This window comes from Isoalcanivorax indicus (assembly GCF_003259185.1).
Taxonomy (GTDB): domain Bacteria; phylum Pseudomonadota; class Gammaproteobacteria; order Pseudomonadales; family Alcanivoracaceae; genus Isoalcanivorax; species Isoalcanivorax indicus.
Map to the genome: position 1 here is coordinate 1,418,606 of NZ_QGMP01000001.1, position 115,343 is coordinate 1,533,948.

The window sequence follows — 115,343 nt, forward strand, 5'->3', positions numbered from 1 at the left end:
GCTGGCCGTGAAGAACCTGCTGCCGGTGCAGGATTACGACATCGATTATCTGCAAGGGCGCATCATGCTGGCCGAGCCCTTGTCACCCAGCATGGCGGACCAGTTGCTGGTCAGCACCGATACCGGTGGCGGCAATGAGGTGTATCTGGTGGCGCGCTATGAATACAGCGCCACGTTCGACCGGATCAGCAACCTGTCCCAGGGTGGGCGCCTGCATTACTGGATGGGCGACCATATGAAACTCGGCCTGACCGGCAGCAACAGCCAGGGCGAGGGCACCAGTGATCTGGGGGCGGTGGACGTGACCCTGCGCCACAGCAGCCAGACCTGGTTGCGCACCGAGTTTGCCCGCAGCCGGGGCACCGACGGCTCCACCTTCCTGTCCCGCGATGGCGGCTTCAACTTCGACGGGGTCAGCAATGGCGCCTTGCCGGGCCAGGAAGACGATATCCGCGCCAATGCGTCTCGTATCGATGCCCGGGTCGGATTCCGGGATGTGCGTGAGAGCGCGCCGGACGGCTATCTCACGGCTTACCAGCAAACGGTGGATGCCGGCTACTCGTCACCGGGGATCATCACCGACCGGGATGTCACCCAGCAGGGCGGCAGTATGACTGTGCGGGTGACCGAGGCGACTGACGTCACCGTGCAGGTGGACAGCAGCCGCCAGCGTCAGGGCCTGCAGACCGAGGCGGGTGAGGTCAATGTGGGTCACCAGCTTGGCGAGCACTGGCGCGTCAGCACCGGGGTGCGTCAGGAGCGCCGCAGCGACAACTCGGTTGCCGTGCCGCTTACCCAGATCGAAGGGGATCGCACCGATGTGATCCTGCGGGGTGATTACGATTCCCGCCGCCGCTGGTCCGCCTACGGTTATGCCCAGGGCACCACCGCCAGCAGCGGCAACCAGGAAGACAACGGCCGTATCGGGGCGGGTGGCGCCTGGCGCTTCAGCGACCGGCTGCGTACCGATGGCGAGCTTTCCGGTGGTGACATGGGCGTGGGAGCTCGCCTGGGCACGGACTTCCTGATGTCGGACCGCAGCAACCTGTATCTGGGCTATGCGCTGGAGAACGAGCGCGATACCCAGGGCGTGCGTACCCAGCGCGGCAACCTGATCTCCGGTTTCCGCACGCGCTATTCCGACACCACCAGCGTCTATGTGGAAGAGCGTTACACCCACGGCGACGTGCCCACCGGCCTGATTCATGCCACCGGCATCGACATTGCCCCCAATGACCGCTGGCATTACGGCGCCAGTCTCGATTTCGGGACCCTGAGAGATCGCCAGACCGGTGCTGAACACGAGCGCCAGGCGGTGGCGGGCCGGGTAGGTTACGTCCAGGATACCGTGCGGGTGGCCAGCGCTCTGGAGTATCGCCATGACCGTATCCAGGCCTCGGATCTGCAACGCTCCACCCGTGACACCTGGCTGACCAAGAACAGCCTGCGCTATCAGTTCACGCCGGACTGGCGTCTGATCGGCAAGCTGAACTACGCCGACAGCCGCAGTTCGCTCGGCTCCTTCTACGACGGCCGTTTCGTCGAGGCGGTGCTCGGCTATGGCTTCCGGCCGGTGCTGCATGACCGCCTCAATGTGCTGGCCAAGTACACCTGGTTCTATAATCTGCCCAGCGCTGACCAGGTGACGATCAGCAACACGGCGGCGGAGTTCATCCAGAAGAGCCATGTGTTCTCGGTGGACACCCTGTATGACCTGACCCGGCGCTGGAGTGTCGGCGGCAAGTACGCCTACCGGCTGTCGCAGTTGAGCATGGACCGGGAAAATCCGGAGTTCTTCGACAGCCGTGCCAGCCTCTACATCCTGCGGGCGGACTGGCGTGTGATTCGCCAGTGGGAGACCACCATCGAGGCGCGTCTGCTGGATCTGCCGGATGCGCGGGACCAGCGCAGCGGCGCCCTGGCGGCGCTGTACCGCCACGTCAACGACAACGTGAAGTTCGGTGTCGGCTACAACTTCAGTGACTTCTCGGACGATCTCACGGACCTCAGTTATGACCACCAGGGGGTCTTCATCAACCTGGTCGGCAAGATGTGATGGGCTCCTGCAGGATGCGCCTGTGGCGGGCAGGGCGGCCCTTCGTTATAATCGCGGCCCTTCCTGGCACTGTGTGGTGTGGAGCCATTCGCGTCCCATAGCTGCCTGAAACAAATTTTTCTTTTAAAAGAGGAAGTTATGCAGGTTTCTGTAGAAACAACTTCAGGTCTGGAGCGCCGCCTGACCGTAGGCGTACCGGCGGAGAAACTGGACAGCGCAGTCAAGGCCCGTCTGGCTGATGCCCAGAAGAACCTGCGAATCAACGGCTTCCGCCCGGGCAAGGTGCCCATGATCGAAGTGAAACGCCGCTTCGGTCAGGCGGTGCGCGACGAAGTCCTGGGCGAAGTCATGCGCGAAAGCTTCATCGAGGCCGTGGGCAAGGAAAATATCGAGCCGGCCGGCATGCCTGATTTCGAGCCGACCGTGAACGAGCCGGGCAAGGACCTGGAATTCGTTGCCACCTTCGAGGTGTATCCGGAAATCGAGCTGGCAGCGCTGGGCGCGGTCGAGGTCGAAAAACCGGCGACCGAGATCACCGATGCCGACGTCGACAAGATGATCGAGCAGCTGCGCGAGCAGCGTGCCAGCTTCGAGACAGTGGAGCGTGCGGCCGCCAAGGGCGATCGCGTCAACATCAACTATGCCGGCACCCTGGACGGTGAAGCCTTCGAAGGCGGCACGGCCGATGGCCAGCAGCTGGTGCTGGGTTCCGGTCAGATGATCCCGGGCTTCGAGGAGGGCATTGAGGGCCTGTCTGCCGGCGAGCAGAAGACCATCGACGTGACCTTCCCCGAGGACTACCAGGCGGAAGAGCTGAAAGGCAAGACCGCCCAGTTCGCCATCACCGTGAACAAGGTGGAAGCGAAGCAGTTGCCCGAGATCGACGACGCGTTCATGGAGCAGTTCGGGGTCAAGGAAGGCGGCATGGACGCCTTCCGCGCGGAAGTGCGCAAGAACATGGAGCGCGAGCTGAAAAATGCGCTGCGCAACAAGGTCAAGGAGCAGGTCATGAACGGCCTGGTCGAAGCACACTCCTTTGACGTGCCCGGTGCACTGGTACGCGGCGAAATCCAGCGCATGCGTCAGCAGATGATGCAGCAGTTCGGTGGCGGCCAGCAGTTCGATGCCAGCATGCTGCCGGAAGAGCTGTTCCGCGAGCAGGCCGAGCGCAGCGTGCGTCTGGGTCTGATCGTGCGCCAGATCCTGGAGAAGCACGAGCTCAAGGCCGACGCCGACAAGGTGCGCGCCCAGGTCGAGGAAATCGCGTCCCAGTACGAGCAGCCGGAAGAGGTGGTCAGCTGGGTCTACAGCAACCCGCAGCAGCTGCAACAGATCGAAGGCGCGGTGCTGGAAGAGCAGGTGGTGGAGCTGGTGCTCGGGCAGGCCAAGGTGTCTGAAAAGGCCATGTCCTACGAAGAAGCGGTCGCCCGCCAGCAGTAATCTGCGGCGAGTTCCCACACGCAAAACGGGGCCTTTCGGCCCCGTTTTGCGTTAATTATCGCCAGTTTGTGCAAGATTTGCGCAACCCGCCGCCGATTCACGTGGGCTTTATGGACCTGTGCGCCCGGCGCGGCATAAGATGCAATGAATACCCGTTAACGCAGGAACAGTGCATGACAGACATCAACGGTATCTCCACGTCGGCCAGCGGTCCCTCGGCTCTGGGGCTGGTGCCCATGGTGATCGAGCAGACCGCTCGCGGCGAGCGCTCCTTTGACATCTATTCCCGCCTGCTCAAGGAACGGGTGATCTTTCTGGTGGGCCAGGTCGAGGATCAGATGGCCAACCTGATCGTGGCGCAGATGCTGTTTCTGGAATCCGAAAACCCGGACAAGGATATACACCTGTATATCAATAGCCCGGGCGGGTCCGTCACCGCAGGCATGTCCATCTATGACACCATGCAGTTCATCAAGCCGGCGGTATCCACCATGTGTATCGGCCAGGCGGCCAGCATGGGCTCCTTCCTGCTGGCGGCGGGCGAGAAGGGCAAGCGCTTTGCGCTGCCCAACTCACGCATCATGATCCATCAGCCGCTGGGCGGTTTTCAGGGGCAGGCCTCGGATATCGAGATTCACGCCCGTGAGATCCTCAAGATCAAGAGTCAGCTCAATGCATTGCTGGCCCACCATACCGGTCAGCCGCTGGAGGCCCTGGAGCGCGACACCGACCGGGACAACTTCATGGACGCAGAACGCGCCCGTGAGTATGGGCTTATAGATCAGGTACTTACCCGGCGCAGCGTCTGAACGCCGTGGCGCAGGCGGCCGCAGGCTTGAAAAAGCCCCGTGTTGCCTGCATCTTGAAGAGAAATGAAGTGTAGAGGCGATCCCGATGACCGATCACACCGGCGGAAAGAACGACGACGGCAAGCTGCTGTACTGCTCGTTCTGTGGCAAAAGCCAGCACGAGGTGCGCAAACTCATCGCCGGCCCTTCGGTATTCATCTGCGATGAGTGTGTGGATCTCTGCAACGACATCATTCGTGAAGAGGTCAGTGAGGATGCTGCGGAAGACGAATCGCGGCGCCTGCCCAAACCCCACGAGATCAAGTCCACCCTGGACGACTTCGTTATCGGTCAGGAGCGCGCCAAGAAGGTGCTCTCCGTGGCGGTGTACAACCACTACAAGCGGTTGCGCGGCGGTGCCGAGACGAATGCCCGGGGCAAGAAGGGCGATGAGATCGAACTGGGCAAGAGCAACATTCTGCTGATCGGGCCTACCGGTAGCGGCAAGACGCTGCTCGCCGAGACGCTGGCACGCTTGCTCAATGTGCCCTTTACCATCGCTGACGCGACCACCCTGACCGAAGCCGGTTATGTGGGGGAAGACGTCGAGAACATCATCCAGAAGCTGCTGCAGAAGTGCGACTACGATGTCGAGCGCGCCCAGATGGGCATCGTCTACATCGACGAGATCGACAAGATTTCGCGCAAGTCGGACAACCCGTCCATCACCCGCGATGTCTCGGGCGAGGGCGTGCAGCAGGCGCTGCTCAAGCTGATCGAGGGCACCGTGGCCTCGGTACCGCCCCAGGGCGGACGCAAGCACCCGCAACAGGAATTCCTGCAGGTGGACACCTCCAATATCCTGTTCATCTGTGGCGGTGCCTTCGCGGGCCTGGAAAAGATCATTCGTGACCGGTCCGAAAAAGGCGGCATCGGCTTCGGTGCCGAGGTGCGCAGCAAGGACAAGACGGTCAATGTCGGTCAGACGCTGCTGGATGTCGAGCCGGAAGACCTGATCAAGTTCGGCCTGATTCCGGAATTCATCGGTCGTCTGCCAGTGATCGCCACGCTGGAAGAACTGTCCGAAGAAGCACTGATCCAGATTCTGACCGAGCCGCGCAATGCGCTGACCAAGCAGTATGGTCGTCTGTTCGACATGGAAGGTGTCGAGCTGGACTTCCGCGAGGACGCGCTGCGGGCGGTGGCCCAGAAGGCCATGGAACGCAAGACCGGCGCGCGCGGGCTGCGCTCCATCCTCGAGAATGTGCTGCTCGATACCATGTACCAGGTACCCTCGCAGGACGGCGTGGCCAAGGTAGTGATCGATGCCGCGACCATCACCGGCGAGTCGGAGCCGCTGCTGATCTACGAACGCAGCGAGCAACCCTCCAAAGCAGCCCCGGAGTGATCCGGGGCTTCTGATATCGAGGCCTGATGTGCTGAAAGATATTCCGTTATTGCCACTGCGAGATGTGGTGGTTTATCCCCATATGGTCATCCCGTTGTTTGTCGGGCGAGCCAAATCCATTCGTGCCCTTGAAGTCGCCATGGCGGGCGACAAGCAGGTCCTGCTGGTGGCGCAGCGTAATGCGTCTGACGATGATCCGGGTGCGGAAGCGCTGCACCGGGTAGGCACCGTCTCCAGCATCCTGCAGATGCTGCGCCTGCCTGACGGTACCGTGAAGGTGCTGGTGGAAGGCAGCGAGCGTGCCCATGTGGTGCGTGTCGACTTCAACGACGAATGTGCTGTCGCCGATGCGCGCGAGCTGGGCGAACGCCTGCCACCGGACAATGAAGCCGAGGCATTGAGCAAGACGTTGCTTGAGCAGTTCGAACAGTACGTGCGCCTGTCCAAGAAAGTCGCCCCGGAAATCGTCAGTTCGGTGTCGTCCATTGACGAACTCAGCCGCCTGGCCGACACCATCGCGGCCCACCTTCAGCTCAAGCTGGAAGAAAAGCAGGAAGTCCTGGAGATGGCGGACACCCGCGAGCGGGTGGAGCATCTGATTGCCCTGATGGAATCCGAGATCGACATCTTCAACGTCGAGAAGCGGATTCGTGGCCGGGTCAAGAAGCAGATGGAGCGCAGCCAGCGCGAGTACTACCTGAATGAGCAGATGAAGGCCATTCAGAAAGAACTCGGCGACATGGACGAAGGCGGCAACGAGATCGAGGAACTGGAGCGCCGCATCGGTGCTGCCGGTATGCCCAAGGACGCCCGCGACAAGGCCCAGAGCGAACTGACCAAGCTGAAGATGATGTCACCCATGTCGGCGGAAGCCACGGTGGTGCGCAGCTATCTGGACTGGATGGTGAGCATTCCCTGGAAAAAGCGCAGCAAGGTGCGGCATGACCTGCGCGCGGCCCAGGAAATTCTCGACCAGGATCATTATGGCCTGGAAGAAGTCAAAGACCGCATTCTCGAATTCCTGGCCGTGCAGAGCCGTGTCGGCAAGGTCAAGGGTCCGGTGCTGTGCCTGGTAGGCCCGCCCGGGGTGGGCAAGACCTCCCTGGGGCAGTCCATTGCCAAGGCCACCAACCGCAAGTTTGTGCGCATGGCGCTGGGTGGCGTGCGCGATGAAGCCGAAATCCGTGGGCACCGCCGCACCTATATCGGTTCCCTGCCGGGCAAGGTGATGCAGAAGCTGTCCAAGGTGGGGGTGCGCAACCCGCTGTTCCTGCTCGACGAAGTCGACAAGATGGGCATGGACATGCGTGGTGATCCGTCGTCGGCCTTGCTGGAAGTGCTTGATCCGGAACAGAACAATTCCTTCAACGACCACTATCTGGAAGTGGACTACGATCTGTCCGAGACATTGTTCGTGTGTACCTCCAATTCCATGAACATTCCCGCACCGCTGCTGGATCGTATGGAAGTGATTCGCATCCCCGGCTATACCGAGGATGAGAAGGTCAATATTGCGCGCCAGTATCTGGTGCCCAAGCAGTGCGAGGCCAACGGCCTGAAGAAGGATGAACTGCGCTTCGATGACGACTCGCTGCGGCATATCATTCGCCACTACACCCGGGAAGCCGGCGTGCGGGGCCTGGAGCGCGAGATCAGCAAGGTGTGCCGCAAGGTGGTCAAGGAACACCTGCTGGCCAACAGCGCCGAGCCGGTGTCCATCGAAGGCGAAGACATCGAGCAGTACCTGGGGGTACGCAAGTACAGCTTCGGCCGTGCCGAGGAACAGGATCAGATCGGTCAGGTCACAGGGCTGGCCTGGACCTCTGTCGGCGGCGAACTGCTGACCATTGAAGGGGTCTCTACCCCGGGTAAGGGGCTGGTGACCATGACCGGCTCCCTGGGCGATGTCATGCAGGAGTCGATCCGGGCGGCCTATACGGTGGTCAAGAGTCGTGCTCGCACGCTGGGTATCCGTCGTCGGCAACTGGAACGGAACGATTTCCATATTCATGTGCCTGAAGGAGCAACACCGAAGGATGGTCCCAGCGCCGGTGTCGCCATGTGTACGTCACTGGTGTCGGTCCTGACGGGTATTCCGGTCAAGGCGGAAGTGGCGATGACCGGCGAGATCACCCTGCGTGGCCAGGTGCTGCCCATTGGCGGCCTCAAGGAAAAGCTGCTTGCGGCGCATCGGGGTGGTATCCGTACGGTACTGATTCCCCAGGAAAATGAACGTGATCTGAAGGAAATTCCGGAGAACATCAAGTCGTCGCTCGATATTCGTCCGGTAAAATGGATCGACCAGGTTCTCGAAGTGGCACTCCAGCATATGCCGACGCCACTGAGTGAAGCCGAGGTGGAGGAAGAGATCGCCACCGCGGAAGATGGGAAGAAAGGTGACACTGATCGAGTCAGCACCCATTGACAAGTGAAGTTTTTTGCTGAATTGATCAGCAAATGTAAATGCTCGGACTCTCTGGAGGCCGCTTTCTTGACGGGTTTCAGGCCCGTTGGTATAAAGTCGGCTTCCATATCAGGGACGTGACGAGCGCTCCAGTGAAGAACGGGAAATCATAAAAGGGGATTTTCGTGAACAAATCAGAACTGATCGATGCAATTGCAGCTGCAGCAGATATTTCCAAAGCTGACGCCGGCCGCGCACTGGACGCTACCGTGGACGCCATCACCAAGGCGCTCAAGGGTGGTGACAGCGTGTCACTGGTAGGTTTTGGTACCTTCGCCGTGAAGAAGCGTGCCGAGCGAGAAGGTCGTAACCCGCAAACGGGCCAGACCATCAAGATCGCGGCCGCTAACGTGCCGGGCTTCAAAGCCGGCAAGGCCCTCAAGGACGCGGTGAACTGAGTCGTGTACGGGAGCGGTAGTTCAGTTGGTTAGAATACCGGCCTGTCACGCCGGGGGTCGCGGGTTCGAGTCCCGTCCGCTCCGCCAACAGAAAAGCGTATCCTTGACGGGGTGCGCTTTTTTGTTTGAGGCCTGGCGTTGGGCCTGGTACTGAATAATTCGGAGAATACACAATGCAGGGGTTCAGGCGATTCTTGCGCGGTCCGGCAGGCAAGGTCCTGTTGGCGGCGATTATCCTGCCGTTCGTGGTGTCCGCCTTTTATGGCTACTTCACCGGCGGAGGGGGCGGCGACGTGGTCGCCAAGGTAGAGGGTAATTCCATCACCCGCGCGGCGGTCAACAACCGCGTACAACAGGTGCGCCAGAATGTGCGTGCCCAGGCGCCGGATATTGATCCGGACATGCTCGACAATTTCGTCAATGCCAGCATGGTGTTGCAGGGCATGATCAACGAGGTGCTGATGATCAGCGCCGCTCGCGACGCCGGTTTGCGTGTCTCCGAGGAGCAGGCCGCGCGCGAAATCACCCGCACGCCCGACTTCCAGGATCCACAGACCGGACGTTTCTCGCAGCAGGTGTTCGAGCGCACCGTGCGCAGCATCGGCCAGTCCCCGCGCGGCTACATCGCCGCTCTGCGCGAGCAGATGGTGCTGGACCAGTTCCGCAGCGGCATCGAAGACACCGAGTTTGCCTTGCCCTATGAACTGGCTGAAATGCGCCGTCTGGGTGAGCAGCGTCGCGATGTGCGCTATATCCGCGTCAGCGCGGATGCTCTGCGCAGTGAATTCGAGATCAGTGACGAGCAGGTGACAGCGTTCTACGAGGCCAATGCCGACGAGTTCGTTCGCCCGCCGCACTACCAGGTCGAGTACCTGTTGCTGGATCGCAGCGATTTCATGCAGGGCATCAGCTTCTCCGAGGAAGAAATCCGCGAGGAGTACAGTGTCCGCCGCGAGATGATCGAGCGTGCCGCTTCCAGCGCCGAGCGCCGTCGTATATCGCATATCCTGCTGACCGGCAGCGATGCTGAGTCCCGCGCCGAAGCACTGCGCGAGCAACTGGCCGACGGCGCCGACTTCGCCGCACTGGCGGCCGATGCCTCGGCCGACGCGGCCACGGCGTCTGCGGGCGGTGATCTGGGTACGGTTGCGCGAGGCGACCTGCCTGAGGAGATGGAGACAGCGGCGTTTTCCCTGGCCGAGGGCGAGGTGTCCTCGCCTGTGGCCAGTGACGCCGGGGTGCACCTGATCAAGGTCACGCGCATCCAGCGCCGTGAGCTGCCTGGTTTTGCCGAGATGCGCGACAATATCGAGCAGGACATGAAATCGGCCCAGGCTGAAGCCGAGCTTAACGAGCGCGTGATGCGTCTTGAAGAGCTGGCCTTCGAACACCCGGATCTGCAGGTGCCTTCCGAAACGCTGGAGCTGACGTTGCGCCGCACCGGCTTCTTCTCGCTCGATAATCCGGAGGGCATTGCCCGCGAGCAGGCCGTGCGTGCCGAGCTGAACAATCCGGCGGTGCGCGAGCGTGGTCAGAACAGCCGCCTGATCGAGTTGAGCCCGACCCGTTATGCGGTAGTTCGCGTTGCCGACTCGCAACCGGCGGAGCCGATTCCGCTGGCAGAAGTGCGTGACCGTATCGTGCGCCGCTTGCAGCTGCGTGAGGCCTACGAGCGCATCGAGGCCATGCTGGCCGAGGGCGAGTCGACTCTGGCCGAGGGCGGCGATCTGGATGCCCTGGCAGCGCTGTGGCAGCGTGATGTGAGCACGGCGTCCGATCTGGAGCGTGGCGCCAGCAATCCCGATCGGGAACTGGTTGATCGCGCCTTCCGTTTGCCGCGTCCGGCTGATGAGGGCGAGCGGCCGCTGGAGATCATCCGTCTGGGCAATGGCGACCTGGCGGCACTGTCTCTGGATGCGGTGCGGGATGGTGACCCTGAAGGTCTGACGCCGGAACAGACGGCACAGGCGTTGGCGCAGCTGGGCGAGATGGAAGGCGAGCGCAGCTTCCGCCACACCGTGGCCTGGCTCCGCGAAAGCGGCAAGATTCGCCAGTACCCGGAACGGCTGGCAGGCAACGACGTCGAATAAGTGGTTGGTCGCTTGAAGAAAAAGCCCCGCTTGCGGGGCTTTTTTTGTGGGCGCTCATGCACGGCTATGTGGTTCGCTGGGAGGCCGGTCCGTTCGGGAGGTTTGGTGGTGATGGCCCTCGGGGGGCGGGTAAGGGTTTTCTGGACACGCCGCAAGTACATCCATGTAGGCTCTCGTTCGGCATCCATGCCTCTCGAAGGTCCAGAAAACCCTTACCCGCCCCCCGAGGGCCGTCACGCGCAGCCCTATCTTCAAGCGGGCAGATGGCCGACGGTGTTGTTCCTCCAGCACGCGCTATCACCACTGAACGCAGAATCTCGCACCGGCGTTGAGGCGGGGTGCGCCCTGTAGGGACATCTTTGCCCAGGGATGGGCAAAGAAAGAGCGCCCATGGACGGCTTGAGCGGTCCCGGAAGGGCGTACCCCGCCTCAACGCCTCCCCGCTGGAGGGGCAGGAGTTCGGTTACTCCTCTTCAATCACACCTGACATGGCCGAGGTATTGGCCCCCGCATCCACATAGGTGATTTCGCCCGTGATGCCGGAGGCCAGATCGGAGCACAGGAAGGCCGCTACATTGCCGACTTCCTCGATGGTTACATTGCGACGCAACGGTGCCTTGTTGGCGTTGTGGTCAAGCATGCTGCGGAACTTCTTGATGCCCGAAGCCGCCAGCGTGCGGATCGGCCCGGCAGAAATGCAATTTACCCGAATGCCTTCCGGGCCCAGGCTGGCCGCCAGGTAGCGCACACTGGCTTCCAGGCTGGCCTTGGCCATACCCATGACGTTGTAGTTGGGCACGGTCTGCTGCGACGCATGATAGCTCAGCGTCAGCAGACTGCCGTTGCGGCCCTTCATCATCGCGTGGCCAGCCTTGGCCAGTGCGACGAAGCTGTAGCTCGAAATGTCGTGGGAGATATGGAATCCCTCGCGGGTCGCCACCTCGACAAAGTTGCCGTCCAGTTCACTGGCCGGGGCGAAGCCCACGGCGTGGATGATGCCGTCCAGACCATCCCAGTGCTTGCCCAGTGAGGCGAACACGGCATCGATTTCTGCATCGCTGGCCACGTCACAGGGAAAACACAGCTCCGGGCGACCACCGAATGCGTTGGCGGCCTTTTCCACGCGGGTCTTGAGTTTGTCGTTCTGGTAGGTGAAAGCGAGTTCGGCGCCTTCGCGGTGCATGGCTTCGGCGATGCCCCAGGCGATGGATTTGGTGCTGGCGATACCGACGATCAGATAACGTTTACCGGCAAGAAAGCCCATGGTGGTTCCTCTTGAAAGCGATCTGGGGGCAATGTAGCGGAAAGCTGCGGCGGCTGCATTGCTCAAATGCAACAAATTCCACCCGGAGCCGGCTCAGCTCAGGGCATGGACCCGGGTGGAAAAGGCGGCCTCAATCAGGGTGCGAGTATAGAGGTGTTGCGGATCGCGGAAGATGGCCTCTGTGGGGCCTTGCTCCAGCGCCTTGCCGTCGCGCATGACCACCAGCTGGTGGCTGATGGCACGGACCAGCTTCAGGTCGTGGCTGATGAAGATATACGACAGCCCGTGACGTTCCTGCAGATCGCGCAGCAGTTCCAGGACCTGATGCTGGACGCTGCGGTCCAGTGCAGAGGTGGGTTCATCCAGAATCAGCAGTTCGGGTCGCAGGATCAGGGCGCGGGCAATGGCGATCCGCTGGCGTTGGCCGCCGGAAAACTCGTGCGGGTAGCGGTGTTGCCAGTCGGCGGGCAAGCCGACTTCCCCCAGGATGGTGGCGACTTCGGCGGCGCGTTCGGCGGCCTTCATGTCGGGGCGGTGCACCTGTAAACCCTCCCCGATGATCTGGCCTACGGTCATGCGCGGGTTCAGCGTGCCCCAGGGGTCCTGGAAGACGACTTGCAGGCGCGCGCGCCAGGGGGTCATGGCGCGGCGGTCCAGCGGGTCAAGGCGAGCGCCGTCCATCTCGATCTCACCGCGGCTTTCGATCAGGCGCAATATTGCCATGGCCAGGGTGGATTTGCCGCTGCCGCTTTCGCCCACGATGCCGAGGGTTTCGCCACGACGGACCAGGGTGTCCACACCGTCCACGGCGCGGAACCAGCTCTTGCTGCCGAAGAAGCTTTTCGGCCCCTGCCGGAACCAGACGCGTAAATCCCGGGTACGCAGGTGCTCGGGGCGTGTTGCATCGGGGATCGGCGGTGTGCCGCCGGGTTCGGCGGCAAGCAGGTGACGGGTGTAATCGGCGGCGGGAGCCTGCATGACCTGAGCGGTAGGGCCCTGTTCGACGATCTGGCCGCGATGCATGACCGCAACATCCTCGGCGTAACGGCTCACCAGACCCAGATCATGGGTAATCAGCAATACCGCCAGGCCCATCTCCTGCTGCAGCTGTTTGATCAGATCCAGGATGCCGGCCTGCACGGTCACGTCCAGCGCGGTGGTGGGCTCGTCGGCAATCAGCACGGTGGGGTCATTGGCCAGCGCCATGGCGATCATGACGCGCTGCCGCTGGCCGCCGGACAGCTGGTGCGGGTAGCGGCCCAGCAGGGTCTCGGGTTTTGGCAGGTGTACCTTGTCCAGCAGGGCCAGTACGCGCTTGCGGGTGGCGCTGCGGCTCAGGCCCTGATGCACGGCGATGCTTTCGCCGATCTGTTTTTCCACCGTGTGCAAGGGGTTCAGGGCGCTCAGGGGTTCCTGGAAGATCATGCCGATACGGCCGCCGCGCAGGCCGCGCAACTGCTGTTCGTTCAGATGCAGTATGTCGCGATCTTCGAAGGTCATGGCGCTGGCGCTGACCTGGGCTTGCGGCGGCAGCAGGCGCAGCAGGGAGAGGGCGGTCACGGATTTGCCGGACCCGGATTCCCCGACCAGCGCCAGCATGCGTCCGGCATGCAGGGTCAGGGATACCTGATCCACCACCGGATCGCCGGTGCCGAAGCGGACGCTGAGGTTTTCGATCTGCAGTCGGCTCATTGCAGGTATTTCCTCGGGTCGAAGGCATCGCGCACCGCTTCACCGATAAAGATCAGCAGTGACAGCAGGAACGCCAGGGACACGAAGGCACTGATGCCCAGCCAGGGGGCGTGCAGGTTGGCCTTGCCCTGACCCAGCAGCTCGCCCATGGAAGGGGAGCCGGGCGGCAGGCCAAAGCCGATGAAGTCCAGGGTGGTGAGCATGATGATGGCGCCGTTGAGGATGAAGGGCACAAACGTCAGGGTGGCGACCATGGCGTTGGGCAGCATGTGCCGCCACATGATGGTGGGTGTGGGCACCCCCAGGGCCTTGGCGGCGCGCACATAATCCATGTTGCGGCAGCGCAGGAATTCGGCGCGCACCAGATCGACGAGCGACATCCATGAAAACAGCAGCATGATCAGCAGCAACCACCAGAAATTCGGGGTCACGAAACTGGAGATGATGATGATCAGGTAGAGGATCGGCATGCTCGACCAGATTTCCAGAAAGCGTTGGCCAGCCAGGTCAATCCAGCCGCCGAAGTAGCCCTGGATGGCGCCCACGGCGATGCCGATAACGCTGCTGGCAAAGGCGAGTATCAGACCGAACAGCACCGAGGTGCGGAAGCCGTAGATGATCCGCGCCAGCACATCGCGTCCCTGATCATCGGTGCCAAGCCAGTTTTCGCCAGAAGGCGGTGCAGGGGAGGGTACGGTGAGATCATAGTTGATGGTGCTGTAGCTGAAACGGATCAGCGGCCAGATCATCCAGCCGTCGTCTTCGATCAGCTCGCGAACGAAGGGGTCGCGGTAGTTGGTTTCCGTTTCGAACATGCCGCCAAAGGTGGTCTCGGGATAGCTGTGCAGCACCGGTAAATAGAAGTTGCCCTGGTAGCTCACCAGCAGCGGCTTTTCGTTGGCGATGAGTTCGGCGCCCATGCAGATGACGAACACGGCCGCGAAGATCCACAGCGACCAGTAGCCGCGACGGTTGGCCTTGAAGGTCTGCCACTGGCGCTGGTGTACGGGATTACTGAAGACCATCAGTTGTCCCTCCGCTCGAAGTCGATGCGAGGGTCCACCAGCACATAGGTCAGGTCGCTGATCAGCTTCAGCACCAGCCCGATCAGGGTAAAGATGAACAGGGTGCCGAAGACCACCGGGTAATCGCGGCTGATCACGGCTTCAAAGCCGAGCAGGCCGAGTCCGTCAAGGGAGAAGATATATTCGATCAGCAGCACGCCGGTGAAGAAGACGCCGACAAAGGCAGCCGGGAAGCCGGCAATGATGATGAGCATGGCGTTGCGGAACACATGGCGGTAGAGCACCTGGTTTTCCGTCAGCCCCTTGGCGCGGGCGGTCTGCACATACTGCTTGCTGATTTCATCGAGGAACGAGTTCTTGGTGAGCATGGTCAGGGTGGCGAAGTTGCCGATGACGATGGCAATCGTGGGCAGGGTAATATGCCAGAAGTAATCGAGAATCTTGCCGCCAAAGGTCAGTTCCTCAAAGTTATCCGAGGTCAGGCCACGCAGCGGGAACCAGTCCAGGTAGCTGCCGCCGGCAAACAGCACTACCAGCAGAATGGCGAACAGGAAGCTGGGAATGGCGTAGCCGACAATGATCAGGCTGCTGCTCCAGACATCGAAGGGAGAGCCGTGGCGCACGGCCTTGCGGATGCCCAGCGGGATCGAGACCAGATAGGTGATCAGCGTGCTCCACAGCCCCAGCGAGATGGATACCGGCAAGCGTTCGCGTACCAGTTCCACCACGCTGCGGTCGCGATAGTAGGATTCGCCGAAGTCGAAGCTGGCGTAGTTGCGGATCATCAGCCAGAAGCGCTCGTGGGCGGGCTTGTCGAAGCCGTACATCTTCTGAATGCGCTCCAGCAGCTCGGGGGGCAATCCCTGGGAGCCGCGATAGCCGCCTTCACCGCTGCCGACGAAATCGGCCCGGCTCCCGGCAAACTGACCGCCGGTGCTGCTTTCGATGCCGCGCAGTTCGGCCACCATGCGCTCTACCGGGCCGCCGGGGGCGGCCTGAACGATGATGAAGTTCAGCAACAGGATGCCGAACAGGGTGGGAATGATCAGCAGCAGCCGACGCGCAATATAGCGACTCATTCAGCGTCCTTGTGCCACCAGGTATCGAGCGGCAGCCCATGGGGCGCCGGTTTGCCCGGATGGGCCAGATGTTTCCAGTAAGCAATACGGAAATGGTCGGTGTACCAGTTGGGAATCACGTAGTGCCCCCATTGCAGGGCGCGGTCCAGCGCGCGCACACGAGTCACCAGTGCATCACGGTCGGCGGCGCTGATCACCAGGTCGACCAGCGCATCAATGGCGGGGTCCTGCAGGCCGAGAAGGTTGCGCGAATCCGGCCGGTCCGCCGCGCTGGAGTGCCAGAAGTCGCGCTGCTCGTTGCCCGGAGAATTGGACTGGGGGAAGACATTCACCACCATGTCGAAATCGAAGCGGCGCAACCGCTCGATATACTGGGTGTGGTCCACGCGGCGTACTTCGGCACGCACGCCCAGGCCGCGCAGGTTATTGGCAAAGGGCAGCGATACGCGCTCCCAGGTGGCGCTGTCGATCAGGATCTCGAAACGCACCGGCTGGCCGTCGGGTGTATGCAGTTGACCGTTGCGCAGTGTATAGCCTGCTTCGCGCAACAGGGTCTGGGCACGTAACAGGTTGTCCCGCGGGCGGCCACTGCCATCGCTCTTCGGCGGGTTGTACACCGAGGTAAAGACCTCTTCCGGCAGCTTGTCACGCAGTGGCTCGAGGATCGCCAGTTCATCCTTGCCGGGCAGGCCCTCTGCGGCCAGTTCGGAGTTCTCGAAGTAGCTGCGGGTGCGACGATATTGATTGTGGAACAGGTTCTGATTGGTCCATTCGAAATCAAAGGCGTAGGCCAGTGCCTTGCGCAGCGTGCGGTCCTGGAACAGCGGGCGGCGCAGATTGTAGGTGAAGGCCTGCATGCCCGAGGGCAGGTCATGATCAAAGGTGTCCATGATGATGTCGCCCCGGCTCAGGGCGGGACCCTGGTAGCCGTTCGCCCAGTTGGCGGCCACGTTCTCCAGGCGCAGGTCGTAACGGCCACCCTTGAAGGCTTCCAGGGCGACAGTGTCATCCAGGAAGTATTCGTAGCTGATCCGGTCAAAGTTGTGGCGGCCACGGTTGACCGGCAGGTCCTTGCCCCAGTAATCAGTGCGGCGTTCATAGACCACGCGTTTGCCGGGGTCGTGGCTGACGATCCGGTAGGGGCCGCTGCCCAGGGGCGGCTCCAGGGTGCCGCGCTCGAAATTGCGCTCTTCCCAGTAGTGTTTCGGCAGTACCTGCATCTGGCCAACGATCAAGGCCAACTCGCGGTTGTCGCCGCCACTGAAGCTGAAGCGCACCCGGTGTTTGTCCAGGGCCTCGACCTTTTCCACATCGCCGTAATAGAAGCTGTAGAAAGGCTGTCCTTTTTCCGTCAGCAGCGTGAAGGTATAGACGACATCCTCGGCAGTGACCGGCTTGCCGTCGGCAAAACGGGCTTCCTCGCGCAGGTGATAAATGACCCAGCTGCGGTCCTCGGGCATTTCGATGCGTTCTGCCAGCAGGCCGTATTGGGTGAAAGGCTCATCGCTGCTGCTGGTGGTCAGGGTATCGTAGAGCATGCCCAGACCGGCTGCGGGGGAGCCTCGGGAGATGAAAGGGTTGAAACTGTCGTAGGTGCCGATGGTGTGTCGACGCAGGCGCCCGCCTTTGGGCGCATCCGGATTGACGTAATCAAAGTGGGCGAAGTCAGCGGGGTATTTGGGTTCACCATGCATGGCGATAGCGTGTTCGCCCGGGGCGGCACTCAGGCCATGGCTGAACAGGCCGGCCAACAGCGCCGGCAGAAGCACTCGTTTCATCACGTCTTGTCACCCTAGTCTGTTTTTTTCCACCAGGTCTCGGTACCCAGTATGTAGGGCATGGGCGCATCCGGGCGACCGAACTTGTCCCACCATGCCAGCCGGTGGTGATCAATGTACCAGTGCGGCACTGAATAATGCTGCCAGAGTAGCACGCGGTCCAGTGCCTGCATGGCAGCGCGGTAATCGGCGTCAGTTTCTGCGGCCATGCTGGCGTCTATCAATGCATCCACTACCGGGTCACTGATGCGTGAATAGTTGCGGCTGCCCGCCATGTCTGCACTTGATGAATGCAGGTAGTCACGCAGTTCCGGTCCGGGATAGGCGCGCTGCGGCAACACAAAAATCGTGATGTCGTAGTCGAACCGGTCGAGGCGCTCCTTGTAACTGGCCGGGTCCAGGGGACGATAACTGGCCTGGATGCCGACGCGTTCAAGGTTGCGCAGATACGGTTCCACCACACGCGCCATACCGGGTGTCTGATAATTGAGAATTTCCAGGCGCAAAGGTTCCCCGCTGTCACGGTGTACCAGATGACGCCCCTGGATGCGGTAACCGGCCTCTTGCAGCAGCGCGATGGCCTGCTGCATGCGCTCACGGATGTTCCCCGAGCCATCACCCTGCGGGTGCTGGAAAGGTCGGGTGAAGAGTTCGGCGGGCAGGCGCTCGCGGAAGGGTTCCAGCAATGCCAGCTCGCGTCCCTGGGGCACACCGGTCGCGCTGTTGAGGCTGTTCGGGAACCAGCTCTCGGAGCGTGCATAGGCATCGTTGAAGATGGCGCGGTTGGTCCACTCGAAATCGAACAGCAGGTTCAGGGCCTCGCGCACACGGCGATCATGCAGTGGCGGGCGGCGCTGGTTGATGAAGAAGGCCTGGGTGCCCTTGGGCACACTGTGTGGAATTTCGGCCCGCTGGATACGGCCACGGCGCACGGCCGGGAAGCTGTAGGCGGTGGCCCAGTGCTTGGCCACATAGTCCAGATGCACATCGTAGCCGCCGGTCTTGAAGGCCTCGAAGCCCACCTGGGCATCGCGGTAGAAATCGAAAACCACCTCATCGAAGTTGTAGCGGCCGCGATTGACCGGCAGGTCGCGGGCCCAGTAGTCCTCGACCCGTTCAAACACGATCTGCCGTCCCGGGCGGACGCGCGCGATGCGGTAGGGGTTGCTGACCACCGGGGGCTCCAGCGTGGCGCCGAAGTCACGTTCGGCCCAGTAATGGGCGGGCAGCACGGGCAGGTCGCCAAGAGCGAGCGGCAGATCCCGGCGCCCTTCACCGGTCAGGGTGAAGCGCACCCGGTGGCTGTCCAGCACCTCGGCCCCGGTGACGTCGCTGAGCATCAGGGCATAGCGTGGATGACCCTGTTCACGCAGCAGATCAAGGGAAAAGACAACGTCTTGTGCGGTAATCGGAGTGCCGTCGTTGAAGCGCGCTTCCTCGCGCAGGTGAAAGATCACCCAGTCGAGGCTGGCCGGGTACTCCACCGTATGGGCGATCAGCCCGTAGGCGCTGCTGGGTTCGTCACCGACCCGGTTATGGGCACCGCTGCCCATCAGCAGGGTATCGGTGGTCTCCAGAAAGCCGAACACCGAGGCCCCCGGGGTGCCGGCCAGGCTGCGGCCGGTCATGACATAAGGGTTGAGGCTGTCGAAGGTGCCGAAGCCAAACAGCTTCAGTGTGCCGACTCGGGGCGCGTCGGGATTGACGTAATCGAAGTGCTCGAAGTCAGCGCCATAACGCAGTTCCCCGAAGGGGCTGTAACCGTGGCTGCGGGTGACCGGATCCTCTTCCCGCCCGCTGGCCTGCGCGCTGAGCGCCAGCAGCCACAGCAGGGCGGGCCACAGGTGCATGGCGGGTCGCATGACAGTCATCCTCGGCTCTCTCCTTGTTGTCCTGCCGTGGTCATGCCGGCCTTCGGTACGCCGGATCAGGGGGCGTCGCGGATGTCTACGTACAGCGTCAGTTGTTGCCCCGGTTGCAGGAAGCGATTGCGATCAATGTTGTTCCAGCTGCTGATCTGGTTTACCGACACATTGAAGCGGTTGGCGATGGCATGCAAGGAGTCCCCTCGACGCACTGCATAGTTGATACGGCGCACCATATCGGGGCGATTGCCGTTGCTGTTCGCGGCCGGCGCGGCCTCGCTGCTCCAGATGGCCAGTTCCTGACCGACACGCAGCGTGTCGCCCGGGGCCATCTGGTTCCAGGCGGCCAGCTCGCGCACGCCGACCTTGTAGTGGCGCGACAGGCCCCACAGGGTGTCGCCGTTGGTGACCCGATGGGTGATCTGCTGGCGGCCGCTGACAGCACGGTTCTGGCGTGCGTCCAGACGTGCCTCGGCACTCAGGGTGTAGCTGTCCGGGTCGCGCGCCGGGCGCGGAATGAGCAGAGTGTTGCCGGCGACGATGGTGTTGCCGCGCAGGCGGTTCACTTCGCGCAGCATCTCCGGGGTGGTCTGGTGGCGGTTGGCGATGCTGATCAGGCTGTCACCCCGGGCGATGGTGTAGCGCTCCCAGCGCATGCGCTGTTCCGGCGGCAGGCCCGCCACGCGCTCACGGAAGGCTTCAGCCCGGTCGGCCGGCACCAGCAGCCGGTGCGGGCCGTTCGGTGAAGTGGCCCAGCGGTTATAGGCCGGGTTCAGCATGTAGATTTCTTCCAGTGACACCTCGGCCATCTCTGCGGCCTGGGCCAGGTCCATCTGGCCGCCGATATCCACGGCTTCGAAGTAGGGCGTGTCGGGGATGGCCTGCAAGGTCACACCGTACGCTTCCGGATCGCGCACGATCTGGGCCAATGCCAGCAGTTTCGGTACATAGGCCATGGTTTCGGCGGGCAGGCGCAGGTTCCAGTAGTCGGTGGGGCGGCCGGCATTGCGATTGCGGGTAATGGCGCGGTTCACGTTGCCGCCACCGGCGTTGTACGACGCCAGCGCCAGCAGCCAGTCACCGCCAAAGCGGTTGGACAACTGCTGCAGGTAGGTCAGCGCGGCGTCGGTGGAATCGATGATGTCGCGACGGCCATCGGACCACCAGTCCTGGTCCAGGCCGAAGTGACGGCCAGTGGAGGGGATGAACTGCCAGGGACCGGAAGCGCGGCCATGGGAGTAGGCAAACGGATCAAAGGCGCTCTCGACGATGGGCAGCAGTGCCATTTCCATCGGAATGTTGCGGGCCTCGGCTTCCTCGACGATATGGTGCAGATAGCGCTCGGCGCGGGTGGCGACCCGGTCGAGGTAGCCCTGATGGCGGGCATACCAGTTGCGCTGGGCGGTGATCCGGTCGTTGTCCACGTCCAGATCCAGGCTGAAGCCGGCGCGGACCCGGTCCCACAGGTCGGCATCGCTCTTCGGGGTGGCTTCCGGATCGGGGTCAGGATGGCCGCTGAGCACCACCGGGTCAGGGGACAGCTCAGTGGCCGCCGGCATGGGATCCAGATCGTCAATGGCCGGTCGCAGGCTGCAACCGGTCGTGCTTGTCGTGATAACCCCGAGGCCAACAAGGCCCAGCATCAGAAGTGTGTATCGCATTGTAAGGCAGGACTCCGCAGGCCCCGGATGGTCGGGGCGCGTCTATGGTTGTTATGACCGATGCAACTCGGATGCCACATTCTATGTAGCGGTTGCTTACCCGGGCAAGCCGGGCTGCGGTCGGTTCACGCCGTGCATCAGAACTGGTCTTTCCACTGACGCAACTGGGCAAATACTGCCGTATCACCGTCCAGAGCGTGTCCGGCCCGGCGCGTGGCTGCCGCCTGCAGCGCGGGTTCGCCCACGCGCAGGAACGGGTTGCTGCGACGCTCGTCGGCCAGGGTCACTGGCAGGGTGACGTCGCCCGCTTCGCGCTTGTGGACCATGTCCGCGAGCCGTTGGTTCACGGCTTCATCGTCAGGCGTCACCGCCTGGGCAAAACGCAGGTTCGAGACCGTATATTCATGGGCGCAGCAGACCCGCGTATCGTCAGGCAGGGCGGCCAGACGCTGCAGCGACGCATGCATCTGCGCCGGCGTGCCCTCAAACAGCCGCCCGCAGCCTGCGGCAAACAGGGTGTCGCCGCAAAACAGCACGGGTTGGCCTGTGTCGGCGGTATAGAAGGCGATATGGCCCAGCGTGTGACCGGGCACATGCAGCACCTGGAAGTGCAGCGCCGGTGCGCTCAGCGTCACCGTGTTGCCATCCTCCAGCGCGTGAGTGCGGCCGGGAATGGTCTCGCTGGCCGGGCCATACACCGGGACCTCGCCGTCCCCGCGCTCGCGCGCGGCGTCCAGCAGGGCGTGAATGCCGCCCACATGGTCCGGGTGGTGGTGGGTAATCAGCAGGGCACGCAGCGCAAGCCCCCGGTCGGTCAGGTAATCGATCACCGGGGCGGCATCGCCGGGATCGACCACCAGAGCCTGGCCCTGAGCGTCGGCGAGCACCCAGATGTAATTATCAGCAAATGCGGGTACAGGATGTAGTGTCAGCATGCCGCCATGGTAGGGAAGCGCTGACGGCGACGCCAGTGGTGAGCTGCGGTAGACTGTGAGTCAGAACTGGCAGGAGGTGGTCATGGGCATTCCCCGACTCATTCGCACACCCTTCCGGAGGCACCCGCCGGATACGGGCGCGGCCTTCGAGCGCTGGCTGCAGAGCCCGCTCGGCGAGCGTTTGCTGGCCGCCGAGCGGGCTGTGCTGGCGGACGTCCTGCCGCGCTTGCCGGGTGTGCGCGCCCTGCAATGTACCGTCGGCGCGCCGCAGCCGTTGCTGGATGAGAGCGTGGCGCCGCTGCACTGGTCTCTGGGGCGCCACGGTGCGGTGGATGTCCGCGCGCGGCCCGCGCAGTTGCCGCTGCAGCGCAACAGCCTGGATCTGGTCCTGTTGCACCACAGCCTGGATTTTGAAGATGATCCCCATCTCTTGCTGGGCGAGGCGGCGCGCGTACTGCAACCCGGTGGGGCACTGGTGGTGGTTGGCTTCCAGCCGCTCAGCCTGTGGGGCCTGACCCGGCTGCTGCGCCTGACATCGGCCAGGGTGCCGTGGATTGCCCGTTTCATCCGCCCGCACCGGGTCAGTGACTGGCTGCATGTACTGGCCTGCGAGGTGGAAGGCTTCGAAAGCAGCCTGCATGGCTGGCCCCGGGTGCCGCGTCGGCCAGAGCGGCGCAGCTGGCTGGAGCGCCTGGGCGGGCGCTTCTGGACACAGCACGGCGCGTTTTATGTACTGGTGGCACGCAAGCGGGCGGCAATGATGCGGCCGCTGCGGCCACGCTTTGCGCTGCCGCAGGCAGCGCCAAACGTGATCCCGGTGTCCATGGCGCGTTGGCAGCAGCGCACCAGCACCGAGCAGGATTAAGAACGGAGTCGCAGTATTGAAACAGGTTGAGATCTATACCGACGGCGCCTGCCGCGGTAATCCGGGCCCCGGCGGCTGGGGCGCGGTGCTGCGTCGCGGTACGGTGGAAAAGGAGCTGTATGGCGGTGTACCGCAAACCACCAATAACCAGATGGAACTGATGGCGGTGATTCGTGCGCTCGAGGCGCTGAAGGAGCCCTGCGAGGTTACCCTGTACACCGATTCGAAGTATGTGATTGATGGCATCACCCAATGGATCCACGGGTGGAAGCGCAATGGCTGGCGAACCGCCAGCAAGCAGCCGGTCAAGAACGGCGAGATCTGGCAGCAACTGGACAAGGCCACGGCCCGCCACACCATCCAGTGGAAATGGGTCAAGGGCCACAGTGGTCACCCGGAGAACGAACGCGCCGACCAGCTGGCCAACCGGGGTATTGATGAATTGCAGCAGGGAACCCTGACGTCATGACCAGACAGATCGTACTGGATACCGAAACCACTGGCCTGGAGCCCTCCGAAGGCCACCGGATCATCGAGATCGGTTGCGTGGAGATGGTTGGCCGGCGCCTCACCGGCAACGACTGCCATCTGTACATCAATCCCGAGCGCGATATCGATGACGGGGCGCTGGAAGTGCACGGCATTACCCGCGAGTTTCTGGCTGACAAGCCCACCTTCCGCGAGGTGGCAGATGAATTTCTGGCTTATATCGACGGCGCGGAGCTGGTGATCCACAACGCAGCCTTTGATATCGGCTTCCTGAACCATGAACTGCGCCTGCTGGGCGCAGGGAACGGGCGTATCGAAGACCGCTGCACGGTGCTGGATACGCTGGCGCTGGCGCGCAACAAGCACCCGGGCCAGAAAAACAACCTGGATGCGCTGTGTCGTCGCTATGGCATCGACAATTCGCACCGCGAATTGCACGGCGCCCTGCTGGATGCGCAGATCCTGGCCGATGTCTACCTGATCATGACCGGGGGGCAGACACGCCTGTCCCTGGGGGGCAGTGACGCGGCGGCAGGCGGGGAGGCGCAGGCGGAGGTGATCCGGCGCTTGCCCGCCGGGCGCCCGGCGCTGACGGTGGTGCGTGCCAGCGACGCAGAACGGGCTGCCCACGATGCCAAACTGGCGGCGCTCGGCAAGGCCTGCGAAGAGGGCGCGCTCTGGACCCGGCAGCCGCCGGGCCAGTGAGGATCAGGCATGTGTGCCGGTTAACAAATTATCGCCAATTCAGTTGCTTAGGCGCTAAAGTTGACGCATTGTTGGAACCATAACAATTTCAAGGGGTGACGGAGAGTCCATGGTTGCTATTACCAACACCACCTCTCTCACGTTTCTGAAGGATGAGCTGGATGCTACGCTGGGGCAGGCCGAGGCTGCGCTGGAGGCGTTTTCCGAAGACGTCACGCGCACCCGGGAGCTGGGTGTCTGTGTAGAAGCCTTCCACCAGGTACGCGGTATCTGCCAGATGCTGGAGTTGTCAGCCGCTGCGCTGATGGCGGAAGAGATGGAACTGGTGGCCGAGGACATCCCCCGCAATGCCGCCCGGCGCGAGGCGCAGATGGCGGCGCTGGGCAATGCCATCGTGCTGATCGGACGCTATCTCGAGTACGTACAGCTCAAGAACCAGACCTTGCCGGAGCTGTTGATCGGCGGGATCAACGAGTTGCGCCGGGCATCGGGCAAACCCCTGATTCACGAGAGCCATTTCTTCCGCGTTGATGTATCGCGCGAGCGGGTACCTCCGGCCTTGCCCAACAAGAGCGCCCGCGCAGAGGTGTCGCGTTTGTGCCGGCGTTTGCGGCACATGTATCAGGTCGGCCTGCTCGGTGTACTGCGGGGCGACAACAAGGTCAGCCTGAAACTGGCCGGGCGCGCCCTGGGGCGTATCGACCGGCTGTGCGGCAATGCGCCGGTCAGCCGTTTGTGGTGGGTGGCCCGGGGCGCCGTGGAAGCCATGCTCAGCGACGGCATGATCATGACGCCGGCGCGCAAGGCGCTGCTTTCCCAGTATGACCGGCAGATCAAGCGTCTGGTGTATGAGGGCGAGCAGGCCCTGGATGCCGATATTCCGCTGCTGTTGATCAAGGAAAGTGTCTATGTGGTCTCCCTGTGCAGTCATTCCGACGGGGTGATCGGAGAGATCAAGCGTGCCTTCGATGTGAAACCGGCCATGACCGACGCGGTGCTTCAGGAAGAGCTGGCGCTGATGAGCGGCGCCAGCGGTTCGGTCATCCGCACCGTCGCGGTGGCTCTCAAGGAAGAGCTGCGGGATATCCAGACAACGCTGGATATGGCGGCCCAGGGCGCCGCCGACACCAACTACGATGAACTCAGCGACACGCTGCTGCGGCTGTCCGGTTCGCTGGTGATGGTGGGGCAGACCAGTGAGGCCGATCTGATGCGCAAGCGTGCTGCAGAGGTGCGACGCTGGCGGCCGGAGTCCCTGGATCTGGAAGGTATGGCGTTCCAGGGGCTGGTGGATGACCTGCTGACCGTGGAAAACGCCGTGGCCACCCTGGAGCGCAAGTTTGCCCCGGCGGACGATATCAACCGCGAAGTGCGTAACAGCCGCATCTCCCTTTATCAGTTGGATGAAGCACGCATGACGGTAGTGGCGGAATGCCGCGCCGGGGTATCGCTGACCAAGCGTTCCCTGAGCAGCTATATCGACAGCGGCGGTGATCGCATGCATCTGAGCAATGTGCCGGCGGTGCTGGGTGGGGTGGCCGGTGGGCTGACATTCCTTGAGCTCGCCCGGGCCAAGGCCATCGTGGAGGGCTGCCGCACCTATATCGAAGGCAGTCTGCTGGCCGAGAGCAGCAGTGTGCCTGCGCGCGAGCAGATGGAGACCCTGGCCGATGCGATCAGTAGCATCGACTACTATCTGGAGAGCATCGAAGAGTACAAGCCGATCGGTGACGCCGTGCTGGATGTGGCCGATGAGAGCCTGGCCGAACTCGGCGTGCCGGTACGGCGGCCGGTGGCGGAAACGGCCTGATGCAACCGCATCACCCGGATCTGGAATTTGCCAGCAATGCGCCTGCGGAGGCCGACGGCCCGGCGCTCTGGTTCGTGATAGGCGATGGTCGGCTGCTGGTCTGTGAAGACCCGGCCCTGCCGCTGCTGCCGGAAGCGCCTCATCTCGGTCTGTTCGGTCTGGATGATCTGCCCCCTCAGTACCTCGGTCGCTTGCGCCAGCAGCATTGCTACGCGGTGGCGCTGGACGATACCTCACGAGTGCCGGCCGGTTTCTACCTGGAGCAGTTGCGGCGTTTGCTGGGGCAACTCGATGAAATGACTTTCGCGATGGCCGGGCGTGCCTCTCAGGTGGTCACCTGGCATCGCAATCATCGCTTCTGTTCACGGTGCGGCACGCCCGCCCACAATCATGACCACGACCGGGCCATGACCTGTCCGGCCTGCGGGTACACTCAGTACCCCCGTATTTCGCCCTGTGTGATTGCCCTGGTGACCCGTGGTGATGAAGCGCTGCTGGCGCGTGCGGCGCGGTTTCCGGCGCGCTTTTTCAGCTGCCTTGCCGGATTTATCGAGGCCGGGGAAAGCGCGGAACAGGCGGTGCATCGGGAGGTCTGGGAAGAGACGCGTCTGTCCCTGGGGCCACTGCGTTACTACGCCAGCCAGTCCTGGCCTTTTCCGCATGCCCTGATGCTCGGTTTTCATGCAGAGTATGCCGGTGGTGATATCGAGGTCGATGGCGAAGAGATCGTCGAGGCACACTGGTGGCACTATGATGACTTGCCGCCCATACCGCCCACCGGCAGTATTGCCCGGGCATTGATTGAAGACTGGGTGCGGCGACGGCGGGGAAGGAGAGAGGAAACATGAGTTTTTCGGGCGTACCGATCGTCATGATCGTGGTCAGTCTGCTGCTGGTGGCACTGGGTGCCTGGGTGCTGCTGCGCCAGCAGTGGCTGTTGCAGTGGCTCAAGGGCACGGCGGGTCTGCTGATGCTGGGTGGCGCCGTCTACCTGTCGATTCTGGCACTGAATCTCTACAGTTATAACGCCTTGCGCGCAGAGGTGCCGCTGGCCACGGTCAGCTTCCGGGCGCTGGGGCCGCAGAACTTTGTCGCCACGGTGGCACTGCCGGGCGGAGACAGCCATGATTACGCCCTGCGCGGCGACCTGTGGCAGCTGGATACCCGCGTGCTGCACTGGAAAGGCCTGCTGGCGCTGGTGGGTGCGGGCCCCGGTTATCAGCTGGATCGCATCCAGGGGCGTTACCTGGCGCTGGAAGACCAGCGCTCGCGGGAATCCACAACCCACGACATCCACAGCCCCCCGGTGGTGTTCGATATCTGGCGCGGGGCCAGTGAAGGCAGCCTGTTGCTCAGTGGCACCACCCTGAGCGCCGCTTTTCTGCCGATGGCAGATGGCGCCATCTTCGAGGTGGTCTTCCAGCGCGGTCGCCTTGAAGGCCGTCCTCTCAACAGCAGCGCCGAAGCGGCGATGCTGCAGTAGTGTCATTAAAGGAGCATTGAGTGATCGAGTTTTTCACGGACTACGGGCTGTTCCTGGCCAAGGTGGCCACGTTGGCGTTTGCCATCCTGTTTGTGGTGGGCGGCGTCATCAGTGCCGCGGCACGGCAGCGTGGCCAGCATCAGGATGAGCAGGGCGACCTGCGCGTACGGCATCTGAACGATGAAATGGAGAGCCTGCGCGATAACCTGCGTCATGCGGTGTTGCCCGATGCAGAACGCAAGGCGGCTCGCAAGCAGCAACGCAAGGAAGAAAAGGCCCGGCAGAAGGCGGCGCGCAAGGCCGGTGCCATGGCGGCAGACCGCAAGGCGCGTGTTTTCGTGCTGGATTTTGATGGCGATGTCCAGGCCAGCGCCGTGGACAACCTGCGTCGGGAAATCACCGCCGTACTGGAAGCGGCGGACAAGAAAGACGAAGTCGTGCTGCGCCTGGAAAGCCCCGGTGGTCTGGTGCATGCCTACGGGCTGGCGTCATCACAGCTGCGCCGTATCCGTAATCAGGGCGTGCGCCTGACGGTTTGTGTGGACAAGGTGGCGGCCAGTGGCGGCTACATGATGGCCTGTATTGCCGACCGCATTGTTGCAGCGCCCTTCGCCATTGTCGGCTCGATAGGTGTGGTGGCACAGATCCCCAACTTCCACCGCTTGTTGCGCAAGCACGATGTGGATGTCGAGTTGATGACCGCTGGCGAATACAAACGCACCCTGACCATGTTTGGCGAGAATACGGACAAGGACCGCGAGAAATTCCAGGAAGAGCTGGAGGACACCCACCTGCTGTTCAAGGAGTTTGTCCGCGAGCATCGCCGCAATCTCGATATCGCGCAGATTGCCACCGGCGAACACTGGTTCGGGACCCGGGCCAAAGATATCGGTCTGGTGGATGACTTGCAGACCAGTGATGAATACCTGCTGACGCGCTGCAAGGAGGCGGACGTCTACGAGGTAAGCTGGCATACGCGCCAGAAGCTGGCGGAGCGTCTGGGTCTGGCGTTCGAGGGCAGCCTCGAACGGGTCATGGAGCGCTGGTTTCATCGTGGCGCACGACGCTGGTGGTAAATCATGAGTGATCCCTTTGCTGCACTGCTGACCACCGAACAGGACGGCCGCTACCGGACAGAGCTGGTGCAGCGTTCCCTGGATGATCTGCCTGAAGGCGATGTGCTGATACGCGTGCAATGGTCATCGCTGAACTTCAAGGATGCGTTGTCGGCCAGCGGCAACAAGGGCGTGACGCGCCGGTACCCGCACACGCCGGGTATCGACGCGGCGGGCCTGGTGGTCAGTGATGCCAGCGGCACCTTCGCCGAGGGCGCGGCGGTGATGGTCACCGGTTACGATCTGGGCATGAACACCGCCGGGGGCTACGGTGAATATATTCGCGTGCCTGCGGCCTGGGTGGTGCGTCTGCCGGAGGGTCTGAAGGCACGCGACGCCATGTTGCTGGGCACCGCCGGACTGACAGCGGGCTTGTGCGTGCAGGCGTTGCTGGACAGCGGGGTGGCGCCGGAAGACGGTGATATCCTGGTCACCGGGGCCACGGGGGGCGTGGGTTCCCTGGCGGTGGCGCTGCTGGCGCACCTCGGTTTTACCGTGGTGGCGGGGACTGGCAAGGCGGATGCCCATGACTGGCTCAGGGCTCTGGGCGCGGCATCCTGTCTGGACCGGGATGCGCTGTTCGGCGAGTCATCTGCCCGGCCGATGCTGAAGCCACGCTGGGCCGGTGCCGTGGATACCCTCGGCGGCGAGCCTTTGGCCAGTGTCATCAAGTCCACCGCTTATGGCGGCAGCGTCGCCTGTTGCGGACTGGCTGCCAGCACCGATCTGCCGTTGACGGTGTTCCCGTTCATTCTGCGTAACGTGCGCCTGCTGGGCGTCGACAGCGTAGAGCAGCCGCTGGCGGCCAAGACGGCGGTCTGGCAGCGGCTGGCCACAGACTGGCGCCTGCCGGTACTGGAGCAGATTGTGGCAGCGGAGGTGGGCCTGGCGGACCTGCCAGCCTGGTTTGAACGGATTCTTGCCGGAGGCGTGCGCGGCCGGGTGCTGGTGCGCGTTAACGGATAACCCCGACAGAAACGGGAGACGCTGATGGATGCTGCAGCGCTCGTGCATGCAGTCTTGCTGGACGGGGCCGGGGGTGGGCGTCGGCTCACCCCGGATGAGGCAGCAGCCTGGCAGCCTGCCCAGGGCCTGTTATGGCTGCATCTGGATTATACCCACCCTGACACCCCCCGATGGCTGGCGCAGATGGCTCTGCCCGCACTGGTCAGTGATGCCATGCTGGCGCAGGAGACTCGGCCGCGGGCGGCGCCCATGCGCGACGGCACGCTGGTTTACCTGCGCGGTGTCAACCTCACGCCGGGCGCACACCCTGAAGACATGATTGCCATTCGTCTGTGGCTGACGCAGACCTGTATCGTCAGCACTCAGCGCCGCCCGCTGGGGTCGGTGGCGGACATGCTGGAGGATCTGGCGCAAGGCAACGGGCCCGGAGACACCTGGAGCCTGCTGGTGGACCTGACGGATCGGCTTACCTGGTATATGGAAGACGTGGTGGACCAGGTGGAAGAGCAGATTGCCACCTACGAAGAGGTCGCCATGGTGCGGCAAAGCAGGGGGCTGCGTAACGAGATCGCCCGGGTGCGTCGCCGGGTGAGTATCCTGCGGCGCTATCTGGCGCCGCAACGTGATGCCCTGGCCCGGTTGCTGGACAGCAGCGGCCCTCTTGCTGACGCGGAGCGCGGGCGTTTGCGTGAGGTTATGGACCGGCTTCAGCGTCTGCTGGAAGACCTGGATGCGGCGCGTGAACATGCCAATATCGCCCAGGAAGATCTGGCGAACCGGCTGGCCGATGAGTTGAATCGGCGTATGTATGTGCTGGCGATCTTTTCGGTCGTTTTCCTGCCTCTGACGTTCCTGACGGGTTTGCTCGGGGTGAACCTTGAAGGGATACCCGAGGCGGAGTCGGAACTGGCGTTTCCGGTATTCGTGCTGATGCTGGTGGTGGTAGGTGGCGGGATAGTGGCGGTGCTGCGGCGGCGGGGGTGGTTGTAGGGCCTGACGGGGTGGCCATCGACCCAACCCGTCAGGCTCGCGCGAGCCTACCCGTTTACCGCTCAGTGACGGCGGTAGATTGGTCGCGGATCGTTCACATCGCCTTGGTAGGTCACCGAGAAATCCCGCAGCCCGTTCAGGGCGTCATGGATATCCCGGTCAGCACGAATGACAAAGGCATTGAAACCGACGCGCTGCATGTAGAACAGCTGATCGCGCAGCACGTCCCCCACCGCACGGACCTCACCCTTGAACCCGTAGCGGGTGCGCAGTTCGCGGGCATAGGAATAGCCGCGCCCGTCCTTGAAGGCCGGGAAGTTGATGGCGACCAGCGGCAGGGCGGCGAAATCGTCCGCCAGTGCTGCCGGCTCCTCGCCGGGTTCCAGGCACACTCCCACATCACCGCGTGCCTTCAGGCTCTCACGGTGCGCCTGCCAGTAGGCCAGCGGCACGATCACCGGGCCGTCGGGCAGCGCCTGCAGTGCGGCCAGCGCCTCCGCGTCGAGCCGTTGCCAGGTGTCGTCGACGATCACGCCGTCCTTAATGATCTGTGGCATAGGCCCGCTCCTTGAAGGGTTCGATGCCCAGACGCTCGTAGGTGTCGACAAACAGCTCGTCGGGCTTGCGCTGTTCGACATACAGATCCACCAGGCGGGCAATCACCGGCACCACCTGATCGGCGTCGAAGGATGGCCCCAGCTTCTCGCCGATTTTCGAGACCTTGTCGCCACGGCCGCCCAGCGTGATCTGGTAGTACTCGCGGCCTTTCTTGTCGACCCCGAGAATGCCGATATGGCCGATATGATGATGCCCGCAGGCATTCATGCAGCCGGAAATATTCACGTCGATCGGCCCCAGATCATGCAGATAATCCATGTCATCAAAGTGACGCTGGATCGCTTCGGCAATCGGGATCGACTTGGCGTTGGCCAGCGAGCAGAAGTCACCGCCCGGGCAGGCAATCATGTCGGTCAGCAGCTTCAGGTTCGGGGTGGCGAAGCCCAGCGCGTCCAGCTTTTCCCACAGCGGGAACAGCTGATCCTGGCGCACATCACCGAGCACGATGTTCTGCTGGTGCGTGGTACGGGCCTCGGCAAAGCTGTAGGTCTCGGCCAGGTCGGCAACGGCATCGAGTTCTTCATCGGTGATATCACCGGGAGCACGGCCCGTTTTCTTCAGCGTCAGGGTGACGGCCGCGTAACCGGGTTGCCGGTGCGCGGTGACGTTGGTGTGGAACCAGCGGTTGAAGGCCTTGTTCGAGGCCAGGGCTTCCTCCAGTGCCGCAGGGCGCTGGCCCAGCGCCGTGTCATAGGCCGGCGTGGAAAAATGCCCGCGCATCGTGTCGACTTCGTCGGCGGTCAGCGTCATCGGGCCGTCTTTCAGCTCGGCAAATTCCGCTTCTGTCAGCGCCCGGAATTTTTCGGCGCCCAGCGCCTTCACCAGAATCTTGATGCGTGCCTTGTACTTGTTGTCGCGGTTGCCGTACTTGTTGTAGACCCGCAGGATCGCTTCCAGGTATGAAAGCAGGTGCGGCCAGGGCACGAAATCGCCGATGACCTCGCCGACCATCGGCGTCCGGCCCAGGCCGCCGCCCGCCAGTACCCGGAAGCCGGTCTCGCCATCGCGATGTACGACCTGCACGCCAATATCGTGCACGCCGATCAGCGCCGGATCAGCATCCGGGACCGCGTTGACCGCAATCTTGAACTTGCGCGGCAGGTAGGCGAATTCAGGGTTGAAGGTCGCCCACTGACGGATGATCTCGCACCAGGGGCGCGGGTCTTCGATTTCGGCGGCGTTGATGCCCGCGAATTCATCGGTGGTCACGTTGCGGATGCAGTTGCCGCTGGTCTGGATGGCATGCATCTCGACCTCGGCCAGCGCCGCGAGAATGTCCGGCACGTCTTCCAGATCCGGCCAGTTGTACTGGATGTTCTGGCGCGTGCTGACATGGGCGTAGCCCTTGTCCCACTCGCGCGCGATGCGGCCGAGCATGCGCAGCTGGGTGCTGCTGAGCATGCCGTAGGGCACGGAAACCCGCAGCATCGGCGCATAGCGCTGGATATAGAGCCCGTTCTGCAGTCGCAGGGGCAGGAATTCATCGTTGCTCAACTGGCCGTCGAGATAGCGCCGGGTCTGATCCCGGAATTGCGCTACCCGCTCACTCAGGAGCTGCTTGTCATGGGGTCGGTATACGTACATGGCGTCGGGGGTTCACCCTGTCTCGTGGCTGCCGATAGCTCCGGCAGAAGGCGTACGCACAGTGTAACGCAGTCGCCGGAGGCGCCGCACTGTAGCAAAGCGGGCTTATTCAGAAAAGTAATATATGGCCATAAGCTTATGCGATATGGTACTTCGCCAGGGTGGCTCAGGTGCCTGAAAGCACGATATTCACGGTCAGGATCATGCCCACCACCAGCGCGACCACCAGGAACACATAGACAATGATATAGTCGCTGGCCTTGCCCTGGCGGAAGTCGCGCTCGCGGTTACGACCGCTCTGTACGCCGAACAGCGCCGCCAGAACACTCCAGATGACCTGGAAGACGTTCGGTTTGTCCTGTTCCTCCTGATCGTGCTCCTGCCGATGCTCGTTCATGTCTGCCTCGCTCACATTGCTGCCCTCATCCTGTGTTGCCCTTCTATAGTCAGGCCGTTATAGCCGGATGTCGACCCACTGGCGGCGCATCCACAGACGCCCCAGCAAGAGCGATGTGACCAGCCGCTGCCCGGCCTGCAGGATCCAGACGCCCAGCAAGCCACCGCCCAGCACGGGCCCGATGATATAGGCCAGCGGCAAAAAGAAACACCACTGTACGCACAGCGTGACCAGCATCACCGAGCGCGCTGCCCCGGCGCCCAGCAGCGCCTGGGTAAAGACGATGGCAATGCCATCCAGGCAGATCGCCAGCCCGGTGATCATCAGCGGCAGGCGGCCCAACTCCACCAGCTCGGGCTCGCGCAGGAAGATGCCCAGTATCAGATCCGGCACCAGCCACATGGGCAATGCCATCAGGAACAGCAGGATCATGGCCAGCCGCGTGACGTCCCAGCCCCAGCGGTAGGCATCCTCCGGCTCACGCCGCCCCAGCGCCTGGCCGACCAGCGAGGTGGCCGACAGCCCCAGCCCGATGGCCGGCAGGATCAGAAACAGCACCAGCGTGATCAGCACATGGGCTACCGCCACTTCCTGGGTGCCAATGCGCCCGATGATCCAGAACAACACTACCAGCCCGGCCGAAAACAGCAGCTGCTGCACCGACTGCGGCGCGGCGACCCGCAAGATATTGAGCAGGGTCGTGCGCGCCGGCCGCGCCACCATGAAGCCGTGCACCCGGCCTTCGCGCCAGGTCTGGATGAAATACAGCAGGCTGCCGAAATACAACGCCAGGGTGGTCCCGATGCCCGCCCCGGTGCTGCCCAGCTCAGGCAGCCCGAAAGCGCCGAAGATCAGGCCATAGCTGATAATCACGTTCAGCACATGCACGGAGACCAGCGTGCGCAGGTAAACCCCGGATCGGTTGATGCCGTTCCAGTAGCCGCGGTAACTGAAGTTCATCGCCACCGCAAACACCCCGCAGATCCGCGCCAGCAGATAGGGCTCGGCCAGCGCCTGCACGGCATCATCGGCCGCCAGCACCGCCATCAGGTCAGCGGAAAATTGCCAGAAGAACAGCAGGATAGGCACCGACAGCGCCATCCCGATCAGCAGCCCGGCATTCAGCGGCACCGCATAGACTGTCGGATCGCCTTCACCCTTGCGCCGCGCCACCATGGCCTGGACACCTGCACCGAGACCCAGCACCAGGCTGATGGCCATGAAGTTCGCATAGCCGCCCAGGCCGACAGCGGCCAGGGCTTCACCGCCCAGGCTGCCGACCATGGCGGCGTCCACCAGATTCAGCAGACTCTGGCTGGCCATGGCGCCCATGATGGGCAGGGCAAGGGCAAGGATGCGGCGGCTGCGTACAGCGTCGAGCATGAAGGCTCCAGTCGGACCGGGCAGGGCGGGTACAATCGGCGCGCAAGGATAACAGAGTGGGCCCCGGGGCTCACTTGCTTCTGTGCTATACTTGACTAAAATACTCGGGAATTAATGCACGCTGCCGATGCCGGCGCGACCAGTGGAGACGTCTGTGACCGATAGCCTCATCACCGTGACCCCCAACGCTCAGGAATACCTCCGTGACCTGCTGGACAAGCAGAGTTCGCCGGGGATGGGTGTGCGCATCTTTGTCGAGCGCCCGGGCACGCCCCATGCGGAGTGCTGCATGGCGTATTGCCCCGAGGGCGAGCAGGAAGAGGGCGATGTGCGTTACGACTACGAGGGCTTCCACGCCTGGCTGGACGGCAAGAGCCTGCGTTACCTGGAAGATGCGGTCATCGACTACAAGAAGGACTCCATGGGCGGGCAGCTGACCTTCCGCGCACCGAAATCACGGGTGCCGGAGCTGAGCGCCGATGCGACGCTGGAGGAGCGCATCAACTACGTGCTCTATTCCGAGATCAACCCGGGGCTGGCGTCGCACGGTGGCAATGTGCAGCTGCTCGAGCTGACCGAGGAAAATGTGGCGGTGCTGGAGTTCGGTGGGGGTTGCCAGGGCTGCTCAGCCGTGGACATGACCTTGCGTGATGGCGTGGAGCGCACGCTGAAAGAGCGCATTCCCGAGCTGGCCGCTGTTCGTGACAAGACCGATCATACGGTGACGGAGAATGCCTACTACAAGTAGGGTGGCTGGCGTTTCCGGGTGGTTGGGTGCTCCGTAGCCCGGCCTCGGGGAGGGGGACTCCCTTCCAGAAGCCGCCGTGAACCCATCCATGGGGGCTTGCGTTCGGCTTCCTGCCTCACACACTTCTGGAAGGGAGTCCCCCTCCCCGAGGCCTCATTCAGTGCCAACTGCCGGTTCTGTACTTCGTAGCTTGTAGGCTGGGCTGAGCAGCGCGAAGCCCAGCATGATGTCCGTCTTGCTCGTGGCGGATTCTGCCTGATGCCGGGCTTCGCTACGCTCAACCCAGCCTACCGGACGAACGAAACTCTCGGTTGGCTGGAAGTCGTTAACCGGGCTGCGCGTGACGGCCCTCGGGGGGTGGGTAAAGGGTTTCTGGACCTTCGAGAGGCATGGATGCCGAACGAGAGCCCCCAGGGACGGGTTTACGGCGTGTCCAGAAACCCTTTACCCACCCCCCGAGGGCCATGACCACCACGCCAACGAAGAATGGAAAGCCCCGGCTCAGGACCCACTCAACCGCTGCCGCGCAAAGTTGGCCGACTCTCCGGTGCCGCCCGCGCGCAGGTAGCGCTCGTAGGCTTCGTTGGCCTGCTGTTGCTGGCCCAGCCCCTCATGACTCAGCCCCATGAAGAACTGCGTGTTCGGGTTGCCTGGCAGCAGGCGCTCGTAGGTCTGGAAGCGCGTCAGCGCGGTTTGTGCCTGGCCCTGCTCCAGCGCGACGACCCCGGCCAGATGCTGCGCCTGGGCTTCCTGCGGATAGACCTCAATGGCGCGATCCAGGAACGGCTTCGCCTGGTTGTGCTTGTCCTGCACCATCAGCACCTTGGCCATCAGCACCAGCCCGGTGTAGTCCCGGGGTGCCTGGCGCAGTGAGTCATTGAGCAGGCGTTCCGCTTCGGCGAAGTTCTTCTGCCCGGCGGCGGTTTCCGCCTGCTGCTGCAAGCGGATGGCCGGTTGCAGGCGGCGCAGGGCCGCTGTGTTGTCCATGTAGCGTTCGCGGTGCATGGGGGCGTTGCGGTAGCGGGCGTACTCGTTTTCGGCCGCGCGCCTTGTGGTCTGGTAACGCTCATCGCTCATCGGATGGGACGAGAACATCTGCTCCAGCATGGACGGCTGGCGGCTGTTCATCGAGCGCAGCATGTCCATCAGGTCGACCATGCCCTGCGGGTTGTAGCCCGCTGAGGTCATGTATTCCAGGCCCAGGTTGTCGGCCTGGCGCTCGTCGCTGCGGCTGTAGCGAGCCAGCAGGGCGCCCGCGGCGATGCCGCCAAGCCCCAGTGCCAGGGCGGCGCGGGTATCGTCTACCTGGGTGGCCAGTACGGCGCCGACACCAGCGACCACCAGCCCCGTGACGGTGGACTTGGACATCCGCTGGGCGGTGTGGCGAGCGCTGACATGGGCCACCTCATGGCCGATCAGGGCGGCGAGTTCCGCTTCGCTTTCCATTTCCAGCAGGATGCCGCGGGTGATGCCGATGGTGCCGCCGGGGAAGGCATAGGCATTCACGTAGTTGGCGTTCAGGGCATTGTAGCTGTAGGGCATGTCCGGGCGATGAGAGGCCGCGCCGACAGGGCGGCCCACGCCACTGACGTAGTTGCGCAGCGCCGCGTCCTGGACGACACCGTAGTCGGCGGAGAGCTGGTGCGGGGAGTGCTGCTGGTCGAGCGCCTTTTCCTCGGCGGGGCTCATCATCATGAACTGGCGCTGGCCGGTCACCGGGTTGACGGCGCAGCCGGTGACGACGCCGCCACTGGCAAGGGCCATCAGCCACAGCATCTGCCGGCGGCTGAAGCCGCCACTGGCCACGTTTTTCTCAAGACCTTCCGGCGAGGCGTCCCGAATCAGGGTATAGCGATCACGTTTCATTGGCATGTTCCGTTTGTGTTCAGTCCCATTGACGCAAGTGGCGACGCGCCACCAGCAGCAGCCATGCAGCCCAGACGCCGCTGCTCATGAGGATCAGCAGGCCGGGCAACGAAATATCCCATAATACCGGCGCCACCCGGTGCCCCAGCAGCAGGCTGCCGCAGAGCACGCCACTGGCGGTCAGCAGGGTTTGGACCTGCCGGTACTGCGAGCGTTCCAGCCGCGCCACCAGACGTTCCAGGTGACGCGGGTCGATGCCGGTGCCCTCGCTTTTCGGCGTGCCGGCGGGCGCGGGCGGGGCGTAGATCCGGTCGACCGCATCCAGCGCCTTCAGACCCAGGCTGCGGGCCAGTCGGGTGGGGCTGTAGCGCGCCCGGATCATGCGCTTGATCAACGGTTCGGCTTCACTCATCACATCAAATTGCGGGTGAATGAGGCGTCCAAACCCTTCCAGCGTGATGATCGCCTTGATCAGCAGGGCGATGTCCGACGGCAGCACCAGATTATGGTTGCGCAGCATGCCGGTAATGTCCGCGAGCAGGGCGGTCACATCCAGATCGGCCAGCGGTACGCCGTAATACATCGAGATCACGTCTTCGACGTCAGCGACCAGGGCTTCGTACTTCACGGGCTGGCCGTCGGACCAGGAGGCGAGCACGGCGGCGCAGCCGTCGGCTTCCTGCATCACCACCGATTTCATGATCTGTACCATCTGCTCGCGACGGGCATGTGACAGTTTGCCGACCATGCCGTAGTCGAGCATGCCGATGCGGTTGCCGGGCATGATCAGGAAGTTGCCGGGGTGTGGATCAGCGTGAAAGAAGCCGTCTTCCAGCGCCATCTTCCAGGCGGCTTCGGCGCCGCGCCGGGCGATCAGCGGGCGGTCTGCACCGGCTTCGTCGAGTTTGTCGAGGCGGCGTGCGGGAATGCCCTCGATCAGTTCCTGCACGCTCAGGGTGGGCGAGGTCCAGGCCCAGTAGACGCGCGGCACCTTGACCCATTCGAGCTTGCGCAGGTTCTTGCGGATGCGGTCAGCGTTGCGGGCTTCGATGGTGAAATCCAGTTCGCGGGCCAGCGAACGCTCGAATTCACGCACCAGTTCCAGCGGGCGATAGCGGCGCAGCTCAGCAGAATTGTCCACGGCCAGGCGTGCCAGATGCCTGAGCAGGCGCAGGTCGGAATCAATCTTGTCGCGAATGCCCGGCTTCTGGATTTTCAGCACCACAGCCTCGCCGCGCAGGGTGGTGGCGCGATGGACCTGGCCGATGGAAGCTACGCCCAGCGGGTTCGGGTCGATGTCGCGGAACACCTTGTCGGCCGGTTTGCCGAGGGCACGCTCGATCAGCGGTACCAGCGTGTCATAGGGCAGGGCGGGGGCATTGTCCTGGAGTTTTTCGAATTCATCGATCCAGTCGCGTGGAAACATGTCCACGCGGGTGGCCAGAATCTGACCGAGTTTGACGAAGGTGGGGCCCATTTCCTCCAGCGCGCGGCGCAGTCGCTCGGCCGGGGGCATGGTCAGCAGTTCCCGGTCGATGCTCTGACGTACCAGCTTGCCGGCCTGCTCCATCGGCGCGGCCAGGCCGAGACGCCGGATCATGTCGCCGAACCCGTACTTCAGCAGAATGCCTGCCAGGGCGTTGGCGCGCCGGAAATCCTTGCCAGTATCGAGAATGCTCACGCATTCGCTCCTTTCGCGGGTTAGCATTTATTGTATTGTGTCCCTGATGGTAGCCACACTGGTTGTCTGCGGAAAGTGATTAAACGTAGGAGACAGGTAGCATGTTCGGAGTGGGTCGAGACAAGACCGCGATGCCAACGCCCGAGACGGCGTTACCTGGCCGTGATACGCCACTGCCGGTAACGGAGCCCCATCGCATTACCGGGTTGTCCTTGCAGCCGCCCTGGCCAGAGGGCTGTGAAGTGGCGATATTCGGCATGGGCTGCTTCTGGGGCGCGGAGCGGCGCTTCTGGCAGTTGCCCGGCGTGCGGGTGACGGCGGTGGGCTATGCCGCCGGTTACACGCCGAACCCGACTTACGAGGAAGTCTGCAGCGGCCGTACCGGGCACAATGAAGTGGTGCAGGTGGTGTTTGATCCGGCAGAGATCAGCTATCAGACCGTGTTGCGTGCGTTCTGGGAAGGGCATGATCCGACCCAGGGCATGCGTCAGGGCAATGATGTGGGGACGCAGTATCGTTCCGGCATCTACACCTGCAATGCGGCGCAACAGGCGGCGGCTGAAGCCAGTCGTCAGCGCTTCCAGGCGGCGCTGGATCGCGCCGGGCGCGGCACGATCACCACGGAAATCCTGCCCGCGCCGACATTCTATTATGCGGAAACCTGGCACCAGCAATATCTGGATCGGAATCCGGGCGGTTACTGCGGCCTGGGCGGTACAGGAGTCATGTTGCCATGAGCAAGACGTTCGTTCGTGATGATCTGGTTACCGTCGGCTCATCACCGGTGCACGGCAAGGGACTGTTCGCGCGTCAGGACATTCCGGCGGGCACGGTGCTCGGCGTGTGCAAGACACGGCCTGCACGCCAGGATGGGCCTCACGTGCTCTGGCTGGACGATGGCGAGCGGCCGGTACGCGTGACCTGCCTGCTACGCTATATCAATCATGCGGTGCAACCGAATACCGTTTACTACGAAGATCTGTCTGTCGAAACCCTGCGCGACGTCAGTGCCGGGGAAGAGCTGTTGCATCATTACGGTGATGACTGGGACTGAAACGGCTTATCGGGCAACGGCCATGTCCACAGTGGCGCTGGCCAACGCCACCCACAGGTGCGCGATGTCATCGACAAACTGATCCAGCGACAGGGCGATCTCGCCGTCCAGCCAGCGTAACGTACTTTCGATCGTGCCACCGATAAGCATGGAGGCGGCCAGACCGGCCAGTTGCTCGTGCGTGTCGGTCACGGCCAGTTCGGGGTGGCCGGGGTGATGGTAGGCCAGGCCGAAGCTGGCCAGGGCCCTGGCCAGTTGGGCGATGACCCGATTGCGCTGCTGGCGTGCCCGGGGGTTGTCGCTGGCCTTGGCGAACAGTACCTGGGCCCGCCGAGGGTCCTCGATCAGCCATGCCAGGCAATCGCCCAGTACCTGCCGTGCGAGCGCGTCGGTATCGAGGCCTTGCTGCTGCGCCTTGCCCGCAGAGGACAATCCCAACTGCAGCAGGCTGGCGGTCAGTTCATCCACCACCGCGTCTTCCAGCGCATCAAGCCCGGAAAAGCTCTCGTAAAAATAGCGCTTGTTGAGGGTCAGATCGCGGCACAGCGCAGCGATGGAGGTGTGCCGCCAGCGGTCGTCGGCGAGCAGGGCAAAGGCCTGGTCCATCAGCAGACGGCGGCGGCTTTCCACGCGACTTTCGGCAGACTGGCCCAGAAAGGGGCGGACCGGTTTGGACATGGCGAGATTCTCTTTCGTTGCCCGCTTCGTTACCCGCCGCAGAGTATAGCCCGGTGGGAGGAAAGGCCAGTCCGCAGCTTGACACGACTCATGGGCGAATGTCATTGTTGGTACAGATCAGTACCAACAATGACATTCGCCCATAACCCGAGGAGCCCTGTCCCGTGACAAGCACCCATGTGAATACCCGTCATACCTTGCCGTTGTCATCCGCCGATGACGCGCGGCAGCTGGATCATCTGCGCCAACTGGCCGTATCCGACCCCGACCAGGCGCGGCAGGCTGCCTGGGCGTGGCTCCAGACGCTGCAGGCCCCGAGTGAGCATTACCGCCTTCATGGTCTGTTTGCACAGGGCGAGGTGCCTGTGGGTCCGCAGGGTGCCTGCGAAGGGTTGGTGATGAACCTGTATGGCAAGTTGTGGCTTGCGGGTGTGGACCGTCTGGTACGGTTGGGTCAGCGCCTGGGCGGTGTGGGCTGGACTGGCAAGACCTTTGACAGTGATGGTACCGGGTACAACCGGCTGACACCGGCCACGCGCCTGGCCGCGCTGCTTTGCATGCCGGGCTACCGATTCCAGCGGCACAAGGGTGAGTTGATCGGTTTCCATTTTCTGCACGTTATCGAGCCGTCGCCGCTCCCCCCCCATCAGCAGGTGCGCACCATCCGCTATGACGCTCCGCAGCATGGCAATCCTCTGGTGCTGCCGCGCACGCGTGACGAAGTCGTGCAGATCATCCCGGATGTTTATCTCGGTCGTGCGACCTTGCGTACCGGGGATCACTGGGAGGTCGTGGGCTACTTTGGTTTGCGTTCCCCGCAGGAAGGGGGTTGATATGGCGATTGAACTGAAAGGCGCCGTGGCCTGCGTCACCGGGGCGGGCCGCGGCATTGGTGCCGCCACCGCGCGGGCCTTGGCGGAAAAAGGCGCCAGGGTCGTGATGGGCGATATAGATGAAGAGCTGGTGCGGGAAACCGCCCGGCAAATCGGCCCGAATGCCACGGCAACCCGGCTGGATGTGGCGGACCCTGATTCGTTCGCCGCGTTTATCGACGTCGCGCGCGCCATGGGGCCGGTGGATCTGCTGGTCAATAATGCCGGCATCCAGCGTACCGGGGATTTTCTCGAGCAAGCGCTGGAGGCGCAGCTGCGCGAAATTCATATCAATCTCGGCGGGGTGATTACCGGCATGCGACTGGTGTTGCCCGACATGGTGGCACGTCAGCGCGGGCATATCGTCAATCTCAGCTCCATGGCGGGCAAGATGACCGTTCCCGGGGCGGCGGTCTACACCGCCAGCAAGTTCGGTGTGGCCAGCCTGTCGCGAGCCGTGCGTGCAGAAATTGCCGACAGTGGCGTCACCCTGACCACGCTGCTGCCCGCGGCGGTACAGACCGAATTGACCGCCGGGCTCAACATTCGAGGTGTACCCAAGACAACGCCCGAGACGGTGGCGAAAGCCATTCTCGCCTCGTGTCGTCATGGCCATCCCGAAGTCACGGTACCGCGCTGGGTGGCGCCCATCGGTTCGCTGGAGTCGCTGTTGCCGGAACGTCTGGGCGAGCGGATAAAGCGCGCCGTCGGCGCACGCAAACGTATTACGGAAAAAAACGAAGCGACCAGAAAGTATCAGGACCGGGTCTTGCGTTCCTAGAAGGGTACAGGACTGCGGAAGCGCATCCATTCACCCGTGCGCGGGTGGTGGAATGCCAACTGGCTGGCGTGCAGCAGCAAACGGGGGCTGCGTGCCAGCACGTCCGGGGGGGCGTACAGATCGCAGCCCAGGATCGCGTGGCCGATTTCCCGGAGGTGAATGCGCAGTTGATGGGAGCGGCCCGTGACGGGCAATAATTGCAGGCGGGTGCAATCCGCCCGGGCGTCACGTTCCAGTACGTGGTAGCGGGTCAGCGCGGATTTGCCGCGTTCGAAACAGATACGCTGCCGGGGCCGGTTGGCCCAGTCCGGCGCGATCGGCAGGGTGATTTCGCCGGCGTCGTCCTCCACCAGGCCATCGACCAGGGCGGTGTATTCCTTGTCCACCGTGCGTTCGGCAAAGGCGCGGTTGAGGGTGCGTTGGGCCTCGATACCGATGGCAAAAACCATCAGGCCGGAGGTGTCCAGATCCAGCCGGTGCACCACGCGCGTGTCCGGTTCTTCCTGTTGCAGGCGATACGTCACCGAATCCCGGTTTTCCGGGCCACGACCGGGCACCGACAGCAGCAGGGGCGGCTTCTCCACCACCCACAGGCTGTCGTCACGATGCAGGGTGCGCACCGGCTCATGGCAGGGCGGCACGATGTAATAAGGCTGTTCCATGATCGCCCGCGGATCGTTCGGGTCAACGTTCGAAGACGGCATCGTACACGGCCTGGTAGTGGCTGGCGAAGTGTACGGTCATCCTGGCGCGCAGATGCTCCGGGAGTTCGTTGTAGTCTCGCCGGTTGGCTTCCGGCAGCACCAGTTCGCGAATCCCGGCGCGGCGCGCGGCGATCACTTTCTCGCGGATGCCGCCCACCGCCAGCACCTGTCCGGTCAGGGTCAACTCGCCGGTCATGGCAATCTTGCGTTTGAGCGGGCGATGGCAGGCCAGCGAGATCAGCGCGGTGGCCATGGTCACACCGGCGCTGGGGCCATCCTTGGGTGTGGCGCCTTCCGGGACATGCAGATGGATGAAGGCATCCTTGAACCAGTCCGGCTTGCCGCCAAAGTCGGTGATATGGCCGCTGACATAGCTGTACGCGATCTCACTCGATTCGCGCATCACATCTCCGAGCTGTCCGGTCTGGCGGAAACCCCGCGCGTGGGCGTGCACATGGCTCGCTTCCACCGACAGGGTGGCGCCGCCCAGGGAGGTCCAGGCCAGGCCGGTTACGACGCCCACGCCGCGCTGCGGCGTTTCCGGGCGGAAGTAGGGCATGCCAAGAAAATCTTCCAGATTCTTGCCGGACACCGAGATGGCCTTGTGCCCATCAAGCAGTTGCACGGCTGCCTTGCGGACGATCTTGTTCAGCTGCTTTTCCAGGTTGCGGACCCCGGCTTCACGGGCGTAGCCGTCTGCGATCTGGCGCAGGGCCGCGTCCGATATCTTCAGCTGCGACGGTTTGACGCCAGCGCGCTCCAGCGCTCGTGGCCACAGGTGGTGCCGGGCAATGGTGACTTTTTCATCGGTGATGTAACCCGCCAGGCGGATGACCTCCATGCGGTCCAGCAGCGGGGCGGGAATGCTGTCCAGGGTGTTGGCCGTACACACGAACAGGGCGCGCGAGAGGTCCACACGCAGATCCAGATAGTGGTCGAGAAACTGGTTGTTCTGCTCCGGGTCCAGCACCTCCAGCAACGCCGATGCCGGGTCGCCCTGGAACGACTGACCGAGCTTGTCGATCTCGTCGAGCATGATGACCGGGTTGCTGGTACCGCTGTCTTTCAGCGCTTGCACCAGCTTGCCGGGCAGGGCGCCGATATAGGTGCGCCGGTGCCCCTTGATTTCGGCTTCGTCGCGCATGCCGCCCAGGCTCAGGCGGTAAAAGGTGCGCCCCAGGGATTCGGCAATGGCGCGACCGATACTGGTCTTGCCGACGCCGGGTGGGCCGACCAGCAGCACGATGGCGCCACGCATCTCGCCCCGCATGGCGCCGACAGCGAGGAATTCGATGATGCGGTCCTTGACGTCGTCGAGCCCGGCATGGTGCTGCTCAAGCACCTTGCGCGCGTGCTTCAGATCCAGATTGTCATCGCTGTAATGGCCCCATGGCACCTGCGTGAGCCAGTCCAGATAATTGCGGGTCACGCCGTACTCCGGCGAGCCGGTCTCCAGCACCGAGAGCTTGCGCAGTTCGTCATCGAAGCGTCGCTGGACGGCTTCGGGGAGCTGCAGCGTTTCGATACGCGAGCGGAACTCCTCGGCGTCGGCGGTGCGATCGTCCTTGGCCAGGCCAAGCTCTTTCTGGATCACCTTGAGTTGTTCGCGCAGGAAGAACTGGCGCTGCTGACTGGAGATTTTCTCGTTGACCTGTTCGTTGATGCTGCCTTGCAGGCGGGCGACCTCGACTTCCTTTTTCAGCAACACGAGTACCTTCTCCATACGCTTGAGCAGCGGCACGGTATCCAGTACGGCCTGCAGCTCGTCGCCGCTGGCGGTGGTCAGGGCGGCGGCGAAATCGGTCAGCGGAGACGGTTCGCGCGGGCTGAAATTCTGCAGATAGGCCTTCAACCCCTCGTTATACAGGGGATTCAGCGGCAGCAGCTCCTTGATGGTATTGATGATGGCCAGCGCGTAGGCCTTGATTGCGTCTTCATCGGCATCGCGCGCGTCGGGTTCGGGGTATTCCACTTCCACCAGAAATGGCGGTTTGCGGCTGAGCCAGCCGGTAATACGGAAGCGGGAGATGCCCTGGACAACCAGTTGCAGGGTGTCGTCCTCGTTGGCGGCATTGTGCACTCGCACCAGGCAACCGAATTCCGGCAGGGCATCCGGGTCCAGGTGATCACTGGCTTCACTGCCCGTGTAGATCAGGCCAAGGGCATGGTGCGGTGTCTTGCTGACCCGCTCGACGGTGCTTTGCCAGTGTTCCTGGCTGAACAGCACAGGTTGTACCAGGCCGGGCATGAAGGGCCGTTGTGTCACAGGCAGCAGGTAGATGCGCTGTGGCCTGGCCTGGTCCGGCAACATCAGCGCATGACCGGTCGTCTCGTGTTCCTGTTGCAGGTCTGAATCGTCTCGCATGCTCGCAATCCCTGAGGGTCCAGTCCTGCAAAGATGGCGATGCGTGCGGGAAATTCAAGAGGCGTCGATGATCAGCAGGTCGGCGCTGGCCGGTTTCGGGTGCGCGGTCCGGTACTCGTGTATCTCGCCGGCGAAGGCCTCGGCGCATTGCTCGGCCAGTGCGTAGAAGGGCGCGCGGCCGGGGTCGGCAATGATAATGCGCTGGACGCCGGCCTTGCGGGCACGGCGGATCATCTTGAACAGCACGGGTGTCAGTTCATCCCAGAAGCAGACATCGGCCCCCACCAGGGTGTGTACACCCTCGAAATCACGCCTGGTCATTTTCTCGAAACGGCGCTGCATCGGTGTCACCTCGACGCCGTTGAGGTCGGCGTGCAGGGCCAGATAAGGCAATACGTCGGCATCGGCGTCCACGCCAGTGACCTTCAGCCCGAGCTTCTTTGCCGCATAGATGCCGAGAATGCCCCAGCCGCAACCGATATCCATCAGGTGGCTGCCCTGGGGCGGGCGCTGACGGCGCAAATAGTCCATGACCACGAAACTGGAGTTCCAGACCTTGTGGCCATGGATCGACGGCGCATGCGCTTCGCGCTTGAGGCGGCGGATCTCCGGGTGGCTGTTCTTGAGGATGGTGAGGCTGCGGGTGCGGATCAATTTCTCGCTGGTCTTGCTGCTGGCCGCCATGCGGACCCCTCTGCGGATGGGCGGAAAGCATAAAACCTTACGAAGTCGTTGCGGATTGTTCAACAGTGAATCTGCCCTGCACCCACCGACTTGGCTAGAATGCAGGCAAAATAATGAAGATGGAGTCCCCGTTGGCGGACAACAATCGCACTATCAGGAGCAATCTCGGACGTTCAGCCGTCCTCGGCGGTCGTGCGCTGGGTGGGCTGATCAGTGGTCGCGGGCGCTACCTGCGTGCCTTGACCACCTTCGCTGAAGTACTGGCGATCTACGGACGCATGAAAACCAGCCAGGCACGGACGCTGGAGCAGGCGCACCGTGATGCGGCCGAGCGGGTCGCACGCCTGTGCCGGCGTAATGGTGCCACCTGGGTCAAGGCTGCCCAGTTTCTGAGCTGTCGACCCGATATATTGCCGCAGGCGTACATCGATGCCCTGGCACCGCTGCAGAATGATGCCCAGGTGGTGCATTTTGATCAGCTCAAGCCCGCGCTGGTCAGTACCTGGGGGGAGGACTGGACGCGCCATTTCGAGGCGTTTGATCTGGTGCCGGTGGCCACGGCCTCTATCGCCCAGGTGCATCGCGCCAGGCTGACCTCGGGGGAAGAGGTGGCGGTCAAGGTGCGTTTGCCGGACGTCGCGGCGCAATTCGATCAGGATGCCAGCCTGTTTCGCCTGCTGGCACGGTTGATAGCGCCACTGGTGCGCGAGCTGGATATCATCCAGATCACCGAACAATTGCTGACGATGACCGCCACGGAACTGGATTTTCGCAACGAAGCCGAGAATCTGCGCCGTTTCGCCAGATTGCCGCACCCGCCGGGTATTCAGGTTCCCCGGCTGTATGACGCCCTGTCAGGCGAGGCCACGCTGGTGACAGGCTGGGTGCACGGGCAGCGCCTGCGCGATCATCTGGCGCAGCATCCCGATCAGGCCGCTTCGCTGCTGGGCCGTCTGGTGGGCAGCTACCTGCAACAGGTGACCCGCTTTGGTCTTTATCAGGCCGATCCGCATCCCGGTAATTTTCTGGTGGACGAGCAGGGCACCATCACGATTCTGGATTATGGCGTGGTCGGGCGCTTGACGCCGGATGAGGTGCGCCGTTACTCCCGTTTGTTGTACGGCCTGCTGGGCTTCGAGGGCGAGGTTGATATGGCGGCGCTGTTTCGCGAGGCCGGATTTGTCGGCGGTGATACCGAAACTCTGGAACAGCTCTCAAGCTATGTGCTGACGGATCAGCTCAATCGCGAGCATCCGGTGCAGGCGCTGCAATCCTTGCAAGATGCACTGCGGGCGCAGCGCATCCAGATTCCGGATTCCTATATCGGCATTTCCCGCGTGCTCATTACGCTGGGCGGGCTGATGATGGCCTATGGGGTGCCGTTCGACTGGACGCCGCCGGAGCGGCGCCGCTGACCGTCCGGCGACAACCGATCAGCGCAACAGCTGTGCCCAGAGGTCATGTTCGTCACTGTCACTGACGCGGGCCTTGACCCGTTGCCCCGGGCGCAGGTCCACGGCGCCATCGAGATAGACCAGGCCGTCGATCTCGGGGGCGTCGGCCCGCGAGCGGCCCACGGCGCCGTCCTCGGTCACCTCGTCGATCAGTACCTCGATCTCCTGGCCGACTTTGCGTGCCAGCCGTCGCTGGCTGATGCGCGCCTGCACGTTCATGAAACGCTCCTGGCGTTCGGCAGCGACCTCTTCGGGGACGTGGTCGGGCAGGGCGTTGGCCGGGGCGCCGTCCACGGGCGAGTAGGTGAAGCAGCCCACCCGGTCCAGTTCGGCTTCTTCCAGCCAGTCCAGCAGCATTTCAAAGTCGTCATCGGTTTCGCCGGGAAAGCCGGTGATAAAGGTGCTGCGCAGGGTGATATCCGGGCAGATCTCGCGCCAGCGGCGAATGCGCTCCAGCGTATTTTCAGCATGGGCCGGGCGCTTCATGGCCTTGAGCACGCGCGGGCTGGCGTGCTGAAACGGGATATCCAGATAGGGCAGGATACGGCCTTCGGCCATCAGCGGGATGATGTCATCCACGTGGGGATAGGGATAGACGTAATGCAGACGCACCCAGACGCCCATCTGCCCCAGGGCCTGACATAGTTCGAGCATGCGCGCTTTCACCGGCATGCCCTGCCAGAAACCGGTGCGGTATTTCAGGTCAACGCCGTAAGCGCTGGTGTCCTGGGAAATCACCAGCAACTCCTGTACGCCGGCCTTGACCAGCCGCTCGGCTTCGTCGAGTACATCGCCCACCGGACGGCTGACCAGCTTGCCGCGCATGCTGGGAATGATGCAGAAGCTGCAGCTGTGGTTGCAGCCCTCGGAAATCTTCAGATAGGCGTAATGGCGCGGTGTCAGGCGGATACCCTGCGGCGGCACAAGATCCAGGAACGGGTTGTGATCGGCGCGTGGCGGCACGACCTGATGCACGGCATTGACCACCTGTTCGTACTGCTGGGGGCCGGTGACCGACAGTACCTGCGGGTGCACCTTGCGGATGTTGTCTTCTTCCACGCCCATGCAGCCGGTGACAATCACCTTGCCGTTTTCGCTGATGGCTTCGCCAATGGCTTCCAGGGATTCCGCCTTGGCGGCATCAATAAAGCCGCAAGTGTTGACCACCACCACATCGGCATCCTCATAGGTGGGCACCACCTCATAACCTTCGGTGCGCAGCTGAGTCAGGATGCGTTCGGAATCCACCAGTGCCTTCGGGCAGCCCAGGCTGATAAAGCCGACTTTGCCGGGGGGCGGGTGACCGGGGGCCTTGTTATCGGGGTGGCTGCTGTGGCTGGACATCGGGGGCTCCTGTGGCGAGGGCGCGATTCTACAGCGCGTCACCGGTGAGTGGCCAGTGGGCCACAGCCCGGTAAACCGGTGCGTCGGGCTGTGCTGCGGAGGGTGGCAGGCTCTGGTACAGGATCAAGGTGTCTGCGTGCAGGGCGCCCGTGAACCGGTCGGTGGCCGGGGAAGGCGGAGCCAGGTCATGTGACCGGTCGTGTGCCAGGTCGCGTGCAAGGGTGATATGGGGCCGGAATGGCCGGGTTTCCACGGCCAGCCCCAGATGCTGGCAGCCTTCGGCGAGCTGTGCCCGCAGGGCTGTCAGGGCCGACGGGGCGTCACCCTCGGCGGCCAGAAAGTGACCCCGGCGGTCGGGGAAGCGGCCCGCCCGGGTGATCGGCAGGGTCTGCGGTGGATGCTGTTCGCTGATCTGCTGGCACAGGGCCATGAGGGCAGCCTGTGCGGCGGTGGGCAGATCGCCCAGGAAAACCAGGGTCAGATGCCAGTTCCCTTCGGGGACCCAGCGCGCCGGGATGCCAGCGTGCTGCCAACGCTGAACCTGCTGGCGCAGTGCCGTGACCAGCCGGGGATCCGGCGGCAAGCCAAGAAAGCAGCGCATCGGGACCTCCTCGGGCATGCCCGCAACGAAAAAAGCCGCGACAGGTCGCGGCTTTCCGTGTTACCCGCCCCGGGACGGCGTGGCAACCTTGCATCTGGTCGGAGTAGCAGGATTTGAACCTGCGACCCCTACGTCCCGAACGTAGTGCTCTACCAGGCTGAGCTATACTCCGAAGCGGCGTGCATTCTAACAATATTTTTCCGGAATGCCAGCCCTTGGCGCGTTTGTCTGATTTATGAGCAGTCGCCCGGCCTCGGTGGCTGAGGCATAATCCGCGCCCATGACTGAAGCCCTGACAGCATTTTCTCACCCGCTTGCCCGCCTTGTTCTGCATCGCTACCCGAAGCGGCGCGGCGAACGCCTGCGTGCCTGGGAAGGCGCCGACCTCTATCTGCTGGATCTGTGGCTGGAGCACGCGCTGGGCGGTGATCCGGACGCGCCTGCGCCCGGAGCGCCGCTGCTGCTCAACGACACCTGTGGCGCCCTGGCGCTGGCCCTGCACGCGGCGGCGCCGGTGAGCAGCGGTGATGATGCCCTGGCGCGCGCAGCCTGGTGGGCGAACGCGGCAGATAACGGCCTGCCGGTGCAGGAGGCGGCCTGGTGCTGGCCTCTGGCGCCCTGGCCACAGGCGCCGTCGCGGGTGCTGGTGCGCGTGCCCAAGGAAATGGCACTGCTGGAACAGCAGTTGAGTCGTCTGGGGGCATTGCCGCCGGGAACGCCGGTGCATCTGGCCTGGATGGACAAACACCTGCCCGGCAACCTGTTGGCCCGGGTCCGGCATTATCTGGGCGACGTCGCGTTGCTGCGCGGACGACACAAGGCGCATGGGCTGACGGCCACGGTGCCGCAGCAGGTGCCGGCGGCGCCGTATCCGACCTCCGTGGTGGTGCCGGAGCAGGGCTGGGAGCTGGTGGTGCATGCGGGCGTCTTTGCCCAGCAGCAACTGGATATCGGTGCGCGGCTGTTCATGGACACCGTGCCGCAGGGTGTGGCGGGGCCGGTGGCCGATCTGGGCTGTGGCAACGGCGTGATGGGCATGGTGGCGGCGCAACGTAACCCCGGCGTGCCGGTGACCTTCTGCGATGTTTCATGGCTGGCGTTGCAGAGTGCGCGCGAGAACATGGCGCGCTGGCTGCCGCAGGCGCCGGCAGCGTTTCATCTGGGGAACGGTCTGGAAGGGCTGGAGGCGCGCTTCGGCCTGATCCTGTTGAACCCGCCGTTTCATCGCGGGCATGCAGTGGACGACAGCGTTGCCCGGATGCTGTTCGGGCAGGCGGCGAAGCGGCTGCTGCCAGGCGGGGTGTTACAGGTGATCGGTAATCGCCACCTGCGCTACGACCTGCTGCTGAAACGCCATTTCGCGTCGGTCACGCAGGTGGGCGGCGATCGCAAATTCGTGGTGCTGGCGGCGAGGGAGCCGCGTTGAACTTCAGATGCGTTGTGGCTCGATAGCATTGAAGTCAGTCACACGGGGGTGATCGCAGGGCGGGGCGCTGCCATCGCGGTCCAGCAGGGTGGTGTGCAGCCCGGCCTCCCGTGCGGCGTCCAGCTCGGCGGGAATGTCCGAGAGGAACAGGATCAGCTCGGCCGGAATGCCAATCTCTTCGGCAATCTTGCGGTAGCTGTCGGCACTCTGCTTGGGTCCGGTCGTGGTATCGAAATAGCCCGTAAACAGCGGGGTCAGGTCTCCCGTTTCACTGTAACCGAAGAACAGCTTCTGCGCGGCCACCGAGCCGGACGAATAGACGTACAGCGCCAGGCCACTGTCGTGCCAGCGGCGCAGGCAATCCGCCACGTCGGGGTACACGTGGGCGCGGTAAGCGCCTTCCTCGTAACCGCGTTTCCAGATCATCCCTTGCAGCGCTTTCAGGGGCGTGGCCTTGCGGTCTTCACGAATCCATTGCTGCAGTATGCCGTTGGCCGTGGCCGCGTCGTTGATCGCCTCGCCCGTCTCCGCCGCCAGGGCGCGGATCTGCACCTGCACCGCCTTGTCCTGCCAGTGCCGGGCGAGAAAATCCGGCATGGCCCGGGCGGCATGGGGGAACAGCACCTCCTTGACGAAGGTGATGCTGCTGGTGGTGCCCTCAATGTCGGTGACAATCGCGCGGATACTCAATTGTCCAGCCTCGGGAAACGGCTGGCGATGTCGCTGCCGGTGAAGTTGGCGACCCAGCCTTCCGGGTTGTTGAACAGGCGGATGGCGATGAAGTAGGGGTTCGGGCCCATGTCGAACCAGTGCGGCGTGTTGGCGGGCACGGAAATCAGATCGCCTTGCTCGCACAGCACTTCGTAAACGTGATCACCGATATGCAGGCTGAAAAGCCCGGCGCCGCCGACGAAGAAGCGCACCTCATCCTCACTGTGGCGATGTTCGTCGAGAAATTTGGTGCGCAGGGCGGCCTTGTCCGGATGATCCGGGTTCAGGCTGACCACATCGACGGTCTGGTAGCCCTGTTCGGTGATAAGCCGGTCGATATCATCACGATAGGCCTCGATCACTTCCTCCTGGCTGGCGCCCGGTTTGACCGGCGCGCTGGCTTGCCAACGCTCGAAGCGGACACCGGCGTCGGCCAGGAGACGGGCGATGGTGTCGTGGTCCTGTGTGTCCTGTACCGGCTCGTCCGGTCGGGTATCGGCGTAGACGCGAAGCTGGCTCATGCGGTGTGTCCTCCTGCTGACAGGATGCGCCGCTGCACGGTGACAGCGAACAGAAATTCAAGGGCTTCAAGCTGGCGGTAACAGGCTGCCATGGAGTCCGCCCAGGTATAGACCCCATGGCCGCGAATCAGGTAGGCATGGCTGATCTGCCCGGCGTCCATGGCAGCATCGACCTGCGCGGCCAGGGCATCAATGTCCTGGGTGTTGTCGAACACCGGAATATGCAGGGCCGTATCGTGGGTGGTGATACCACTGAAGGCCTTCAGCAACTCATAGCCTTCCAGCACCAGGGTGCTTTCCTGAGGATAGTGCATCGTCAGCACGGTGCTGGCCTGCGAATGGGTGTGCAGCACGGCGGCGGTCTCCGGCAGGCGCCGGTAGAGCTGGGTGTGCAAGCCGGTTTCTGCAGAAGGCTTGCCGCCCGATGCGGCCTTGCCCGCCATGTCGACCACCATGACGTCGGCTTCTGTCAGCAAGCCCTTGTCACGGCCGGATACAGTGACCGCGCAGTAGTCGCTGTTCAGTCGCATCGAATAATTGCTGCTGGTGGCGGGTGACCAGCCCTGCTCGTAAATGCGCACCCCGGTGGCCGCAATACTGCGTGCCGCCTCGCGGAAAGCGCTGGACGACCAGGGACGGCGCATCGGGTGCTCAACGGTGTTGTCAGTCATGCGTGCTCTCGGCATATCGCAGGTGAGCGGCCATTTTATCAGTGTCCGGTGCGGGTATGACACCGTGCTCTGTCACGATGGCGGTAATCAATGCCGCCGGGGTGACATCGAAGGCCGGGTTGGCCACCTCGACATCATGCGGCGCCAGTTGCTGCTCGCGGATGCGGCGCACTTCAGCGCCATCGCGCTCCTCGATCTCGATGCTGTGGCCGTCTGCCCGGGCGGGGTCAATGGTGGAGCAGGGCGCTGCCACAATGAAGGGCAGGCCGTGGTGGCGGGCCAGTACCGCCAGTGCATAGGTGCCGATCTTGTTGGCGGTGTCGCCGTTGGCAGTGATACGGTCAGCGCCGACGATCACGGCCTGCACCTGGCCACGTTGCATCAGATGCCCTGCCGCGCTGTCCACCACGAGCGTCACTGGAATCCGGTCCTGCATCAGTTCCCAGCTGGTCAGCCGACTGCCTTGCAGCCATGGGCGTGTCTCGCCGGCGATCACGCCGCGAATACGTCCCGCCGCCCAGGCCGAGCGAATCACGCCGAGCGCGGTGCCATGACCGCCGGTGGCCAGCGCGCCGGTATTGCAATGGGTATAAATGACGCCGCCCTCGGGCAGCAGACCTACGCCGAAGGCGGCCAGGCGCTGATTCATGGCCAGGTCATCCTGATGGATACGGCAGGCGGTATCGTCCAGCGCCTGAATCAACGCCTGGCCCTGAAGCGTGGCAGCCGCCTCGCGCATGCGGTCAAGCGCCCAGAACAGGTTGACGGCGGTCGGGCGGCTGGCGGCCAGGGTGGCAAAGGCGGGGCGCAAGCGGTCCGGGTCGGCGTTGTCGCCCAGTTGTCGCGCGGCCAGCACGATCCCGTAGGCGGCGGCGATGCCGATGGCCGGTGCACCGCGCACCACCATGTCGCGGATCGCCTGGGCGACCCCGTCGGCGTCGTCGTAGCGGTGCCAGTGTGTTTCGGCAGGCAACAGGCGCTGGTCGAGCAGGGCCAGGGCGTCACCTTGCCAGTGCAGGGCGGGGCTGCGAATCTCGGACACGGTCTCTCCTTTACGGCGATGTCTGATCGGGTGGATGCGACGTGGCCGGGGCGCCATGCCGGTCAGGGTAGATGATCGGCGGCCGACCCGCCCGGCGGCGCATCCAGTTGATGCTGTCATACACGGCGCGGCGGCGGATGATAGCGCGTTCGATGCGGTATTTCCCCGGAAACGTGCTGATGGCCAGGCCGATGAGCACGGTCAGCAGGCCCTGCCCGGGCAGGAACATCAGGATGATGCCGAGCAGCACCAGCAGCAGGCCAAGGCTGTTGCGCAGCACCCAGATGGCCGAATGCAGCGCGCCGGTGCGCAGCTGCGGTTTGCTGCGGGCCAGGAAGTAATCTGCGGGCATGCGTACGACAAGCCACGGTACCGCGATCATCGACGCCAGCCCGACGGCAAGGCCACTGCCGATCAGCCAGGCGGTCCAGGGGCCGAGCAACGGCTCGAGTTGTTCAATATATGACGACCACACTGCATTCACCGTGATTTGCTAGACTGACAGAAAGACGCTGCGCCCACGCCACCGACTGACTCTGGAGTGCCCATGTCGCTCACTATGATCCTGATCCTTGTTGCTGCTGTCATCATTGTGCTCCTGGTCGCCTGTGCGATCGGGCTGTGGCGGCGGGTCTGGCAGCGTGAACGTGAGGCCATGGAAAGACAACACCAGACGCAAAAGGACCTGCTTGACCAGATGGAGATCGTCTGCCGCTCCCTGCAACAGGACCAGATGAATGTGACAGAAGGCGCGTTGCGGCTCGCCTCCCTGCTGGACAAGCTGACGGCGAGACCGCCGCAACCGCTGGATCTGGCAGCTATCCACCAATTGGCCGAGGATGCCAGTGGGTTGGCCATCGGTGGCGCCCGCCAGGCACTGCCGGATGCCGAGCGCCGCAAGCAGGACCGGGCGCGTCAGCAACTGGAGATGGGGCAGACAGAAGCCGTGGTGGCGGCGGCAGGGCGCCTTTTGCAGGCACTGCCGGCCTGGCGCCTGCATCTGCAACTGGCCAGTTGAGGCGATATACCGGCTGGCCATGGCTCTGGTGACCCGGGGCGCTGTTCTTTTCAGTCAATACTGGCACTGCGGTGCCGCCAGGAACCCATTACAATCCCCAACCTTTGAGGCGTCTTTCCGGGGATGATTTTCTGATGACATCGACATTTTTCGTGGCGTTTCCTGCATCTGCACGATTGCAGGGCAATCTGCGCCGCTTTCTTGATGAGGTCGAGGCTGAGCCGTCCGTATCGCATCTGCACCAGCTTGAGGCCATCGGGGAAGACTTTGTGGCGGACCTGCTGACATCGTTCTTTGAAGCGCCCATGGCGGCGGTGGGCGCACAGGGCAGTGTGGCCAGCATGATCCAGAGTGGCGTCAAGGTAATCAACAAGGCCGCGCGCGCGCTGTTGCGCAATCTGCTGAGCAAGGCGACGCTGGAGGATCAGGCCAGGCTGGCGGCCTGTTTTCGCGCCATGGTGCTTGAGCAGGACGGGCACATGGCGCTGGCGTTCCCGCTGGACAATGCCAACGGTGCACGTTTGCAAGCCGCCTATGCGGCGTTTCTTGACGGACAGTCCGGGCAGACGCCGGCACTGGTCGATGGCATGAAGGCGATCTGTGACGGCGCCCTGGTGCATTACCTGGACGGCATTGTCGGCTGTGTGAAGCTGAACGCTTTCAATCGGGGTATGGTGGCGACAGCCCGGGCGACCATTCGCAAGGCAGGCATGATGGCGATTGAAAAAGGCTTGCCCGCGATGACACGGGAGCAGAAAGGGCCGGTGGTGCAGCATTTTCAGGGGTTGCTGGTCACCGGTTAAGGCGTGGGGGTGGGCTGGGCTTCGCTACGCTCAGCCCAGCCTACGTCCGGTGCTTACTGGGCAGGGGCTTTCTTGCGAGCCGGAGCCTTGCGAGCGGCTTTCTTCTTCGCAGGGGCCTTTTTGGCCGCTGCTTTCTTCGGTGCTGCCTTGGCGGCGGCTTTCTTTGCCGGTGCCTTCTTCTTCGCGGCCGCCTTCTTCACGGCCGGCTTGACCTTCTTCTCGATCTCGCGGGCGCGTTTTTCCAGGTCTTTCTCGTACTGGCTGATCACCTTGGCCAGGCTATGGGCCTGCTTGGCGGTGGCCTTGAGGACCTTGACCTCGGCTTCCAGCAACATCTTGCGGCCTTCGGATTCGCTCACCCGGCTGCGTGCCTCGTCCACGCTCTTGCGGGCGCGGTCCAGTTGCTTCTTCAGGTTGGCATTGGCCTTTTCCCGGTACTCGGCCTGGAGTTTCTCCAGGTTGCCCAGATTTTCCCGCTGACGCTGGATCTCCTGGCTGACCCGTTCGCGGGCCTTCTCGAGTTGCTGTTCAAGGGATGACACCTGTTTCTCGCGTTCCTGATCGAAGCGCTCAGCGAGCTTGCGGATCTGCGCCTGCAGTTCATCTACGCGGGCTTTAACCTTCTTTGCAGCCATGGATGACTCCTTTCCCCGATAACGGTACGTGGATGACGCGGCGCATGCTTCGACACGCGTCGCAGTCACTTTATGCCAGAACAGCAGGCGCGACAACACGATGCTGCTATACTGCCCGACAATTCCTGTTGGCTTTATGTTCCGGAGTACAGCCATGCCGGTCAGCTTTGATGGCAAGCTGGTGATTGCCACCAGTTCCCGTGCCCTGTTCGATCTGGCAGAAAGCCACCGTGTTTATGAAGAGCAGGGGCTGGAAGCCTACCAGGCGTATCAGGTGGAGCACGAAGACGAAGTGCTGGCACCCGGTGATGCCTTTCCGCTGGTGAAGAAGCTGCTGGCGATCAATGCGCGTCTGGCCGAGCCCCGGGTCGAGGTGTTGCTGCTGTCTCGTAACAGCTCTGATACCGGGCTGCGGGTGTTCAACTCGATCGAACACTACAAGCTGCCGATCAGCCGGGCAGCCTTTGCCGGGGGCGCCAGCCCGCACCGCTACGTGTCGGCCTTCGGCGCGCACCTGTTTCTGTCGACCCATGCTGATGATGTTCGCGGTGCCCTGAACGCCGGCTTCGCGGCAGCCACCATTCTGTCCGGTGCCGCCCAGGCCCGTGACGGGGATCAACTGCGCATTGCCTTTGACGGTGACGCGGTCCTGTTCTCGGACGAGTCCGAGCGCATCTTTCAGAGTGACGGACTGGAGGCCTTCGCCGCCAATGAAAAGCGCAGTGCCCGGGAGCCGCTGTCGGGTGGTCCCTTCAAGGGGTTCCTGCATGCACTGCATCAGCTGCAGAGCGAATTCAGTCAGGATGACTGCCCGATCCGCACGGCGCTGGTCACGGCCCGCTCGGCCCCCGCCCATGAGCGGGTGGTGCGCACCCTGCGGGCCTGGGATATCCGGATTGATGAGAGCCTGTTCCTGGGGGGGCTGGACAAGGGGGTGTTCCTGGATGCCTTTGGCGCTGATGTCTTCTTCGACGACCAGCAGGGTCATTGCGTGTCAGCGGCTCGCCATGTGGCGGCGGGGCATGTGCCCCATGGCATCAGCAACGAGGCCAAACAGGGCTGAACGCTGGCATCTTTTATACTCCAGACGCATACTGAGGTCCTGTCTTATAACCGATTGGCAGGAGCGCCAGGATGAAACTTCAGCAACTGCGCTACGCCTGGGAAGTGGCCAGGCATGAGCTGAACGTTTCCGCGACAGCTCAGTCGCTGTATACCTCCCAGCCCGGTATCAGCAAACAGATCCGCATGCTGGAAGACGAGCTGGGGGTGACCATCTTTGCCCGGGCGGGCAAGCATCTGACCCATGTGACCCCGGTGGGCCAGTCCATCCTGCACAAGGTGGGCGACATCCTCCAGCATGTGGAGGCGATCCGGCGCATTGCCCAGGAGTACCGTGACGAGGGCACCGGGGAGTTGCGTATTGCCACCACCCACACCCAGGCGCGCTACGCACTGCCGCCCGTCATTCGTCAATTCACCGAGCGTTTTCCTGCCGTAGCCCTGCATATGCATCAGGGCACCCCGACACAGATCGCCGAGCTGGCTGCCCATGGCGAAGTGGATTTTGCCATCGCCACGGAATCGCTGGAGCTGTTTTCCGATCTGGTCATGATGCCGTGCTACCACTGGAACCGCACCGTCATCGTGCCGCGTGATCATCCGCTGGCCAGTGCCGGGCGCCTCACGCTGGCCATGCTCGCAGAGCACCCTCTGGTGACGTATGTGTTCGGGTTCACCGGTCGCAGCAAGCTGGACGAGGCATTTCGTCGCGAGCAGTTGACGCCCAGAGTGGTGTTCACGGCCGCCGATGCGGACGTGATCAAGACCTATGTCAGGTTGGGTATGGGGGTCGGCATTGTCGCCCATATGGCGGTGGACCCGGTGCTGGACAAGGATCTGGTGACGCTGGATGCCAGCCACCTGTTCGAGGCCAGCACCACGCGTATCGGTTTTCATCGCAGTACCATGCTGCGCGGCTACATGTATGAGTTCATGCGTGCCTTTGCGCCGCACCTGACCCGCGAACGGGTGGATCAGGCGGTGGCGTGTCACAACAAGGACGAACTCGAGCGGCTGTTTGAAGGGATCGAGCTGCCGGTCCTGTGACAGCCCGTTGCGGCGGTTACTCGATATTCGTGATATGCAGCCCGCATTCTTTCTTCGTGGCTTCTTCCCACCACCAGCGGCCTTCGCGCTCGTGCTGCCCGGGCAGCACCGGCCGCGTGCAGGGCTCGCAGCCAATGGAAATGAACCCTTTCTCATGCAGCGGGTTGTAGGGCACGTCGTTGCCGCGGATATAGTCCCAGACGCGCTGCGATGACCAGTTGGCCAGGGGGTTGAACTTGATCAGTGTGGCCCCCGGTGCCGCCAGGGCGGTATCCCGTTGTACCAGCGGGATCTCGGCACGGGTCGGGGACTGGTCCTTGCGCTGGCCAGTGATCCAGGCATCCAGCGTCGCCAGCTTGCGCTTCAATGGCTCGACCTTGCGGATGCCGCAGCACTCGCCATGGTCATCGCGATAGAAACTGAACAGGCCCTTCTTCGTCACCAGGTCTTGTACCGCGGCAGCGTCCGGGAACATCACTTCGATATCGATGCTGTAGTGCTCACGCACACGTTCGATAAAGGCATAGGTCTCGCTGTGCAGCCGCCCGGTGTCCAGGGTGAACACGCGCACCGGTTTGCCGAGGCGTGCGGCCAGATCGATCAGCACGACGTCCTCGGCGCCGCTGAAGGAGATGGCAATGCGCTCGAAGCGCTCGAAGGCCTGCTCCAGCAATTGTCGGGGGGAGGCCTTCTGCAGGGCTTCATTCCAGTCCGCCAGGGCGGCGTCGGTCAATTCACGGGGTTCCTGAGTCATGGCGCGCGGGCAGCCTCGTTCATCGTTCATTCGGGGCTGAGCAGTCTAGCAGCGTGAAGGGGGCGGCCCAACCACTGTCTGGTTCTATGCTTATAACGGACCGCCCGGCCGCACCGGTACGGTTGTAATCGGCAGGGCGGGAGGCTAAATTGGCGCCCGTCTTGTCTTGACCCATCTTGTCTCAACCCATACAACCGCCAGGGGAAGCTCGTGGATATCGTCTGTCTTGATCTTGAAGGGGTGCTGGTTCCGGAAATCTGGATCAACTTTGCCGAACGCACTGGCATCGAGGCGCTGCGCGCCACCACCCGTGATATCCCGGACTACGACGTGCTCATGAAGCAGCGCCTGCGGATTCTTGACGAGCATGGCTACGGTCTGCCGGACATCCAGGCGGTGATTGACGAGATGGGGCCGCTTGATGGCGCGAAGGAGTTTATCGACTGGCTGCGCGAGCGCTTCCAGGTGGTGATCCTGTCGGATACCTTTTATGAGTTCGCGCAGCCGCTGATGCGTCAGCTCGGCTGGCCGACCCTGCTGTGCCACAAGCTGGAGGTGAACGAGGACGGCCGCATCACCAATTACCGCCTGCGCCAGAAAGACCCCAAGCGCATGTCGGTGAAGGCCCTGCACAGCCTCAATTATCGTGTCGTGGCGGCGGGTGATTCCTACAACGACACCACGATGCTGGCCGAGGCCGATGCGGGCATCCTGTTCCATGCCCCGCAGAACGTGATCGATGAGTTTCCGCAGTTTCCGGCGGTGCACACCTTTGAGGACCTGAAGCAGGAGATCCTCAAGGCCTTCGACAGCCTGTAATCAGCCCAGCGCCGCCATCAGCTTCTCGACCTTGAACAGGCTTTCCTGGTATTCCTGTTCAGGGTCGGAGTCGTGCACGATCCCGCCGCCGCCGTGACAAACGATCTCGCCCTCCTGACATTGCAGGGTGCGGATCAGAATCGTCGAATCCAGATGGCCGCGTGCGTCCTGCCAGAAGAAACTGCCACAGTAGAACCCCCGGGGCGCCCCCTCCAGTTCGGCAATGATCTCCATGGCCCGCCGCTTCGGCGCGCCGGTAATGGAGCCGCCGGGAAAACAGGCCAGCAGAGCAGCCAGGGGTGAGATGTCCTCGCGCAAGCGGCCATGCACGCTGGAGACCAGGTGCTGCACATTGGAAAAACGACGCAGCTCGAACAGCGGCGACGCGTGGATACTGCCTGTCTCGGCCACCTGACCCAGATCGTTGCGCAGCAGGTCCACGATCATCAGATTCTCGGCACGGTCCTTCAGGCTCTGTTGCAGCTGCTCACCCAACTGCTGGTCTTCCCCGGGCGTCTGGCCCCGGGGGCGGCTGCCCTTGATGGGCTCGGTGAGCAGGGTGCGGCCGCGAATGCGAAGAAAGCGCTCCGGTGACACGCCGAAGACTTGCATGTCACCGCAATCCATATAGCTGGCATGCGGCGCGGGGTGGGCAGCCAGTAACTGCTGCCAGCCTGCCCAGGGGCTGCCCTGGTAGCGGCCGACAAAGCGCTGGGCCAGATTCACCTGGTAGCAGTCGCCCGCGCGCAGGTAATCCTGCACGCGGGCGATGGCGGCCGCGTAGTCGCTGGCCTGCCAGTCGGGCTGGAAGGGGCGGGTCATGTGAAAGCGCGCGGCATCCCGGGGCAAGGCCGGAGCGAGTGCCGGCAGGCGTGTCAGCGCCTCCGCCTCATAAAGGTGCAGCACGGCCACCGGCGCAGCACTGCGTCGGACACTGGCCGCACCATGGAAAGCGGCGCCGGCATCGTAAGCCAGCATCCCGGTCAACAGGCGGCCGCTGTCACGGCCGCCGAGCGCCTCCGTGGCCTCGCGGGCCAGCGCAGACAGCGCGGTGCTGTCAGGGGCGTCCACCCTCCAGCGCCGGGAGGGCGTTGTGCAGACACACCAGTCGCGGCCGTCATGGAAGGCAGCGCTGGGCTGGGCTGGCAGGTCCGGCATGGCAGGTTTCCGGCAAGGCGCGGTGAGCAGGGAAGGGCGCATTCTACTCCCCTGACCTGATCAGCGCGAACCTGCGCGCTGTGTTACCGATTGTAATCATGGCGAGGGTGCCAGCCGACGAACGGTTGTCATCCTGGGTTCGCCTGGCGTATCGCAAATTTCAATAATGTCGTTATTTATCAATTGGATGGCGTTAATTCTCGCGCTGACAGCCGAAAATGTAACGGTGGTTGTTGGCTTTGTATCTGTAGTGTTAACGTAGCCATGTCCTGATGGCATGTCGTCGGGACAAGGCTCGACCAAAAGCCAATAACAACAAGCGCCGTGCACGCGCAATGGAGATAACAACGATGAAAACCTTCAAAAAACTTGCTCTCGTTTCCGCTATTGCAGCCCTGCCGATGACCGGCTTCGCCATGCAACAGATGGATGATGAGGCTCTGTCCGGGGTAACGGGTCAGGACGGGATCAGCATCGCGCTGGATCTGGACGCGACTCTGAACGTAGGTATTGAAGATACCACTGGTTTCACTGGCGCCACGGACCCGGGTCTGTTGCTGTTGATCGGCCACTCGCTGTCTGGCGGCCTGACCATTGACCTGGATTCTGCAAACCGTGCCGGCGCTGGCGTACTGCGTGTCGGTATTGCCATTGACAACCTGCAGATCGAGACAGGCGATATCCATGTCATGCCGGGTACTGATGGCACTGCTGCTGATCCTATCGATGCGGGCTTTGCCAACATGAATACGCAGGTGGCTGCTGCTGGTGCCGGCACCCGTATCCTGGAAAGCATGACCATCGATATCAGCACGCTGGAACTGGCTGTTGAATTGGGTGCTGGTGCTGAAGATTTCCTCAACATCACCGAGGGTGACATTGGTGTCTTGACCATCACCAACTTCCAGCTGAACGATCTGGCCAATGATGGTGCGATCGGCATCGATACTATTCAGATCAGCGGCATGGACTTGAGCGGCACTACCGCTGGTCTGACTGATGATGGCCTGGTGCTGACCATGGGCACCAGTCTGGACGATATCAGCATCGCGATGAACCGCCTGTCCCTGAATGCCAATGCCACTACCCCGAGCTACCTGGGTAACATCTACATCACCGGCCTGGACATCGCAGGCACCACCGTGACCATCAACGGCAAGTAATATCGGCCGTGCCACACCCCGGTGTGGTGAGTGTCACTAAAAGGCCCGGCCCTGTGCCGGGCCTTTTTCATGGCCTCATAGCAGCCCTCGGTCCATGGCGTATCTGGCCCCTTGAGGTCAGGCCGTTTTACCGGGTACTATGCAACGGCCTGTGACGCTCTGTTACTATCAGTAAGCGACTGGTAAGCTGCGGGGACGCAGGGCAGGGTGCTCTCCACCCGCCAGGCAGGATCCAGGCACGATAACGATCAGGAACCCGGGGCAGGACGGACGTCCGCCGGGCATAACAATAAAGATAACAATAAAAGGGCATCGTAGATGCTTGAGGCAATTCTGGGCGTGGCCCTGATCTTCTTTGCTGTCAATCAGGCTGCTGTCGTGGAGGAGTATCCGCGCGGCTACGTCTATTACGAGCACCCCACGCATCAAGGCCCCGTGGCCGAGCGGGATATCGCCCCGAAGCCAGTCTCCGAATTCCGCTATCGCAATGTCGTGCGCCAGGCGTATGACTATTCCTGTGGTTCCGCCGCGCTCACCACCATCCTCAACCACTACCTCGGGCGGCAGTTCGAGGAACGGCAGATCATGGAAGGTCTGCTGCGGTTCGGGGAAACCGACCGTATCGTCGAGCGCCGGGGCTTTTCCCTGCTGGATATGCGTCGCCTGGCGACGGCTCTGGGGCATCCCAGCGCAGGTTATCGTGCCGAAATCAAGGATCTGAAGACCCTCGACCATCCGGCGATCGTGCCGATCTCCTACGGCGGCTTCAAACACTTTGTGGTGCTGCGTGAATACCGCGACGGGCATATCTATGTGGCTGACCCGGCGCTGGGCAATATCAGTTTCACTGAAACCAAGTTCGAGGAAATCTGGGAGCAGAACGTACTGTTCATCGTGTTCCCCAACGGCTTCGAGCCGCAGGAAGATCTGGCGCTGACCGATTACGACCTGCGCATGATTGATGAGCAGACGATCAATCGTCTGGCGTTCCAGGAGTTTCCCGTCTTCACTCGGCCCATAGAGCAATGGGCGGACAAGGCTGGCACCTTGCGTGCCGTGCTGACGGAAGACTCGGAAGGTGTCGAGCGCGTGATCAACGTACCGACACGGACTTATTTCCGGCGCAAGTAACGCTTTCGCCACCCGTAACGAATGAAAATAACAAACAAGATGGACAGGCATATGATGTGTTTCCGGGGATGGTGCAGGCCCGCCGCAGCATGGCTGGCACTGGCAGGCATGACGATGGGTGCGCCCTTGCTGGCGCAGGCAGACGACCGCGATACGGACGCCGCGCGTGCCGCCCTGCAGCAGCAGGAGGATGACGCGACCGAGGAGCGCAATCTGGAAGAGGTGTTCCAGGCGGCCGAGCGGCAATACTCCCTGCTGCGTTCCGGCAATATGGCGCTGAATTTTTCCGGCGACTACAGCTACTACCGTAACGATCGCATCGATATCGCGATTGGCGATAACGGCAACATCAGCCGTTTTCGTATCGAGAACGATGCGGAACATTCGTTCGGTGCGTCGCTGTCGTTCGATTATGGTATCTGGAACAACCTGACGTTCAATACGCGGCTGCCGGTGCAGTACAAGTATGATACCCAGCGTGATGCGCAACAGGCGTCGCTGGGTGATGTCACCTTCGGGCTGCGCTATCAGCCTTTCCCGGTGCGGCCGGGTGGCGTGAACACCACGCTCTACACCACGCTGTCCACCGCTACCGGTGACAGCCCCTACACCATCGACCCGAATCGTGACCTCTCCAGCGGCAAGGGCTACTACTCCCTGGGTGGCGGCGTCAGCATGAGCAAGGTGGTGGACCCCGTAGTGCTGTTCGGTTCGATGGGCTACACCATGGCCTTCGATGCCACCGGGCTGGACCAGCGTCGCGGGCAGGATACCCTCAAGCGCGTGGAGCCGGGTGACAGTATCAGCTTCTCCATGGGCCTGGCGTATGCGTTGTCTTACGAGGTGTCGGTCAGCGCCAGTTACCAGCAGTCCTACAACTTTGTCAGCAAATTCCGCTTCGAGCGTGATGGCGAGCCCTTTACGGCCAAATCCGAAGATTCGACATCCAGCATTCTCAATACCTCGTTGGGTCTGCGCACCTCCAGCAACCGTATCGTGAACATCAGCTTCGGCTTCGGTCTGACAGAAGATTCGCCGGATGTCCTGTTGGGCATCTCCTTGCCGATCGATATCAGCGGCCTGAAACCCGGTGCCTGAACAGACGTGCAACGCCTGAGGTCACATGAAGAATAACAAGATAAAAAGCCTGGGACTGATTGCGGGGCTGCTGCTGGCCGGCACCGCCCAGGCACAGTTGGCCACCAACCTTGGCATTGATGTGCGTGCCATGAGTATGGGGCATGCCGTAACGGCTGATCCGCCGGGGATCATGTCCATTCACTTCAATCCGGCCGGTCTGGCGCGCCTGGAAGGTCGGCGTATGGACCTGCAGTTCCTCGGCGTGGATTTCAATATCGAGTCGGAATTCAGTGCGCCGCCAGGTTACAACGTTTTCGGTTTTTCCGATGACCCGATCGTCTGTGCCGATGCCCCGAACAACGGCTCGGATGTGTGTAACGATTTCCGCACCGGGCGCAGTACCATCAAGGGCGCTTCGCTGTATCTGCCCCTGGTGAATGACATCATTGACCTGCCGCCCGGGCCGCTGCTCGCGGGGCCCATCCCGTCCTTTGCCATCAAACCGCCGGGTTCCAAATTTACCTTCGCCACCGCGACCTACCTGCCCATGGCGGCGGGCTTTTATCGTGACGAGAATGATCCCGGCAATTTCATGGGCAAACGTGTTGCCCTGACCCGTATGACCTATCTGGCGCCGTCGGTCGGCTATCAGGTGAACGATACCCTGTCGATTGGTGCCTCCATCGGTTTCTCCTACCAGGGGGTAGGGCTGGAAACCGATATGCGCGCGCCGAACGAACTGTTGGGCTTTACCCGTATCATCGACGAAAGCCTGTGCGCACCGTTCAAGGGTGAATCGAACTTCGCTCTGGATTTTGTGCTCTTCGGTATCTGTAATCCGAAGGAGGGCCTGGGCCCGTTCAAGAACCTGGCTTCCATCGATGTGCAGATGGACCAGCGCTTCAGCCCCTCTTATAACCTGGGCATCCTGTGGGAGCCGAAGGACTGGTTCGCCTGGGGGGCCGTGTGGCATGCGCCGGTGGATGTCAGCTTGCGTGGCAAATACCGGATCCAGTACTCCAATGCCGCTCAGGAAACCATCAACGGTATCGGCAGCAGTCCGACCGGGGCGATTGCCCTGGCGGTGCTGGGCATTCCCAACCGTGTCGGCTCCGAGGATGTGGGCATGGTGAGCATGGACCTGACCATGCCGGCGCATTTCCAGACCGGCATCAAGGTGAATCCTACGGAGCGTTGGCAGTTCAACGTGGACGCCGTGTGGGTGGATTACAAGCAGTGGGACGCCTTCACCATGGATTTCGACGGCCCCAATGCCGCGCTGGCACTGGCCCGTCTGTTCTCGCCCGAGTCTTCCAGCACGCGCCTGAGCCTGCCGCTGAACTACCAATCGACCTGGAACCTGGCCTTTGGTACCGAGTACGCGGCGACTGACCGGTTGCGTCTGCGGGCGGGCTTCGAGCCGCGCGCCTCGGCGATCCCGGATGACCGCCGGGCACCGCTGGTGCCAATCAATGAGGCGCGTTATTACAGCCTGGGGCTGGGCTATCAGTGGGACAAGGACACCGAGATCGACCTGGCCATCGCGACCCTGCGCAGCCGTGATAGCATTCCGGCCAATACCAGTTGCGCAGCCAACTGTACCGGGATCAACAACGTGATCTATAACCCCTATGCCGGACTCGACATTGAAACCAAGGCAACCATCAACATGGTCGGCATGGCGTTCCGCACCCGGTTCTGAGGGGCGCGCCGCCTGTGCGACGCTGCTGCTCGCATTGCTGGCCGGCTGCGCCACCCCCGAGGGTGAGCGCGGCTTCTACGCCTACATGGACGAGCAGGGCAATCTGGTGTCCGGCGAGGTCGAGCGCCCGGCCGCGCGCAGCCGCCCTGATGCCCCCGCCGCGCCGGAAGCTGACGAAGCCGCCCTGGACGCCGTACGTGAAGACAAGGCCACGGGTGAGAACCAGACGCCTGAAGGCGTGGATGACAGCGACCGGTTCATCACCTGGTACGACGCCGAGGGGCGCCTGATCAGGGAGCCGGTGGATTTTGTTGCGGCGCGCAAGGCGGCCTCGGAGCGAGACCCCGGTTTCCAGGAGATTGAGGACCCGGCGGACCAGGAGGGTGGTTTCATCGAGACGGTGACACCGATCAGCGCAGCCTGCTGCCGGGCGTTGCCCGAGCAGGCCCGGGATCTGCGTGGCGGGCGCGAGCTGCTGCTGCGCTTCGCCCCCGGCGCGGCGCCGCAGCTCCAGGTGGGCGAACAGCAGCATCCGGCCCAGGTGGTGCGCCTGGCGGAGGACGTGATGGCTGTCGAGGTGATCAGCTACAAGGGCCGCGACGGCTATGTGCACCCGCAGATTCTGGTGCTGGACGAGCAGGCCACGCCTGTCCTGCAGGTCAACAACGTATTTACGCGGCGCTACCCCGAGACCTGGTCGCGCTATGGCTTCATCACGGGAACTCTGCCCCGGGAGGCGGGTCAGCGCTATCTGGTGGTCTATATCGGTTACTCGGATGACCAGACCCCCGGCTTTGTCCCGGAAACCGACAGCCCGCTGCGCACGCAGGGCGAGGTGCTTCTGCGTGGCGTGCGCCGCCGCTGACCGGCTGGCCAGAACTGGCCAGACAAGAGTTCAATGGGATACAGTGCCGCTCCGGTCCGCACGGGGCCTGAACAGTTCAGAACGAGACGACCTATGAGAAAAATGACAGGTGCCACCACCGCGATCAGGAACGCTTCACGCCGCTGGCTGACCGGTGCAGCCGTATTGCTGGGTGCCGCAGGGCTGGCCAGTTGTAACGGTGGCGAGGACTTCTCGGATGTGAACCTGCCCGGATGTGCCTTCGGCGCCCAGTGTACCGAGAATCTGGCCGGCAACCGGCTGGTGGAGCTGGTTGGCCCGCGTGTCGACAATCTGCGCTACCGCTGTGGCACGGGCAATAGCGGTTCCATCAGCCATCTGCGCGATGAAGAGGTCGTTACGGCCGCCGGTATCCGCGTGCCGCCGTTCACCGCCGTCTGCCCCGCGAGTGCAAAGAAGCTCGAATTCTTTATCGGTAACGGTTTTTTCGACAGCAGCACGAATTCAACGGGTGACCTCAAGGTGATCGGGACCATGTTCTTCCCGACCACCTCCTTGCAGGTGCCCCAGGGCACCACGCCGCCGGTCCTGAGCGTGACCCTGAATGATCTGGTGGAGTCTGCCCGCCGTGTAGCCAAGAGCGACGCCAAGGTGCGCAACCGTGGGCTGCTGCTGTCGGCGCTGGACAGTGACACCGATGATGAGGTCATTTATATCCCGGATGAACTGCACACGTTAGTGGGCAACAGGTTTGCGGACCTGATCGGCAATCGCAGCCTTGATACGTCTGGCGAGAGCGCGTTCAGGACGGATTTCCAGCCACTGCTGGATGCGTTGAATGAGGAACTGGCACTGGTTGAAGGTGATCCGGGTTTCCATGAGTTTCCTGATGATCTGGTGGATTTCAACGAGCGTCTCCAGGCAGCCATGAATCTCTCCCGTGCGGGCTATTACGCCATGGGTTACAACGACAATGCCGAGATTGGTGTGCTGGAGTTCCTGAACACCATAAAGGACCCCAATTTCGATAATCTGGGGCGCTTCAGCGCGAGTCTGCTGGTGTTGCCCTCTGGCGACATTGTTGGTCTGGGGTCGGTGCTGGTGTCTGTCGATATGGGGACTGAGCGTGAAACCCGTCGTGACGCAGTGCTTGCCAGTGGTGTGTTGAATGATGAGCTGGTGTTCAGCGGGGTGACCTTCACCGACCTGTTGGCCATCGAGGAAACCATGCTGGAGCTTGGCGGCCGTATGCTGGGGGAAATCATGTACAACGGTGTGCCCGGCGTTGAAGGGGCAGGGCGCTCCGATGTCGAGATTGATCAGCCGGACATGCCATATGAGCCGGACGAGGAGAGTGATTTCGGACGTCTGACGGGTGTTTTCCTGGACGTCGACACCGTAGATATGATCAATGATGCCGACACTGATGCACCGGGCCTGCCCGTGCGTGCCGCACGTCAGCCGCGCAGCGTTGTCCAGCTTGACCAGGGCGTGCTGGCAGACCTGGATGGCTCCCGCTACCTGATGACGCTCAAGCGTGGGTGTCTGCCTTCGGAAGAAGAAGCCGAAGAATGTGATGCGGAGATTGCTGACGAGGATGCACAGTATTATCCGCAACGTTTCGAAGTGATCGAATCAGTGGATGGCAGCGGTGACAGCAGTGTCGAGCTGACGTTCAGCTTCAGTTCAGAGACGGTTCGCCGTGATGGCGACGATTCGGCAGGTGTTGCCAACACCTGCCTGGAAATTCGCTACGAAGGCGGCAATGGCATCATCTATGTCGGCCTCGATGGTATATGCCCGAATGATCCGGCGACTGATTTGCCCGTTGGCTATGTGACCCGAACGACGTTTGACGACGATGATCAGCCGGAAAGTGCAGGTATTGTGCTGTACCTTGCTGCTGACGCGGCCAGCCACGCCCAGTTGGGCACCCAGATTGAAGGCCGTATCGCATTGCAGGATTGCACGCGCCCCCTGTACCGCCTGGCGGACAACAACTTCAATGACGGCATTCGGGCCAGCTGGGTGGATAATTTCCTGCCTGTGCAACTCCAGCTTGACGCGCTGGCCCAGGACCCAGAGCATGATTTCAGCGATATGGACGACGAGGTCAACCAGCGCCTCATTTCCAACGTTCAGGGCCTGGTCGATCTGGAGTATACCGGTGGTGGTGAAGCCTTCACCTGCGAATAACTGAAGTCATCGGCCTGATTGACCAAAACCGCCCGGCTTGCCGGGCGGTTTTGTCTACAATCCTCTTGCAATCCCATTCCTGAGACTCTACAGTCACGTCCCGAGCCCACAATTGTCTACAATCGGGTCGTGAATGATGGAAGCTTTGCCCACCGACGACAGCCGCACGCTGGCTGACCGGGTCTTTGCCCGGTTGCAGGACGATATCGTCCGCGGTGAGCTGCTGCCCGGTACCAAGCTGGGTGAGGCGGAGCTGGCCGCCCGCTACGGCGTCAGCCGGGGCCCGCTGCGTGAGGCGATCCGCCGGCTGGAGTCGCGCAAGCTGCTGGAGCGCGTGCCCCATGTCGGAACCCGGGTGGTCTCCCTGTCGCTCGATGACCTGATCGAGATCTACCATATCCGTGAAGCGCTGGAAGGCATGGCAGCCCGTCTGGCGGCCCAGCATATGAGTGACGCCGAGATCGCCAGCCTGGTGGCCCTGCTGGGGCAGCACGAGCAGCAGCAGGACCTGCGCGAGGACGTCGCCTATTTCCAGCGCGAGGGTGATCTGGATTTCCACTACCGGATTATCCAGGGCAGCCACAACCACACCCTGATCGACATGCTGATCGGCGGCATCTATCACACGGTGCGTATGTACCGGTATCAGTTTTCCACCGTCAGCAACCGGCCGCAGAAGGCCTTGCAGGAACACCGCCGTATTGCCGAGGCCCTGGAGGCCCGGGACGGCGAAATGGCCGAGATCCTCATGCGTCGGCATATCAGTCGCGCGCGCGAGAACATCGAGGCCAGCAACTCTCAGACCCTGGAGCAGTCCCAATGAGCAAACCCGTCAGTGCCGGTGCCCGCTTTCGCAAGGCCCTTGCCGAAGAAAAACCGCTACAGATCATGGGCACCATCAACGCGTACGCGGCGATGATGGCTGAGCAGACTGGCTATCGTGCCATTTACCTCTCCGGCGGTGGTGTGGCCAATGCCAGCTACGGGCTGCCTGATCTGGGCATGACCAGCATGAATGATGTGCTGGAAGATGTGCGCCGTATCTCCAGCGCTGTGGAAACGCCGTTGCTGGTGGATATCGATACCGGCTGGGGTGGCGCCTTCAATATTTCCCGTACGGTCAAGGAAATGATCAAGGCTGGCGCCGGCGCTGTGCACCTGGAAGACCAGGTGGCACAGAAGCGCTGCGGCCATCGCCCGAACAAGGAAATCGTCTCGCAGAGCGAAATGGTGGACCGGGTCAAGGCCGCTGTGGACGGCAAGACGGACGATGACTTCTTCATCATCGCGCGTACCGACGCCTTCCAGAAAGACGGTCTGGAAGCGGCTATCGAGCGCTCCCGCGCCTGCATCGAAGCCGGTGCCGATGGCATCTTCGCCGAGGCCGTGCACACCCTGGAGGATTACAAGGCCTTCAAGGAAGGGTTGGGCGGAGCACCGCTGCTGGCCAATATCACCGAATTCGGCGCCACGCCGCTGTTTACCCGCGACGAACTGGCTGAGGCCGGTGCCGACATGATCCTGTACCCGCTGAGCGCGTTCCGTGCCATGAATGCGGCGGCACTGAGGGTATATCAGAGCATCCGCGAGCAGGGTCACCAGAAAGACGTGGTGGACATCATGCAGACGCGCATGGAACTGTATGATTTCCTCAACTACCACGATTACGAGCAGAAGCTCGACGCGCTGTTTGCCCAGGGCAAAGGCTGATTGACTAACCACCGGATTCAAGCCGGACGAATTCAAGCAGGAGAAGTAACATGGCAGAAGGCAAGAAACTCAGCGGCGCTGGCCTGCGTGGCCAGGTAGCAGGCAAGACGGCACTCTCTACCGTGGGCAAGACCGGTTCAGGGCTGACCTACCGTGGCTACGACGTTCAGGATCTGGCAGAAAACTGCCAGTTCGAGGAAGTGGCCTACCTGATCCTCAAGGGTAACCTGCCGAACCAGGCCGAGCTGGATGCCTACAAGGCCACGCTCAAGAGCCTGCGCGGTCTGCCCCAGGCGCTGAAAGAAGTGCTGGAACGGATTCCGAAGGATGCGCACCCGATGGACGTAATGCGCACCGGCTGCTCGATGCTGGGCAACCTGGAAACCGAAACCGACTTCAGTCAGCAGGGCGATGCGGCCGACCGGCTGCTGGCTGCCTTCCCGTCGATCATTTGCTACTGGTACCGCTACAGTCATGACGGCGTGAAAGTGGACGTGGAAACCGATGACGATTCCATCGGCGCCCACTTCCTGCATATGCTGCGCGGCGAGAAACCGAATGCCCTGCACGAGCAGGTCATGAACGTGTCCCTGATCCTGTATGCAGAGCATGAGTTCAACGCGTCCACGTTTACTGCTCGCGTTTGTGCGTCCACGCTGTCCGACATTCACAGCTGCATTACCGGCGCCATTGGCTCGCTGCGCGGCCCCCTGCATGGCGGTGCTAACGAAGCGGCCATGGACATGATCGAGAAGTTCAGGGATACGGACCATGCCGAGCAGGAAATGATGGGCATGCTGGAGCGCAAGGAAAAGATCATGGGCTTCGGCCACGCGATCTACAGCACCTCCGATCCGCGTAACGGCATTATCAAGCAGTGGTCTGAAAAGCTGGCGAAAGATGTGGGCGATACCGTGCTGTATCCCGTATCCGTCCGTTGCGAAGAAGTGATGTGGCGTGAGAAGAAGCTGTTCTGCAATGCCGACTTCTTCCATGCGTCGGCTTATCACTTCATGGGTATCCCGACCAAGCTGTTCACGCCGATTTTCGTGATGAGTCGTCTGACTGGCTGGGCCGCCCACGTGTTCGAGCAGCGTGCGGACAACCGCATCATTCGCCCGAGCGCTGAGTATGTCGGTGAAGAGCCGCGCAAGGTGGCGCCCATCGCCGAGCGCTGAGGCCGGCAAAGTCCCCGCCCCGAACACGGGGCGGGGAGTGTTCCAAAGACCGCCCATTCATTCTTTCCGTATGAGCCAGGCCATGAATACTGACTACCGCAAGACACTTCCCGGCACCAACCTGGATTACTTCGACACCCGCGAAGCGGTCGATGCGATCCAGCCTGGCGCCTACGACACGCTCCCGTTTACCTCGCGCGTTCTGGCCGAGCAGCTGGTGCGCCGCTGCGACCCCGGGATGCTGACCGACGCGCTGAAGCAGCTGATCGAGCGCAAGCGTGATCTGGATTTCCCCTGGTACCCTGCGCGCGTGGTGTGCCACGACATTCTGGGCCAGACCGCGCTGGTTGATCTGGCTGGCCTGCGTGAGGCGATTGCTGAGGAAGGCGGTGATCCGGCCCAGGTCAATCCGGTGGTGCCGGTGCAGCTGATTGTTGATCACTCGCTGGCCGTTGAGCACCCGGGCTTTGAAGAGAACGCGTTCCAGAAAAACCGCGATGTGGAAGACCGTCGCAACGCCGATCGCTTCCATTTTATCGACTGGTGCAAGACCGCCTTCGACAACGTGGATGTGATTCCTCCGGGCAACGGGATCATGCACCAGATCAACCTGGAGAAGATGTCGCCGGTGGTCCAGGTGCGTGACGGTGTGGCCTTCCCGGATACCTGTGTCGGCACCGACAGCCACACCCCGATGGTCGACGCCCTGGGCGTAATTTCTGTCGGCGTGGGTGGCCTGGAAGCCGAGAACGTGATGCTGGGCAATCCGTCCATGATGCGGCTGCCGGACATTGTCGGCGTGGAACTGACCGGCAAGTTACAGCCGGGTATTACCAGTACGGACCTGGTGCTGGCCATGACCGAATTCCTGCGCCGCGAGCGCGTGGTGGGCGCGTATCTGGAATTTTACGGTGAAGGTGCAGATGCCCTGACCGTGGGCGACCGCGCCACGATCGCCAACATGACACCGGAATATGGCGCCACGGCGGCCATGTTCTACATCGATGGCCAGACCATTGACTACCTGAAGCTGACCGGCCGTGAAGACGAGCAGGTGGCGCTGGTGGAGCAATATGCGAAACAGACCGGCCTGTGGGCCGACACGCTCAAGAATGCCGAGTATGAGCGCGTACTGAAATTCGATCTGTCCACGGTGGGCCGTAACCTGGCCGGGCCGTCCAATCCGCATGCGCTGTTGCCGGTGTCGGAACTGCAGAGTCGTGGCATCGCCAAAGCATGGGAACAGCAGGACGGCCTGATGCCGGATGGCGCAGTGATTATCGCCGCTATCACCAGCTGCACCAACACCAGCAACCCTCGCAATATGATTGCCGCTGGCCTGATCGCGCGTAACGCGAACAAGCTGGGGCTGGCCCGCAAGCCGTGGGTGAAATCTTCGCTGGCGCCGGGTTCCAAGACAGTGAAAATGTACCTGGAAGAAGCCGATCTGCTGGGCGAGTTGCAAACGCTGGGCTTTGATGTGGTGGCCTTTGCCTGCACCACCTGTAACGGGATGAGCGGTGCCCTCGACCCGGTGATCCAGAAAGAAGTGGTGGAACGGGATCTGTACGCCACGGCGGTGCTGTCCGGCAACCGCAACTTCGACGGCCGTATTCATCCTTACGCCAAGCAGGCGTTTCTGGCGTCGCCGCCGCTGGTGGTGGCCTACGCCATTGCCGGTACCATCCGCTTTGATATCGAGAAGGATGTACTGGGCTACGACCAGGACGGCAAGCCGGTCACGCTGAAAGACATCTGGCCAAGCGATGAAGAGATTGATGCCATCGTCAAGACGGCGGTGAAGCCGGAGCAGTTCCGCCAGACCTACATTCCGATGTTCGAAAAGAAAGGCGGCGAAGAGCGTGCCATCAGTCCGCTGTATGCGTGGCGCCCGATGTCCACCTATATCCGTCGGCCGCCCTACTGGGAAGGCAATATGGCCAGCCAGCGTGCCCTGAAAGGCATGCGTCCGTTGGCGGTGCTGCCGGACAACATCACCACCGATCACCTGTCGCCGTCCAACGCCATCCTGCTGGACAGCGCCGCCGGTGAATACCTGGACAAGATGGGCTTGCCGGAAGAGGACTTCAACTCCTACGCCACCCACCGGGGCGATCACCTGACGGCGCAGCGTGCCACGCTGGCGAACCCGAAGCTGTTTAACGAAATGGTTCGGGACGAGAACGGCAAGGTAGTGCAAGGCTCGCTGGCGCGTGTCGAGCCGGAAGGCAAGGTGATGCGCATGTGGGAGGCCATCGAAACGTACATGGCACGCAAGCAGCCGCTGATTATCATTGCTGGCGCCGACTATGGTCAGGGTTCCTCCCGCGACTGGGCGGCCAAGGGTGTGGCACTGGCGGGTGTGGAAGCGATTGTGGCCGAGGGCTTCGAGCGCATTCACCGCACCAACCTGATCGGTATGGGCGTGATGCCGTTGCAGTTTGAAGAGGGCACCACCCGCAAGACGTTGGGTATCGATGGTACTGAAACCTTTGATGTGGAAGGTACCCCGGCGCCACGCGCCACCCTGACGCTGGTCATGCATCGTCAGAACGGCGATGTCGAGCGTGTGCCCGTGATCTGCCGGCTGGATACTGCAGAAGAGGTATCGGTGTACCAGTCCGGTGGCATCCTGCAGAAGTTTGCCAAGGAATTCATGGCGGAGGCGAGCTGACCATGACGCATCAGCCACAGATCAGGATTCCCGCCACCTATATGCGCGGCGGCACCAGCAAGGGCGTGTTTTTCAATCTGACCGACCTGCCGCAGGCCGCGCAGGTGCCCGGTGCTGCACGCGACGCGCTACTGCTGCGCGTGATCGGCAGCCCGGACCCCTATGGCAAGCACACCGACGGTATGGGCGGTGCCACCTCCAGCACCAGCAAGACGGTGATCCTGTCGCGCAGCGAGCGGCCGGAGCATGACGTCGATTACCTGTTCGGTCAGGTGTCCATCGACAAGCCCTTTATCGACTGGAGCGGCAACTGCGGCAACCTGACGGCGGCGGTCGGGGCGTTTGCGATTAGCAATGGTCTGGTGGCGGCGGACCGTATCCCGCAGAACGGCGTTTGTGTGGTGCGCATCTGGCAGGCGAATATCGAGAAAACGATCATCGCCCATGTGCCGATCACCGATGGTGCGGTGCAGGAAACCGGCGATTTCGAGCTGGATGGGGTGACCTTTCCGGCGGCGGAAGTGCAGATCGAGTTTATGGACCCGGCAGATGGGGAGGGCGCCATGTTCCCCACCGGCAACCTGGTCGATGATCTGGAGGTGCCCGGCATCGGCACCCTGAAAGCGACGCTGATCAATGCCGGTATTCCCACGGTCTTCGTCAACGCGGAGGATATCGGCTATCAGGGCACCGAGCTGCAGGGCGATATCAATGAAGATCGCAAGGCGCTGGTCATGTTCGAGACGATCCGTGCCCACGGCGCCTTGCGCATGGGGCTGATTCAGGACCTGCAGGACGCCGAGTCACGCCAGCACACGCCGAAGGTGGCGTTTGTGGCCGGGCCCAAGGCCTACACGGCGTCAAGCGGCAAGGCCGTTGAGGCGGGCGATATCGACCTGCTGGTACGCGCGCTGTCCATGGGCAAGCTGCATCACGCGATGATGGGCACGGCGGCCGTGGCCATCGGTACCGCCGCCGCCATTCCGGGCACGCTGGTCAACCTGGCGGCGGGCGGCGGCGCGCGTACGGCGGTGCGTTTCGGGCACCCGTCGGGCACCTTGCGCGTCGGCGCCGAAGCACGCCAGGACGGGACCGATTGGGTGGTCACCAAGGCGATCATGAGCCGTAGCGCGCGGGTGTTGATGGAAGGGGCCGTGCGCGTGCCCGGTGACGTGGCGTAATCGTCTGGATCGCCGGGCTTCGCTGGCGCGAAGCCCGGCACGTCAGGTTAAGCTTGCCTTTCCATTTTTACCATTTCTGTAATCTATTTCCTGCAAAAACTGACCGAAATGTATGACAGCATTTTGTGCTACCGGTCACACCAGTCATTCTCTCGTTTATTCATCCTCTGGGCTCCACGAATAACGAGGGAGCGAAAATAATGGCAGAGGATGCCGTCAATTATTACGTGTATGTTGCCACCAACCGATTCCATTCCCGACTTTATACCAGCACCACGCGTGATCTGCGCAGACGCATGAATGATCATCGCCGGGTTTCCGAACAGTCGTTTGGTGGCCCGGAGGGGTGCAGGAAGCTGGTTTACTACCATGGCACCCAATATATGCATCAGGCGCTTTTCATGGAGCGCAAGCTGCGTACGACACCGCGCCAGGCGCTGATTCGCATCATCAACGAAGAGAATCCGGATTGGCGTGATCTGAGCAGTGAAGTGCCTGTGCGGCAGCGTGAATAGCAAATATCGCTGGTACTTTTTTCTTTTCTTGTTTTTGTCGGCAAGGCCGCTGGCAGATATTCGCATGGCGGCTGCCAGCGGCCACCGATAGTCTGCATCGTACTTATTACAAGAATAATAAAACGGTGCACGACATGGTCAGGCCGCCCATTATCATGCTTTGCCTTGCTGTATGCGGGATGCCGGCATTTGCCAGCATGGTGCCGCTGGAAGAGTCCGAGCTTTCCGAGGTGTCTGGCACCGGACTGGCCCTCGGTTTCGAGGACTTGCGCGTGGTGATGTCGCCCACGGGCTATATCGAGGCCACCGGCGCGAACGTAGCGCCCAATCTGCCCTACAAGCGCGCAGATGCTCGCTGGTATGGTCTCAGCCTCACGGCGGCCTCCGGGAGCGGGGACGGTTTCCATTTCGACGGCACGCCCTGCACGGTCAATGATATCAGTTGCCCGGTCTCTTCTCTGGGCTTTCTGGTCCCCAACGATAACCCGCTGATCCTGCGCGTCTGGGACTACCAGGGCACCAGTAGCAGTGGCCGCCAGTATCTGCGCCGCGACGGCACCGGAACCAATGTGCCCACGGTACTGGAGTTACTGTTTCCCGACTGGCATCAGCCACTCAAAGCGGCCTTCTGGGGTGAAATTGCGGTAGGGCTGGAGCAGGGTATTGCTGCAGAGGGTGGGCAGGGTTATCCCGGCACGGGCGCTGCCGCCAGTGGTCATTTCCTGCAAAGTCTGACGGTGCTCGACAACGTATCCCTGGCGGGCACCAATGTGCGCTGGATGCAGTTTGACCAGCGCACGAATCCTTCCGACGCCTCCGATACCACCTTTGGCTTGACGGCCAATCTGCGTATCACGGGGGATATGCGCTTTAGCGTCAATCAGGACACCAGCAGCGAGAATCGCCTGGGGATAGTACCGATCTTTACCCATCGGGAAGGCTTGTACTTTACCGATGTGGATACCTTTCTGCCGCTCGGATCGCTGCATTACCAGGCGTTGATCGGTGATCAGGTGCCGGGCGGGGGAGATTTCATTCTGGAGTTGACCGGCATCCCGAACGTCGAGGCGGTGTGGCACGACTTCTATGCGCACGCCCCCGGCGTGGCGACCCATCTGGGTTACGAAAGAAACAACCGCCCGGAACGCTATGGCGAAACCCATGGCCACTGGCGTATTGGCGATCAGGACCCGGCGACCAATACCTGCACTGGGCCCGGCAATTGCCCCGGCCAGAGCGGCATTGTCTTTCGCTCCGCCAGCGAGGCGTCAACGTTCACCGTGTTTTCCGACCGGCCCAGCGAGAACATTGATGCGTGGGAGGACAATTGTACCGGCGCGGACAGCTGCAACCCACCGCCGCGGGTGGTGAACCCACATAACAGCGCGGCTTATCACCAGGTCAATATCGGCGATGTGAATGTTGAAGGCATCCTGATGCAGCAGCTACGCATTACGACTTGCTCGACCGTTAACGGGGCCTGCTGATGATACTGCGACGACCTGCCGCCCTGGCCGTTTTTTTTGCCAGCACTTTTTCCGGTATTTCAGCAACACTGGCGATGGAGCCGCTGGATGATGCCGCCCTGGCTGCAGTCGCCGGTAAGGATGGTGCTGTGCTCGAGATAAGCCTGCACTGGAACACTGATGAGTATGGCGCACCCCGTACGGAAATTCCCGAGGTCGAGCGGCGCTTTGCCCTGCGTTATGACGGCCGGCCGCATGACTGGCTGGTGGCCACTGATTTCTATCTGTATCTCGATATCCCCGCCCTGAGCATCAATTCCGGCGACGGCCCGACGCTGGCCGAGTATCAGGCGATGGCGGTCTATGATGCACCGGGCAAATCATCGTCGCTGGGCAGTTTCGATCCCTATGGTACGCCGCTGGTCGAGCTGGAATTCAACGAGGGATTGTTCCTCGGTATGAATAATGGAATAGCCATTACGCGGGACGTGCTCAGCGGTGGCGACGTTCTGGAGTACGGCTGGGAACGTAACGATCTGGCCCCGTTTGTGGGCGTGCGCATCGGCGATGCCGCCAATCAGCCTGGTGCGGCGGGCCCGGTTTCGGGCACCGGTACCGGGCCGACCCATCTGCGCCTGGATGGCACGGTGCACTTCTTCGGTTACGGAGCTGAATTATGACACGATACTCGCTGGCTCTGCTGATCCTGTTTGCGTTGCCAGTCCAGGCATCCTTGCCGTCCGGGCTTGAGCTACTGGATGACGACGCCCTGAGCGATATTCATGGGCAAGCCATGTTTGTCTCCGATTACCGCCGTGGTTCAGAAGGTGATGGTATCAGCGACAATGACTTTGGTTTCTACCGTTTGATGCTCAATGCCAATCTCGAATTCAACCTCAATATCGACAAACTGCAACTGGGCTGCGGAGGTGTGAATGAAGGCATTCGAAGCGGCTGTGATATCGATATTGATTATCTGCGCCTGATGGGCAGCTTTGACGGGCCGGGCAGCAATCCCCTGCAACCGCAGGGTGCAGGGCAAGCGGGCAACCCTGTGGAAAGCCTGTTCAGTCTGTTGCGTCCCTATGTGGAATTCGCGGTGACCAACCCGGAGCAGCCCGCCTTTCGCGAGATTGCCGGGATCAAGATAGGGTCCCAGCAAGGGGATGGTTTCCTCAGCATCGGGCGATATGACCCGAATCTGCCTGGCTGCTCTGATCCACCCAACGATCCGGCGTGCCATATGGGCATTAACCAGTTCAGCGGCTATATGGATGTGGCGCTGTCCGGTGAAGTGGGCGGCTGCGTTACCGGGATATTTGGCGGGTGCAACGATCTTGATCTGTCTTTTTCCGAGCAACAGGCGGTATCGGGTACGCGTATGCAGGCGCCTGTTTTTGCCGTGCCAGCGTCAGGAACCTTGTGCCTGAATATTCTGTTTGGCTGCACCAATATCCCTGTGACGATATTTTCGCTTTTTCAGGATGACCTCCGATTCATTCATGGCATCAGACTCAATGAGACGCAGGACTTCTTTATGTCGTTCCAGAGGGAGCGCATTACCTATCCAGCTTTCGAGGAGGGAGAGTGGGGTGCCGCGCCCGCCAATACCGGTTGGTGGATGAACCTGCCCGGCATTGAGCTTTCCGGTCTTGAAGTGGAATACAATACCACGCTGTTTTCTGCCGTGAGTTCCTTGTTCGGCACGACCCAACTGGTGAACTACGATGTGGGCCAGCGTCCGGCCAATAACTGCTGGGGAGCGGCCCAATTTTGTTGATCTGGCGGTTTTACCTCATTGCTGCAGGTTGCCTGGGTGTGTCGCTCGCGTCGGCCATGCAGCCGCTGGATGACGCCGCGTTGGGCGACGTCAATGCCCGTGACGGTCTGCGCCTGGGGCTGACGTCGGAGGAGGGCATTCGTGCGGACAGCATTCGCTGGGAACTGGATGCAGGCAGCACCCTCGGGGACTACGGGGTGTCGGGCCCGGCGGCGGCGGACAGCCTGGAAGCATCACTGATTCTGGAAAATCTTCACTGGCACGGCATTGCATCGGCAGGCACCGGCGCGGATGCACCGCCGCTTCGCGTGATGACGTCACTGGACATCGGTCAGAAACCCGGTGGCCCGGCACTGGGTATCAAGGTGGATATCGAGCGTGCGCGGCTCTCCATTGAAGACGTGCGACACGACGGCACGCCCGGCAACAGTCTGGGCAGCCTGGCCCTGGACATGCCGCTGGACTTCGAGTTCAGCGGCATGCTGGATCACACCCGCACTGATGCGCGGCTGCGCGTGGCCATCGAAGACGGTGCCCTGTTCTACCGCCAGGGCTTGCCGGGGTCGCCGGAACTGGTGATGGACGAACTGACCATGCGGATCGACTTCGACACCGGCACGGTGGGCGTGGATGAGCAGGGCGTGTTGATCTCTGCACCGCAATCCGAGTTTGCTGTTTTCTTTGATCTGAAACACCGTGGCGAGGTGGGCAGTGACCCGCTGGACCATTTCAATCGCAGTGATGCCAAGGGCATTCTCGGCTTTGGCTGGGAGGGCACCGTGGAGGACCTGCTGGTGCGCCTGGGCGGCGGCGGTGCCTGGTATGGCGATGACCCGAGCCACCGCAGCGAAGGCCTGCAACTGCTGATACAGCACGACCATGGTGCGGATTACGCGTGGGTCGTGGGCGAGGCAGGCAGCACCGGCATTGTTGATCCTGACGATAACGCCGTGTTTGACGCGCCGCTGACCCTGGTGCGCTTCGACAACTGGCAGCGTCTGGACGGTGCCCCGCTGGGCAGCACCGGCACCCCCTCGTTCCGGCTGCCGGTCACCATTGATGTATTGAACGCCGGGCAGGGCACAGGCGGCCTGTGCTTTGGCGCCGACGTGGCGCCTGTGGCGGGTGCTTGTGCTGACGGCCAGCATGTGGAAATCCCTGCCCGCGACGGCGCGCTGGCGCTGATGGTGCGTGATGCCTTTCTGCATGCCTACCCGACTCGGGTTTACGTGGACGAAGGCGGCGATTACGTGCCTGGCGGGCCGGTGGGGCCAGGGGACGCGATCTTCAACTGGGGTCTGATCGTAACGCTTGGTGATATGGATGCGGATGTCCTGTTATACCCGGGCGGCCCGGACGGCGACCGCGGCCTGCATCTGGACGCGGTGGTGACCATTCAGTCCCATGGCAGTACTGAGCCCGGTTCGGATGGCTGGCAACAGAACACTCACCTGATGATCGCGGACACCGACCCGGACGTGATGCGCGGCATTGGCCTGGTCAATGCCGATATCCTGCTGACCGTGGAAGCGCTTTATCTGGAGGTGACCGAGGCGGGTATCAGCCTGCACAGTGACCAGGGGCTGCGGCTGCAGGTCGATGGCCTGTTCGGCGGTGGCGACCTGGATAATCTGGAGCGCCCGGCCCTGGTGGAGGGCTGGCGCCAGCGCATCAACCTTGAGGCCGAAAATATCCGATTGGATATCGCGCCGGGCGAGGAGGTCATGCGGGTCGCTGACGGCAGCCGGATCGGCAATACCTATCTGGGTTTCTCCGGGCATATCCGTCTGGATCAGGGAGGCGGCAGCTACATCTCTCTGGCGGAGCCCAATTACCCCGAGATCGATCTGCGGATTGCCAATCTCACCGGTGATCTGGCCATCGTTGACGGCCGCCTGGATCTGCTGTCCACCAGCCAGGACCCGTACAGTATTGATGACCCGGTGCCCCGGCTGGTGATCGCGGCTGACACCCTGCTGGGCCGAAGCGCCGGGCTGGCGCTCCCCGGCCCGGCGGAGCCGGCCCTGCGGGGTAGCGTGCAGTTCGGCGGCGATACTCTGATGGATATGGTGATCCCCGGTGGATCGCTGGATGTGAGCATCGGTCTGCGAAAGTGAAGTGTTACTGCCGGTAACAGTTTGTTGTCGACGAGTTGTTCATGCGGGCCCCGGTGGCCTGACAGGGAGGAAAAAGGGAACAAATTTAGATGTAACGTTTTGATTTTAAAGAGACAAGTATACGAATATTGCCCCATTCGGTGCGCACCTGTAGCCTGATCACATAAATGTGGTCGGGCCAATTGTTATGCCTGAGTCGCCCGGCCCGGATAAGTACGCCGTATAACGACTACAAAAAACGAGGCATGACGGTGCGTATTTTTGGTTCTCCGGGGGCGTTTCGCCATTTCCTGTCTGCTGTCCTGTTCGGCGCGGCGCTTGTGCCTGCGGCGGGTTTCGCCGTGTCTGGTGGCATGTCCGGCGGTATGGTGCCACTGGAAGAGGACGAGATGGCCGGGGTGTCCGGAACGGGACTTGCCTTTGTTTTCGAAGACATCCGTTTCCAGATGGCGCCCACCAGTTATATCGAGCAGATCGGCGGGCCGCCCGGCGGCGATACCTCGTTTAACCGCGGTGACCTGCGATGGTTCGGTCTGGCCATGACGGGGGTCAGTGGTACCGGCATGACCTGGACCGCAGAGGGTGGCCACGGCTGTGGGGCGGGGTACAGCAACCTCGGCTGCCCCATGACGCAGTCGGGCATCGCTAATTACGCCACGCACAATAACCCCTTCGTCCTGCGTGTGTTCGATTACGATCGGGTGGGGCGCAATGCCTCGAACCAGTGGGTGGCGGGAGTCAATGCCACTGTACTCGAGTTGCTGGGGCCTTCGAATACCGACGCTTTCCGCTGGAGCTTCTGGGGCGAAATCGAAGCCAGTATTGATAACGGCGTAGCGCCGCGAGATATCCTGGGGGTACTGCAAAGCCAGAGTATCATCCTCGGCAAGCCCGCCGCGCGGGTGCGGCCGCCTTCCCAGTTCGGCACGACCAACAATCCCATGGCCGGGCCGCTTTTACAGCTTTTCCAGAGCCAGACGGATGGTTCTCTCGGATTGCTGTACCACAGCCGGTTGTCCGGCGATTACCGTCTGAGTGTGAACCAGATTGCCGCCGGGCCCGACAGTCAGGGCTTGCCCCGCTTTACGGATCAGGAAGGGCTCTACTTCACCGATGTGAATGCTTTCCTGCCGTTGGGGCAGCTGCATTACCAGTCCATCGTGCTGGATGGCACCGGCGACGGAAACTTCACCATCGAACTGACCCGCGTGCCGAATGCCGCTCCGGCCTACAATGATCTGTACCAGATCGCCGGGCAGAGTGGTTATCAACGGACCGGGCGTACAGATCGCTACTATGAAACCCATGGCTACGTGAACTGGGGTACGGCCTTCCCGACATGTGGTGCGGCGAACTGCCTGGGCGGCACAGGTGTTAGCGGAATTCGTTACTCGGGCATCGACCCCGATGGTCCGAACCGGAATGTCACCAATGCCGAATTTGGCGGCACGGTGGCTACGGCCACTCCGCAGGTGGGCACGGTCGTACAGGGTGCATCAAACCGTGAGGCGATTGTGGCCCAGGGCGGCATATCATTTGTGTCACGGCAGCCTGGCGCCAACTGGTCTGTGCCGAATAACCAGAACAGAGCGGTGTTCATTCCTGGTGTACCTGCCAACTCTCCCTCGTTTCTGGTCGAGGTCTACAGCACCAACTGCGGACTTTTCCAGGGCTGTAACAACAATGCCGGGCGCCGTGCCAATCCGAACTATCTGAATAACTACAACCCGCTGTTGCAGATGGACGCGATCAACATTGGTACCGCGCGTATAGAGGGGATGATGTTTCAGCATCTGAAGATCACCTCTCTGGGAGCGACCAACTTATGAGCCGCTTCGTAGCAATGCTGCTGGTGGCCCTTTGCGGTATGCAGATCACCGCCGTATCAGCCAGCGGTCTGGTGCCCATGGATGATGCGCAGCTTGGCCTGATTACCGGTCAGGAGGGCATCGCCCTGGATACCGAATTCCGGATGAATGCCGATGCTGACGGCAACCCCCTGGCCAATCTGGGCAACTGTTCTGGTGTTGGCAATCCGTGTACTTTCTCGCTTCAGTTCAACAACCGCGATGAGTGGCTGGTGCTGAAGGATATCTACGGGATTCTCAAGCTCAACGGCCTCTTTATCGACGCCGCAGAGACCCCCTCGACGAATGGCGCTTATGCCGATCCCCGGCGATTCCTCAGTCAGGACGGGCAAACCTGTCTGACTGGTCAGGGTGTCGGGGGTGCCAATCCCACCTGCAATGCCAACGGCTTGCCCGCCTTGGGGATGCGCTTTCCCGGATCTGCCAGTACCTTCGAGACAGACATTGAATGGCATCTGTATATCGGTCGGGCGACAGTGCAGACCGGCGCTGAAGGTTTCCTGCCTGCCAATGATGTCGATGCGTCTTTTCTCGGCTTGCAGATTACAGACAAGTTTCAGAATGCGGCGCGGATAGATGTTGATGGCCGTGTTCTCATGTTCGGATTTTAAGGGGCACAATAATAATGACAAGTATACGCTTCATGCCCGTTCTCGCCCTGCTGTCATGGATTGCGCCGTCATACGCTATGGTGATGCTGGATGATGACGATTTGTCCCGCGTTACCGGGCAAGCCCTGTTTGTGTCCGACATGATCGCGCCAACAGGCGCAGCGGGCAGCACCACAGACTTTACCTTCTTCAGAATGGGGCTGGATGTCCAGCTGGAGTTGAACGCCAATATCGACAAGATGCAGCTGGGCTGCGGTGGCTTCAACGAGTCCATCGTCGGCAATGCCTGTGATATCGATCTCGATTTTGTGCGATTGATGGGACTGAACGCCACGGGTGATGGCCCGGGCGCTGCGGTGGATTCGTCCTTTACCTTGCGCCGACCCTATATCGAACTGGCCATACGTGAGTCAGGAGACGGTACACGAGAAATCTCCGGTGTGAAAATCGGTTCGCAAGAGGCTAACGGCTTCTTCGGTGTCGGTCGTACCTATGCGAACGGCCAGGTGAACCAGGAGCACGGTGGCACCTGCGGCGGTAATACCCCCGCAGCGCGTCTGGCGTGCCACTCTGGCATCAACAGACTCAGCGGCTATATTGATGCGGAGCTTTCGGGTCAGTTTCCGGTATCCATTACCTTGCTGGGTACCCAGACAGCCTGCTTCGGTGATGTGGCCAACAACAACCAGTGTAATACACCTTACTTTGTTGAAATTCAGGGTACACGCCTGAATGAGATCGTCGAGCCCGGTATCCCGCTAACTCTCAGCGCGGGTTTCCTGTCCGCCATCGGGATCAATCAGGCCTATGCCACCATTCAGCAGAACCTGCGCTTTATCCATGGTTTCGCGCTTGATGGCACCTCGGACTTCTTTATTTCATTCCAGCGAGAGCGCGTTTCGTACCCCACCTATGACAAGCAGGGCTATGCACAGATCGCCAATGCGGGCTGGTGGATGAACGTGCCGCAGGTGAACGTGAAAAACTTTACCGGTGATACGGTGAGCCTCGGCCTGGGGGAAGCGCTTGGTGCCTTGAGTTCACCCGGCCCGGTGGTGAGGGACTCTGAATTGAATACCGTGCCGCCCGTGAACTGCTACGGCGGCAGTATGTTCTGCTGATGATGCGAATGATTATGAGCGATGTGAGCCACAGTAAGCACAATGCACGACGCGCAGTGGCGTTGTTTCTGCTGCTGTCGCATGCCCCTCTGGTCGTCGCCATGCAGGCGATGAGCGAGGAAGAGATGTCATCCGTCAGCGGCCAGGACGGACTGAGGATATCTGTGTCCGCCGAGCGAATCGGTGCTGATGCGGTGCGTTGGGAAACGGATGCCGGGCGCTATCTGGATGGCGATCGCGTCATGCACGACACGCCCGGTGCCGGGCGTCAGGATATGACATCAAGTCTGTTGCTTGAGTCAGTCAGTTTTACGCCCGTTAATATCGATGGCACGCTGCGCCCCGGGCAGGCCACGCTGAGCACCCAGTTTGATATCGGCGCTGATGTGGATGGTCCCCGCCTTGCCTTCGAGATGAGCGTTGATCGTGTGCGCTTCCAGGCTGAAAGGATTTCCCATGATTCGCAGCCTGATAAAAGCTATGGCAGCCTGGCGCTGGACTTTTCGGGCCAGTTGTCATTCAGCAACAGCGGTGGCTTCCTCAACGATGAGGGCCGCGTCACCCTGAGCGCCTCCCTCGACAACGCCAACATGTTCTATCGCCAGCTCTGGCATGAGCATCCTTACCTGATCTACTCCAATATGAACGCCCAATGGGATGTCATTAACGGAACCATCGGGATGGGGCCCCGCCGTAATGCGCCAGCAGGTGCGATCATGGCGGATGTGTCCGGGCTCAGGACGGCGGCCGATTTCATCAATGTCCGGCTTGATAATGACATCCTCTACAAGTTCCCTGTCGGCCTGGGCGAAAGCAGCTTTACCATTACCGGCCAGGAACGGGAACTGATGCATTTTGGCTGGGAGGGGACGCTCAGGGATGCCGAGTTGGTGTTCCGCACGGGCGGTATCGAATATGCCAATGGACGTTCGGAGGGACTCAATTTCAGTACCCGCTGGAATTATGCGGTATCTTCGGACACGGATTTGCCTGCGGGCGGCTCGCCGTTTCGCTGGCGCTTCGGCGAGGTGGGAGGCCCGGGAGGCTTCCCGATCCGGTTTGAGCTGAGCGACTGGCAGAATCTTCCCGGTATCGAATACGGGCATGACTTCCCGTATATCGGGATAGATGTCATCAATGCAGGGCAGGGCGCAGCGCCGCTGTGTTGGGGCGCGCCTCAGGGAGGCACCTGCGCTGCCGGTACCCTGGTGGGTCTGCCGGCCGGGCAGGTCAATGACTTCATTGCGCCCACCAGCAATATGGGCGGGGTGGCATTGAGCATGCGTGACGGCAATTTGCTGACCTACGCCCGGCAAGTACGCCTGTTCGATGGTTCCGATCCGTCTCAGCCGTTCAATGCGACGGACGGGTATAACCGTGAGTTTGACTGGGGGCTTATCTATACCCTGGCGAACATGGATGGAGATATCTATCTGTATCCGGGCGGTAATCCCAGTGATATCAGCGGCGGCAGCCTTGATTACGGGATGATCGCCGACATCGCCCTGATGTCCCAGACTTTCAACGGGGCTCAGCAGGGTTTTGACTGGAGCCGGGGTTCACACCTGATGATTGCCGACACCGCTGCAGAAATGGGTATCGGGCTGCTCGGCGTGAGTTTCCTGTTGCTTGCGGATGACACGCGTATATGGATCAAACCGCAATGGGACCCGAGCGATCATTATGAGGGTGGGCTGGATCTGATGTCGCGGAACGTGCGTCTCGCGATCAACGGGATCTTCGGTGGTACCGACCTGACCCAGCCGGAAGCCCGCCTGCTCCAGGGTGCGCTGATCGGGTTCAATTATGAAGGTTTGCTTAATATCCGTATGTCACCGGCGCCTCTCGGGCAGCATTATCTGGGCTACTCGATGGCGATGCGCTCTTACCGCGATGACTCGCCGGAGCGGGTCGCTGCCGGGTTGGCCAGCGGCGAGGGCACCTACCTTTCGTTCGCTGAACCAAGTCGTCCGACGGTCGAAATGAGGCTTGCCGACATCACCGGCGACATGGCCATCATCAATGGGCGTATTGATTTGCGTGGTGCAGCGGAAGATGGCGATGGGTTTCCCAAACTCGTTATTTCCCAGGATATTCTTATTGGCCAGACGGCCACCGCAAGAATGCTCGACGGCGTAGTGGGCAGCAGCCTGCCCGGTGGCAGCGCAGGACAGGTCCTGCAGGTGGGCGCGGTAGAGTTCGCCGGTAACAGCCTGGGTACTATTGTTGTGCCAAGCGGTCAGTGGCACACATCGATTACCCTGAGGCCTCAGGATTCACACCCTTCCTTTCCCTGACAGGCGCTGGTGAATGACACGCTATCGCACGTGGCTTTTGTTGCTGGCTCTCGTCAATGCAGGTTGTGGCGGGAGCGACAACGGCACAACAAGTGACCCGCCCGGTGCCGGAGCCGCGGCGCCACTTTATGCACTCATCCAGGCTCATGGGCTCAGCGGCAACCCTGCAGCAAATATCCTTGTGCCACCCGCAGACGATCCCCGGGTCACCCTCGGCAGGGCGCTGTTTTTCTCGCGCCAGCTGAGCGGCGACCGGGATGTTGCCTGTGTCAGTTGTCACCATCCGCTGTTAGGGGGCGGGGATGGCCTGTCGCTATCGATCGGTGTCGCAGCACACGAGCCCGAGGTGCTGGGGCCTGGCCGCACCATTGATCTTGCCCGTGATGGCGATCCCAAAGCGCTGACGCTCGGCGGACCGAACGTGCCACGCAACGCACAGACGATATTCAACTCCGCACTTTATCGCACCACGCTTTTCCACGATGGCAGGTTGTTCGTGCTGGGGACTGACCCGGATTCGGGTGAGCAGATGATCCGCACGCCGGAGAGTCTGCTGCGCCGATTGCCTGACCCGTCTGCTGCGGGTGATCTGCTCGCCGTCCAGGCGAGATTCCCGGTGACCAGCTTTGCTGAAATGCGTGGTTTCGGCGAATTCTACTCACTCTCGCCTGATCAGCTACGCGCGAGAATTGCGCAGCGGCTCCGGGACGCTGCTGAAAGCTGGGAAGGTCCGTTTCGTAGTGCATTCGGTGACGACGGTGATCTGGAAGGCTTGATCAACTACGACAATATCGCCAGTGCGCTGTCTGCATATCAGGCGAGCAAGACATTTGTAGACAGTCCCTGGGCCGAGTTTGTACGCGGAAACCCCTCAGCGCTTACGACACAGCAGGTCAGAGGAGCCGAGCTGTTTCTGACCAGTTTGCACGAGGGGGGGCTGGGTTGCGCAGGGTGCCATAGTGGCGATCGCTTTACGGATGAGAAGCTGCACATTGCGGCGATACCCCAGTTCGGTCGCGGCAAGCGTGCCGATGACACTGATCCGGGGCTTTTCCTGGTGACACAGAAGGACGAGGACCGCTACCGCTTCCGCACGCCCGGCCTGCTGAATATCGCGGCAACCGGTCCTTATGGCCATAGCGGTGCCTTTGATGATCTTGCAGCGTTTCTGCGCTATCACGCTGATCCGGTCGGAGAAATCGAACATTACGACTTTTCGCTTGCGCACCTTTCCCAGTTTTCCATGCTTGAGGAGCCGCCCTATCCGCGGGCGAGGGCCATGACCCTGAGTGCGCTTGAGCGTGTCTCGGATGCCTTGCCGCATCGCCCCTTGTCGGATGAGGAACTCGCAGCTCTGGTGGCCTTCCTCAATGCGCTGACTGACCCTTGCGTAATCACGGAAACATGCCTGGCGCCCTGGATAGCGGGTGCCGAAGACGACCATGACGGACATATGCTGTACGCCCAGATTCCCAATGTGCCTGCACACCCTGAAGGGAATGATGGGGGGAGTGGGCCAACGGATCCGACTGACCCGACCGATCCGACCGATCCGACCGATCCGACCGATCCGACTGACCCGACTGATCCGACGGACCCCTCGACAGCGCCCTTCAGGCACTTCTCGGCCAAGACCCTGTGTGGTCACAACCTGCGTGGCCGTATGATGTCCGGGTCGCAGCAGTCCGGTTTTGTGGAGCGCGCTTCGGAGGTTGGACTGGATCATCACCATGAGCTGCCCGCTGAAGCCTGGCGTCGTGAGTTCGGAGCGCTAGAGGCCGCCATGCAAAGTGGCGCGGTCTTGCTTGCACCCTTGAACGGAGATTGCTGGCTGGACGCGCTCTTTACCACGGGCGGCTACGGCGGTGAGGGTCTGGTGTTCTATCGCAACGATATGGGGCGTGGCTTCGCGTCAAGGCCTCACGAGTTCTGGCAGGGGGCTGATATCCCGCTTGCGCTTGGCGCTGCAGATCTGGATGCCAACTATCGCCCTGATGTGTTGATCGGCAATTACCTGGCCGGAGAGGTGCGAGTATATCGGCATGCCTCGACGGGCGGGTTCGTTCAGCGTCAGTCTGTTCCGATGTCCAAATCGACTTTCGGCTTCGCATTTTCGGATATTGATGGCAATGGATGGGTGGACGCCTTCATCGCGCATTGGGATCTTGCTGCCAGGCCGGGCGCGGCGCCGGCCATGATGAAGAATATGGGCGCGAACGCCTTTCTCGGACCAGTCGGAGTTCTTTATCCCTATGATGTTGACGCGGGGACCACGGGGGCCCAGTTAGCCCAGAACTTCAATTTCTCGCCTGCCTTTACTGATCTGACCGGCGATGGATCTCCTGATCTGCTGGTGGCGTCCGATTTTGAAACCAGCGAGGTGGCGACCAACGACGGCACTGGCCGGTTCAGTGTCATTACCGATCGAAGCGTTATCGTTGACGAAAACGGCATGGGCTCTGCGCTGGCTGACTTCGACAATAGCGGGCGGCTGTCGTGGTATGTGAGTTCCATACATGCACCGGATGATGATCGCGAGTGGCCCTGGGGCCGCACCGGCAACAAGCTTTATCATGGTGAGGACGCCGCTTTTCCGTTCTCTCTCCAGGCGGCGCATGGTGCCGAAGATGCGGGTTGGGCCTGGGGAGTGTGCGCTGCAGATTTCAACAATAACGGCTACGTGGATCTGTTTGTCGAGAACGGGTATGGGCTTGTGCCTGAGCAAGTCAGGGCCCAGTTGTCGGAAGAACTGCTGAATGACCTCGATCAACTGCTCGAAGGGTATCATCAGCAGCGCCCAAGGTTATTCATGAATCAGGGCGATGGCACCTTTATTGATCAGGCAGAAGACTGGGGCATGACATCGGCAACCAACGGCAGGGGCGTGGTCTGTGCCGATGTGGATCGAGATGGCGATATTGATATTCTTGTTGCGCAGAATATCGGGCCGCCGCTGTTCTTCGAGAATCAGCTTTCCGGGCAGGGAGCCGTCAATTTTCTGAGCGTATCGTTGATTGCCGATCGCCCCAATACCCAGGCCATAGGCGCGGTGGTCAGGGTCCGCACTGGCGATATCACGAGGATGCGTCAGGTGGAAGCGAACTCCGGCTATCTGGGGCAGACGCCGGCAATACTGCATTTCGGTCTGGGCGCGGCCGTGCAGGCGGATGAAGTACGGGTGACCTGGCATGATGGTCGCGAGGAGATTCTTCAGGCTGTGCCGGTGAACCGGTTCCTGACGCTGAGGCATCCGGATCTCGATCCTGTCAACACTCTGCCGTTACATCAGGGCCTTGCGGAAGTAGCCACGGAGGCACTGGGCTGGCTGGAAGATCATCACGAACAGTTGCCTGCGGACGTGCTGCTCGGCCTGTCATGGATGCAGCGACAATTCGATATTGTTACCACCTTCTCGCCGATGGTGATGCTGGACAGCCTTCTGCAAGAAGAGACAGATGACGCGATGCGTGCCTCCTTGCTGGCATACCGTCGTTTTTATGACCCGGACCATACATTGCCTGCGGAGGCTTTGACCGGTCTGGCGGGGCTGGACGATGTCACCATTGCGCCCTTGTACTGCCATGAGCACCCCCTTGACGTCGATTATCTGGGGCAACTGCTTCAGCTTTCAGAGAGCAGTGAGCCCTATGAGGTGAGCCATGCGCTGTTCGCGTATCTGTTGCTTACCGATAATGCGTGCCCCTCACGGCTGCCAGCGGCAGAAGTGGAGCAACTGGTCATCAGGAACCTGGCCCTGGTGCAACCGCCAGAGCAGGGGATTCGTGACATCGATATCGAGGCGATGGCCTTTCTCGCGGCAGCGGGACGTTCCGATCTGGTCAGTCATGAATGGCTGAATGGCTTCCTGTCAGCCCGGCGTGAGGACGGTGGCTTTGCTTTCGCGCCAGAAGACGAGCACAGCGATGCACATGCCACCGGGCTTGCCCTGTGGCTGGCACTCCAGTTGACGCACCACAACAGGATATACCACGGCCTGATCGCGCAGCCCTGGTGACCGGGCCGGGTGTTACAAATCTTCCCGCCTGCAGTGGCGGGCTGAGACAACGTCAAAGACGACAGTGAAAAGTTATTTGTAATCAGTGAGTTACAAATTTGTCTCCCGCATTGCAGCCGTTGGCCACTGCGCTACACTGAACTGGCACGACATAACCAGTTTGCGTCACAAGCAGTCTGGCTGAGGATCACCGGGCGCGGGGGTGCCCGGGGTGGCCAGGGGAGCATGCCGACAACAACAACTACAGGCCGAACAACACAGCCCTGGTCCACTCCGCCTTGTCTGGGACGACGCGTTTCCGCATCTCAGGGGGAGAGAAACCCATGCGTATCGGCATTGTGGTGGATTCAACATGTGATCTGCCGGCAGAGTTCTATTCACAGCATGACATTCGCGTCATGCCCATCTCCATCCGTCTTGGCGACGAGCTCCTGGTCGATGAGCGGGATGAAAAGGCCACCCGGCGCTTCTACGCCGAGCAGCTCGACACCAAAGGCATCGATTCGGAGTCCATTCCTTACACCAGTGAGCAGGTCCAGGCGGTGTTTCTGGATCGGCTGGTGCTGGATTTCGATCTGGTGTTCTGTATCACGGTGTCGAGCAAGCGCAGCCAGATCTTCGATAATGCTTCGCGGGCCTCGTTTGCCATCCTCAAGCAGTACCGGCAGGCGCGTCAGGCGGCAGACGTTGCCGGGCCCTTCTCCATGCGGGTAATCGACAGCAAGACCATCTTTGCCGGCACCGCCGTGCTGGTGGCCGAAGCCGCCGGGCTGATCGCGCAGGGAATACACCCCAATGAGGTGCGCCTCAAGCTGGACAACCTAATTCCGGAGGTCTGTGGCTTCATGGTGCCAGCGGATCTGGGCTATGTGCGGGCGCGGGGCTTCAAGAAGGGGGAGCGCAAGAGTTTCAGTGATACCTTGCGTGGTGCGGCCCTGGCGGTCGGCTCGGCACTGTCGCTGCATCCGATCATCAAGGTCTACCGCGGGCAGGAAGACCCGGCCACGGTCAATATGAGCTATGAAAAGTCGGTGCGCCGCATGCTGGAGCATGTGACGACACAGATCAGAGACGGCAAGGTCACCTCTGGCAGTGTCTGCATGAGCTACGCGGGCGACATCTCAGCCGTGCCGGACATGGCAGGCTTTCGTGAGCTTGAGGCTGCCGTCCGGGAGGCCGGGCTGGCTCTGCACCTGTCTACCATGAGCGCCACTGGCGCGGTCAACGTGGGCGCGGGGTGTCTGTTTGTGGCCTACGCGGGCGAACCGGGAGAGCTCTGAGCGTCTACTGCAGGCGCCGCTGAATCCCGGTTTTGGCCAGAATGCGGGTCGAAATCTCCTCGATGGAGAGTTCGGTCGCGTTCAGGCTGGGGATGTTGAACTTGTTGAACAGGGCCTCCAGGGCCCGCACTTCCATGTCGCACTGGCGCGGGGAGGCGTACTTGCTGCCGGCCTTGCGCTCGCTGCGGATCGCCGCCAGGCGGTCCGGGTCGATGGTCAGGCCGAACAGCTTGTCCTTGTGCGGCATCAGCGACTGCGGCAGGCGCAGGTCGTCAAAATCGTCTTCGGTCAGCGGGTAATTGGCGGCATAGAGGCCGAACTGCAGTGCCAGATACAGACAGGTCGGCGTCTTGCCGCTGCGTGAGACCCCCACCAGTACCACATCGGCCTTGTCATAGTGCCGGGTGCGGGCGCCGTCATCATTGTCCAGCGCGTAATGCACGGCATCGATCCGGATGCGGTAGGCCTCATGATCGCGGATCGCGTGGGTCTCGCCCACGGTATGGCTGGAACGGACCCCCAGCTCGCTCTCCAGCGGGCCGACAAAGGCCGCGAACATGTCCAGCACCAGGCCATGGCAGCGCCCGATAAGTGCCCGGTGCTCCTCGTCCACCAGGGTCGAGAAGACCACCGGCCGCTGGCCGTCCCGCTCGGCGGTCTCGTTGATCCGCGCCACGGCGCTCTGGGTGGTTTCCAGGGATTGCACGTAGGGCAGGGTGACTTGCTCGAACTCGACACCGCGGAACTGGCTGAGCATGGAGTGGCCCAGGGTCTCGGCGGTGATGCCGGTGCCGTCGGAGACAAAGAAGGCGGTTCGTTTCATGGGCAGGTCACACTCGCGGTCGAGGCTGGAAGGCAAGGCTGTCGGGCAAGGCTAGCGGGGCTTTGCCGGGCTGGCAAGGGCGCGCCGGGGAAGGGATTGACACCTGCCCCGAAAGTCGAATCATTTCGGGCGAGAAACGGGGCGGCTTTTTGAGTAGAATACCCCCCGCGACACATCCATCCATATTCCGGAACATGTAGGGAGCAGGACCTTGGCGGAGTACGTAGTCTGGTTTGAACGCCTGGGCAAGGGCGACGTGGAGACGGTCGGGGGCAAGAATGCTTCCCTGGGCGAAATGATCAGCAATCTGGCGGCGGCGGGAGTTTCCGTACCCGGCGGTTTTGCGACCACGGCGCAGGCCTATCGCGATTTCCTCGAACATAACGACCTGACCCGCAAGATCAACGACGCCCTGGCCAGCCTGGACGTCAATGACGTGGTGGCACTGGCCCGCACTGGCGAAGAGATCCGTCGCTGGGTGGTCGAAGCGCCGTTCCAGCCGGAACTGGAGCAGCAGATTCGTGACGCCTTCGCGCAGATCAGTGAGGGCAATGCCGAGCTGGCGGTGGCCGTGCGTTCCTCGGCTACGGCCGAAGACCTGCCGGATGCCTCCTTCGCGGGCCAGCAGGAAACCTTCCTCAATATTCGTGGTGTTGACAATGTTCTGGTGGCGGTGAAGGAGGTATTTGCCTCCCTGTTCAACGATCGCGCCATCAGCTACCGCGTGCACCAGGGCTTCGAACATGCCGGTGTCGCCCTCTCTGCGGGCATCCAGCGCATGGTGCGCTCCGAGACCGGGGCGGCGGGCGTCATGTTCTCGCTGGATACCGAATCCGGTTTCCGCGATGTGGTCTTCATCACGTCCTCCTATGGCCTCGGTGAAATGGTGGTACAGGGTGCGGTGAACCCCGATGAGTTCTACGTGCACAAGAAGACCCTGCTGAACAAGCGTCCGGCGATCCTGCGCCGCAATCTGGGGTCGAAACTGCAGAAGATGATCTACGGCAGTGAGGCCAGCGCGGGCAAGTCGGTGCAGACCGTTGACGTGAGCCGTGAGGACCGCATGCGCTTCTCGCTCTCCGATGCGCAGATTTCCGATCTGGCGCGTCAGGCCATCGAGATCGAAAAGCACTATGGCCACCCGATGGATATCGAATGGGCCCTGGATGGTGATGACGGCAAGCTGTATATCGTGCAGGCCCGCCCGGAAACGGTGAAGAGCCGCTCTGATGTCTCGGTGATGGAGCGCTACCTGCTCAAGGAAAAGGGCAGCAAGGTACTGGTCGAAGGCCGCTCCATCGGCCAGCGCATCGGCGCGGGCGTGGTGCGGGTCATCACCAATATCAAGGAAATGGAGCGGGTCCAGGATGGCGACGTGCTGGTGACCGACATGACCGACCCCGATTGGGAGCCGGTGATGAAGCGCGCCGCCGCCATCGTGACCAACCGCGGCGGGCGGACCTGCCACGCGGCGATCATCGCCCGTGAGCTGGGCGTGCCGGCCATTGTGGGCTGTGGTGATGCCACTGAAATCCTGAAAGACGGTCAGGAAGTCACCGCTTCCTGTGCCGAAGGGGATACCGGCAAGATCTATGAAGGTCGCCTGGCCTTCGACGTGCAGCGCAACTCGATCGAGTCGATGCCGAAGCTGTCGTTCAAGATCATGATGAACGTGGGCAACCCGGATCGGGCGTTCGATTTTGCCACGCTGCCCAACCAGGGCGTGGGTCTGGCGCGTCTGGAGTTCATCATCAACCGCATGATCGGTGTGCACCCGAAAGCGCTGCTGAACTACAACAGCCTGCCGCGCGACATCCAGCAAACGGTAGACAAGCGGATTGCCGGCTACGGCGACCCGGTGGAGTTTTACGTCGAGAAACTGGTGGAAGGCATCAGCACCCTGGCGGCAGCCTTCCATCCCGAGAAGGTGATCGTGCGCCTGTCCGACTTCAAGTCCAACGAGTACGCCAACCTGATCGGCGGCAAGCTGTATGAGCCAGAGGAAGAGAACCCGATGCTGGGCTTCCGCGGCGCCTCCCGCTATGTCAGCGAGAACTTCCGCGACTGTTTCGAGCTGGAGTGCCGGGCCCTGAAGAAGGTCCGTGAGGAGATGGGCTTCACCAACGTTGAGGTGATGGTGCCCTTCGTGCGGACCGTGGGCGAGGCCGAGCATGTGATCGAGCTGCTGGCGAAAAACGGCCTGAAGCGGGGGGAGGAAGGCCTGCGCGTCATCATGATGTGCGAGCTGCCCACCAATGCGTTGCTGGCCGATGAGTTCATCCAGCACTTCGACGGTTTCTCCATCGGCTCCAACGACCTGACTCAGCTGACCCTGGGCCTGGATCGGGATTCCGGTATTGTCAGCCACCTGTTTGACGAGCGCGATCCGGCAGTGAAGAAGCTGCTGAGCATGGCGATCGAGGCATGCAACAAGGCAGGCAAGTACGTCGGGATCTGCGGCCAGGGGCCGTCCGATCACCCGGATCTGGCCAAGTGGCTGATGGAACAGGGCATTTCCAGTGTGTCCCTGAACCCGGATTCGGTCCTGGACACCTGGTTCTATCTGGCTGAGAAGCACGGGAAGTAATCCCGTGCCAGAAACCGGAACCGGAGACGGCCGGACCCGAAAGGGTCCGGCTTTTTTATGACATTTCATCGCCTGTTGCGGCTGGATCAGGTGCACGATGGTCTGCGGGCCAGGTTTCGCATCGGTCGCCACGAGTTGCTGCTGATATCGGTCGGCACGGAGGTCTTCCTGCTGGATGCACGCTGCCCGCATGCCGGGAGTGATCTGGGCCGTGGCACCCTGTCCGGTTACCAACTGCGCTGCCCGGGACACGGGCAGGTGTTTGATGTGCGTGAGTGCGGGCGGGCAGGGCAGCCGGTCGGCTACCCGGTGGAGTACGATGGTCAGTGGCTGGGCGTCAGCCTGCCCTGAGCGTCAGCGGATGGCCAGGCTCGGGTCCGGGCTGGCGAAGTGCTGCTGGTATCGTGGCAGCAACTGCTGGACGCGCTTTACATAGCCCTGGGTTTCCGGGAAGGGCGGTACGCCGCCATAGCGGCGCACATTGCCTTCGCCTGCGTTGTAGGCCGCCAGCACCAGTTCGAGATCGTCGAAGCGCTCCATCAGGTAATTGAGGAAGCGTGCCCCCCCGGCGATGTTCTGGCGCGGGTCGAAGGCGTTGTTGACCTCCAGGAAGTTGGCGGTTCGCGGCATCAGTTGCATCAGCCCCTGGGCGCCGACGCGGGAGACGGCATGACGATCGAACAGGGATTCAGCGTGGATGACGGCCTTGATCAGGCCGGGATCAATCCCGTAAAGACGTGCCGCGTGGCGGATTTCCGGGTCATAGAGGTCGCGCAGGTCGTCGCTGAGGGGCCCGCGCCGCTCCACCCAGCCCCGGCGCACGTTCAGCAGCTCGTAGCCGGAGGGCATGCTCTCGCGGTCGGTGAACATCGGCACGCCGTCCGGAGCACGATAGGTATAGATCGCGTCGGCGCTGGCCTGCCATGGCGCCAGCGCGCTGGTGGCCAGCAACGCCAGCGGTATGATGAAGGGTCCCCGCATGTCCCGATCCCATGCTTTATTCTGATATGTGGACTGCCAAGTATGCCTGAAATCTGAGCAAGGAGAAAAGATGTACGATCTGATAGTCATCGGGGCAGGCTCCGGCGGGGTGCGGGCGGCGCGGATCGCCGCAGGACTCGGCGCCCGGGTCGCCATTGTCGAATCCCGCTTCTTCGGCGGTACCTGCGTGAATGTGGGGTGTGTGCCGAAGAAGCTGTTTGCTTACGCCTCCGAGTTTCCCGGCCTGTTCGCCCAGGCGCGTGACTTCGGTTTCGAGCCGGGGCAGGGCGCGGAGGCGCGGCCTGACTGGGCCCGGCTGCGTGACAACAAGACACGGGCCATCGAGCGTCTGAACGGCATTTATGAGCGCATGCTGGAGCAGGCCGGCGTCGAGGTGTTCGTTGGCCACGGGCGTATCGAGGCGGCCGGCAGCGTGTCGGTCACCGCGTCCGACGGCGCTCGCCAGTTGCTCTCCGGGCGGCACCTGCTGATTGCCACCGGCGGCAAGCCGCATGTACCGGATGTGCCCGGCCATGAACTGGCACTGATCTCCGACGACCTGTTTTTCCTGCCGGATCTGCCGCGCCGGGTCGCCGTGGTAGGCGGAGGCTATATTGCTACGGAGTTCGCCTCGATCCTGCAGGGTCTCGGGGTCGAGGTGCAGCAGTTGTATCGTGGTGATCTCTTTCTGCGCGGTTTCGATGACGATATTCGCCGCTTTGTCGCCGAGCAGATGCGCGAGCGTGGCGTGGCGCTGCGTTTCAATACCGACGTCACGGCCATACGCGAAACCCCGGACGGTGGCCGCCTGCTTACCCTGGCAGACGGCAGCCACTGCGAGGTGGATGCGGTGTTCTACGCCACCGGCCGGGTGCCGAATATCGACGATCTGTTCGCCCCGGGTGTCGATATCGCCCGCAGCAGCAACGGCGCGCTGAGCGTGGATGCCGGCTATGCCACCAGCCTGCCGGGCCTCTACGCCGTGGGCGACGTCACCGATCGGGTCCAGTTGACCCCGGTAGCCCTGGCGGAGGGCATGTGGCTGGCGCGCGCCCTGTTTGGCCAGGATGCCCAGCCGGACGTGGGCTACGAAAACATACCCACCGCGGTCTTCTGCCAGCCGAATATCGGCACCGTGGGGCTCACCGAAGCCGAGGCGCAGGCGCGCTATGGCAGCCTGCGCATCTATCTGGGCAATTTCCGCCCGCTTCGTTACAGCCTCGGTGACATCCAGCACCGCTCGCTGGTCAAGCTGGTGGTCGATGATGCAACGGATCGCGTGGTCGGCCTGCATATGGCCGGTGATGAAGCCGGTGAAATCGTTCAGGGGTTCGCAGTGGCCGTGAACATGGGGGCGACCAAGGCGGACTTTGATCGCACCCTGGGGATTCACCCCACCTCGGCGGAAGAATTCGTGACCCTGCGAGAGGTGGCGCGGCGCGTCCCGCCCGCCACCTGAGATCGGCTCATCTGACGGCTTGGCGTCGGCGCAGACGCACCGGCAGTTTATCCTTGGGCACCGGCAGACTGGTCATGTCCAGCGGCATCCGGTAGTCCGCGTCCACCGACCATTCAAACTGCTGCACCAACTGGTGCAGCACCGCTTTGACCTGCAATTCGGCAAAATGCAGCCCGATGCACTTGTGGGCGCCGCCGCCAAAGGGGACCCAGGCATAGGGGTGCACCTTGTCTTCGCGGCGATCGTCAGCAAAACGCTCCGGGTCAAAGGTTGCCGGGCGGTTCCAGTACTCGGGCATGAAATGGGTAAAGAAGGGGCTGATGGAGACCAGGGTGCCTGCGGGGATGTAGTGCCCCTGGAATTCGGCGTCACGCACCGTGCGGCGCGGGATGGAGGGCACCGGCGAGCAAAGGCGCAATGCCTCTTTCATGGCCAGGGACGCGCTTTCCATTTTCTGCAGGTCATCGTAATCCAGTTGCGTCTTGCCCAGCGCCAGGCTTTCCTCGCGGATGCGTTGCTGCCACTCCGGATGCCTGGCCAGCCAGTAGATCATGTTGCACAGGGTGATCGTGGTCGTGTCGTGGGCGGCCATCATCAGAAAGATCATGTGGTTGACCACGTCATCATCGCTGAAGGATTCGCCGTCTTCAGTTTCCGCGCGACACAGCACGCTGAACAGGTCCGAGGCGTCACTGTTGCGCTTGTTGGGCAGTTCGCGGCGAAAGAAATCCTCCAGCAAGCGACGACCGCGCAGTCCTTTTGACCAACGGCCACCGGGCACATTGAAGCGCAATATCGCGGTACCGGCGCGCACGGTATCCACGAAGGCTTCGTTGATGGCATTGGCCCGGTCATCAAGTTGCTGGCCCATGAACACGTCAGTCGCCAGGTCCAGCGTCAGCTGTTTGATGGCCGGAAAGAAAAGAAACCGGTCATCCTCGCGCCAGTCGTGCAGCGCATGGCTGATGCCGGGCCCCATGCGCACGATATAGTCGCGCAACACCTCGGTCTTGAACGCCTGCTGCATGATCTTGCGATGCCAGCGGTGCTCGTCGAAATCCAGCAGCATGATGCCGCGATGAAAGAACTTGCCAATGAAGTAGTCCCAGCCTTGATGGTTGGAGAACAGATCGCCCTTGTTGCGCAGCACGAATTCGTTGGCATCAGGGCCGACCATCGACACCATGCGCAACCCGAAAGCGCTGGCCCAGGAGATCGGGCCATAACGGTCATAGCGTTCACGCCCGACCTTGAGCGGATTACGCATCAACTGCAGCGTATAGCCGATCATCGGCAGACCGGCGTCGCCGGGTATGGGCTTCAGGCCGCTGCCGGCCGGGGCGGGGGCAAAGGGGACGGCGCTGCTCATGGCGAACCTCCTCATGGCGAACTTTTGGGTATATACCGTGTATTCTTTCTTGACATCATAGGCTGTCATGGTGGGGCAGCAAGTGTTTTCCCGGCCAGGTAAACAGCTTTCTGAGTCCTGTTGGGGGCTGACTGGTGATCTCTTGAGCAGGGGCGGGCCGGGGCCCGGTCGGGCGCCGTCACAGCGGGTTGCCCAGCGTTTATCCACAGGCTCACCCACAGATTCTGTGAATAAACCGGCGACGGCTGTATCATGCAGCCGGTCCGAACAAGGAGATCAATGGAATGCGGCGAGTGGTGTTCAACCAGAAAGGTGGTGTGGGTAAATCCAGTATTACGGTGAATCTGGCTGCGATCAGCGCCAGCCAGGGGCAGCGCACCCTGGTGCTGGATCTGGACCCGCAATGCAACGCCAGCCAGTACCTGCTCGGTATGGCGGCGTATCAGGACAACGACGGGCCGACCCCCAATGTCGGCACTTTCTTTGCCCAGACCCTGTCTTTCCGTCTGAAGGAAAAGGATCCGCAGGAATATGTCCACCCGACCGGGTTCGACAACCTGTTCGTACTGCCGTCCAACCCGGAGCTGGGCGAGATCGAGCATATGCTCGAGAGCAAGCACAAGATCTACAAGTTGCGGGCGCTGGTGAAAGCACTGGAACGTGAGTTCGATGTGATCTATATCGATACGCCGCCCGCTTACAACTTCTACACGCTGTCAGCGCTCATTGCCGGGGACAAGGTGCTGATCCCGTTTGATTGCGACGCCTTTTCCCGCAAGGCGCTCTACACCTTGCTGGATAACATCCGTGAAGCCCGTGATGACCACAACGAGGCGCTGGAAGTGGAGGGGATCGTGGTCAACCAGTTCCAGCCCCGGGCGCGCTTGCCACAGCAGCTGGTGGACAGCCTGAGTGAAGAGGGGCTGCCGATCATCGACAGCTACCTGTCTGCCAGTGTCATCATGCGTGAATCCCACGATCTCGCAAAACCCCTGATCCACCTGTCTCCGAAGCACAAGCTGACGCAGGAATTCGTGGCCTTGCACGCGGCGCTGGCGGGCGGCCGCTGACGGGCGCCCCGGGCCGCTATGTCCGGTTCCGGGTCCGGTTCTGGTTCCGCGCCCTGATCTGCTATTATTCATTGACCTCCTGTTGGTGCCGGGTAGCGACGGCACCAATCGCTACGGCGCCCCGATTGGCCCGGATGGTGTTTTGGGTCCCCTGTTGGTGGCCCCACCCCGGGTACCCGATCGGGAGTGGCTGTTGGCCAATGTCCTCGCCCTTGGGGTGTTGCTGTGGCTGCCGTCGCTGACGGTTTCCGGGAACAGGCGAGGGCACGGCACCGGCCCGGCGTGACACTGCCGGATGCACGGTTTAACCTGCCTGGAAGCTTGTGGGCAGAACAATAATGATTCGGGAGATAACGGTAATGGCTGGATTGTCAGTGTATTTGCGGGTCTGGTGTGCGGGGTTGCTCTTGCTGCCCATGTTGATGTTGCCCACGACGGCGGCCGCAGCGATAGACCAGTCGCAGCTTGAGAGACTGCAGCTGGATATCTGGCGCATCCGCGGTGATTTCCACATGTATACGGTTATGGGCGGCGACCGCCAGTATGCGCGCCAGCTCAACCAGAGCATCAGCAACGGGCAGCGTGCCTTCCAGTCCCTGACCAGCACCGCGGACAGCGACGCCGAAATCGCGCTGGTGGACACTCTGAATGACAGCTGGCGTGATTTTGTCAGCGCTGCAGGCAGCAACACCATTGCCGAACTCGGCTATACCGAAACCTACGCGGCGCAGGACGTCAATCGCCTGGCTGCAGTGATGAGCAACCAGCTGAATAATTTTGCCACGTCCGCCGAGGGCGATTACCACGATCTGTGGGCGCTGGCAGCCTACATGCAGCGCATGGCATCGGAATATCTGGCGTTGGCTGCGGACCCGTCCGGTGGTATGGCGGTGGATACCGGCGAGGGCCGGATCGAGTTCCGTGATACCGTGCCGGCGTTCGACCGCATGCTCGCGGACATGCGCCGCAAATACCGCGATGATGACGCGGTGAACCGGGCGCTGGATCAGGTCGCCAGCAAATGGGCCTTTATCCGCGAATCACTGGTGAAGTTCTACGAGAACGCTGTACCGTTCCTGGTGCATCGCTATACCCAGCAGATCATCGAATCCATTGACCAGGTAGCGGACTGACTCTTGAACCGACTGGATATTTGCCGCCGCTTTGTTGCCTCGGTGCGCCATTCTGTAGAACTGGGCATCGAGGTGCTGGAAGCAGGCGAAAATAATGTGCGTACCCGCATGGCCTCACGCCCTGAGCTGGTCGGTAATCCCGACTCTGGCGTATTGCATGGTGGCGCCGTCTTTGCCTTGATGGATCAGGCGGGCGGCCTCGCCAACGCCTGCACGATCTTTCCGGAATTCGAAATCACGCCGACCATTGATATGCGGGTAGATCACCTGCGCGCGCCCGCCACGGGCAAGGGCGTGATCTGTGACGCCGAGTGTTACCGACTGAGCCAGCATGTGGCCTTCGTCCGCATGACCGTGTTCGAAGAGGGTGACGAACAGGGCGAGCCGGTCGCCACCGGGCTGGCCACCTATATGCGCATGAAGTTACCCGGCGCCCGCCGGGTTGTGGAGTAGAGAATGGACGGTCTGCGCGATCTCGTGGCAGCCTGCCGCGAGGGCAAGGCGCCTTACCAGTCGCTGGTCGACCGGGTGCCCTATGCCAATTTTCTCGGCATCGAGATTACCGCACGCGGCGAGGAACTGACCTTCGTGTTGCCGCGCCGTGATACCAATCTGGGCAATCCGACGCTGCCGGCGCTGCACGGCGGCGCGGTGGCCGGTTTCATGGAACAGGCGGCGATCATTTTCCTGTTGCTCGAAATGGGCGAGCCTCGGGTGCCGAAAACCATCGATTTCACCATGGATTACCTGCGTGCGGGCCTGTTCCGGGACACCTTCGCCGAATGCCGGGTGACGCGTCTGGGGCGGCGTGTCGCCAATGTGCACATCAGCGCCTGGCAGGTTCGACGGGCCGAACCGATCGCCATCGCGCGCGCGCATTTCCTGCTGTCCGAGGAGACCGCAGAAGCCTGATCTCCGGCGTGCTTACCAAATCCGCACGCTTTCCCGCCTGATTGTTACGTGCAAATCTGTACGATGGTCCCATACGATAACAATCTGCTATGGGATAGCATGCATGCACCGTGTCTTCCTGCCTTTCCTGCTGCTGTGGGGTCTGACCGCCTGTGGCGGCGACACCTCCGTTTCGTCACCCCCGACATTGCCTGGGCAGCCGCCCGGGCAGCCAGGTACCCCCGCGCCTGACAGCCGTTTTGCCGATGCGCGCCTGGCCGAGTGTGTGCTCGACAGCGACAAACGTGACGTGGGCGACGGTCTGGATGCGCCGGGATTGCGCCAGGATGTCCCGGTGCCGGCGGTAGGGCGGGCCACCGGGGCGTGTGCCGACAATCAGCGTTTCCGGGTCGGTACCGGCATCTTCGACGTGACCGGCCCTGTGGCCCTGAAAAGCGGCGCAGGCTGGGAAGACACGACACAGGTGATGCGCGGTCTGCACCAGCGCCAGTATGCCCGTGCCTATGCCATCGAATCCCCCTGCAACGGCAAGCGGATCATGTTCGTGTCTGCTGATATCGGGCTGATGTGGGGCAGTTTGCGCACCGGGGTGCTCGACGCCATCGCCGCAGACCCGGCGTTGCGGAACCATTATGCTGGCGACAATCTGATGTTGTCCGCCACCCACACCCACAGTGGTCCGGCAGGCTACTCGCATACCGAAGCCGGCAATGCGCTGCACCTGGGCTACGACGACCTGGTGTATCAGACACTGGTAAACGGCATGGTGGAGGCGATACGCCGGGCGCACGCGAACATCGAGGCTCATCCGGCGCCGATCCCCATTGATCTCGCCAGCGGAGAGTTGCTGAACACGAACATCAACCGCTCCCGGCCAGCGTTTGCCATGAACCCGCTGAGCGAGCGGGCGCAGTTTCTGGATACCCGTGGCGAAGAGGTCGACGTCAACAAGCTCATGGTGCAGCTCAACCTGCGCCGCGAGAACGGCAGCCCGCTCGGGGTGATCAACTGGTTCGGGGTGCACCCGACCGTGATCGGGCCGGAGGCCGATATGGTCAGCGGTGACTGCAAGGGTTTCGCGTCGCTGGGCTTCGAGCGCATCATGCGCACCCGTTACGATCGTGCGCCCGGGGACGATACCTTCGTGGCGGCCTTCGCACAGGCCGACGAGGGCGATGCGTCGCCGAATATCTTTATCGACAAGTTTCCGCACCCGGACCCGCGCCGGGGCGGCGGGCTGAGTGTGTATGAGTCCAATGCCATCTCGGGGACCAAGCAACTGGCTCGCGCCATGGAGCTGTGGCAGGAAGGCGCGCCGATCAGCGGGCCGGTGGATTATCGCCTGATCCATGTGCGCATGAACCGGGTCACCGTCAACGACCCCGTTGTGCTCGCCCGGCTGGATCATCCGCCGGAGCTGGACAGCCCGGTGAAACGCACCTGTAACGCTGCCCTGGGGGTGTCCTTCCCGGCCGGGGCGGAGGACGGGCCCGGGCCGATCAGCCGGGAAGGCGTCACCTGCGCAGCGGACAGCGCCCTGCTGCGCGCCATTGCCCAGGATTTCGCCGGCATGACCGACCTGGCGCTGCCGGTGGATACCGTCTCCAGCCTGCTGTTGTGCAATACCCACTCGCTGCCGTTGCTGGGCCTGGATTGCCATGCCGAAAAGCCGGTGCTGCTGCCCACCAATCTGGGCGATTCTGTGCTGGGGGTTCCTGATCTGGTGCTCAACCTGCTTGGGCTGACGTTGAACTTCGAGTCGTCGATACAGCCATTGCAGGTATTCCGCATCGGCAACCTGGCGATTGTCGGGCTGCCCTGGGAGGTCACCACCATGTCGGCGCGACGTTTGCGCGCGCTGGTGCTGGATGAGCTGGCCCCCGTGGGCGTGGACACCGTCATCATTGCAGGGCTGGTGAATGACTATGTGCATTACCTGACGACCCGCGAGGAATACGCCAGCCAGCAGTATGAAGGCGCCTCAACGGTTTACGGTCCCTGGAGTCTGGCAGCGGTCATGCAGGAGACCCGGCGGCTGGTGATCAGCCTGCGTCAGGGTGACAGTCTGCCGTCCGGCCCGGCCTATCCGCGCAGTACGCCAGTATTGCGGCGCCCACCCTATGTGCCCTCGGACAGTGCCGGGGGCGGTCGTTACGGCGACCTGCTCAGTGATGTTCCGGCCACCGCGACAGGTGGCGACCGGATCAGTGCCTCGTTCCGCGCCGGTCATCCGCGCAATGACCTGATGCTCCAGGACAGCTATGTGTTTGTTGAGCGGCTGGAGCAGGGCGAATGGGTCACGGTGGCCACCGATCGCGACCCGGGGCTCTGGTTCCTGTGGTCGCCGCCGGTGTTGCCGCCGTTGCCCCTGGACCCGCTGGTGGTGGGGCCCTCCACGGCGGAGGTCATCTGGCATGTGCCCCACGATGCGCCGGATGGCTTCTATCGCCTGCGTCATCAGGGCAGGGCCGCGCCGGGAGGCGCCTACGAGGGCATTTCCGGCCCGGTGGCGATTACCGGCGCCAACGCCCGCTGCCCGGGGCTGCCCATCGGTCTGTGAAGCTGATTGTGATTTCGCGCCAGATCATGCCCCGATTGTCATTTCGCGACATTGCCGCCCGCAACCCCGGGGGCTAGCGTTGGGGCATAACCCAACAAGAGGTGCGCTACGATGGAGATAAAACGGCTGGATTCGGCCCCGACAGACATCACCTATTACGAGAACTGGGATGGCCCCGGTGCAGACGATATCGAACACCGCATGACCCCGGACCATGTGCGTGATGTCGTCGAGATCTTCCAGACCCCGTTGACCGGCCACTACAACTGGGATTACAGCTCGGCGGACGGACGTATCCGCAAGCTGTACCGGCTCGGCAAGGAACTGAACTGGAACGCTGACATGGACGTGGACTGGAGCCAGACGTTCCCGCGCTCCGAGATTCCCATGGACCAGAGCTTCAACCCCTTCGCGGGCTGGGAGCCGTTCGAGCAGCTTTCGGATGAGGAAAAGCTGCGTTTTGGCTGGCATAACCTGGCCTGGATGCTGGCGCAGTTCATGCACGGCGAGCAGGGTGCCTTGCTGGTAGCCTCACAGCTGGCGTCCTGTGCACCGACTTATGATGCCAAGCTGTACGCCGCCTCGCAGACGTTCGATGAGGCCCGGCACGTCGAGGTGTTTACGCGGTACCTGCAGGAAAAGATCGGCATTCTCTATCCGATCAACCCGAACCTGAAAGTGCTGCTGGACAAGATCCTGTCTGATCCGCGCTGGGATCTGAAATTCATCGGCATGCAGATCATCATCGAGGGGCTGGCACTGGCGGCCTTCAACACGCTGAAAATGACAGCCCAGGATCCGCTGCTGCGCGAGATCATCCGCCTGGTGATCCGGGATGAAGCACGGCATGTGACCTTTGGCGTGAATTATCTGGAAGACTTTGTCGACACACTGACAGAAGAAGAGAAAGAGGAACGCGCGCAGTTTGCCTTTGAAGCCTGCGTGGTCATGCGCGAGCGCCTGATTGCCACCGAGGTCTTTGTGGAATTCGGCTGGGAACCGGAAAAGGCCCGTGAGCAGGTGCTGTCCTCGCACATCATGGCGCAGTTCCGCAATCTGCTGTTCACCCGTATCGTTCCCAATCTCAAGCGTATCGGCTTGCTGACGGACACGGTGCGGCCCAAGTTCGAAGAACTGGGCATTCTGCAGTTCGAGAATCTGGTGGATGACGGGGACATCGACTGGGCAGAGCTTTCGCGGCCGCTGTACAACGAAGCGTCCTGATCCTTTCCGCCATTGACCCGTGCCCGGGCGCGCTGCTTTGATAGCCACCCGGGCTTCCCCTCCCGATCATGGCGCTCCGCTTGCGGGGCGTCGCTCGTTCTGTTTGCCTGGCGGACACTGTGACCGAACTTGCTGCGCGCCGTACCCAGGCCATGTTGCTGACTGCTGTGGCCGTCACTGGCATGGGCCAGACCCTTGTCTTCGCGATCCTGCCTTCATTGGGCCGTGCTGCCGGCATTGCCGACATCAAGGTCGGTCTGATCATCAGTTGCTCCTCGCTGATGTTTGCCCTGGCCAGCCCGGTGTGGGGGCGCACCAGTGAATACCTTGGCCGCAAACCGGTGCTGGTGATCGGCCTGGCGGGTTATGCGCTGGGCACGGCCCTGTTTGCGACCGCCTTCTGGTTTGGCATACGGGGTGTCATGACCGGGATGCTGCTGGTCACCGCACTGATCGCCAGCCGGGTTCTGCAGGCCAGTATCATGGCGGCCACGCCGCCGGCGGCGGCAGCCTACATGGCGGATACTTCCAGCCCGGCCACCCGCACCAAGGCCATGGGGCGTATCGGCGCCGCGCACAATCTGGGTACGGTGGTGGGCCCGGCAGTCGGGGGGCTGATTGCGGGCATCAGCCTGGTGGCGCCGTTGTATATGGTGGCCGTCATCACGGCCCTTATGGCGCTGTGGGTGTGGCGTGCACTGCCGGAGTCCCCCTATATCCTGCAACGCGGTCGCCCGGCCGCGCCGTTCTCCCTCGGCAACACACTGCGCTCCAGTTTCACGGCCTACACCGATCGGCGCCTGACCGACATCCTGCTGGTCGGCCTGATGCTGTTTGTTGCCTTTGCCATTGTCCAGCAGACGCTCGGGTTCCTGTTTCAGGACCGCCTCGCCATGTCGCCCCAGCAGGCGGCCGGTGGCGTGGGAATTGCGATGATGTGTGCAGCCCTGACCTCGCTGCTGGCACAGGCTGTCATCGTGCAGCGTCTGGGCTGGTCACCGGAAGCCATCCTGCGCCTGGCAGTGCCGTTGATGGGCACCGGGGTGCTGTTACTGCTGTGGGCGCCGGATCAGGTCTGGGTGACGGTGTCGGTGATGTTGCTGGGTCTGGGGCTGGGGTTGGGCATGCCCGGGGTCAGCAGCGCGGCCAGTTTGCGGGTGGGCGTGGAGGAGCAGGGCGCGGTAGCGGGGCTGATGAGTGCCTGTCCGGCGCTGGGTTTCATTTTCGGGCCCGTGATCGGCACAGGATTATATCAATTGCAGCCGAACTGGCCTTACCTGCTGGTGCTGGTGTTGTTCGTGCCGTTGATGTGGGCGGTGTGGCGATTGCGCAGCCAGTAACGCCTGGAAACGCCGGAGAAGCAGGGCGGGCCGCTGCTTCCCCGGCGGGCGGGCTTAACGGGTGTAAGGCAGCAGCGTCAGTTCCACGCGACGGTTCTGCGCACGACCGGCCGCCGTGTCGTTGGTAGCCGTCGGCTGATGCGGACCAAAACCGACGATATCCAGCCGCACCTGCTCGACACCGTAACTGGCCAGGGCATTGGCCACGGACTGGGCACGTTGCTGGGACAGCAGCATGTTGTACTGCACACTGCCAGTGCTGTCGGTGTGACCGGCTACCTGGATCATGGTGGACTTGTACTCGCGCAGCACTTCAGCCACGGAATCCAGTACCGGCATGAACTGGGACTTCACCTGGTAGGCGTCGGTGTCAAAGGTCACATTGCCCGGCATGTTGAGGATGATGTTGTCGCCATCACGGGTGACGGAGACGCCGCTACCTGCCAGCTTGTCACGCAGCTCGCGTTCCTGCACATCCATGTAGTGGCCAACACCGCCGCCAGCGATGGCGCCGATACCGGCACCGGCCAGCGCGCGTTGACGACGCTCGCGGGCGCTGTCCGAGGTGGCGATACCGACCAGTGCGCCGACACCGGCGCCGATGGCTGCCCCGGTGGTGGCCCGGCTGGTACGCGGTTCCCCGGTATAGGGATCGGTGGTCTGACAGCCTTGCAGGGCAATCGCGCCAACGAGTACAGCGCTCAAGGTGATTTTCTTCATGGTGACTCCTGAAAAAGAATGTTCCGTCAGGGGCAAACATTACGGCAAACAGGGCGCTTAAGAAAGGCGATTCCCCGCCGTTTGGCGGATCGGGTCACGCCACAGGCACCATACCCGGGGCCCTTGATCAGGCAGAGCGAATTCGTGCTTCACCTGAAAACCGAAATGCTGGTACAAGGGCACATTGTGTGGATTGCAGGTTTCCAGATAGGCGGGAAAACCATCGCTGTCACATTGCGTCAGGACACTGTCGAGCAGGTGCCGGGCATAACCCCGCTGCTGGGCACGCGGGTCGACACCGATGATCTGCAGGTAGAAGTGGGGCGTGGGGGGGTGCAGCGCCTGCACCTGGCGGATACCATGCAGCCGCGCGGGCAAGCCGGACAGGCCGCACAGGCGCACCAGATCAGGCACGTGGCGAAGGCGCGCCACGACATTGCTGCCCCAGGTGCCCGGTGGCGACCACAGGGCGCCGCCCTGATCCTGCTGCAACGTATGAATCACGCCGCCGCTGCGCTCAAGGTGGTGTAATTGGGCGAGGAAGGCCTGTTCCAGGCGGCGCTCATAATGCGGTCCGGGGCGTGCCATCCAGCGCCAGAAGGGATCATCATGGAAGGCGCGGGCAAGCGCACAGCCCAGGGCGGGGAAATCGGCCGCCCGGGCGCGCCGGACAGGGGACATGCGTCATCCTTGTTTCATCATCTGTGCGCCATTGTGCGCCGCTGCAACAGGAGAGTCATCCATGCCGGGACCCCGGCCCGACCTGAACCGCCTCGCGACCCAGCGCTGGGACCTGCTTGTGATTGGCGGTGGTATCACCGGCGCAGGTATTCTTCATCAGGCTGCACAGCTTGGCCTGAAAGTACTTCTCGTTGAAAAACATGATTTTGCATGGGGAACCTCAAGTCGATCCTCGAAAATGGTGCATGGCGGGTTGCGCTATCTCAAGCAAGGGGATCTGCGCCTGACCCGGGAATCCCTGCAGGAGCGTGAGCGGCTGCTGCGCGCGTTGCCCGATCTGGTGGTCCGCCAGCACTGTCTGATGCCGTTGCGGCGCGGCCAGTTTCCCGGGCGCTGGGCCATGACCGTGGCGCTGTCGCTGTATGACCTGCTGGCAGGGGTTCGGGACCACCAGTGGCTGACTGCCGACGTCTTGCGTGCCCGGGTGCCGGGGCTGGACATGGCGCCACTGACGGGCGCCATGCGCTACAGCGATGCGATGACGGATGACAGCCGCCTGGTCTTGCGTCTGTTGCATGCGGCGACGGCCGAGGGGGGCATGGCGATGAATTACTGTACCGCGCTGTCCGTCACGGAGAGCGGTGACCACCGACAGGTTCGCGTGCGCGATGCAGACGGTACCGAGGTGGCGCTCGAAGCGAAGGCGGTGATCAATGCCACCGGCGCCTGGGCCGATCTGCTCTCCGGGGCACCGGCACGGGTGCGCCCGCAGCGCGGCAGTCATCTGTTCGTGCCCGCCGCCCGGCTGCCGGTCCAGGATTGCATGACGCTGATCAACCCCCGCGATCAACGGCCGGTGTTCGTGTTCCCCTGGGAGGGCAGTACCTGTATCGGTACCACTGACCTGGATCATCGGGATGATCCCGACCGGGAGCCGCGGGCGACGGATGAAGAAATCGACTATCTGCTGGCACTGGTCAATGGCTACTTCCCGGACACGCACCTGAGTCGCGACGACATCGTGTCGACGATGGCAGGTGTGCGTCCGATCATTGCGTCGGGCACCGGGCGAGACCCCTCGGCGGAACGGCGCGACCATGCTGTCTGGACGAAAGACGGCGTCGTAACGGTTTCGGGAGGCAAGCTGACGACCTTCAGGGTGATTGCGCTGGATGCGCTGGTGGAGACCGGCCTGCTGTCCCGGCGAGATGCCCGTCAGTGGCGTCGCCAGACCCCGGTATTCCGCGGTGTGGCGGCGTTGCCCGCCGGGCTGGGGCATCCCCTGCGACCCTGGGCGCAGGGGGAGGCACTGCACCGGCAGGTGCGCTGGATGCTGGACAACGAGCAGGTGCGCCACCTGGATGATCTGATGTTGCGCCGGACCCGACTCGGCCTGCTGCATGCGGACGGCGGCGAAGCGCTGCTCGAGGAACTGGGACCCTTGTTGTGTGAGGGCCTGGGCTGGGACGCAGCCCGGCTGGAACGGGAGCGCACACGCTACCGGGATATCCACAGGCGCGCCTATCGACCCTGATGCGTCAACCCTGATTATTTTCCTGACCGGCTGGTATAGTGGCCGCCTTCCTTCAGCGAACCATCAGGATGCTCGCGGCAAATGCTCAGCTATCAGCACGGCTACCATGCCGGGAACATTGCTGACGTGCACAAGCATGTCATGCTCAGTCGCTTGCTCCGTTATCTGCAGCGCAAGCCGACGCCTTTTGCGGTCCTCGATCTGTACGCCGGGCGCGGACATTATGATCTCCAGGATGACCGGGCCCGCAAGACCGGTGAGGCCGAGCAGGGCATCCTGCGCCAATGCGCGATGCCAGAGTGGCCCGCACTGCTGGCGCCTTATGCAGAGGCACTGTGGCGGGTCAACGGTGCCCTTGAGGGCGAGGGCGAGGGCGAGGGCGAGGGCGCGGTCGAGGGACAGGTCATGCCGCCCCGGGCGCTGCGCTACTATCCGGGCTCGCCACTGATTGCCCGCTACCTTTCTCCACCGGACTGCCCGGTGATCTGCAATGAGCTGCACCCGGCCGAGCATGATGCGCTGGCGGGCCACCTGAAAGGGTGCTCCGGTGTGCACCTGCATCGCCGTGATGCCCTGGAAGCCCTGATCGCCCTGGTGCCGCCGGCGCAGCGCCGTGGTCTGATTGTGCTGGACCCGAGCTTTGAACGGCCGCAGGAGTACGCCGAGATGGCCGCCGCGCTGGTGAAGGCGTGGCAGCGCTGGCCGATCGGGGTTTACATGCTGTGGTATCCGCTTCTGGCGGATCAACGGCACCGGCCCATGATCAATGCATTACGCCAACAGGTCGGGGCAGAGCAGATACTGCAATCGGAGCTGCAGGTGCGCACCGCTGGCGCGGGCATGCATGGCTCCGGTGTGCTGGTGATCAACCCGCCCTGGGTGCTGGCCGACGAACTGCAGGCATTGCAGCCCTGGTTCGGCAACCTCTGTGCGGCAGGGCCGGGTACCGGATTGAGGCTCGTCGAATCGTGACACTGGTTCATATTCTGACAAGGGAAGATTTTCAGACTGTGACAACCCGTTTCACGCTCCAGGCGCTTCGTTCTCCTTTAAACTAAATAAAATCAATAAATAACGCCATTTTTATAATGTGGATTGTCACAAATGGCGCTGTCTGCATCGCTATCCTGCTGACGATTGACATTTGACCTGGCGCGTCAAGCAGCGTATTCAGTGAACACGAATAACAATCAGGCGGCCGCAGGGAAGCGCTCCCCCCATGACGGCTGCCCTCCCGGAGGACAGGCCCCATGGGCGTCAGAGCAGAACAGAAACAGCGTACCCGTGCGGCACTGATCAGTGCCGCCCTCGAAATGGTGGCCAATGGCCGCTCCTTCAGTAGTCTCAGCTTGCGTGAAGTGACCCGTACCGCCGGTGTAGTGCCGACCGCGTTCTATCGGCATTTCCAGACCATGGATGATCTGGGCCTCGCCATTGTCGAAGAAGCGCTGCCAGCACTGCGCTCACAGATGCGCGCCGTGCGGCATGAGTCGGTCAGCATGGAGACCTTGCTGATTTCTTCGGTGGATGTCTTCTTTGATTTCGTCCTGGACCATGCCCAGGAATTTCTCTTCTTCGGCCGCGAGATTACCGGCGGCAGTGCCACACTGCGCAAGGCGCTGCGCATGCATACCGTGCGCTTTGGCTACGACCTGGCGGACGATCTGGAGCGTATCGGCTTTGCCCGGCACCTGAATGATGCCGAGCGCTTCATGGTGGCCGATCTGCTGGTGCGCGCCGTGCTCACCACCTCGCAGGACATGCTCGCCCTGCGGCATCATCCGGATGCCATGAAGGCGCTGCGCCAACGTACGGCACAGCAGATGCGTGTAGTGGTTCTGGGGATGCTGAATTGGTCATCGGCAACCAATCTCGCTGCGGCGTCCTGAGAGCGCTGGGGCTGGCCCTGACGCTCGCTGCCACACCGCTGGTCGCTGATCCAGCGTCACCGGCCGGGTTTGCCGCGCAGGTACGCCAGTTGCTTGATGAGGGTGACCTGGCCACCTTGCTGGCGGCGGTGGACAGCGCGGCGCTGGCCCGCGACGCCGGGCTGGACGACAACGCCGCAGCGATCATCCGCCGGATCCAGCAGCAACTTGCCAGCCAGCGATTCCACACCGCCCGGGTTTACCAACACGCCGATCAGGTGCATGTCCGGCTGGACCTCAGCCCGGAAGGACTGGGGTGGCTGACGCTCACCGGGGAAGCGGGGGAGCGTCTGGTGTTGCGCGGCTGGCAGGACAACGTGCTGGGGGCCTCGCTGGCGGAACTGGTGGCGAGCATGGCGAAGCGGGCCGAAGACCGCCGTGGACGGCGTTTCCTCGATCAGCTGGCAACGGATCCGCTGGCGGCATGGCGGTCGTTATCGGCGGCGCAGCAGGACAGTGCGGCGGCACGCTTGCTGCTGATGTCCTGTGCCAGTGCGGGCTGCTACGACGCGGCGCTGGCCCGGCTGGATGCCCTGGAGGGGGACACCACCCCGGCACTGTGGCAACTTGATGCGGCGGCGCTCGCGCGCGACTGGCGCCGTTTCGATCGGGTGCATACGGCCTTGCAGTCGCGTCTGGGTGAGGACCCGGCACTGGTGATGCTGGGCGCCCAGGCGGCGCTGGCACGGGACAACTGCCCGGACGCCCTGGCGCGGGCCACCCCGGCGCAGCAGCGCTGGCCGGATTATCCCGGCCTGTACCCGGTGCTGGCCGAGTGCCGGGTACGTACCGGCGAGTACGAGGCGGCCCTGTCGGTATTTGATGAGATGTACACACGCTTTGGCACCCAGATCGACTGGTCTGCCATGGCAGAGCACCCGGTGTATGCCGCGCTGGTGGCGTCAGACGCCTATCGTCGCTGGCGCGCAGACACATCGCACTGATCTCAAGGTGAACAGGGCTCACACGGTGACCGTGGTGGGCTGGTCAGGACTCTAATCTTGTACTATAGTGCAACAAATGAAGCCTCTCCGATACGATTACATCATTGTCGGGTCTGGCGCCGGCGGCGGCGTACTCGCCTGGTACCTGACCGCGGCAGGCAAGCGGGTGCTGCTGCTGGAGGCAGGGCGCCGCTGGCAGAGCCACGACTACCCGGACAATGAGCTGGATGCCAGTGCCTCACTGATGTGGCACGGCGGCGCTGAGCCGACCCGTGATGCCTCGGTGGTGATGTTGCGCGGGCGCGTCCTGGGGGGCGGCACCGTGGTCAACCAGGCGCTGCTGGACCGTTTTGACGCCGTGGCCCTGGATGACTGGGCCGAACGCAGTGGCCTGGGCGACTTCAGCGTCGACGCCATGACGCGCCATTACCAGGCGGTCGAATCCGGCCTGTCCCTGGAAACGATTCCCGAAACGCGCTGGAACGGCAATGCCCGCATCTATGCGGAAGGCTTTGATCGCCTGGGCTACGGCCGGGCGGCGTTGCGCCGCGGCCAGGCCGGCTGTGATGCGGGCAATGACTGCATGCGGTGCCTGGGGGGGTGCCCTCGCGGGGCCAAGCAGAGTATGGCCGTCACCTTTATCCCGCGTGCGGAAAAATGTGGGTTGCAGGTTGAAACGGACTGCACGGTGGACGGTGTGGTGCATGGTCAGCACGGCGTCACGGTTTACGCGCACCAGCGCGGCCAGGCGGTGCAGTGGCACAGCGCCCACGTGGTGCTCGCCGCCGGGGCGCTGGGCACGCCGCGCATCCTGTTCAATTCCGGGCTGGCCACTCAGTTGCCGGCGCTGGGGCAGGGCTTTTTCTGCCATCCGCAGTTTGTCACCTTTGCACGTTACGACGAACCGGTAGACAGCCATCGCGGCAGTTTTCAGGCGATCAAGTCCGACGAGCCACGTTTCCGGGCGGCAGGATTCAAGCTGGAAAACGTCTTCATGGGGCCCGTGGGCGCCGCGTATCTGCTGCCCGGGGCAGGGCGCCGTCATCAACGCTGGATGCGGGATTACCGCCATCTGGCCTGCATCGAGGTGGCTGTGCGGGACCAGACGCCTGGCCAGTTACGCTACCGGCCGCAACGCGGGCTGGTGGTGGACAAGCCGCTCGGGCGGCCAGAGCGTCAGCGGGCAGCGCAGGGGCTGGCGGTCATCCATGACATTTATCGTGCCACGGGCGCCCGCGAGGTCATCCAGTCGCCGGTACAGATCGGTCTGCACCTGATGGGCGGCTGCGCCCAGGGACATCA

At 62.3% G+C, this 115,343-nt stretch carries 98 protein-coding genes and 2 tRNA genes (2 of these 100 running past the window's edge); 66 read left to right on the top strand and 34 right to left on the bottom strand.

What is annotated here, in order from left to right; genetic code table 11:
* The 8 genes from DKW65_RS06495 to DKW65_RS06530 all read left to right on the top strand — a co-directional run.
* Window positions 1–2,056: the 3' portion of an OmpA family protein gene (locus DKW65_RS06495; RefSeq protein WP_111656484.1), read on the top strand. It extends 3,047 nt beyond the left edge of the window; only the last 2,056 of its 5,103 coding nucleotides appear in the window; its start codon lies beyond the left edge, outside the window; the stop codon is at window positions 2,054–2,056.
* 138 nt (window positions 2,057–2,194) lie between these two features.
* Window positions 2,195–3,496 (top strand): trigger factor, encoded by a 1,302-nt coding sequence (gene tig / locus DKW65_RS06500; protein WP_111656485.1) that lies wholly within the window; start codon window positions 2,195–2,197, stop codon window positions 3,494–3,496.
* Between the two features lie 173 nt (window positions 3,497–3,669).
* A complete protein-coding gene (clpP, locus tag DKW65_RS06505) occupies window positions 3,670–4,305 on the top strand; it encodes an ATP-dependent Clp endopeptidase proteolytic subunit ClpP (RefSeq protein WP_111656486.1) in 636 nt (211 codons plus the stop codon).
* Between the two features lie 85 nt (window positions 4,306–4,390).
* Window positions 4,391–5,692 (top strand): ATP-dependent Clp protease ATP-binding subunit ClpX, encoded by a 1,302-nt coding sequence (clpX, locus tag DKW65_RS06510; protein WP_111656487.1) that lies wholly within the window; start codon window positions 4,391–4,393, stop codon window positions 5,690–5,692.
* Window positions 5,693–5,720: 28 nt separating this feature from the next.
* Entirely contained in the window at window positions 5,721–8,117 is a 2,397-nt protein-coding gene (gene lon / locus DKW65_RS06515; RefSeq protein ID WP_111656488.1) for an endopeptidase La, read from the top strand.
* Between the two features lie 164 nt (window positions 8,118–8,281).
* Window positions 8,282–8,554 (top strand): HU family DNA-binding protein, encoded by a 273-nt coding sequence (locus DKW65_RS06520; RefSeq protein ID WP_111656489.1) that lies wholly within the window; start codon window positions 8,282–8,284, stop codon window positions 8,552–8,554.
* A gap of 10 nt (window positions 8,555–8,564) precedes the next feature.
* A tRNA-Asp gene (locus DKW65_RS06525) sits at window positions 8,565–8,641 on the top strand.
* A gap of 86 nt (window positions 8,642–8,727) precedes the next feature.
* The gene (locus DKW65_RS06530) at window positions 8,728–10,644 is read left to right on the top strand and encodes a SurA N-terminal domain-containing protein (protein WP_111656490.1); all 1,917 of its coding nucleotides are present in this window, start codon (window positions 8,728–8,730) and stop codon (window positions 10,642–10,644) included.
* Window positions 10,645–11,107: 463 nt separating this feature from the next.
* On the opposite strand, the gene DKW65_RS06535 is transcribed toward DKW65_RS06530, so the two are convergent.
* The 8 genes from DKW65_RS06535 to gloB all read right to left on the bottom strand — a co-directional run bounded on the left by DKW65_RS06535 (window position 11,108) and on the right by gloB (window position 21,943).
* The gene (locus DKW65_RS06535; RefSeq protein WP_111656491.1) at window positions 11,108–11,908 is read right to left on the bottom strand and encodes an enoyl-ACP reductase FabI; all 801 of its coding nucleotides are present in this window, start codon (window positions 11,906–11,908) and stop codon (window positions 11,108–11,110) included.
* A 93-nt stretch (window positions 11,909–12,001) separates the two neighbouring features.
* Window positions 12,002–13,600 carry an ABC transporter ATP-binding protein gene (locus tag DKW65_RS06540; RefSeq protein WP_111656492.1) on the bottom strand — a complete coding sequence of 533 codons (1,599 nt, stop codon included), beginning with the start codon at window positions 13,598–13,600 and terminating at the stop codon, window positions 12,002–12,004.
* Window positions 13,597–14,625, bottom strand: coding sequence for an ABC transporter permease (locus tag DKW65_RS06545; RefSeq protein ID WP_111656493.1), 1,029 nt, complete (start codon window positions 14,623–14,625; stop codon window positions 13,597–13,599). Before DKW65_RS06545 ends, DKW65_RS06540 begins: the two co-directional genes overlap by 4 nt.
* On the bottom strand, window positions 14,625–15,704 hold the full coding sequence (locus tag DKW65_RS06550) for a microcin C ABC transporter permease YejB (protein ID WP_111656494.1): 1,080 nt from the start codon (window positions 15,702–15,704) through the stop codon (window positions 14,625–14,627). The genes DKW65_RS06545 and DKW65_RS06550 overlap by 1 nt, the downstream gene beginning before the upstream one ends.
* Window positions 15,701–17,482, bottom strand: coding sequence for an extracellular solute-binding protein (locus DKW65_RS06555; protein ID WP_111656495.1), 1,782 nt, complete (start codon window positions 17,480–17,482; stop codon window positions 15,701–15,703). Before DKW65_RS06555 ends, DKW65_RS06550 begins: the two co-directional genes overlap by 4 nt.
* Window positions 17,483–17,496: 14 nt before the next feature.
* The gene (locus DKW65_RS06560) at window positions 17,497–19,353 is read right to left on the bottom strand and encodes an extracellular solute-binding protein (protein WP_111656496.1); all 1,857 of its coding nucleotides are present in this window, start codon (window positions 19,351–19,353) and stop codon (window positions 17,497–17,499) included.
* A gap of 56 nt (window positions 19,354–19,409) precedes the next feature.
* The gene (locus DKW65_RS06565) at window positions 19,410–21,008 is read right to left on the bottom strand and encodes a LysM peptidoglycan-binding domain-containing protein (protein ID WP_111656497.1); all 1,599 of its coding nucleotides are present in this window, start codon (window positions 21,006–21,008) and stop codon (window positions 19,410–19,412) included.
* 137 nt (window positions 21,009–21,145) lie between these two features.
* Entirely contained in the window at window positions 21,146–21,943 is a 798-nt protein-coding gene (gene gloB, locus DKW65_RS06570) for a hydroxyacylglutathione hydrolase (protein ID WP_111656498.1), read from the bottom strand.
* A gap of 82 nt (window positions 21,944–22,025) precedes the next feature.
* Between gloB and DKW65_RS06575 the strand changes: the two genes are divergently transcribed.
* From DKW65_RS06575 to DKW65_RS06615, 9 genes are all read left to right on the top strand, one after another.
* Window positions 22,026–22,808: a class I SAM-dependent methyltransferase gene (locus DKW65_RS06575; protein ID WP_111656499.1), complete on the top strand. Its 783-nt coding sequence runs from the start codon at window positions 22,026–22,028 to the stop codon at window positions 22,806–22,808.
* A 16-nt stretch (window positions 22,809–22,824) separates the two neighbouring features.
* Window positions 22,825–23,277, top strand: coding sequence for a ribonuclease HI (rnhA, locus tag DKW65_RS06580; protein ID WP_111656500.1), 453 nt, complete (start codon window positions 22,825–22,827; stop codon window positions 23,275–23,277).
* Window positions 23,274–24,002, top strand: coding sequence for a DNA polymerase III subunit epsilon (dnaQ, locus tag DKW65_RS06585; RefSeq protein ID WP_111656501.1), 729 nt, complete (start codon window positions 23,274–23,276; stop codon window positions 24,000–24,002). Before rnhA ends, dnaQ begins: the two co-directional genes overlap by 4 nt.
* 109 nt (window positions 24,003–24,111) lie before the next feature.
* Window positions 24,112–25,812 carry a FimL-related protein gene (locus DKW65_RS06590; RefSeq protein ID WP_111656502.1) on the top strand — a complete coding sequence of 567 codons (1,701 nt, stop codon included), beginning with the start codon at window positions 24,112–24,114 and terminating at the stop codon, window positions 25,810–25,812.
* Window positions 25,812–26,660, top strand: a complete 849-nt coding sequence (nudC, locus tag DKW65_RS06595; protein WP_111656503.1) for an NAD(+) diphosphatase — start codon at window positions 25,812–25,814, stop codon at window positions 26,658–26,660. Before DKW65_RS06590 ends, nudC begins: the two co-directional genes overlap by 1 nt.
* Complete coding sequence (locus DKW65_RS06600) at window positions 26,657–27,295, top strand: hypothetical protein (protein ID WP_111656504.1); 639 nt, start codon at window positions 26,657–26,659, stop codon at window positions 27,293–27,295. Before nudC ends, DKW65_RS06600 begins: the two co-directional genes overlap by 4 nt.
* 20 nt (window positions 27,296–27,315) lie before the next feature.
* On the top strand, window positions 27,316–28,371 hold the full coding sequence (gene sohB / locus DKW65_RS06605; RefSeq protein WP_245932410.1) for a protease SohB: 1,056 nt from the start codon (window positions 27,316–27,318) through the stop codon (window positions 28,369–28,371).
* Between the two features lie 3 nt (window positions 28,372–28,374).
* Window positions 28,375–29,376 (top strand): YhdH/YhfP family quinone oxidoreductase, encoded by a 1,002-nt coding sequence (locus DKW65_RS06610; RefSeq protein WP_111656505.1) that lies wholly within the window; start codon window positions 28,375–28,377, stop codon window positions 29,374–29,376.
* A gap of 24 nt (window positions 29,377–29,400) precedes the next feature.
* Window positions 29,401–30,366, top strand: coding sequence for a zinc transporter ZntB (locus tag DKW65_RS06615; RefSeq protein WP_111656506.1), 966 nt, complete (start codon window positions 29,401–29,403; stop codon window positions 30,364–30,366).
* A 62-nt stretch (window positions 30,367–30,428) separates the two neighbouring features.
* Here the strand turns inward: DKW65_RS06615 and DKW65_RS06620 are convergent, their stop codons facing one another.
* The 4 genes from DKW65_RS06620 to DKW65_RS06635 all read right to left on the bottom strand — a co-directional run bounded on the left by DKW65_RS06620 (window position 30,429) and on the right by DKW65_RS06635 (window position 34,348).
* Window positions 30,429–30,923 (bottom strand): DUF934 domain-containing protein, encoded by a 495-nt coding sequence (locus DKW65_RS06620; protein WP_111656507.1) that lies wholly within the window; start codon window positions 30,921–30,923, stop codon window positions 30,429–30,431.
* Complete coding sequence (locus tag DKW65_RS06625) at window positions 30,907–32,568, bottom strand: nitrite/sulfite reductase (protein WP_111656508.1); 1,662 nt, start codon at window positions 32,566–32,568, stop codon at window positions 30,907–30,909. Before DKW65_RS06625 ends, DKW65_RS06620 begins: the two co-directional genes overlap by 17 nt.
* Window positions 32,569–32,734: 166 nt before the next feature.
* The gene (locus DKW65_RS06630; RefSeq protein ID WP_111656509.1) at window positions 32,735–32,965 is read right to left on the bottom strand and encodes a DUF2970 domain-containing protein; all 231 of its coding nucleotides are present in this window, start codon (window positions 32,963–32,965) and stop codon (window positions 32,735–32,737) included.
* Between the two features lie 57 nt (window positions 32,966–33,022).
* Window positions 33,023–34,348, bottom strand: a complete 1,326-nt coding sequence (locus DKW65_RS06635; RefSeq protein WP_111656510.1) for an MATE family efflux transporter — start codon at window positions 34,346–34,348, stop codon at window positions 33,023–33,025.
* Window positions 34,349–34,475: 127 nt separating this feature from the next.
* On the opposite strand from DKW65_RS06635, the gene nfuA reads away from it, so the two are divergent.
* Window positions 34,476–35,096 (top strand): Fe-S biogenesis protein NfuA, encoded by a 621-nt coding sequence (nfuA, locus tag DKW65_RS06640; RefSeq protein ID WP_111656511.1) that lies wholly within the window; start codon window positions 34,476–34,478, stop codon window positions 35,094–35,096.
* Window positions 35,097–35,597: 501 nt separating this feature from the next.
* Here nfuA and DKW65_RS06645 read toward each other — a convergent pair.
* Window positions 35,598–36,962: a M48 family metalloprotease gene (locus DKW65_RS06645; RefSeq protein WP_111656512.1), complete on the bottom strand. Its 1,365-nt coding sequence runs from the start codon at window positions 36,960–36,962 to the stop codon at window positions 35,598–35,600.
* 19 nt (window positions 36,963–36,981) lie between these two features.
* Window positions 36,982–38,643, bottom strand: coding sequence for an ABC1 kinase family protein (locus DKW65_RS06650; RefSeq protein WP_245932411.1), 1,662 nt, complete (start codon window positions 38,641–38,643; stop codon window positions 36,982–36,984).
* A gap of 101 nt (window positions 38,644–38,744) precedes the next feature.
* Between DKW65_RS06650 and msrA the strand changes: the two genes are divergently transcribed.
* Both msrA and DKW65_RS06660 read left to right on the top strand, forming a co-directional pair.
* Window positions 38,745–39,380, top strand: a complete 636-nt coding sequence (gene msrA / locus DKW65_RS06655) for a peptide-methionine (S)-S-oxide reductase MsrA (protein ID WP_111656514.1) — start codon at window positions 38,745–38,747, stop codon at window positions 39,378–39,380.
* The gene (locus tag DKW65_RS06660) at window positions 39,377–39,697 is read left to right on the top strand and encodes an SET domain-containing protein (RefSeq protein WP_111656515.1); all 321 of its coding nucleotides are present in this window, start codon (window positions 39,377–39,379) and stop codon (window positions 39,695–39,697) included. Before msrA ends, DKW65_RS06660 begins: the two co-directional genes overlap by 4 nt.
* 6 nt (window positions 39,698–39,703) lie before the next feature.
* Here DKW65_RS06660 and DKW65_RS06665 read toward each other — a convergent pair whose 3' ends face one another.
* Complete coding sequence (locus DKW65_RS06665) at window positions 39,704–40,375, bottom strand: TetR/AcrR family transcriptional regulator (protein ID WP_111656516.1); 672 nt, start codon at window positions 40,373–40,375, stop codon at window positions 39,704–39,706.
* Window positions 40,376–40,539: 164 nt separating this feature from the next.
* On the opposite strand from DKW65_RS06665, the gene DKW65_RS06670 reads away from it, so the two are divergent.
* A complete protein-coding gene (locus DKW65_RS06670) occupies window positions 40,540–41,208 on the top strand; it encodes a hypothetical protein (RefSeq protein ID WP_111656517.1) in 669 nt (222 codons plus the stop codon).
* 1 nt (window position 41,209) lies between these two features.
* The gene (locus DKW65_RS06675; protein ID WP_111656518.1) at window positions 41,210–42,028 is read left to right on the top strand and encodes an SDR family oxidoreductase; all 819 of its coding nucleotides are present in this window, start codon (window positions 41,210–41,212) and stop codon (window positions 42,026–42,028) included.
* Here DKW65_RS06675 and DKW65_RS06680 read toward each other — a convergent pair.
* The 3 genes from DKW65_RS06680 to DKW65_RS06690 are packed head-to-tail and all read right to left on the bottom strand — an operon-like array spanning window position 42,025 to window position 45,781.
* Window positions 42,025–42,732: an RluA family pseudouridine synthase gene (locus DKW65_RS06680; protein WP_111656519.1), complete on the bottom strand. Its 708-nt coding sequence runs from the start codon at window positions 42,730–42,732 to the stop codon at window positions 42,025–42,027. The genes DKW65_RS06675 and DKW65_RS06680 overlap by 4 nt on opposite strands.
* Window positions 42,713–45,097, bottom strand: coding sequence for an endopeptidase La (lon, locus tag DKW65_RS06685; protein ID WP_111656520.1), 2,385 nt, complete (start codon window positions 45,095–45,097; stop codon window positions 42,713–42,715). Before lon (DKW65_RS06685) ends, DKW65_RS06680 begins: the two co-directional genes overlap by 20 nt.
* Window positions 45,098–45,151: 54 nt before the next feature.
* The gene (locus tag DKW65_RS06690) at window positions 45,152–45,781 is read right to left on the bottom strand and encodes a class I SAM-dependent methyltransferase (RefSeq protein WP_111656521.1); all 630 of its coding nucleotides are present in this window, start codon (window positions 45,779–45,781) and stop codon (window positions 45,152–45,154) included.
* Window positions 45,782–45,894: 113 nt separating this feature from the next.
* Between DKW65_RS06690 and DKW65_RS06695 the strand changes: the two genes are divergently transcribed.
* Window positions 45,895–47,196 (top strand): ABC1 kinase family protein, encoded by a 1,302-nt coding sequence (locus DKW65_RS06695; protein WP_245932412.1) that lies wholly within the window; start codon window positions 45,895–45,897, stop codon window positions 47,194–47,196.
* An 18-nt stretch (window positions 47,197–47,214) separates the two neighbouring features.
* On the opposite strand, the gene rimO is transcribed toward DKW65_RS06695, so the two are convergent.
* The 3 genes from rimO to DKW65_RS06710 form a co-directional block, all read right to left on the bottom strand.
* Window positions 47,215–48,579, bottom strand: a complete 1,365-nt coding sequence (rimO, locus tag DKW65_RS06700) for a 30S ribosomal protein S12 methylthiotransferase RimO (protein ID WP_111656522.1) — start codon at window positions 48,577–48,579, stop codon at window positions 47,215–47,217.
* A gap of 28 nt (window positions 48,580–48,607) precedes the next feature.
* Entirely contained in the window at window positions 48,608–49,180 is a 573-nt protein-coding gene (gene thpR, locus DKW65_RS06705) for an RNA 2',3'-cyclic phosphodiesterase (protein WP_162925741.1), read from the bottom strand.
* Between the two features lie 95 nt (window positions 49,181–49,275).
* Window positions 49,276–49,352: transfer RNA gene (locus tag DKW65_RS06710), tRNA-Pro, on the bottom strand.
* 108 nt (window positions 49,353–49,460) lie between these two features.
* Here DKW65_RS06710 and DKW65_RS06715 point away from each other — a divergent pair.
* Window positions 49,461–50,606 carry a class I SAM-dependent methyltransferase gene (locus DKW65_RS06715; RefSeq protein ID WP_245932413.1) on the top strand — a complete coding sequence of 382 codons (1,146 nt, stop codon included), beginning with the start codon at window positions 49,461–49,463 and terminating at the stop codon, window positions 50,604–50,606.
* A 3-nt stretch (window positions 50,607–50,609) separates the two neighbouring features.
* On the opposite strand, the gene mtnC is transcribed toward DKW65_RS06715, so the two are convergent.
* The 5 genes from mtnC to DKW65_RS06740 are packed head-to-tail and all read right to left on the bottom strand — an operon-like array spanning window position 50,610 to window position 54,026.
* Window positions 50,610–51,296 (bottom strand): acireductone synthase, encoded by a 687-nt coding sequence (mtnC, locus tag DKW65_RS06720; RefSeq protein WP_111656524.1) that lies wholly within the window; start codon window positions 51,294–51,296, stop codon window positions 50,610–50,612.
* Entirely contained in the window at window positions 51,293–51,838 is a 546-nt protein-coding gene (locus tag DKW65_RS06725) for a 1,2-dihydroxy-3-keto-5-methylthiopentene dioxygenase (protein ID WP_111656525.1), read from the bottom strand. Before DKW65_RS06725 ends, mtnC begins: the two co-directional genes overlap by 4 nt.
* A complete protein-coding gene (locus DKW65_RS06730; RefSeq protein ID WP_245932414.1) occupies window positions 51,835–52,509 on the bottom strand; it encodes a methylthioribulose 1-phosphate dehydratase in 675 nt (224 codons plus the stop codon). The genes DKW65_RS06725 and DKW65_RS06730 overlap by 4 nt, the downstream gene beginning before the upstream one ends.
* On the bottom strand, window positions 52,502–53,551 hold the full coding sequence (gene mtnA / locus DKW65_RS06735; RefSeq protein WP_425451918.1) for an S-methyl-5-thioribose-1-phosphate isomerase: 1,050 nt from the start codon (window positions 53,549–53,551) through the stop codon (window positions 52,502–52,504). Before mtnA ends, DKW65_RS06730 begins: the two co-directional genes overlap by 8 nt.
* Before the next feature lie 10 nt (window positions 53,552–53,561).
* Window positions 53,562–54,026: a PGPGW domain-containing protein gene (locus DKW65_RS06740; protein WP_245932415.1), complete on the bottom strand. Its 465-nt coding sequence runs from the start codon at window positions 54,024–54,026 to the stop codon at window positions 53,562–53,564.
* A gap of 72 nt (window positions 54,027–54,098) precedes the next feature.
* On the opposite strand from DKW65_RS06740, the gene DKW65_RS06745 reads away from it, so the two are divergent.
* Both DKW65_RS06745 and DKW65_RS06750 read left to right on the top strand, forming a co-directional pair.
* Entirely contained in the window at window positions 54,099–54,569 is a 471-nt protein-coding gene (locus tag DKW65_RS06745) for a DUF2489 domain-containing protein (RefSeq protein WP_111656527.1), read from the top strand.
* Window positions 54,570–54,703: 134 nt separating this feature from the next.
* The gene (locus DKW65_RS06750) at window positions 54,704–55,372 is read left to right on the top strand and encodes a hypothetical protein (protein ID WP_111656528.1); all 669 of its coding nucleotides are present in this window, start codon (window positions 54,704–54,706) and stop codon (window positions 55,370–55,372) included.
* 53 nt (window positions 55,373–55,425) lie between these two features.
* Here DKW65_RS06750 and DKW65_RS15860 read toward each other — a convergent pair whose 3' ends face one another.
* Window positions 55,426–56,007 carry a hypothetical protein gene (locus DKW65_RS15860; protein WP_162925742.1) on the bottom strand — a complete coding sequence of 194 codons (582 nt, stop codon included), beginning with the start codon at window positions 56,005–56,007 and terminating at the stop codon, window positions 55,426–55,428.
* A 154-nt stretch (window positions 56,008–56,161) separates the two neighbouring features.
* On the opposite strand from DKW65_RS15860, the gene DKW65_RS06760 reads away from it, so the two are divergent.
* Both DKW65_RS06760 and cysB read left to right on the top strand, forming a co-directional pair.
* Window positions 56,162–57,070 (top strand): 5'-nucleotidase, encoded by a 909-nt coding sequence (locus DKW65_RS06760; RefSeq protein ID WP_111656530.1) that lies wholly within the window; start codon window positions 56,162–56,164, stop codon window positions 57,068–57,070.
* Window positions 57,071–57,141: 71 nt separating this feature from the next.
* Window positions 57,142–58,116, top strand: coding sequence for an HTH-type transcriptional regulator CysB (gene cysB, locus DKW65_RS06765; RefSeq protein ID WP_111656531.1), 975 nt, complete (start codon window positions 57,142–57,144; stop codon window positions 58,114–58,116).
* A gap of 16 nt (window positions 58,117–58,132) precedes the next feature.
* Here cysB and DKW65_RS06770 read toward each other — a convergent pair whose 3' ends face one another.
* Window positions 58,133–58,870: a phosphoadenylyl-sulfate reductase gene (locus tag DKW65_RS06770; RefSeq protein ID WP_111656532.1), complete on the bottom strand. Its 738-nt coding sequence runs from the start codon at window positions 58,868–58,870 to the stop codon at window positions 58,133–58,135.
* A 210-nt stretch (window positions 58,871–59,080) separates the two neighbouring features.
* On the opposite strand from DKW65_RS06770, the gene thrH reads away from it, so the two are divergent.
* Window positions 59,081–59,689, top strand: a complete 609-nt coding sequence (gene thrH, locus DKW65_RS06775; RefSeq protein ID WP_111656533.1) for a bifunctional phosphoserine phosphatase/homoserine phosphotransferase ThrH — start codon at window positions 59,081–59,083, stop codon at window positions 59,687–59,689.
* Here thrH and pabB read toward each other — a convergent pair whose 3' ends face one another.
* Window positions 59,690–60,847: an aminodeoxychorismate synthase component I gene (pabB, locus tag DKW65_RS06780; protein WP_111656534.1), complete on the bottom strand. Its 1,158-nt coding sequence runs from the start codon at window positions 60,845–60,847 to the stop codon at window positions 59,690–59,692.
* 272 nt (window positions 60,848–61,119) lie between these two features.
* Here pabB and DKW65_RS06785 point away from each other — a divergent pair, with 272 nt between their 5' ends.
* The 22 genes from DKW65_RS06785 to DKW65_RS06890 all read left to right on the top strand — a co-directional run bounded on the left by DKW65_RS06785 (window position 61,120) and on the right by DKW65_RS06890 (window position 92,776).
* Window positions 61,120–62,010 (top strand): DUF6160 family protein, encoded by an 891-nt coding sequence (locus tag DKW65_RS06785; RefSeq protein WP_162925743.1) that lies wholly within the window; start codon window positions 61,120–61,122, stop codon window positions 62,008–62,010.
* 318 nt (window positions 62,011–62,328) lie between these two features.
* Entirely contained in the window at window positions 62,329–63,141 is an 813-nt protein-coding gene (locus DKW65_RS06790; protein ID WP_111656536.1) for a C39 family peptidase, read from the top strand.
* 108 nt (window positions 63,142–63,249) lie between these two features.
* Complete coding sequence (locus tag DKW65_RS06795; RefSeq protein WP_111656537.1) at window positions 63,250–64,239, top strand: transporter family protein; 990 nt, start codon at window positions 63,250–63,252, stop codon at window positions 64,237–64,239.
* A gap of 25 nt (window positions 64,240–64,264) precedes the next feature.
* Window positions 64,265–65,923 (top strand): OmpP1/FadL family transporter, encoded by a 1,659-nt coding sequence (locus tag DKW65_RS06800; protein WP_111656538.1) that lies wholly within the window; start codon window positions 64,265–64,267, stop codon window positions 65,921–65,923.
* Between the two features lie 34 nt (window positions 65,924–65,957).
* Entirely contained in the window at window positions 65,958–66,788 is an 831-nt protein-coding gene (locus DKW65_RS06805) for a hypothetical protein (protein ID WP_162925744.1), read from the top strand.
* A 93-nt stretch (window positions 66,789–66,881) separates the two neighbouring features.
* Complete coding sequence (locus DKW65_RS06810) at window positions 66,882–68,963, top strand: hypothetical protein (protein ID WP_162925745.1); 2,082 nt, start codon at window positions 66,882–66,884, stop codon at window positions 68,961–68,963.
* 136 nt (window positions 68,964–69,099) lie between these two features.
* Window positions 69,100–69,786: a GntR family transcriptional regulator gene (locus tag DKW65_RS06815; protein ID WP_111656541.1), complete on the top strand. Its 687-nt coding sequence runs from the start codon at window positions 69,100–69,102 to the stop codon at window positions 69,784–69,786.
* Entirely contained in the window at window positions 69,783–70,673 is an 891-nt protein-coding gene (gene prpB / locus DKW65_RS06820) for a methylisocitrate lyase (RefSeq protein WP_111656542.1), read from the top strand. The genes DKW65_RS06815 and prpB overlap by 4 nt, the downstream gene beginning before the upstream one ends.
* A 50-nt stretch (window positions 70,674–70,723) precedes the next feature.
* A complete protein-coding gene (prpC, locus tag DKW65_RS06825; protein WP_111656543.1) occupies window positions 70,724–71,851 on the top strand; it encodes a bifunctional 2-methylcitrate synthase/citrate synthase in 1,128 nt (375 codons plus the stop codon).
* 82 nt (window positions 71,852–71,933) lie between these two features.
* Entirely contained in the window at window positions 71,934–74,525 is a 2,592-nt protein-coding gene (acnD, locus tag DKW65_RS06830) for a Fe/S-dependent 2-methylisocitrate dehydratase AcnD (protein WP_111657559.1), read from the top strand.
* Window positions 74,526–74,527: 2 nt separating this feature from the next.
* Entirely contained in the window at window positions 74,528–75,706 is a 1,179-nt protein-coding gene (prpF, locus tag DKW65_RS06835; RefSeq protein WP_111656544.1) for a 2-methylaconitate cis-trans isomerase PrpF, read from the top strand.
* 200 nt (window positions 75,707–75,906) lie between these two features.
* Window positions 75,907–76,221, top strand: a complete 315-nt coding sequence (locus DKW65_RS06840) for a GIY-YIG nuclease family protein (protein WP_111656545.1) — start codon at window positions 75,907–75,909, stop codon at window positions 76,219–76,221.
* Between the two features lie 179 nt (window positions 76,222–76,400).
* Window positions 76,401–77,708, top strand: a complete 1,308-nt coding sequence (locus tag DKW65_RS06845) for a hypothetical protein (RefSeq protein WP_111656546.1) — start codon at window positions 76,401–76,403, stop codon at window positions 77,706–77,708.
* Window positions 77,708–78,367: a hypothetical protein gene (locus DKW65_RS06850; RefSeq protein WP_111656547.1), complete on the top strand. Its 660-nt coding sequence runs from the start codon at window positions 77,708–77,710 to the stop codon at window positions 78,365–78,367. Before DKW65_RS06845 ends, DKW65_RS06850 begins: the two co-directional genes overlap by 1 nt.
* Window positions 78,368–78,480: 113 nt before the next feature.
* Window positions 78,481–79,467, top strand: coding sequence for a hypothetical protein (locus DKW65_RS06855; RefSeq protein WP_162925746.1), 987 nt, complete (start codon window positions 78,481–78,483; stop codon window positions 79,465–79,467).
* Window positions 79,468–79,505: 38 nt separating this feature from the next.
* Window positions 79,506–81,584 (top strand): hypothetical protein, encoded by a 2,079-nt coding sequence (locus DKW65_RS06860; RefSeq protein ID WP_162925747.1) that lies wholly within the window; start codon window positions 79,506–79,508, stop codon window positions 81,582–81,584.
* A gap of 245 nt (window positions 81,585–81,829) precedes the next feature.
* Window positions 81,830–83,413: a hypothetical protein gene (locus tag DKW65_RS06865; protein ID WP_111656550.1), complete on the top strand. Its 1,584-nt coding sequence runs from the start codon at window positions 81,830–81,832 to the stop codon at window positions 83,411–83,413.
* Complete coding sequence (locus DKW65_RS06870) at window positions 83,410–84,063, top strand: hypothetical protein (RefSeq protein ID WP_162925748.1); 654 nt, start codon at window positions 83,410–83,412, stop codon at window positions 84,061–84,063. The genes DKW65_RS06865 and DKW65_RS06870 overlap by 4 nt, the downstream gene beginning before the upstream one ends.
* Before the next feature lie 14 nt (window positions 84,064–84,077).
* The gene (locus tag DKW65_RS06875) at window positions 84,078–85,184 is read left to right on the top strand and encodes a hypothetical protein (protein WP_162925749.1); all 1,107 of its coding nucleotides are present in this window, start codon (window positions 84,078–84,080) and stop codon (window positions 85,182–85,184) included.
* 23 nt (window positions 85,185–85,207) lie between these two features.
* Window positions 85,208–87,481, top strand: coding sequence for a DUF6160 family protein (locus tag DKW65_RS06880; protein ID WP_162925750.1), 2,274 nt, complete (start codon window positions 85,208–85,210; stop codon window positions 87,479–87,481).
* A 181-nt stretch (window positions 87,482–87,662) separates the two neighbouring features.
* On the top strand, window positions 87,663–91,496 hold the full coding sequence (locus DKW65_RS06885; protein WP_162925751.1) for an FG-GAP-like repeat-containing protein: 3,834 nt from the start codon (window positions 87,663–87,665) through the stop codon (window positions 91,494–91,496).
* A 323-nt stretch (window positions 91,497–91,819) separates the two neighbouring features.
* Entirely contained in the window at window positions 91,820–92,776 is a 957-nt protein-coding gene (locus DKW65_RS06890) for a DegV family protein (protein WP_111656555.1), read from the top strand.
* A gap of 4 nt (window positions 92,777–92,780) precedes the next feature.
* Here DKW65_RS06890 and ppsR read toward each other — a convergent pair whose 3' ends face one another.
* Window positions 92,781–93,599 (bottom strand): posphoenolpyruvate synthetase regulatory kinase/phosphorylase PpsR, encoded by an 819-nt coding sequence (gene ppsR, locus DKW65_RS06895; RefSeq protein ID WP_111656556.1) that lies wholly within the window; start codon window positions 93,597–93,599, stop codon window positions 92,781–92,783.
* A gap of 211 nt (window positions 93,600–93,810) precedes the next feature.
* Here ppsR and ppsA point away from each other — a divergent pair, with 211 nt between their 5' ends.
* On the top strand, window positions 93,811–96,186 hold the full coding sequence (ppsA, locus tag DKW65_RS06900) for a phosphoenolpyruvate synthase (RefSeq protein ID WP_111656557.1): 2,376 nt from the start codon (window positions 93,811–93,813) through the stop codon (window positions 96,184–96,186).
* 57 nt (window positions 96,187–96,243) lie between these two features.
* On the top strand, window positions 96,244–96,537 hold the full coding sequence (locus DKW65_RS06905) for a Rieske (2Fe-2S) protein (RefSeq protein ID WP_111656558.1): 294 nt from the start codon (window positions 96,244–96,246) through the stop codon (window positions 96,535–96,537).
* A gap of 3 nt (window positions 96,538–96,540) precedes the next feature.
* Here the strand turns inward: DKW65_RS06905 and DKW65_RS06910 are convergent, their stop codons facing one another.
* The gene (locus DKW65_RS06910) at window positions 96,541–97,167 is read right to left on the bottom strand and encodes a lytic transglycosylase domain-containing protein (RefSeq protein WP_111656559.1); all 627 of its coding nucleotides are present in this window, start codon (window positions 97,165–97,167) and stop codon (window positions 96,541–96,543) included.
* A 70-nt stretch (window positions 97,168–97,237) separates the two neighbouring features.
* Here DKW65_RS06910 and gorA point away from each other — a divergent pair, with 70 nt between their 5' ends.
* Window positions 97,238–98,626 (top strand): glutathione-disulfide reductase, encoded by a 1,389-nt coding sequence (gene gorA / locus DKW65_RS06915; RefSeq protein ID WP_111656560.1) that lies wholly within the window; start codon window positions 97,238–97,240, stop codon window positions 98,624–98,626.
* A 7-nt stretch (window positions 98,627–98,633) separates the two neighbouring features.
* On the opposite strand, the gene DKW65_RS06920 is transcribed toward gorA, so the two are convergent.
* Complete coding sequence (locus tag DKW65_RS06920; protein ID WP_111656561.1) at window positions 98,634–99,995, bottom strand: cytochrome P450; 1,362 nt, start codon at window positions 99,993–99,995, stop codon at window positions 98,634–98,636.
* Window positions 99,996–100,279: 284 nt separating this feature from the next.
* Here DKW65_RS06920 and DKW65_RS06925 point away from each other — a divergent pair, with 284 nt between their 5' ends.
* The 7 genes from DKW65_RS06925 to DKW65_RS06955 all read left to right on the top strand — a co-directional run bounded on the left by DKW65_RS06925 (window position 100,280) and on the right by DKW65_RS06955 (window position 108,234).
* Complete coding sequence (locus DKW65_RS06925; protein ID WP_111656562.1) at window positions 100,280–101,065, top strand: ParA family protein; 786 nt, start codon at window positions 100,280–100,282, stop codon at window positions 101,063–101,065.
* Between the two features lie 359 nt (window positions 101,066–101,424).
* The gene (locus tag DKW65_RS06930) at window positions 101,425–102,198 is read left to right on the top strand and encodes a hypothetical protein (protein ID WP_162925752.1); all 774 of its coding nucleotides are present in this window, start codon (window positions 101,425–101,427) and stop codon (window positions 102,196–102,198) included.
* Between the two features lie 3 nt (window positions 102,199–102,201).
* Entirely contained in the window at window positions 102,202–102,651 is a 450-nt protein-coding gene (locus DKW65_RS06935; protein ID WP_245932417.1) for a PaaI family thioesterase, read from the top strand.
* 3 nt (window positions 102,652–102,654) lie between these two features.
* Window positions 102,655–103,110, top strand: coding sequence for a PaaI family thioesterase (locus tag DKW65_RS06940; protein ID WP_111656564.1), 456 nt, complete (start codon window positions 102,655–102,657; stop codon window positions 103,108–103,110).
* A gap of 103 nt (window positions 103,111–103,213) precedes the next feature.
* Window positions 103,214–105,670: a neutral/alkaline non-lysosomal ceramidase N-terminal domain-containing protein gene (locus tag DKW65_RS06945; RefSeq protein WP_162925753.1), complete on the top strand. Its 2,457-nt coding sequence runs from the start codon at window positions 103,214–103,216 to the stop codon at window positions 105,668–105,670.
* A gap of 111 nt (window positions 105,671–105,781) precedes the next feature.
* Window positions 105,782–106,894, top strand: coding sequence for a ferritin-like domain-containing protein (locus tag DKW65_RS06950; RefSeq protein WP_111656566.1), 1,113 nt, complete (start codon window positions 105,782–105,784; stop codon window positions 106,892–106,894).
* A 119-nt stretch (window positions 106,895–107,013) separates the two neighbouring features.
* Window positions 107,014–108,234: an MFS transporter gene (locus DKW65_RS06955; protein ID WP_245932418.1), complete on the top strand. Its 1,221-nt coding sequence runs from the start codon at window positions 107,014–107,016 to the stop codon at window positions 108,232–108,234.
* A 54-nt stretch (window positions 108,235–108,288) separates the two neighbouring features.
* Here the strand turns inward: DKW65_RS06955 and DKW65_RS06960 are convergent, their stop codons facing one another.
* Window positions 108,289–108,954 (bottom strand): YiaD family glycine zipper/OmpA-like lipoprotein, encoded by a 666-nt coding sequence (locus tag DKW65_RS06960; protein ID WP_111656567.1) that lies wholly within the window; start codon window positions 108,952–108,954, stop codon window positions 108,289–108,291.
* 57 nt (window positions 108,955–109,011) lie between these two features.
* Entirely contained in the window at window positions 109,012–109,635 is a 624-nt protein-coding gene (locus DKW65_RS06965) for a GNAT family N-acetyltransferase (RefSeq protein ID WP_111656568.1), read from the bottom strand.
* A 61-nt stretch (window positions 109,636–109,696) separates the two neighbouring features.
* On the opposite strand from DKW65_RS06965, the gene DKW65_RS06970 reads away from it, so the two are divergent.
* The 5 genes from DKW65_RS06970 to DKW65_RS06990 form a co-directional block, all read left to right on the top strand.
* Window positions 109,697–111,169 carry a glycerol-3-phosphate dehydrogenase/oxidase gene (locus DKW65_RS06970; RefSeq protein ID WP_111656569.1) on the top strand — a complete coding sequence of 491 codons (1,473 nt, stop codon included), beginning with the start codon at window positions 109,697–109,699 and terminating at the stop codon, window positions 111,167–111,169.
* A gap of 81 nt (window positions 111,170–111,250) precedes the next feature.
* A complete protein-coding gene (locus tag DKW65_RS06975) occupies window positions 111,251–112,141 on the top strand; it encodes a 23S rRNA (adenine(2030)-N(6))-methyltransferase RlmJ (protein ID WP_111656570.1) in 891 nt (296 codons plus the stop codon).
* Between the two features lie 278 nt (window positions 112,142–112,419).
* On the top strand, window positions 112,420–113,058 hold the full coding sequence (locus tag DKW65_RS06980) for a TetR family transcriptional regulator (RefSeq protein ID WP_111656571.1): 639 nt from the start codon (window positions 112,420–112,422) through the stop codon (window positions 113,056–113,058).
* The gene (locus tag DKW65_RS06985) at window positions 113,022–114,041 is read left to right on the top strand and encodes a tetratricopeptide repeat protein (protein ID WP_111656572.1); all 1,020 of its coding nucleotides are present in this window, start codon (window positions 113,022–113,024) and stop codon (window positions 114,039–114,041) included. The genes DKW65_RS06980 and DKW65_RS06985 overlap by 37 nt, the downstream gene beginning before the upstream one ends.
* Window positions 114,042–114,117: 76 nt before the next feature.
* Window positions 114,118–115,343, top strand: the 5' portion of a protein-coding gene (locus DKW65_RS06990) for a GMC family oxidoreductase N-terminal domain-containing protein (RefSeq protein ID WP_111656573.1). The gene runs 229 nt beyond the window's last position; the window shows 1,226 of its 1,455 coding nt (coding positions 1–1,226); it begins with the start codon at window positions 114,118–114,120; the stop codon falls past the right edge of the window.

Coding starts and splice junctions, on each gene's coding strand:
- DKW65_RS06815 (WP_111656541.1), top strand. CDS start 69,100: ATGGAAGCTTTGCCCACCGACGACAGCCGCACGCTGGCTGACCGGGTC.
- DKW65_RS06760 (WP_111656530.1), top strand. CDS start 56,162: ATGCCGGTCAGCTTTGATGGCAAGCTGGTGATTGCCACCAGTTCCCGT.
- DKW65_RS06620 (WP_111656507.1), bottom strand. CDS start 30,923: ATGCCACAGATCATTAAGGACGGCGTGATCGTCGACGACACCTGGCAA.
- DKW65_RS06565 (WP_111656497.1), bottom strand. CDS start 21,008: ATGCGATACACACTTCTGATGCTGGGCCTTGTTGGCCTCGGGGTTATC.
- DKW65_RS06530 (WP_111656490.1), top strand. CDS start 8,728: ATGCAGGGGTTCAGGCGATTCTTGCGCGGTCCGGCAGGCAAGGTCCTG.
- DKW65_RS06875 (WP_162925749.1), top strand. CDS start 84,078: ATGACAAGTATACGCTTCATGCCCGTTCTCGCCCTGCTGTCATGGATT.
- DKW65_RS06675 (WP_111656518.1), top strand. CDS start 41,210: ATGGCGATTGAACTGAAAGGCGCCGTGGCCTGCGTCACCGGGGCGGGC.
- nfuA (WP_111656511.1), top strand. CDS start 34,476: ATGCCGGCGCGACCAGTGGAGACGTCTGTGACCGATAGCCTCATCACC.
- DKW65_RS06715 (WP_245932413.1), top strand. CDS start 49,461: ATGACTGAAGCCCTGACAGCATTTTCTCACCCGCTTGCCCGCCTTGTT.
- DKW65_RS06680 (WP_111656519.1), bottom strand. CDS start 42,732: ATGCCGTCTTCGAACGTTGACCCGAACGATCCGCGGGCGATCATGGAA.
- DKW65_RS06910 (WP_111656559.1), bottom strand. CDS start 97,167: ATGCGGGGACCCTTCATCATACCGCTGGCGTTGCTGGCCACCAGCGCG.
- DKW65_RS06795 (WP_111656537.1), top strand. CDS start 63,250: ATGACGATGGGTGCGCCCTTGCTGGCGCAGGCAGACGACCGCGATACG.
- DKW65_RS06950 (WP_111656566.1), top strand. CDS start 105,782: ATGGAGATAAAACGGCTGGATTCGGCCCCGACAGACATCACCTATTAC.
- msrA (WP_111656514.1), top strand. CDS start 38,745: ATGTTCGGAGTGGGTCGAGACAAGACCGCGATGCCAACGCCCGAGACG.
- DKW65_RS06550 (WP_111656494.1), bottom strand. CDS start 15,704: ATGAGTCGCTATATTGCGCGTCGGCTGCTGCTGATCATTCCCACCCTG.
- rimO (WP_111656522.1), bottom strand. CDS start 48,579: ATGTCCAGCCACAGCAGCCACCCCGATAACAAGGCCCCCGGTCACCCG.
- prpC (WP_111656543.1), top strand. CDS start 70,724: ATGGCAGAAGGCAAGAAACTCAGCGGCGCTGGCCTGCGTGGCCAGGTA.
- DKW65_RS06930 (WP_162925752.1), top strand. CDS start 101,425: ATGGCTGGATTGTCAGTGTATTTGCGGGTCTGGTGTGCGGGGTTGCTC.
- clpP (WP_111656486.1), top strand. CDS start 3,670: ATGACAGACATCAACGGTATCTCCACGTCGGCCAGCGGTCCCTCGGCT.
- DKW65_RS06890 (WP_111656555.1), top strand. CDS start 91,820: ATGCGTATCGGCATTGTGGTGGATTCAACATGTGATCTGCCGGCAGAG.
- DKW65_RS06925 (WP_111656562.1), top strand. CDS start 100,280: ATGCGGCGAGTGGTGTTCAACCAGAAAGGTGGTGTGGGTAAATCCAGT.
- DKW65_RS06750 (WP_111656528.1), top strand. CDS start 54,704: ATGACATCGACATTTTTCGTGGCGTTTCCTGCATCTGCACGATTGCAG.
- gloB (WP_111656498.1), bottom strand. CDS start 21,943: ATGCTGACACTACATCCTGTACCCGCATTTGCTGATAATTACATCTGG.
- tig (WP_111656485.1), top strand. CDS start 2,195: ATGCAGGTTTCTGTAGAAACAACTTCAGGTCTGGAGCGCCGCCTGACC.
- DKW65_RS06540 (WP_111656492.1), bottom strand. CDS start 13,600: ATGAGCCGACTGCAGATCGAAAACCTCAGCGTCCGCTTCGGCACCGGC.
- DKW65_RS06625 (WP_111656508.1), bottom strand. CDS start 32,568: ATGTACGTATACCGACCCCATGACAAGCAGCTCCTGAGTGAGCGGGTA.
- DKW65_RS06785 (WP_162925743.1), top strand. CDS start 61,120: ATGGCATGTCGTCGGGACAAGGCTCGACCAAAAGCCAATAACAACAAG.
- DKW65_RS06630 (WP_111656509.1), bottom strand. CDS start 32,965: ATGAACGAGCATCGGCAGGAGCACGATCAGGAGGAACAGGACAAACCG.
- gorA (WP_111656560.1), top strand. CDS start 97,238: ATGTACGATCTGATAGTCATCGGGGCAGGCTCCGGCGGGGTGCGGGCG.
- dnaQ (WP_111656501.1), top strand. CDS start 23,274: ATGACCAGACAGATCGTACTGGATACCGAAACCACTGGCCTGGAGCCC.
- DKW65_RS06635 (WP_111656510.1), bottom strand. CDS start 34,348: ATGCTCGACGCTGTACGCAGCCGCCGCATCCTTGCCCTTGCCCTGCCC.
- nudC (WP_111656503.1), top strand. CDS start 25,812: ATGCAACCGCATCACCCGGATCTGGAATTTGCCAGCAATGCGCCTGCG.
- DKW65_RS06940 (WP_111656564.1), top strand. CDS start 102,655: ATGGACGGTCTGCGCGATCTCGTGGCAGCCTGCCGCGAGGGCAAGGCG.
- clpX (WP_111656487.1), top strand. CDS start 4,391: ATGACCGATCACACCGGCGGAAAGAACGACGACGGCAAGCTGCTGTAC.
- DKW65_RS06975 (WP_111656570.1), top strand. CDS start 111,251: ATGCTCAGCTATCAGCACGGCTACCATGCCGGGAACATTGCTGACGTG.
- DKW65_RS06560 (WP_111656496.1), bottom strand. CDS start 19,353: ATGACTGTCATGCGACCCGCCATGCACCTGTGGCCCGCCCTGCTGTGG.
- DKW65_RS06960 (WP_111656567.1), bottom strand. CDS start 108,954: ATGAAGAAAATCACCTTGAGCGCTGTACTCGTTGGCGCGATTGCCCTG.
- DKW65_RS06855 (WP_162925746.1), top strand. CDS start 78,481: ATGTTTGTCTCCGATTACCGCCGTGGTTCAGAAGGTGATGGTATCAGC.
- DKW65_RS06725 (WP_111656525.1), bottom strand. CDS start 51,838: ATGAGCCAGCTTCGCGTCTACGCCGATACCCGACCGGACGAGCCGGTA.
- DKW65_RS06850 (WP_111656547.1), top strand. CDS start 77,708: ATGATACTGCGACGACCTGCCGCCCTGGCCGTTTTTTTTGCCAGCACT.
- DKW65_RS06810 (WP_162925745.1), top strand. CDS start 66,882: ATGAGAAAAATGACAGGTGCCACCACCGCGATCAGGAACGCTTCACGC.
- DKW65_RS15860 (WP_162925742.1), bottom strand. CDS start 56,007: ATGGCTGCAAAGAAGGTTAAAGCCCGCGTAGATGAACTGCAGGCGCAG.
- DKW65_RS06905 (WP_111656558.1), top strand. CDS start 96,244: ATGACATTTCATCGCCTGTTGCGGCTGGATCAGGTGCACGATGGTCTG.
- DKW65_RS06840 (WP_111656545.1), top strand. CDS start 75,907: ATGGCAGAGGATGCCGTCAATTATTACGTGTATGTTGCCACCAACCGA.
- prpB (WP_111656542.1), top strand. CDS start 69,783: ATGAGCAAACCCGTCAGTGCCGGTGCCCGCTTTCGCAAGGCCCTTGCC.
- DKW65_RS06615 (WP_111656506.1), top strand. CDS start 29,401: ATGGATGCTGCAGCGCTCGTGCATGCAGTCTTGCTGGACGGGGCCGGG.
- DKW65_RS06770 (WP_111656532.1), bottom strand. CDS start 58,870: ATGACTCAGGAACCCCGTGAATTGACCGACGCCGCCCTGGCGGACTGG.
- DKW65_RS06945 (WP_162925753.1), top strand. CDS start 103,214: ATGCACCGTGTCTTCCTGCCTTTCCTGCTGCTGTGGGGTCTGACCGCC.
- DKW65_RS06980 (WP_111656571.1), top strand. CDS start 112,420: ATGGGCGTCAGAGCAGAACAGAAACAGCGTACCCGTGCGGCACTGATC.
- DKW65_RS06535 (WP_111656491.1), bottom strand. CDS start 11,908: ATGGGCTTTCTTGCCGGTAAACGTTATCTGATCGTCGGTATCGCCAGC.
- DKW65_RS06730 (WP_245932414.1), bottom strand. CDS start 52,509: ATGACTGACAACACCGTTGAGCACCCGATGCGCCGTCCCTGGTCGTCC.
- DKW65_RS06800 (WP_111656538.1), top strand. CDS start 64,265: ATGAAGAATAACAAGATAAAAAGCCTGGGACTGATTGCGGGGCTGCTG.
- thpR (WP_162925741.1), bottom strand. CDS start 49,180: ATGCGCTGCTTTCTTGGCTTGCCGCCGGATCCCCGGCTGGTCACGGCA.
- DKW65_RS06545 (WP_111656493.1), bottom strand. CDS start 14,625: ATGGTCTTCAGTAATCCCGTACACCAGCGCCAGTGGCAGACCTTCAAG.
- cysB (WP_111656531.1), top strand. CDS start 57,142: ATGAAACTTCAGCAACTGCGCTACGCCTGGGAAGTGGCCAGGCATGAG.
- DKW65_RS06845 (WP_111656546.1), top strand. CDS start 76,401: ATGCCGGCATTTGCCAGCATGGTGCCGCTGGAAGAGTCCGAGCTTTCC.
- DKW65_RS06600 (WP_111656504.1), top strand. CDS start 26,657: ATGAGTTTTTCGGGCGTACCGATCGTCATGATCGTGGTCAGTCTGCTG.
- lon (WP_111656520.1), bottom strand. CDS start 45,097: ATGCGAGACGATTCAGACCTGCAACAGGAACACGAGACGACCGGTCAT.
- DKW65_RS06790 (WP_111656536.1), top strand. CDS start 62,329: ATGCTTGAGGCAATTCTGGGCGTGGCCCTGATCTTCTTTGCTGTCAAT.
- acnD (WP_111657559.1), top strand. CDS start 71,934: ATGAATACTGACTACCGCAAGACACTTCCCGGCACCAACCTGGATTAC.
- DKW65_RS06555 (WP_111656495.1), bottom strand. CDS start 17,482: ATGAAACGAGTGCTTCTGCCGGCGCTGTTGGCCGGCCTGTTCAGCCAT.
- DKW65_RS06575 (WP_111656499.1), top strand. CDS start 22,026: ATGGGCATTCCCCGACTCATTCGCACACCCTTCCGGAGGCACCCGCCG.
- pabB (WP_111656534.1), bottom strand. CDS start 60,847: ATGCCGGACCTGCCAGCCCAGCCCAGCGCTGCCTTCCATGACGGCCGC.
- DKW65_RS06745 (WP_111656527.1), top strand. CDS start 54,099: ATGTCGCTCACTATGATCCTGATCCTTGTTGCTGCTGTCATCATTGTG.
- DKW65_RS06665 (WP_111656516.1), bottom strand. CDS start 40,375: ATGTCCAAACCGGTCCGCCCCTTTCTGGGCCAGTCTGCCGAAAGTCGC.
- DKW65_RS06965 (WP_111656568.1), bottom strand. CDS start 109,635: ATGTCCCCTGTCCGGCGCGCCCGGGCGGCCGATTTCCCCGCCCTGGGC.
- DKW65_RS06970 (WP_111656569.1), top strand. CDS start 109,697: ATGCCGGGACCCCGGCCCGACCTGAACCGCCTCGCGACCCAGCGCTGG.
- DKW65_RS06920 (WP_111656561.1), bottom strand. CDS start 99,995: ATGAGCAGCGCCGTCCCCTTTGCCCCCGCCCCGGCCGGCAGCGGCCTG.
- DKW65_RS06590 (WP_111656502.1), top strand. CDS start 24,112: ATGGTTGCTATTACCAACACCACCTCTCTCACGTTTCTGAAGGATGAG.
- prpF (WP_111656544.1), top strand. CDS start 74,528: ATGACGCATCAGCCACAGATCAGGATTCCCGCCACCTATATGCGCGGC.
- DKW65_RS06660 (WP_111656515.1), top strand. CDS start 39,377: ATGAGCAAGACGTTCGTTCGTGATGATCTGGTTACCGTCGGCTCATCA.
- DKW65_RS06865 (WP_111656550.1), top strand. CDS start 81,830: ATGACGGTGCGTATTTTTGGTTCTCCGGGGGCGTTTCGCCATTTCCTG.
- DKW65_RS06870 (WP_162925748.1), top strand. CDS start 83,410: ATGAGCCGCTTCGTAGCAATGCTGCTGGTGGCCCTTTGCGGTATGCAG.
- DKW65_RS06690 (WP_111656521.1), bottom strand. CDS start 45,781: ATGGCGGCCAGCAGCAAGACCAGCGAGAAATTGATCCGCACCCGCAGC.
- DKW65_RS06645 (WP_111656512.1), bottom strand. CDS start 36,962: ATGAAACGTGATCGCTATACCCTGATTCGGGACGCCTCGCCGGAAGGT.
- DKW65_RS06695 (WP_245932412.1), top strand. CDS start 45,895: ATGAAGATGGAGTCCCCGTTGGCGGACAACAATCGCACTATCAGGAGC.
- ppsR (WP_111656556.1), bottom strand. CDS start 93,599: ATGAAACGAACCGCCTTCTTTGTCTCCGACGGCACCGGCATCACCGCC.
- DKW65_RS06610 (WP_111656505.1), top strand. CDS start 28,375: ATGAGTGATCCCTTTGCTGCACTGCTGACCACCGAACAGGACGGCCGC.